This is a genomic window from Mycobacterium sp. NGS19, from assembly GCF_059813155.1.
The window spans coordinates 111,712-224,572 of record NZ_JCALEB010000004.1 but is presented as its reverse complement, the minus strand read 5'-3'; the positions used below and the strand labels follow the sequence as shown (position 1 = coordinate 224,572).

General features: G+C 65.8%; 113 protein-coding genes and 3 pseudogenes (1 of these 116 cut by a window edge). 54 read left to right on the top strand and 62 right to left on the bottom strand.

Going from position 1 to position 112,861, the window contains the following annotated elements; all coding sequences use genetic code 11:
• Positions 1-1,039: 1,039 nt before the first annotated feature.
• Together AC5Y4N_RS14265 and AC5Y4N_RS14260 are read right to left on the bottom strand one after the other, a co-directional pair.
• Positions 1,040-1,480 (bottom strand): hypothetical protein, encoded by a 441-nt coding sequence (locus tag AC5Y4N_RS14265; RefSeq protein ID WP_499908881.1) that lies wholly within the window; start codon positions 1,478-1,480, stop codon positions 1,040-1,042.
• 82 nt (positions 1,481-1,562) lie between these two features.
• A complete protein-coding gene (locus AC5Y4N_RS14260; RefSeq protein ID WP_499908883.1) occupies positions 1,563-2,120 on the bottom strand; it encodes a nucleotidyltransferase family protein in 558 nt (185 codons plus the stop codon).
• Positions 2,121-2,208: 88 nt separating this feature from the next.
• Between AC5Y4N_RS14260 and AC5Y4N_RS14255 the strand changes: the two genes are divergently transcribed.
• The 5 genes from AC5Y4N_RS14255 (at position 2,209) to AC5Y4N_RS14235 (ending at position 7,857) form a co-directional block, all read left to right on the top strand.
• Positions 2,209-3,357: an XdhC family protein gene (locus AC5Y4N_RS14255; protein ID WP_499908885.1), complete on the top strand. Its 1,149-nt coding sequence runs from the start codon at positions 2,209-2,211 to the stop codon at positions 3,355-3,357.
• 146 nt (positions 3,358-3,503) lie between these two features.
• On the top strand, positions 3,504-5,822 hold the full coding sequence (locus AC5Y4N_RS14250; protein ID WP_499908887.1) for a xanthine dehydrogenase family protein molybdopterin-binding subunit: 2,319 nt from the start codon (positions 3,504-3,506) through the stop codon (positions 5,820-5,822).
• A gap of 10 nt (positions 5,823-5,832) precedes the next feature.
• The gene (locus AC5Y4N_RS14245) at positions 5,833-6,525 is read left to right on the top strand and encodes an SRPBCC family protein (protein WP_499908889.1); all 693 of its coding nucleotides are present in this window, start codon (positions 5,833-5,835) and stop codon (positions 6,523-6,525) included.
• Positions 6,522-7,397, top strand: a complete 876-nt coding sequence (locus AC5Y4N_RS14240; protein ID WP_499908892.1) for an FAD binding domain-containing protein — start codon at positions 6,522-6,524, stop codon at positions 7,395-7,397. Before AC5Y4N_RS14245 ends, AC5Y4N_RS14240 begins: the two co-directional genes overlap by 4 nt.
• Positions 7,390-7,857 (top strand): (2Fe-2S)-binding protein, encoded by a 468-nt coding sequence (locus AC5Y4N_RS14235; protein WP_499908894.1) that lies wholly within the window; start codon positions 7,390-7,392, stop codon positions 7,855-7,857. Before AC5Y4N_RS14240 ends, AC5Y4N_RS14235 begins: the two co-directional genes overlap by 8 nt.
• A 49-nt stretch (positions 7,858-7,906) precedes the next feature.
• Here AC5Y4N_RS14235 and AC5Y4N_RS14230 read toward each other — a convergent pair whose 3' ends face one another.
• From AC5Y4N_RS14230 to AC5Y4N_RS14175, 12 genes are all read right to left on the bottom strand, one after another.
• Positions 7,907-9,199: a lipase family protein gene (locus AC5Y4N_RS14230; protein WP_499908896.1), complete on the bottom strand. Its 1,293-nt coding sequence runs from the start codon at positions 9,197-9,199 to the stop codon at positions 7,907-7,909.
• Between the two features lie 4 nt (positions 9,200-9,203).
• On the bottom strand, positions 9,204-10,040 hold the full coding sequence (locus AC5Y4N_RS14225) for a mycofactocin-coupled SDR family oxidoreductase (RefSeq protein ID WP_499908898.1): 837 nt from the start codon (positions 10,038-10,040) through the stop codon (positions 9,204-9,206).
• Positions 10,041-10,162: 122 nt separating this feature from the next.
• A complete protein-coding gene (locus tag AC5Y4N_RS14220; RefSeq protein WP_499908900.1) occupies positions 10,163-10,678 on the bottom strand; it encodes a DoxX family protein in 516 nt (171 codons plus the stop codon).
• A gap of 17 nt (positions 10,679-10,695) precedes the next feature.
• On the bottom strand, positions 10,696-10,896 hold the full coding sequence (locus AC5Y4N_RS14215) for a (2Fe-2S)-binding protein (RefSeq protein WP_499908902.1): 201 nt from the start codon (positions 10,894-10,896) through the stop codon (positions 10,696-10,698).
• Positions 10,896-11,534 carry a fatty-acid--CoA ligase gene (locus AC5Y4N_RS14210; protein WP_499908904.1) on the bottom strand — a complete coding sequence of 213 codons (639 nt, stop codon included), beginning with the start codon at positions 11,532-11,534 and terminating at the stop codon, positions 10,896-10,898. Before AC5Y4N_RS14210 ends, AC5Y4N_RS14215 begins: the two co-directional genes overlap by 1 nt.
• Positions 11,527-11,829 (bottom strand): hypothetical protein, encoded by a 303-nt coding sequence (locus AC5Y4N_RS14205; protein WP_499908906.1) that lies wholly within the window; start codon positions 11,827-11,829, stop codon positions 11,527-11,529. Before AC5Y4N_RS14205 ends, AC5Y4N_RS14210 begins: the two co-directional genes overlap by 8 nt.
• A gap of 25 nt (positions 11,830-11,854) precedes the next feature.
• Positions 11,855-13,357 carry a class I adenylate-forming enzyme family protein gene (locus tag AC5Y4N_RS14200; RefSeq protein WP_499908908.1) on the bottom strand — a complete coding sequence of 501 codons (1,503 nt, stop codon included), beginning with the start codon at positions 13,355-13,357 and terminating at the stop codon, positions 11,855-11,857.
• A 7-nt stretch (positions 13,358-13,364) separates the two neighbouring features.
• The gene (locus AC5Y4N_RS14195; protein ID WP_499908910.1) at positions 13,365-13,973 is read right to left on the bottom strand and encodes an Rv1363c family protein; all 609 of its coding nucleotides are present in this window, start codon (positions 13,971-13,973) and stop codon (positions 13,365-13,367) included.
• Positions 13,970-14,725: an Rv1363c family protein gene (locus AC5Y4N_RS14190; protein ID WP_499908912.1), complete on the bottom strand. Its 756-nt coding sequence runs from the start codon at positions 14,723-14,725 to the stop codon at positions 13,970-13,972. Before AC5Y4N_RS14190 ends, AC5Y4N_RS14195 begins: the two co-directional genes overlap by 4 nt.
• Positions 14,726-14,975: 250 nt before the next feature.
• Positions 14,976-16,421: a FadD3 family acyl-CoA ligase gene (locus AC5Y4N_RS14185; protein WP_499908914.1), complete on the bottom strand. Its 1,446-nt coding sequence runs from the start codon at positions 16,419-16,421 to the stop codon at positions 14,976-14,978.
• Positions 16,418-17,608: an amidohydrolase family protein gene (locus AC5Y4N_RS14180; protein WP_499908916.1), complete on the bottom strand. Its 1,191-nt coding sequence runs from the start codon at positions 17,606-17,608 to the stop codon at positions 16,418-16,420. Before AC5Y4N_RS14180 ends, AC5Y4N_RS14185 begins: the two co-directional genes overlap by 4 nt.
• Positions 17,609-17,706: 98 nt before the next feature.
• Complete coding sequence (locus tag AC5Y4N_RS14175; protein WP_499908918.1) at positions 17,707-19,332, bottom strand: AMP-binding protein; 1,626 nt, start codon at positions 19,330-19,332, stop codon at positions 17,707-17,709.
• 61 nt (positions 19,333-19,393) lie between these two features.
• Between AC5Y4N_RS14175 and AC5Y4N_RS14170 the strand changes: the two genes are divergently transcribed.
• Both AC5Y4N_RS14170 and AC5Y4N_RS14165 read left to right on the top strand, forming a co-directional pair.
• A complete protein-coding gene (locus AC5Y4N_RS14170; protein ID WP_499908920.1) occupies positions 19,394-20,119 on the top strand; it encodes an enoyl-CoA hydratase/isomerase family protein in 726 nt (241 codons plus the stop codon).
• On the top strand, positions 20,116-20,544 hold the full coding sequence (locus AC5Y4N_RS14165) for an Rv2576c family protein (RefSeq protein WP_499908922.1): 429 nt from the start codon (positions 20,116-20,118) through the stop codon (positions 20,542-20,544). The genes AC5Y4N_RS14170 and AC5Y4N_RS14165 overlap by 4 nt, the downstream gene beginning before the upstream one ends.
• Here the strand turns inward: AC5Y4N_RS14165 and AC5Y4N_RS14160 are convergent.
• A pseudogene (locus AC5Y4N_RS14160) lies at positions 20,463-21,148 on the bottom strand (TetR/AcrR family transcriptional regulator); the annotation flags it as partial. The gene AC5Y4N_RS14165 and the pseudogene AC5Y4N_RS14160 overlap by 82 nt on opposite strands.
• 106 nt (positions 21,149-21,254) lie before the next feature.
• Here AC5Y4N_RS14160 and AC5Y4N_RS14155 point away from each other — a divergent pair.
• Positions 21,255-22,532: a cytochrome P450 gene (locus AC5Y4N_RS14155; protein ID WP_499908924.1), complete on the top strand. Its 1,278-nt coding sequence runs from the start codon at positions 21,255-21,257 to the stop codon at positions 22,530-22,532.
• 8 nt (positions 22,533-22,540) lie between these two features.
• Here AC5Y4N_RS14155 and AC5Y4N_RS14150 read toward each other — a convergent pair whose 3' ends face one another.
• Complete coding sequence (locus AC5Y4N_RS14150; RefSeq protein ID WP_499908928.1) at positions 22,541-22,921, bottom strand: hypothetical protein; 381 nt, start codon at positions 22,919-22,921, stop codon at positions 22,541-22,543.
• A gap of 136 nt (positions 22,922-23,057) precedes the next feature.
• On the opposite strand from AC5Y4N_RS14150, the gene AC5Y4N_RS14145 reads away from it, so the two are divergent.
• Genes AC5Y4N_RS14145 through AC5Y4N_RS14135 form a run of 3 tightly spaced genes read left to right on the top strand, consistent with a single transcriptional unit; the run spans position 23,058 to position 24,907 of the window.
• Positions 23,058-23,756: an Rv1363c family protein gene (locus AC5Y4N_RS14145; protein WP_499908930.1), complete on the top strand. Its 699-nt coding sequence runs from the start codon at positions 23,058-23,060 to the stop codon at positions 23,754-23,756.
• A complete protein-coding gene (locus AC5Y4N_RS14140; RefSeq protein WP_499908932.1) occupies positions 23,753-24,337 on the top strand; it encodes an Rv1363c family protein in 585 nt (194 codons plus the stop codon). The genes AC5Y4N_RS14145 and AC5Y4N_RS14140 overlap by 4 nt, the downstream gene beginning before the upstream one ends.
• Positions 24,338-24,394: 57 nt before the next feature.
• Positions 24,395-24,907, top strand: a complete 513-nt coding sequence (locus AC5Y4N_RS14135) for an Rv2253/PknI dimerization domain-containing protein (protein WP_499908934.1) — start codon at positions 24,395-24,397, stop codon at positions 24,905-24,907.
• Positions 24,908-24,914: 7 nt separating this feature from the next.
• Here the strand turns inward: AC5Y4N_RS14135 and AC5Y4N_RS14130 are convergent, their stop codons facing one another.
• From AC5Y4N_RS14130 to AC5Y4N_RS14075, 12 genes are all read right to left on the bottom strand, one after another.
• Positions 24,915-26,573, bottom strand: coding sequence for an MCE family protein (locus AC5Y4N_RS14130; protein ID WP_499908936.1), 1,659 nt, complete (start codon positions 26,571-26,573; stop codon positions 24,915-24,917).
• Positions 26,573-27,883 carry an MCE family protein gene (locus AC5Y4N_RS14125; protein WP_499909316.1) on the bottom strand — a complete coding sequence of 437 codons (1,311 nt, stop codon included), beginning with the start codon at positions 27,881-27,883 and terminating at the stop codon, positions 26,573-26,575. The genes AC5Y4N_RS14130 and AC5Y4N_RS14125 overlap by 1 nt, the downstream gene beginning before the upstream one ends.
• Before the next feature lie 14 nt (positions 27,884-27,897).
• Positions 27,898-29,319, bottom strand: coding sequence for an MCE family protein (locus AC5Y4N_RS14120; protein ID WP_499908938.1), 1,422 nt, complete (start codon positions 29,317-29,319; stop codon positions 27,898-27,900).
• Positions 29,316-30,416, bottom strand: coding sequence for an MCE family protein (locus tag AC5Y4N_RS14115; RefSeq protein ID WP_499909318.1), 1,101 nt, complete (start codon positions 30,414-30,416; stop codon positions 29,316-29,318). The genes AC5Y4N_RS14120 and AC5Y4N_RS14115 overlap by 4 nt, the downstream gene beginning before the upstream one ends.
• A complete protein-coding gene (locus AC5Y4N_RS14110) occupies positions 30,416-31,450 on the bottom strand; it encodes an MCE family protein (protein WP_499908940.1) in 1,035 nt (344 codons plus the stop codon). The genes AC5Y4N_RS14115 and AC5Y4N_RS14110 overlap by 1 nt, the downstream gene beginning before the upstream one ends.
• Entirely contained in the window at positions 31,447-32,634 is a 1,188-nt protein-coding gene (locus AC5Y4N_RS14105; protein WP_499908942.1) for an MCE family protein, read from the bottom strand. Before AC5Y4N_RS14105 ends, AC5Y4N_RS14110 begins: the two co-directional genes overlap by 4 nt.
• Positions 32,635-32,646: 12 nt before the next feature.
• Positions 32,647-33,501, bottom strand: coding sequence for an MlaE family ABC transporter permease (locus AC5Y4N_RS14100; protein ID WP_499908945.1), 855 nt, complete (start codon positions 33,499-33,501; stop codon positions 32,647-32,649).
• A 13-nt stretch (positions 33,502-33,514) separates the two neighbouring features.
• The gene (locus AC5Y4N_RS14095) at positions 33,515-34,327 is read right to left on the bottom strand and encodes an MlaE family ABC transporter permease (RefSeq protein WP_499908947.1); all 813 of its coding nucleotides are present in this window, start codon (positions 34,325-34,327) and stop codon (positions 33,515-33,517) included.
• Positions 34,327-35,487, bottom strand: coding sequence for a thiolase C-terminal domain-containing protein (locus AC5Y4N_RS14090; RefSeq protein ID WP_499908949.1), 1,161 nt, complete (start codon positions 35,485-35,487; stop codon positions 34,327-34,329). Before AC5Y4N_RS14090 ends, AC5Y4N_RS14095 begins: the two co-directional genes overlap by 1 nt.
• Before the next feature lie 94 nt (positions 35,488-35,581).
• Entirely contained in the window at positions 35,582-36,757 is a 1,176-nt protein-coding gene (locus tag AC5Y4N_RS14085; protein ID WP_499908951.1) for a Zn-ribbon domain-containing OB-fold protein, read from the bottom strand.
• Positions 36,758-36,769: 12 nt separating this feature from the next.
• Positions 36,770-37,978: a CaiB/BaiF CoA transferase family protein gene (locus AC5Y4N_RS14080; protein WP_499908953.1), complete on the bottom strand. Its 1,209-nt coding sequence runs from the start codon at positions 37,976-37,978 to the stop codon at positions 36,770-36,772.
• Complete coding sequence (locus tag AC5Y4N_RS14075; protein ID WP_499908955.1) at positions 37,978-39,486, bottom strand: aldehyde dehydrogenase family protein; 1,509 nt, start codon at positions 39,484-39,486, stop codon at positions 37,978-37,980. The genes AC5Y4N_RS14080 and AC5Y4N_RS14075 overlap by 1 nt, the downstream gene beginning before the upstream one ends.
• A 276-nt stretch (positions 39,487-39,762) precedes the next feature.
• On the opposite strand from AC5Y4N_RS14075, the gene AC5Y4N_RS14070 reads away from it, so the two are divergent.
• The 5 genes from AC5Y4N_RS14070 to AC5Y4N_RS14050 all read left to right on the top strand — a co-directional run bounded on the left by AC5Y4N_RS14070 (position 39,763) and on the right by AC5Y4N_RS14050 (position 43,326).
• On the top strand, positions 39,763-40,467 hold the full coding sequence (locus AC5Y4N_RS14070) for an SDR family NAD(P)-dependent oxidoreductase (protein WP_499908957.1): 705 nt from the start codon (positions 39,763-39,765) through the stop codon (positions 40,465-40,467).
• Between the two features lie 28 nt (positions 40,468-40,495).
• Positions 40,496-41,356, top strand: coding sequence for a mycofactocin-coupled SDR family oxidoreductase (locus AC5Y4N_RS14065; protein WP_499908959.1), 861 nt, complete (start codon positions 40,496-40,498; stop codon positions 41,354-41,356).
• Positions 41,357-41,364: 8 nt separating this feature from the next.
• Complete coding sequence (locus AC5Y4N_RS14060; protein ID WP_499908961.1) at positions 41,365-41,559, top strand: ferredoxin; 195 nt, start codon at positions 41,365-41,367, stop codon at positions 41,557-41,559.
• 20 nt (positions 41,560-41,579) lie between these two features.
• Positions 41,580-42,950, top strand: a complete 1,371-nt coding sequence (locus AC5Y4N_RS14055; protein ID WP_499908963.1) for a cytochrome P450 — start codon at positions 41,580-41,582, stop codon at positions 42,948-42,950.
• A 115-nt stretch (positions 42,951-43,065) separates the two neighbouring features.
• Entirely contained in the window at positions 43,066-43,326 is a 261-nt protein-coding gene (locus AC5Y4N_RS14050; protein ID WP_499908965.1) for a hypothetical protein, read from the top strand.
• Positions 43,327-43,338: 12 nt separating this feature from the next.
• Here the strand turns inward: AC5Y4N_RS14050 and AC5Y4N_RS14045 are convergent, their stop codons facing one another.
• Together AC5Y4N_RS14045 and AC5Y4N_RS14040 are read right to left on the bottom strand one after the other, a co-directional pair.
• Positions 43,339-44,526 (bottom strand): acyl-CoA dehydrogenase family protein, encoded by a 1,188-nt coding sequence (locus tag AC5Y4N_RS14045; protein ID WP_499908967.1) that lies wholly within the window; start codon positions 44,524-44,526, stop codon positions 43,339-43,341.
• Complete coding sequence (locus tag AC5Y4N_RS14040; protein ID WP_499908968.1) at positions 44,510-45,511, bottom strand: acyl-CoA dehydrogenase family protein; 1,002 nt, start codon at positions 45,509-45,511, stop codon at positions 44,510-44,512. The genes AC5Y4N_RS14045 and AC5Y4N_RS14040 overlap by 17 nt, the downstream gene beginning before the upstream one ends.
• Positions 45,512-45,801: 290 nt before the next feature.
• Between AC5Y4N_RS14040 and AC5Y4N_RS14035 the strand changes: the two genes are divergently transcribed.
• The 4 genes from AC5Y4N_RS14035 to AC5Y4N_RS14020 are packed head-to-tail and all read left to right on the top strand — an operon-like array spanning position 45,802 to position 49,329.
• Positions 45,802-46,890 carry an amidohydrolase family protein gene (locus tag AC5Y4N_RS14035; protein ID WP_499908969.1) on the top strand — a complete coding sequence of 363 codons (1,089 nt, stop codon included), beginning with the start codon at positions 45,802-45,804 and terminating at the stop codon, positions 46,888-46,890.
• Between the two features lie 30 nt (positions 46,891-46,920).
• Positions 46,921-48,063 carry an amidohydrolase family protein gene (locus AC5Y4N_RS14030; RefSeq protein ID WP_499908970.1) on the top strand — a complete coding sequence of 381 codons (1,143 nt, stop codon included), beginning with the start codon at positions 46,921-46,923 and terminating at the stop codon, positions 48,061-48,063.
• A 1-nt stretch (position 48,064) separates the two neighbouring features.
• Entirely contained in the window at positions 48,065-48,457 is a 393-nt protein-coding gene (locus AC5Y4N_RS14025) for a Rieske (2Fe-2S) protein (protein ID WP_499908972.1), read from the top strand.
• Positions 48,454-49,329 (top strand): alpha/beta fold hydrolase, encoded by an 876-nt coding sequence (locus tag AC5Y4N_RS14020; protein WP_499908974.1) that lies wholly within the window; start codon positions 48,454-48,456, stop codon positions 49,327-49,329. Before AC5Y4N_RS14025 ends, AC5Y4N_RS14020 begins: the two co-directional genes overlap by 4 nt.
• Positions 49,330-49,421: 92 nt before the next feature.
• On the opposite strand, the gene AC5Y4N_RS14015 is transcribed toward AC5Y4N_RS14020, so the two are convergent.
• The gene (locus AC5Y4N_RS14015; protein WP_499908976.1) at positions 49,422-49,895 is read right to left on the bottom strand and encodes a hypothetical protein; all 474 of its coding nucleotides are present in this window, start codon (positions 49,893-49,895) and stop codon (positions 49,422-49,424) included.
• Between the two features lie 33 nt (positions 49,896-49,928).
• Between AC5Y4N_RS14015 and AC5Y4N_RS14010 the strand changes: the two genes are divergently transcribed.
• The gene (locus AC5Y4N_RS14010) at positions 49,929-51,233 is read left to right on the top strand and encodes an NADH-ubiquinone oxidoreductase-F iron-sulfur binding region domain-containing protein (protein WP_499908978.1); all 1,305 of its coding nucleotides are present in this window, start codon (positions 49,929-49,931) and stop codon (positions 51,231-51,233) included.
• Complete coding sequence (locus tag AC5Y4N_RS14005; protein WP_499908980.1) at positions 51,230-51,523, top strand: ferredoxin; 294 nt, start codon at positions 51,230-51,232, stop codon at positions 51,521-51,523. Before AC5Y4N_RS14010 ends, AC5Y4N_RS14005 begins: the two co-directional genes overlap by 4 nt.
• Positions 51,524-51,535: 12 nt before the next feature.
• Here AC5Y4N_RS14005 and AC5Y4N_RS14000 read toward each other — a convergent pair.
• Positions 51,536-52,722 (bottom strand): annotated as a pseudogene (locus AC5Y4N_RS14000) (acyl-CoA dehydrogenase family protein).
• Positions 52,723-52,803: 81 nt separating this feature from the next.
• Between AC5Y4N_RS14000 and AC5Y4N_RS13995 the strand changes: the two are divergent.
• The 3 genes from AC5Y4N_RS13995 to AC5Y4N_RS13985 are packed head-to-tail and all read left to right on the top strand — an operon-like array spanning position 52,804 to position 55,439.
• A complete protein-coding gene (locus tag AC5Y4N_RS13995; protein ID WP_499909320.1) occupies positions 52,804-53,730 on the top strand; it encodes an NAD-dependent epimerase/dehydratase family protein in 927 nt (308 codons plus the stop codon).
• On the top strand, positions 53,730-54,470 hold the full coding sequence (locus tag AC5Y4N_RS13990; protein ID WP_499908982.1) for a hypothetical protein: 741 nt from the start codon (positions 53,730-53,732) through the stop codon (positions 54,468-54,470). Before AC5Y4N_RS13995 ends, AC5Y4N_RS13990 begins: the two co-directional genes overlap by 1 nt.
• Before the next feature lie 12 nt (positions 54,471-54,482).
• The gene (locus tag AC5Y4N_RS13985; protein ID WP_499908984.1) at positions 54,483-55,439 is read left to right on the top strand and encodes a TIGR03564 family F420-dependent LLM class oxidoreductase; all 957 of its coding nucleotides are present in this window, start codon (positions 54,483-54,485) and stop codon (positions 55,437-55,439) included.
• Here the strand turns inward: AC5Y4N_RS13985 and AC5Y4N_RS13980 are convergent.
• Genes AC5Y4N_RS13980 through AC5Y4N_RS13965 form a run of 4 tightly spaced genes read right to left on the bottom strand, consistent with a single transcriptional unit; the run spans position 55,436 to position 58,702 of the window.
• A complete protein-coding gene (locus AC5Y4N_RS13980; protein WP_499908986.1) occupies positions 55,436-56,284 on the bottom strand; it encodes a TIGR03619 family F420-dependent LLM class oxidoreductase in 849 nt (282 codons plus the stop codon). The genes AC5Y4N_RS13985 and AC5Y4N_RS13980 overlap by 4 nt on opposite strands.
• The gene (locus AC5Y4N_RS13975; RefSeq protein ID WP_499908988.1) at positions 56,281-57,096 is read right to left on the bottom strand and encodes a TauD/TfdA dioxygenase family protein; all 816 of its coding nucleotides are present in this window, start codon (positions 57,094-57,096) and stop codon (positions 56,281-56,283) included. Before AC5Y4N_RS13975 ends, AC5Y4N_RS13980 begins: the two co-directional genes overlap by 4 nt.
• Entirely contained in the window at positions 57,096-57,419 is a 324-nt protein-coding gene (locus AC5Y4N_RS13970; RefSeq protein ID WP_499908990.1) for a hypothetical protein, read from the bottom strand. Before AC5Y4N_RS13970 ends, AC5Y4N_RS13975 begins: the two co-directional genes overlap by 1 nt.
• Positions 57,416-58,702, bottom strand: a complete 1,287-nt coding sequence (locus AC5Y4N_RS13965; protein ID WP_499908992.1) for an aromatic ring-hydroxylating oxygenase subunit alpha — start codon at positions 58,700-58,702, stop codon at positions 57,416-57,418. Before AC5Y4N_RS13965 ends, AC5Y4N_RS13970 begins: the two co-directional genes overlap by 4 nt.
• 108 nt (positions 58,703-58,810) lie before the next feature.
• Between AC5Y4N_RS13965 and AC5Y4N_RS13960 the strand changes: the two genes are divergently transcribed.
• The 9 genes from AC5Y4N_RS13960 to AC5Y4N_RS13920 all read left to right on the top strand — a co-directional run bounded on the left by AC5Y4N_RS13960 (position 58,811) and on the right by AC5Y4N_RS13920 (position 67,139).
• Entirely contained in the window at positions 58,811-59,788 is a 978-nt protein-coding gene (locus AC5Y4N_RS13960; protein ID WP_499908994.1) for a LysR family transcriptional regulator, read from the top strand.
• Complete coding sequence (locus AC5Y4N_RS13955) at positions 59,785-60,180, top strand: PaaI family thioesterase (RefSeq protein WP_499908996.1); 396 nt, start codon at positions 59,785-59,787, stop codon at positions 60,178-60,180. The genes AC5Y4N_RS13960 and AC5Y4N_RS13955 overlap by 4 nt, the downstream gene beginning before the upstream one ends.
• Positions 60,181-60,297: 117 nt before the next feature.
• On the top strand, positions 60,298-61,956 hold the full coding sequence (locus AC5Y4N_RS13950; RefSeq protein ID WP_499908999.1) for a thiolase C-terminal domain-containing protein: 1,659 nt from the start codon (positions 60,298-60,300) through the stop codon (positions 61,954-61,956).
• The gene (locus AC5Y4N_RS13945) at positions 61,953-62,843 is read left to right on the top strand and encodes an alpha/beta fold hydrolase (RefSeq protein ID WP_499909001.1); all 891 of its coding nucleotides are present in this window, start codon (positions 61,953-61,955) and stop codon (positions 62,841-62,843) included. The genes AC5Y4N_RS13950 and AC5Y4N_RS13945 overlap by 4 nt, the downstream gene beginning before the upstream one ends.
• Positions 62,843-63,658: an NAD(P)-dependent oxidoreductase gene (locus tag AC5Y4N_RS13940; protein WP_499909003.1), complete on the top strand. Its 816-nt coding sequence runs from the start codon at positions 62,843-62,845 to the stop codon at positions 63,656-63,658. The genes AC5Y4N_RS13945 and AC5Y4N_RS13940 overlap by 1 nt, the downstream gene beginning before the upstream one ends.
• Positions 63,655-64,455 (top strand): NAD(P)-dependent oxidoreductase, encoded by an 801-nt coding sequence (locus AC5Y4N_RS13935; RefSeq protein WP_499909005.1) that lies wholly within the window; start codon positions 63,655-63,657, stop codon positions 64,453-64,455. The genes AC5Y4N_RS13940 and AC5Y4N_RS13935 overlap by 4 nt, the downstream gene beginning before the upstream one ends.
• Positions 64,456-64,526: 71 nt before the next feature.
• The gene (locus AC5Y4N_RS13930) at positions 64,527-65,729 is read left to right on the top strand and encodes a cytochrome P450 (protein ID WP_499909007.1); all 1,203 of its coding nucleotides are present in this window, start codon (positions 64,527-64,529) and stop codon (positions 65,727-65,729) included.
• Positions 65,726-65,926: a ferredoxin gene (locus AC5Y4N_RS13925; RefSeq protein WP_499909009.1), complete on the top strand. Its 201-nt coding sequence runs from the start codon at positions 65,726-65,728 to the stop codon at positions 65,924-65,926. Before AC5Y4N_RS13930 ends, AC5Y4N_RS13925 begins: the two co-directional genes overlap by 4 nt.
• A gap of 7 nt (positions 65,927-65,933) precedes the next feature.
• Positions 65,934-67,139, top strand: coding sequence for a cytochrome P450 (locus AC5Y4N_RS13920; protein ID WP_499909011.1), 1,206 nt, complete (start codon positions 65,934-65,936; stop codon positions 67,137-67,139).
• 18 nt (positions 67,140-67,157) lie between these two features.
• Here AC5Y4N_RS13920 and AC5Y4N_RS13915 read toward each other — a convergent pair whose 3' ends face one another.
• From AC5Y4N_RS13915 to AC5Y4N_RS13860, 12 genes are all read right to left on the bottom strand, one after another.
• The gene (locus tag AC5Y4N_RS13915; RefSeq protein WP_499909013.1) at positions 67,158-67,442 is read right to left on the bottom strand and encodes a DUF1330 domain-containing protein; all 285 of its coding nucleotides are present in this window, start codon (positions 67,440-67,442) and stop codon (positions 67,158-67,160) included.
• Between the two features lie 16 nt (positions 67,443-67,458).
• Positions 67,459-67,650, bottom strand: a complete 192-nt coding sequence (locus AC5Y4N_RS13910) for a ferredoxin (RefSeq protein WP_499909015.1) — start codon at positions 67,648-67,650, stop codon at positions 67,459-67,461.
• On the bottom strand, positions 67,647-68,939 hold the full coding sequence (locus tag AC5Y4N_RS13905; protein WP_499909322.1) for a cytochrome P450: 1,293 nt from the start codon (positions 68,937-68,939) through the stop codon (positions 67,647-67,649). Before AC5Y4N_RS13905 ends, AC5Y4N_RS13910 begins: the two co-directional genes overlap by 4 nt.
• 135 nt (positions 68,940-69,074) lie before the next feature.
• Complete coding sequence (locus AC5Y4N_RS13900; protein ID WP_499909017.1) at positions 69,075-69,920, bottom strand: TauD/TfdA dioxygenase family protein; 846 nt, start codon at positions 69,918-69,920, stop codon at positions 69,075-69,077.
• A 19-nt stretch (positions 69,921-69,939) separates the two neighbouring features.
• Positions 69,940-70,323 (bottom strand): hypothetical protein, encoded by a 384-nt coding sequence (locus AC5Y4N_RS13895; protein WP_499909019.1) that lies wholly within the window; start codon positions 70,321-70,323, stop codon positions 69,940-69,942.
• On the bottom strand, positions 70,278-71,549 hold the full coding sequence (locus AC5Y4N_RS13890; RefSeq protein ID WP_499909021.1) for an aromatic ring-hydroxylating oxygenase subunit alpha: 1,272 nt from the start codon (positions 71,547-71,549) through the stop codon (positions 70,278-70,280). The genes AC5Y4N_RS13895 and AC5Y4N_RS13890 overlap by 46 nt, the downstream gene beginning before the upstream one ends.
• A 30-nt stretch (positions 71,550-71,579) precedes the next feature.
• Positions 71,580-72,323, bottom strand: coding sequence for an SDR family NAD(P)-dependent oxidoreductase (locus AC5Y4N_RS13885; RefSeq protein ID WP_499909023.1), 744 nt, complete (start codon positions 72,321-72,323; stop codon positions 71,580-71,582).
• Between the two features lie 30 nt (positions 72,324-72,353).
• Positions 72,354-73,379 carry a 2Fe-2S iron-sulfur cluster-binding protein gene (locus AC5Y4N_RS13880; protein ID WP_499909025.1) on the bottom strand — a complete coding sequence of 342 codons (1,026 nt, stop codon included), beginning with the start codon at positions 73,377-73,379 and terminating at the stop codon, positions 72,354-72,356.
• A 45-nt stretch (positions 73,380-73,424) separates the two neighbouring features.
• Positions 73,425-73,880, bottom strand: a complete 456-nt coding sequence (locus tag AC5Y4N_RS13875; protein ID WP_499909027.1) for a MarR family winged helix-turn-helix transcriptional regulator — start codon at positions 73,878-73,880, stop codon at positions 73,425-73,427.
• Positions 73,881-73,900: 20 nt separating this feature from the next.
• A complete protein-coding gene (locus AC5Y4N_RS13870) occupies positions 73,901-75,163 on the bottom strand; it encodes a metal-dependent hydrolase family protein (RefSeq protein WP_499909029.1) in 1,263 nt (420 codons plus the stop codon).
• Positions 75,164-75,174: 11 nt separating this feature from the next.
• Positions 75,175-75,513: a hypothetical protein gene (locus AC5Y4N_RS13865; protein ID WP_499909031.1), complete on the bottom strand. Its 339-nt coding sequence runs from the start codon at positions 75,511-75,513 to the stop codon at positions 75,175-75,177.
• A gap of 5 nt (positions 75,514-75,518) precedes the next feature.
• On the bottom strand, positions 75,519-76,784 hold the full coding sequence (locus AC5Y4N_RS13860; RefSeq protein ID WP_499909033.1) for an aromatic ring-hydroxylating oxygenase subunit alpha: 1,266 nt from the start codon (positions 76,782-76,784) through the stop codon (positions 75,519-75,521).
• Between the two features lie 178 nt (positions 76,785-76,962).
• On the opposite strand from AC5Y4N_RS13860, the gene AC5Y4N_RS13855 reads away from it, so the two are divergent.
• Together AC5Y4N_RS13855 and AC5Y4N_RS13850 are read left to right on the top strand one after the other, a co-directional pair.
• Positions 76,963-77,805, top strand: coding sequence for an emopamil-binding protein (locus AC5Y4N_RS13855; protein ID WP_499909035.1), 843 nt, complete (start codon positions 76,963-76,965; stop codon positions 77,803-77,805).
• Between the two features lie 143 nt (positions 77,806-77,948).
• Complete coding sequence (locus AC5Y4N_RS13850) at positions 77,949-79,115, top strand: spirocyclase AveC family protein (RefSeq protein ID WP_499909037.1); 1,167 nt, start codon at positions 77,949-77,951, stop codon at positions 79,113-79,115.
• 4 nt (positions 79,116-79,119) lie between these two features.
• On the opposite strand, the gene AC5Y4N_RS13845 is transcribed toward AC5Y4N_RS13850, so the two are convergent.
• Positions 79,120-79,722, bottom strand: a complete 603-nt coding sequence (locus tag AC5Y4N_RS13845; RefSeq protein ID WP_499909039.1) for a TetR/AcrR family transcriptional regulator — start codon at positions 79,720-79,722, stop codon at positions 79,120-79,122.
• 130 nt (positions 79,723-79,852) lie between these two features.
• On the opposite strand from AC5Y4N_RS13845, the gene AC5Y4N_RS13840 reads away from it, so the two are divergent.
• The 7 genes from AC5Y4N_RS13840 to AC5Y4N_RS13810 are packed head-to-tail and all read left to right on the top strand — an operon-like array spanning position 79,853 to position 87,551.
• Positions 79,853-81,016, top strand: a complete 1,164-nt coding sequence (locus AC5Y4N_RS13840; protein ID WP_499909041.1) for a spirocyclase AveC family protein — start codon at positions 79,853-79,855, stop codon at positions 81,014-81,016.
• Positions 81,017-81,835, top strand: a complete 819-nt coding sequence (locus AC5Y4N_RS13835) for a CbbQ/NirQ/NorQ/GpvN family protein (protein ID WP_499909043.1) — start codon at positions 81,017-81,019, stop codon at positions 81,833-81,835.
• Entirely contained in the window at positions 81,832-83,538 is a 1,707-nt protein-coding gene (locus AC5Y4N_RS13830; protein WP_499909045.1) for a nitric oxide reductase activation protein NorD, read from the top strand. Before AC5Y4N_RS13835 ends, AC5Y4N_RS13830 begins: the two co-directional genes overlap by 4 nt.
• Positions 83,539-83,591: 53 nt before the next feature.
• Positions 83,592-84,236, top strand: a complete 645-nt coding sequence (locus tag AC5Y4N_RS13825; RefSeq protein WP_499909047.1) for a TetR/AcrR family transcriptional regulator — start codon at positions 83,592-83,594, stop codon at positions 84,234-84,236.
• Positions 84,237-84,245: 9 nt separating this feature from the next.
• Complete coding sequence (locus tag AC5Y4N_RS13820) at positions 84,246-85,547, top strand: acyl-CoA dehydrogenase family protein (RefSeq protein ID WP_499909049.1); 1,302 nt, start codon at positions 84,246-84,248, stop codon at positions 85,545-85,547.
• 50 nt (positions 85,548-85,597) lie between these two features.
• Positions 85,598-86,587, top strand: coding sequence for a phosphotransferase family protein (locus AC5Y4N_RS13815; protein ID WP_499909324.1), 990 nt, complete (start codon positions 85,598-85,600; stop codon positions 86,585-86,587).
• A 1-nt stretch (position 86,588) separates the two neighbouring features.
• Positions 86,589-87,551: an NADPH:quinone oxidoreductase family protein gene (locus AC5Y4N_RS13810; protein WP_499909051.1), complete on the top strand. Its 963-nt coding sequence runs from the start codon at positions 86,589-86,591 to the stop codon at positions 87,549-87,551.
• A gap of 91 nt (positions 87,552-87,642) precedes the next feature.
• Here AC5Y4N_RS13810 and AC5Y4N_RS13805 read toward each other — a convergent pair whose 3' ends face one another.
• The 9 genes from AC5Y4N_RS13805 to AC5Y4N_RS13765 all read right to left on the bottom strand — a co-directional run bounded on the left by AC5Y4N_RS13805 (position 87,643) and on the right by AC5Y4N_RS13765 (position 96,592).
• Entirely contained in the window at positions 87,643-88,149 is a 507-nt protein-coding gene (locus AC5Y4N_RS13805; protein WP_499909053.1) for a hypothetical protein, read from the bottom strand.
• Positions 88,146-88,760, bottom strand: a complete 615-nt coding sequence (locus AC5Y4N_RS13800; protein ID WP_499909326.1) for a TetR/AcrR family transcriptional regulator — start codon at positions 88,758-88,760, stop codon at positions 88,146-88,148. The genes AC5Y4N_RS13805 and AC5Y4N_RS13800 overlap by 4 nt, the downstream gene beginning before the upstream one ends.
• 157 nt (positions 88,761-88,917) lie before the next feature.
• Positions 88,918-90,066, bottom strand: a complete 1,149-nt coding sequence (locus AC5Y4N_RS13795; protein WP_499909055.1) for an acyl-CoA dehydrogenase family protein — start codon at positions 90,064-90,066, stop codon at positions 88,918-88,920.
• Positions 90,066-91,214 carry a thiolase family protein gene (locus tag AC5Y4N_RS13790; RefSeq protein ID WP_499909057.1) on the bottom strand — a complete coding sequence of 383 codons (1,149 nt, stop codon included), beginning with the start codon at positions 91,212-91,214 and terminating at the stop codon, positions 90,066-90,068. Before AC5Y4N_RS13790 ends, AC5Y4N_RS13795 begins: the two co-directional genes overlap by 1 nt.
• Complete coding sequence (locus AC5Y4N_RS13785; protein WP_499909059.1) at positions 91,207-92,019, bottom strand: enoyl-CoA hydratase/isomerase family protein; 813 nt, start codon at positions 92,017-92,019, stop codon at positions 91,207-91,209. The genes AC5Y4N_RS13790 and AC5Y4N_RS13785 overlap by 8 nt, the downstream gene beginning before the upstream one ends.
• Complete coding sequence (locus AC5Y4N_RS13780; RefSeq protein WP_499909061.1) at positions 92,019-93,254, bottom strand: CaiB/BaiF CoA transferase family protein; 1,236 nt, start codon at positions 93,252-93,254, stop codon at positions 92,019-92,021. Before AC5Y4N_RS13780 ends, AC5Y4N_RS13785 begins: the two co-directional genes overlap by 1 nt.
• Positions 93,254-94,012, bottom strand: a complete 759-nt coding sequence (locus AC5Y4N_RS13775; protein WP_499909063.1) for an SDR family NAD(P)-dependent oxidoreductase — start codon at positions 94,010-94,012, stop codon at positions 93,254-93,256. Before AC5Y4N_RS13775 ends, AC5Y4N_RS13780 begins: the two co-directional genes overlap by 1 nt.
• 2 nt (positions 94,013-94,014) lie before the next feature.
• A complete protein-coding gene (locus AC5Y4N_RS13770; RefSeq protein WP_499909328.1) occupies positions 94,015-95,181 on the bottom strand; it encodes an acyl-CoA dehydrogenase family protein in 1,167 nt (388 codons plus the stop codon).
• A gap of 115 nt (positions 95,182-95,296) precedes the next feature.
• Positions 95,297-96,592 (bottom strand): amidohydrolase family protein, encoded by a 1,296-nt coding sequence (locus tag AC5Y4N_RS13765; protein WP_499909065.1) that lies wholly within the window; start codon positions 96,590-96,592, stop codon positions 95,297-95,299.
• A 284-nt stretch (positions 96,593-96,876) separates the two neighbouring features.
• Here AC5Y4N_RS13765 and AC5Y4N_RS13760 point away from each other — a divergent pair, with 284 nt between their 5' ends.
• From AC5Y4N_RS13760 to AC5Y4N_RS13720, 9 genes are all read left to right on the top strand, one after another.
• Positions 96,877-97,440 (top strand): carboxymuconolactone decarboxylase family protein, encoded by a 564-nt coding sequence (locus tag AC5Y4N_RS13760; protein ID WP_499909067.1) that lies wholly within the window; start codon positions 96,877-96,879, stop codon positions 97,438-97,440.
• 5 nt (positions 97,441-97,445) lie between these two features.
• Positions 97,446-98,744 (top strand): aromatic ring-hydroxylating oxygenase subunit alpha, encoded by a 1,299-nt coding sequence (locus tag AC5Y4N_RS13755; RefSeq protein ID WP_499909069.1) that lies wholly within the window; start codon positions 97,446-97,448, stop codon positions 98,742-98,744.
• Positions 98,728-99,063, top strand: coding sequence for a hypothetical protein (locus tag AC5Y4N_RS13750; protein ID WP_499909071.1), 336 nt, complete (start codon positions 98,728-98,730; stop codon positions 99,061-99,063). The genes AC5Y4N_RS13755 and AC5Y4N_RS13750 overlap by 17 nt, the downstream gene beginning before the upstream one ends.
• A 2-nt stretch (positions 99,064-99,065) precedes the next feature.
• Positions 99,066-100,283 (top strand): metal-dependent hydrolase family protein, encoded by a 1,218-nt coding sequence (locus tag AC5Y4N_RS13745; RefSeq protein ID WP_499909073.1) that lies wholly within the window; start codon positions 99,066-99,068, stop codon positions 100,281-100,283.
• Positions 100,270-100,701 carry a nuclear transport factor 2 family protein gene (locus tag AC5Y4N_RS13740; protein ID WP_499909075.1) on the top strand — a complete coding sequence of 144 codons (432 nt, stop codon included), beginning with the start codon at positions 100,270-100,272 and terminating at the stop codon, positions 100,699-100,701. Before AC5Y4N_RS13745 ends, AC5Y4N_RS13740 begins: the two co-directional genes overlap by 14 nt.
• A 2-nt stretch (positions 100,702-100,703) precedes the next feature.
• Positions 100,704-101,798: an acyl-CoA dehydrogenase family protein gene (locus AC5Y4N_RS13735; RefSeq protein WP_499909330.1), complete on the top strand. Its 1,095-nt coding sequence runs from the start codon at positions 100,704-100,706 to the stop codon at positions 101,796-101,798.
• 59 nt (positions 101,799-101,857) lie between these two features.
• Positions 101,858-102,592 (top strand): acyl-CoA dehydrogenase family protein, encoded by a 735-nt coding sequence (locus tag AC5Y4N_RS13730; protein ID WP_499909332.1) that lies wholly within the window; start codon positions 101,858-101,860, stop codon positions 102,590-102,592.
• A gap of 312 nt (positions 102,593-102,904) precedes the next feature.
• A complete protein-coding gene (locus AC5Y4N_RS13725; RefSeq protein ID WP_499909077.1) occupies positions 102,905-103,558 on the top strand; it encodes a TetR/AcrR family transcriptional regulator in 654 nt (217 codons plus the stop codon).
• 229 nt (positions 103,559-103,787) lie between these two features.
• Positions 103,788-105,221, top strand: a complete 1,434-nt coding sequence (locus tag AC5Y4N_RS13720; RefSeq protein ID WP_499909079.1) for a WS/DGAT/MGAT family O-acyltransferase — start codon at positions 103,788-103,790, stop codon at positions 105,219-105,221.
• Here AC5Y4N_RS13720 and fadD12 read toward each other — a convergent pair.
• Complete coding sequence (fadD12, locus tag AC5Y4N_RS13715) at positions 105,218-106,840, bottom strand: acyl-CoA ligase FadD12 (protein WP_499909081.1); 1,623 nt, start codon at positions 106,838-106,840, stop codon at positions 105,218-105,220. The two genes, AC5Y4N_RS13720 and fadD12, sit on opposite strands and share 4 nt — an antisense overlap.
• A gap of 137 nt (positions 106,841-106,977) precedes the next feature.
• Between fadD12 and AC5Y4N_RS13710 the strand changes: the two genes are divergently transcribed.
• Together AC5Y4N_RS13710 and AC5Y4N_RS13705 are read left to right on the top strand one after the other, a co-directional pair.
• Complete coding sequence (locus AC5Y4N_RS13710) at positions 106,978-108,048, top strand: NAD-dependent epimerase/dehydratase family protein (protein WP_499909083.1); 1,071 nt, start codon at positions 106,978-106,980, stop codon at positions 108,046-108,048.
• A 67-nt stretch (positions 108,049-108,115) separates the two neighbouring features.
• Positions 108,116-109,183, top strand: coding sequence for an NAD-dependent epimerase/dehydratase family protein (locus AC5Y4N_RS13705; protein ID WP_499909085.1), 1,068 nt, complete (start codon positions 108,116-108,118; stop codon positions 109,181-109,183).
• Here the strand turns inward: AC5Y4N_RS13705 and AC5Y4N_RS13700 are convergent, their stop codons facing one another.
• From AC5Y4N_RS13700 to AC5Y4N_RS13690, 3 genes and pseudogenes are all read right to left on the bottom strand, one after another.
• Positions 109,184-111,589, bottom strand: coding sequence for a CaiB/BaiF CoA transferase family protein (locus tag AC5Y4N_RS13700; RefSeq protein WP_499909087.1), 2,406 nt, complete (start codon positions 111,587-111,589; stop codon positions 109,184-109,186).
• A gap of 30 nt (positions 111,590-111,619) precedes the next feature.
• Positions 111,620-111,928, bottom strand: a pseudogene (locus AC5Y4N_RS13695) (enoyl-CoA hydratase-related protein); the annotation flags it as partial.
• Between the two features lie 10 nt (positions 111,929-111,938).
• On the bottom strand, positions 111,939-112,861 hold the 3' portion of the coding sequence (locus tag AC5Y4N_RS13690) for a M24 family metallopeptidase (RefSeq protein WP_499909089.1). It continues 217 nt past the right edge of the window; the window shows 923 of its 1,140 coding nt (coding positions 218-1,140); its start codon lies off the right edge, out of view; its stop codon occupies positions 111,939-111,941.

The following is a 112,861-nucleotide window of genomic DNA, read 5'->3' as shown; positions in this document are numbered from 1 at the left end:
TAGGGCCAGCACCCCGCAGCGATCGGAAAGACCGCGAATCAGCGTGCTGGCGAACGCTTCTCGCGCCATCCGGGCTGCCTTCGGTGCTGCGACGACCGCCGCGGTGGCGGCTGCATCAGGGCTGCGGGTCAGGGCCGCGACCGCGGCCACCCCGGCCGCTTGTGCGATTGCGCTGCGATCGCCATGCCGTTCCACCGGCCCGGGTGGGAGCGGCTGACCGCGGTTCGGGACCGCCATCCCATCGCTTTCGGCGTGGCCGGCGAGCATGTGCTCGTGAGCGGCCCAGCAGCGTTGCTGCGAGCGTGACTCCGCAACCCGGGACAGGTGCAACATCACGTCGACCCCTAACGAGGCCCATGCACCGGTCGCGGTGTACACGGCCGCGCCGGCCAGGGCCAGCGCAGTGTCGGTAGTCGTTGAGCCAAACCAGCTTTCGAGCAGCCGCCGTAGCCGTGGCTGGTAATCCAGGATCGTCACCGCAGCCGCGACACCGACGGGAAGCCGGGGAAGCGGCAGCGCCCGCCCCGCCAGCGCGGCGCCCAGCCCGACGGAGGAAGCGGCCAGCGCCGCCATCCGGCCGGCGAGCGTAGCGCTGTCACCCGGCAAGTCCAGGGGCCTGTCTTTCGGCATGTGTTCGCCCGCCCGTTCGGCCTGCGCGACCGTGCCGCACAGCGAATGCACCGGCGCGCTTCCGTCGGCCAGGGTGACGACCACCCGTGACAGCGGATAGTTCAGCGCGGCTGCCGTCACCCCGGGCTGAGCACGCACGACGGCCAGCACGTGTTCACCAATGGCATGCCCGTGCTGTGAATCCCGTAGGCCCCGCACCGATATCCAGGCGCGGCCGTTGCCGTGCCAGCACCGGCGTCCGCGTGCTCCGTCGGACAGCAGCGCTGCCGCGCTGCGAACGGGCACGGTCGCAAGCCCGATGCCGCCGCCGACGACGGCCGACGTGGTGTGCAGCGCTGCGTTCAGCGGAGCAACCGCGACCGTGGTCAGCAGTCGGGTCAGATGCATCGAGACGCCCCCGCAGCGCAGATCAGCGGCTGGTGGTGGGGCGGCGGGATGTGCTGGCCTTTCGCGTCCGCTTCTGCGCAGCGGTCTTGCGCGGGGCGGACTTTCGGGCCCCGCCCCCGCCACCGTCGCTGTCACCGTCGACCGATTGCAGCGGCCGTGGCGCAGACACTGCGGGCGCCGCCTCGGACCGCTTGCCGAGCTGATGGACCACCAGCGCGGTACCGCCGATCGTCAGCAGCACCGGCCACTCCACTAACCCCGCCGCGCCGAGCGCGCCCAGCGTCAGGGCGGCGGCCGAAGTGGAATGACTTCCGGTGCTCATACCGTTGCGGATTCCCGAAACCGTGCCCTGAACGCCGCCGATCACTCCGTTGATCGCCGCGCCTCCAATCGCCCCCGCCGCTGCCGTGGTGGCGTCTGCGGTTCGCGTGATGACGCGGGCCGCGCTCCGGGCGATGTCCATTTCACAACTCCTGACTGCCCACAGAGGAACCGGCCGCTTCCACCGCCGGCGATTTCGTGAGGCTACCCCTGAAAACCTGGGCCTAACCTGGGAATTCCGGCTCGTCGATGTCGCGGCCGGTGGCCAGGTCCGAGCAGTCGACGAACTCGACGTCACCGGCGGTTCGCAGGTATGGGCCTGCGCCGTGGTCGCCGGACATCTTCTCGATCACCTTTGGCCAGTGGCGCCGCCCGATCACGACGGGATGGCCGGGCTGGTCGCCGAACACCGCGCGTGCCAGCCCGCTGCCAGAAACCAACGCGCGCTTGACAACTCGTGCCACTACCGACGCGCCCACGTCGGGTGTGTCGACGACGTGCAGCACCGCGTAGTCCGCGTGCAGTGCGGCGGCCTGGGCGAGTCCCGTGCGAACAGAAGCGCTCAGGCCGCTCTCCCAAAAAGGCGCAGTCACCGCGATGACCCCCGGCGGAGCGGGGACCGCGGCGGCACCGAGAACGAGGATCACGGGATCACAACCGCCGTCGGCCAGCGCGCTGAGCGCAGCCGTCAGCCAGCCCTCGACCAGAACCTTCGGCTTGCCGTACCGCCGGCCGGCCCCGGCGGCCAGCAGCACGCCCGCGATCACCGGAGGTGACGTCATCCGCATCGACCCGTTCCGTCTGCAGCGGCTGAAAATGCCGCTGCCGCTATTTGAGAATAGTGATCTCCTAACGGCCTACACTCAGTTCGTGCGCGACGTGATCGACGAGCTCATGTCGGTGTGGCGGACCGGCGGTACAGCCGGTCTCGCCACCGTTGTTCGCACCATCCGTTCCGCGCCGCGCGCAGCGGGGGCCGCGATGGTGGTGGCTCCCGACGGGTCCGTCGCCGGCTCGGTGTCAGGCGGATGCGTCGAGGCGGCGGTCTACGAGCTGGCCCAGGAGGTGGTGCGGACCGGGCGACCCGTCCTGCAGCGTTACGGCATCAGCGCCGAGGACGCGTTCGACGTCGGCCTGCCCTGCGGCGGCGAGATCGACATCTTCGTGGAATCGGTGTCGCGCAAGCTCTTTCCCCAGCTTGACGACGTCGCCGAGGCGATCACGGCGCACCGGCCCGTCGCGGTGGCTACGGTGATCGCGCACCCCGACCCCACCTGGCTGGGTCGACGGCTGGTGATCGGCCCGGAGCACGCCGACGGGTCGCTCGGCTCCGCCCGCGCCGACGCGGCCGTAATCGACGACGCCCGGGGCCTGCTGTCGGCGGGACGCAGCGCAGTTCTGGCCTACGGTCCGGACGGCCAGCGTCAAGGAGCGGAAATGCAGGTGTTCGTCGCCAGCCACGCGCCGCGACCGCGGATGCTGATTTTCGGTGCCATCGACTTCGCCGCCGCGCTGGCCCAGCAGGGCGCCTTCCTCGGATACCGCGTCACGGTGTGCGACGCCCGACCGGTGTTCGCCACCACCGCACGGTTCCCCGCAGCCGACGAGGTCGTGGTGGACTGGCCCGACCGGTACCTGAGCGCCCAGGCCGCGCAAGCAGCGATCGACTCACGCACTGCCATCTGCGTACTCACCCATGACCCGAAGTTCGACGTGCCCGCACTACAGGTGGCGTTGCGGCTGCCCGATGTCGGCTACATCGGTGCCATGGGCTCGCGGCAGACCCACGAAGACCGGCTGCGCCGGCTCCGCGAAGCCGGGCTGACAGAGACCGAGGTGAGCCGGCTGGCCAGCCCGATCGGCTTGGATCTGGGCGCACGCACCCCCGAAGAGACCGCGGTCTCGATCGCAGCGGAGATCATCGCGCGGCGCTGGGGCGGAGGGGGTCGGCCACTGTCCGAGGTCGACGGGCGCATCCACCACGAGTTGCCCCAGGGCGCCGCGACGGCGACGGCCTGAGCACTGCCGAACGTGAACGTAGGAAGAAAAAGCGACCGAAATCCCGCAGACGTTTCCCGCTCGGCGACAGCACTAGTACGCTCACACGCTGAGCGACTGCTTAGCGCCGTGGACGTGGGCGCAACAGACGGATGGGAGTGCCAGTCATGACGAACACCGTCGCCACCCGTTATGCCGGGACCCGTGTCCCGCGCGTCGAGGACTCGCGGTTGCTCACCGGCCGTGGCACCTTCGTCGACGACGTCACCCGCCCCGGGATGCTGCACGCCTGCTTCGTGCGCAGCCCCTATGCCCATGCCCGCATCAACGGCATCGACGCGTCGGCCGCGCTGGCGCTGCCGGGCGTGCGGGCGGTGTTCATCGCGGCCGACCTCAACCCCGGCGTCAGAGAGGCCTGGCACGCGGTTGCCGGCAAAGACATCCCTGATACGCCCCGCCCGCCGCTGGCCGAGGGTGAGGTGAAATTCGTCGGCGACCCGGTCGCGCTCGTGGTCGCCGAAAACCGCTACATCGCCGAAGACGCGGTCGAGCTCGTCGACGTCGACTACGAACCCTTGCCGGCCGTGGCGGACTTCACCACAGCCGTGGGCGCCGACGCCGTGGTCCACGAGGCGTATCCCGACAACGTGGCGGGAGGACTCGGCGGAGCGCCGCCCGACGAGGAAACCTTCACCAATGCGGCTCACGTGGCGGCCGCAACGATCTACCAGCAGATGTACGTGCCGGTGCCGATGGAGACCCGAGGCCTCGTCGTCGAATGGACGGGAGCCTCCGAAGAACTCACCATATGGGCGTCCAGCCAGTCGCCGCATGAATTGCGTGCCTTCGCCGCGCGGCTGCTGGGAATCCCCGCCCAACAAGTGCGGGTGATCGTGCGTGACACCGGCGGCGGGTTCGGCCAGAAGGTCGTTCCGATGCGTGAAGACATGTGCATCCTGCTGGCCGCGCACAGACTGCCCACCGCTGTGAAGTGGATCGAGGACCGGCGCGAGAACCTGATGGCGGCCGGACAGGCCCGCCACGTACTGGGCAACGCCAGAATGGCCTTCGACGCCGACGGCAAGATCCTGGCAGCCGACATCGACTTCCTCCAGGACGTCGGCGCATATCCGACGCCGTACCCGGTGTTGAACCAGGCCGCGATCGGCATGTTCTTCCCGGGGCCGTACCGGGTGCCTAAAGCCAGCTTCAACTACAAGTGCGTGTTTTCCAACACTGCCGGGCTGGTGGCCTATCGCGGTCCCTGGCAGTTCGAAACCCTCGCTCGCGAAATCCTTTTCGACATCGCTGCCCGCAAGATCGGCATCGATCCCGTCGAACTGCGCCGCCGCAATATCTTGCGCGGCGACGAGATGCCGTACTTCAACCCCAACGGCATGCCGTACGACCATGTGGCACCGGCGGACACCTTCGAGCAGGCTGTGAAAATCCTTGACCACGAAGGCTTTCGCAAGGAACAAAAAGACGCGTTGGCCGAAGGCCGCTACATCGGGCTCGGATTCTCCGCCTACATCGAGCCGACCGCCGCCGCGACCGGCTACATGGCCACCGAAGGTGCGACGATCCGCATCGAGCCGACCGGCAAGATCAACGTGTACGTCAACGGCGGTTCGAGCGGCAACAGCATCGAGACCACCGTCGTGCAACTGACCGCAGATGCCCTGGGCGCCAAGCTCGATGACGTCGCAACCATTCAGGGCGATACCGCTGTGACACCCTACGGCGCCGGCTCACAGGGCAGCCGCAGCGGCCCGATGACCGCCGGGGCTGTCAGCGAAGCCGGCGCGATGGTGCGCAAGCAGATCGTGGCGATGGCCGCCCATTATCTCGGTGTGGAGCAAGACCAGATCGAATTGGCCGATTCGCGCGCCAGCGCCCGCGGCGATGCGGCCAAGAGCGTCAGCTTCGCCGATCTCGCATACCGCTCCTACTACGAGCCCCAACAGCTGCCACCCGGAATGCCGGCTTCGCTGGAGGCCACCGCGCGATTCACCTCCGCGGCACCCATTCACTGGGCCAACGCCACGCATGCGTGCACCTGCGAGGTCGACGTGGAGACCGGCCATGTCAAGCTCACCCGCTACATCGTCAGCGAGGACGTCGGCGCGATGATCAACCCGAACGTCGTCGAAGGCCAGATCGCCGGCGGCACCGTGCAGGGCATCGGCGGCGCGCTGCTGGAAAACCTCGCCTACGACGACGAGGGCAACCCGCTGGCGTCGACGTTCGTCGACTACCTGCTGCCGACCGCCACCGAGGTGCCGCCGATCGAATTCGGGCACGTCGAAATTCCCGGCCCAGGCGTCGGCGGCTACAAGGGCGTCGGCGAGGGCGGCGCGATCGGATCCACGCCGGCGGTGATCAACGCGATCAATGACGCGCTGGCCCCGTTGGGCGTCACGCTGACCAAGCTGCCCGCTACTCCCGCGGCGATCGTCGAGTTGATCGAGCAAGCGACCAGGTAAGGATTCAAAGGTGGAACTAGTCAACGAGTTTCGCGTCGGCGTTCCGGCGGCCAAGACATGGGAGGTGCTCACCGACGTCGAGCGCGTCGCACCCTGCCTGCCCGGCGCCACGCTGTTGTCGGTCAACGGCGACGAGTTCACCGGCGCGGTGAAGGTGAAGGTTGGGCCGATCACCGTGTCGTACCGGGGCAACGCGGCGTTTCTCGAGAAGGACGAGGCGTCTCGCCGGGTGGTGCTCAAGGCAAGCGGCAAGGAGACCCGCGGCAACGGCAACGCGACAGCCGTCGTCACGGCTCAGCTCAAAGACCAAGGTGACGCCACTGATGTCTTGATCACCACCGATCTGACGATTTCCGGCAAGGCTGCGCAGTTCGGCCGCGGCGTGCTGGCCGACGTCGCGGGAAACCTCATCGCGCAGTTCGCCCGTGCGCTGGAAGCCGACATCCTCGGCGGCGCGCCGGCCGGGCAATCCTCCCAAGCGCCGACCACATCCGCGGCACAGAGTGACGCCGTCGAATCCGTCGACCTGCTGAAGGTGGTCGCGCTGCCCGTCGCCAAGCGGGCCGCGCCAGCGGCGGCGGCGCTGGCGGTCGGTGTCGCGGTCGGATTTCTGCTCGGCCGCAGAAACGGCCGCGCACAGGTACATCCGGTCGCGATCAAGACCGACGATCTGCTGACGGCCCTGTCGCGGTTGGTGTCATGAAAGCCGCCCCGTTCGCCTACCACCGGCCCGAAGCTGTCAAGGAGGCCGTGGATCTGTTGGCCGAATTCGGCGACGACGCAAAGGTTCTGGCCGGCGGGCAGAGTCTGGTGCCGATGCTCGCGATGCGGCTCACCCGTTTCGACAACCTCGTCGACATCTCCCGTATCGAGGAGCTGATCGGAATCGACGCCTGCGACGGCGAGGTGCGCATCGGTGCGGCGACCCCGCACGCGTTCGTCGGCATGGACGACGAGGTAGCCGAGTCGGTGCCGCTGCTGACCCTGGCGACGCCCTACATCGGCCACTTCCAGATCCGCAGTCGCGGGACGTTGGGCGGTGCGATCGCGCACGCGGACCCGGCGGCCGAGTATGCCGCGGTTGCGCTGGCACTTGATGCGCAGATGGAAGCTGTGTCGCCGCGAGGCGAGAGAGAGATCGCTGCCGACGCGTTCTTCACCGGCCTGTGGGAGAACTCACTGGCGGCCGACGAGATCCTCACCGCGGTGCGCTTTCCGGTCTGGACCGGCCGCACTGGTTTCGCCGTCGAGGAGTTCGCCCGCCGGCACGGGGACTTCGCGATCGCCGGCGCCACGATTGGGATCGCGCTGGATGACCACGATCGCGTAACCCGTTGCGGCATCGGACTTTTGGGTTTGGGCTCGACGCCACTGCGGGGGTCGCCGGCCGAGCACGCGATCACTGGGCGGCCGGTCGGCGACATCACCGCTGAGGAAATCGGCCAGCTGGCCGTCAGCGGACTCGACGACATTCCGGCCGACCTACAGGGCTCGGCCGCTTATCGAGCCAAGGTCGGGGCCACAATGGTGGCCCGCGCCTGGGAATCTGCGGTGCGGGAGGCAACCAATGCATGAGTGGTCGGTGCGAATGTCGGTCAACGGCCAACCCACCGAGGCGACTGTCGAACCGCGGCTGACGCTGGCTGACTTCCTGCGCGAGCGATGCGGACTGACCGGGACCCACCTGGGCTGCGAGCACGGCGCGTGCGGCGCCTGCACGGTGCTGGTCGACGGCCGTGCGGTGCGGTCGTGCCTGATGTTCGCCGTGCAAGCCGAAGGCATGGAGGTGACGACGGTCGAGGGTGTCAGCTCGCCTGACGGTGAGCTGACACCGGTGCAGTCGGCGTTGCGGGACTGCCATGGGCTGCAATGTGGTTTCTGCACACCGGGTTTCGTCATGTCGATCACTGCGCTGCTCAACGACAATCCGCATCCCAGTGAAGAGGAGATCCGGGAAGGCCTGTCCGGGAACTTCTGCCGCTGCACCGGGTACCAGGGCATCATCAACGCCGTGCAGCGAGCCGCCCAGGCATAGCGATTTCGGTGCGTTAACGTGCGCTCAGCGCCGGTTATCGCACCGAAATCTAGAACGCGCCGCAGTTCGGCGTCGTCGGCGCGCCGTTGAACCGGTCGGCGATCCACTGCATCGCGCGTTCACCGTCCACCAGCATCGGCAGTGCATGGTTGACGATGGCCTTGTTCAAAAACGGGGGCTCCTCGTTCGTCCAGAACTGCACGTCGGCGCCCTGGGCGCACCAGTCCCGGCCCAGCTGGTTGGCGCCGGTCCACGGCACCAGCGGGTCATAGCGGTTCGACAGGATGAGCACGGGCGCATTGGGTTTGAAGCGTCCGATGCGCTGCATCTCGAAGAGACTGTTGAACGGCTCCTCGTTGACCAATTCGTTGATGTCGCGGTTGAAGTACGGCTGCAGGTGCCGGAACATGAAGTTGAAAAGCGTTTCGGCAACGCATTGTTCGGCGACCTTGTTGACCATGTCTTCGCCGCGAGGCGTCAGCGTGGCGCGGATCGCGGCCTCGTGCTCCGGATACGTCGCCATCACGGAATTCAGCGCATATCCGACCGCGCCGACCAGCACGCTGCCGTCGGCGTACGGGAACAGCTCTTTGAGGTCTGCCGGCGGCGCACCCGCATAGGTGCCGACCACGTTCAGTTCCGGCGCGTATTGCGAAGCGAGTTCAGCCGCGGACGCCGCCGCGCCGCCGCCCTGCGAGTAGCCCCAGAACGCGACGGGTCCATCGGGCTGCAGCGACGTGCCGGGCAGGCGCTTGGCCGCGCGGGCGGCGTCGAGCATCGCATTGCCCTCGGCGACCCGGCTCACATACGTGTGCACTCCCGGGGTGCCCAGCCCCTCGTAGTCCGTCATGACGATCGCGAAACCGCGCGCGACCATTGTCGCGACGAACAGTTCCTCGTAGTTGAAGGCCAGGTCGGCGAATGGCGACCAGTGGATGCCCTGGTTGAACAGCCGCGACGGCGCGCACTGGTCCCCTTGGCCTTGGGTGCCTGGCCCGTACACCAGCAGCGGGCGCGGCCCATTGCCCGGCCAATCGTTGTACGGCTCGAAGTAGGTTCCCGTGACGACGTTCGGGCGGCCGCGAGCGTCGGTGCTGCGGTACATGATTCGCGTTCCGGTCGCCATGATGGCGCCCAGTTGTCCCGACGGTTCCAGCACCAGCCGCGACGGCTCCGAGCGGATCACGTCACCCGGCTGGCTTTCCGGCAGCGGGTCGGGCGGCGTGTAGAACTCGGCGTATGCGTCTTCGTTGAAGTACGGGTCGTGGCTGCGGTCAGCGGCGGCCGGCGGCGCCGTCAGCAGCAGCAGCACAACCGCGACAACGGTTGCCAGGCGTCGCACGTGGCTACTTTAGGCAACTTCCCGCGTCGACGGGCAGAGTTACGCCGGTGATGTAGCGCGCCTCGTCGGAGGCCAAAAACAGCACCGCGTTGCTGATGTCTTCGGGCTCCACCCAGCCGATCGGCAGCGTGTGCATCATCTGCGCGACCACTTTCATGTCGTCGGGGCCGGGGTTCTCCAGGTCGGGCCGGAACAGCTTCATCGTGCCCTCGTTCATGAACAGCGGAGTGTTCACGTTCGTCGGATGCACGGAGTTGACCCGAATGTTGTGCTGGCCCAACTCGACTGCAAAAGTTCGCATCAAGCCGACGACGCCGTGCTTGGCCGCTATGTAGTGGCCGGTGTGCGGATAGGCCTTCAGGCCGCCGACCGAACTGGTCAAGATGATCGAACCGCCACGGCCGCCGGCCAGGATGTGCGGGACGCCGGCCTTGACGGTCTTCCAGACACCGCCGAGGTTGACGTCGATCATGTCGGTCCAGTCGGGCTCGCTGGTCTTGTCAAGCGTCGCACCGCCGTTGCCGATGCCGGCGTTGGCGACGATGATGTCCAGCCGGCCCAGCTGCTCCACGCCCGCATCCACGGCGGCCTTGAGCGCGTCGTAGTCCCGGACGTCGACCTCGGCGGTGTAGATCCGGCGGTTCTGCGCCTTCACCAGATCGGCGGTTTCGGCCAGGTCTTCGGGCGTGGACAGCGGGATCTGCACCGTGTCGATCTGCCGGCAGATGTCGACGGCGATGATGTCGGCACCTTCTTGAGCCAACCGCACTGCATGGCTGCGGCCCTGTCCGCGCGCAGCGCCGGTGATGAACGCAACCTTGCCCTCGACTCGGCCAGCCATCGGAAACCTCATTTCACACGCATGTTGAGCAGTCGCTCAGCACTCTGTCACCCGCGCGCGCCCATGTCAATCAGCGATTTCGGGGCGTTACCGTGCGCTCAGCGCCGGATAACGCACCGAAATCACTGAACCTTGGCGGGCGGCCGGTAGAAGATCAGCAGCTGCCCGATGCCACCGGCCAGCCCCAGCCCCAGCGAGATCGCCAGACCAGCCCAGCCGTCCATCCAGTTGTGGCCGAAGATCGCCCAGTCCAGGCTCAACCGGCCGGCTCCGATCGTCGCGACGGCCACCGCGCTGAGCGCCAGCACCAGGTTGTATTCCCAGCCCTCCTTGACGATGAAAAAGCCGTTGGGCCGGTGCACGGTCCACGCCGCGACGAGCATCAGTGCGACGAACCCGGCCGCCGGGATCGGCGTCAGCAAGCCGACCGCGAGCCCAAACCCGGCCGCGGTCTCGGCGACCGCCGCGATGCGCGCATGCAGCGTCCCCGGCTTCATCCCGATGCTCTCGAACCACCGGGCGGTGCCGGGAATCCGGCCGCCGCCGAAGAACTTGTTGAGACCGTGTGCGGCCAGCGTCAGGCCCAACACCAGCCGCAGGATCAGCAAGCCGACATCGAGCGCATAGTCATGAGTCATGACAGAACCTCCTTCAGTCAACGGGTTTCGGGCGACGCCTGGGCCCCCGCGCAGGCAGACGACGTCGCCCTGATGATCGCCTGAACGGTGCGCCGGCACCGACCGCAATCCGCCCCGGCGCCGCATGCCTTTGCGACTTTGTTCGTGGTCGACGCGCCCTGCGCGACGGCCTCCGCGACCGTCTGGCTGGTCACACCGTTGCACAGGCACACGTACATCAGAGATTCTCGTCGATGCGCATCGCGTGCAACAGCTTGCCGACGAACAGCGGCGGGTAGGCGCCCGATCCGGCGCTGTGAATCCACTCCGCTGCGACGTCCGGATTGCTGATCCACCGGCGCGCATCGTCCTCGTCGTCGATCTGCTGAAGGACGAGGACCTCGTGTGCATCGTCGAAAGCCCGGAAAACCCAGGTCTTTTGGATGCCGGCGAGGCGCAGTCGATGCAGCCCCTGGTTGAACGTCTCGAGCAGCCTCGACACGTCGTCCACCGAGATCATCGCCGCGACCACGACGCTGGGTGCGGCGGGGGTCGCTGAGTCGGTGAGGTCGATGGCGTCGACGAGCTCACCGGCGAACACCGCGGGGATGTCGGTGACACCCACGGCGTCGAACCATTCGAAAAACACCCGGGAGCGCAGGAGTTCGACGATCGGCTCGTGGTTGCGTACGACGATGGAGACCAGGACGCGCCCGTGGTCGGCGGTCGAGGCGTGGACGAACACGTGGTGCGCGCCGATTTCGGCGAGAGCCGACTTGCGGCTCTCGAGGAGTCGCGGCACGCGCGCCGGGTCGGGGATGCGGTAGTCCGACGCGATCACCAGCGAGCGATTGGCGGCTCCCCCGGAGTCAGTCACTGGCTGGCAGCGGCTTGGCTTCTTTGATGGTCAGCGGGACATCGCCGATGGAAAGCGTTCCGGCGCCGGCCTTGGTCACCAGCACCTCGGCACCGCTTGGGTCGACGTAGCGCTTGCCCATGATGTTGCCGTCGGAGAAGTTGGGGTCGAGCTTGGCGTCACCGTCGGTGTCGGCGCCGAGTTCACGCATCGGTACCCCACCCGCGCGCAGGTCGTCGAGCCCGTCGCCGGTCTTGATCACGATGACTTCGGTGTCGCACACCTGGCTCTTGAGCCGAGTGCCGGTCTTGATCATTGCATTCTCCTCTTCGCGCAAGCGCTCATCGGCCCAATCCCTTCTTCTCCAGCAGCTCTTCGATCAGCTCGCGCCGCAACACTTTTCCGGTGGGCGTGGTCGGCAGCTCAGCACGGAACACCACACGATCGGGAGTGCGTGATCCGCGAAGACTCTTGCGGACGTGCGCACGCAGTTCGTCGGGATCCGGCTCGGCCCCGTCCACCGGCACCACCACCGCGACGATGATCTGGCCCCACTCGGCATCGTCGACACCCACGACCGCGACGTCGCGAACCAGCGGGTGTTCCACGAGCACGTCCTCGACCTCGGCGGGCGCGATGTTCTCACCGCCGCGGATGATCGTGTCGTCGGATCGGCCGCCGATGAACAGATAGCCGTCACTGTCGAGCACCGCGACATCCCGTGTGGGAAACCAGCCTTGCTCGTCGAGCACCGACCCGATCTCGGCATACTTTCCCGACACCTGATCGCCGCGCACGAACAGCTCGCCGGATTCGCCGGGGCCGAGCACGGTGCCGTCCTCGCCGCGGATCTGTACTTCGATGCCGGGCACGGGCCGGCCCACCGAGGCCAGCCGCCGCCGGACCGCCTCGTCGGTGGCCTGATGCGCCTCGCGGTGGTCTTCCGGCGTCAGAACGGCGATGGTAGAGCTGGTCTCGGTGAGCCCGTAGGCGTTGACGAACCCCACACCGGGAAGCAGGTCCAGCGCCTTGCGCACAAGCGGCAGAGGCACTTTCGAGCCGCCATAGGCCAGCGTGCGCAGCGTCGGCAGCGGCGTCGGCTGCGCCTCGAGCTCGCTGACGATCCGGTCCAGCATGGTGGGTACCACAGTGGCCGTCGTCACCGCCTCGTCGCGCACCAGCCTGATCCATTCTTTCGGATCGAACCTGGTGAGGTACACCATCTTTCGGCCCGCATACAGGTTCGACAACGCCGCTCCCACTCCGGCGATGTGGTACGGCGGCACGCAGATCAACGCGGCATCGCCGGGGTCCGCCGACGCGAACTCGACGGTTCCCATCACGTAGCTCGTCAAGTTGTGGTGGGACAGCTCGACCGCCTTGGGGCGCGACGTGGTGCCGGAGGTGAACAGCACGATCGCAACCGCGTCAGGGTCGGCGAACTCGGCAGCCGGTTCGCCGGCGCGCGCCATCGCGACGAAATCCCCGGAGCCGACCGACTTTACGCCTGCGCCGGCCACCATTGCGCGGTAGTCGTCGTCGAACACCACCAGCGGCTCTGGCAACCGGGCGATCAGCTCGTGCAAGCCCTCGGCGCTGAGCCGGTAGTTCAACGGCGTGAACGGGCGAGCGGCCCGGGCCGAGCCAAAGATCAGCAGCGGCAGCATCGTGCCCCCGGTGCCCACGTACGCCACGCTGGCGACGCCCGACTCGGCGATCACGCCGGCGGCACCGTCGGCAAGATCGCTCAACTCGCCGACCGTAAGCCGAGTGCCATTGGCCACCAAAGCTTCTCGGTCCGCGTCAGCCGATGCGGCCATCTCCAGCAGCAGCGAAATGCTCATGACACCGTCACACCGGCTTGAGTGACGAAATCAGCCATCTACCGTCAACTTTCGTCAGGGTGACCACCACGCTGCGCGACGCCATCGACGGCGCCGGGCTATCGAGAGTCGTGGTGGTCTGGTTGAGGAAGACCAGCACGTCGGCGGTGTCCGGACGCAGTTCACCCGACACTGCGGCCGCAGCCACGGTGGCGTTGGTCTTCATGACCTTCTGCTTTGCGATCGCCGCGACTGCGCTGGCGGCGTCGTGTTCGTACTGCCCCAAAAACTCGCCGGTCAGATGCGACTTCGCATTGGCGATGTCGCGGTCGACCGACGTCGACCCATAGGAGTAGACCGCGACGGTGCCCTCCGACGCTGCGACCACCGCCGCACGCGCATCTTCAGGTCTTGTCTGTCTGTCGGGCCAGTAGACGAAGTAGGCGAGCGCCGCGAGAATTATCAGCGCAGCGGCGACCCCGCCGATCCACAACGTGCGGCCGACGTTGTTTGGCCGGGCGAGGCTACGAAAGCGCTGCAGCCGGCCCGCGCGGATCTCATCGGCGGAGGGCGCCGGCTCGTGCGCCGTGGTCACGTCGATCTCGACGATCCCCCTGTCTGTTTCGTTGTCTGTCACGGCACGAACTCCACCCGCGACATCTTGAGTTGGTCGCCGTCGGGGCTGACCGTGACGCGGAAGCGGTAGAGGCGAGGTTGCTTGTTGCCCGCGGCGTTGGTGATCTCCTCGGTGGCGGCCACCAATACGACACCCTCGTTCTCCGACATCGATTCGACGCCCGTCTTCGTCACCGTGCCGCGAGCGACCACTTTCGACGCTTCGACGACCTTCACGAAATCGTTGGCCCGGACTTCGTAGTCGTCGCGGAAGCTGCCGGTCGAGTGGTCGATGATGCGCTGCACGTCCTCCTTGGCGTGGCGGTAGTCCAACGACGTCATCGCGGTGATTCCGTCGCTGGCCGCAGCGGCGAAGGTCGCTGCACGCTGGTTGCGAGCCGTGGCCTCGTGGTGTTGCCACAGGATGTACCCGCTGCCGGCCAGGCAGGCGAAAATCACCAGCGCGGCAAGGCTTTTCGCGGCAAAGGGCCATCCCGGGCGGCTCAGCCGCAGCCGCAGCGAACGGCGCCGAGGCTTTTCGGCGGGCAGGTCGAGGTCGATCAGATCAGAGTTGCCACTGCTCGACCGCAGTTCGGAAACCCGCGCCCGCGCCGCTGCGGCAGCGGCCTCCGCCTCTGCCGCCTCGGCTTCGGCCTGCTCGAGCAGCGCTCGGATGTCGGCTGCCGCGGCGTCTTCGGTGGTGGCGTCCGCGGCGTCACGGCTGACGCGCGTGGTCACGTCGTCACCGCCTCGGCCATGCGCTTCGTCGCCCATGAATCAGTCATACCGAACTCCGGTCTCAGTGGTCGGCCGCAAGGCCTTTGACCGGACAATTCTGCGCCGAGGGGCAGCCAGAACAGTGGCCCATCGGCCTCGGCCCTCCTCCGTGTCGGCGCTCGATTGGAGAACCACGTTATCACTTGCTGCTCATCACCTACCAGGCCAAGCGACTTCAGGGACACATAATCGAGGGTCTGGCTGCGGAAACATCATTTCCCGATTCCGCAAACATCACTTTCGCCGCCTACCGCAGGCGGTCTTTCTGGACCTTGCCGGTGGCATTGAGAGGCAGCTCCTCGAGGAATTCGACATAGCGCGGCACTTTGAAGCCGGCCATGCGCTCCCGGGCCCAGTCGATCAGCTCCTGGGCCGTGACAGGTGCCTTCGGCACCACGAACGCCTTGCCGACCTGCCCGAGTCGCTCGTCCGGCACCCCGATGACCGCCGCCTGCGCCACCGCGGGGTGCTGCAACAAGAACCCCTCGATCTCGGCGGGGTAAGCATTGAAGCCCCCGACGATGAACATGTCCTTCTTGCGCCCGACGATGCGCAAGCGCCCGGAATCGTCGAGGCTGCCCAGGTCGCCGGTGTGCAGCCACCCCTCGGGGTCGACGGCCTCGGCCGTCGCCGCCGGGTCGTCGAAGTAGCCCTGCATGACGTTGTAGCCACGCACCAGCACTTCCCCGTCGTCGGCGATCCGGACCTCGACGCCGTCGCACGGCAGCCCGGCGGTGGTGGCCCGGTCTTCGAACGAATCACCGGGCCGCGACAGCGTGACGTTGCCGGCCTCCGTGAGCCCGTAGCCGGTCATCAGCGTCTGGAACGGAAGCTCTTCGAGCACACGGCGAATCAGTTCGACGGGGATGTCCGCAGCTCCCGTCACGCCCGCCCGCAACGACGACAGTTTGCTCTTGTCGCGCACCGTCAGCAGTGAGTGATACAACGTCGGCGGTCCTGGCAGCATCGAAACCCGTTCGCGCGCAATGAGATCCACTATCCGGTCGATGTCGAACACCGCGACCGGCAACATTGTCGCACCCCGCAAGAAGGACGCGATCAGACCGGCCTTCAGCCCGAACGTGTGGAAATACGGGTTGATCATCAGATACCGGTCACCCTCGCGCAGATCGGCGAGCGTCGCCCATTCCTCGTAGGCCCGCAAGGTCTGCCGGTGATTCATCATCACGCCCTTGGGCCGGCCCGTCGTGCCGGACGTGAAGATGATGTCGGCGATCTCGGTGCCGTCGAGCTCGCTCACTCGCTGGTCGAAAGGCTGCCCGCTGGCCAGGAAGTCGGACTTGATATCGATCGCCGGTACGCCGGGCGGGACGTCGAATTCCTGGCCGAGGAAACCCTTTTGCACCAACACCAACTTCGCGCCGCTGCGCGTGATCACGTCGGCGGCTTCCGACGCCTTGAACCGGGTGTTGACCGGCACCAGCACTCCCCCGGCTGTCAGCAGACCGAACGCGGCGACGATCCATTCCGCGCAGTTGGGCGCCCAGATGGCCACCCGGTCGCCCTTGTTCACCCCGGCAGTTGCGAAACTGCCTGCAGCGCAACGGATCCGGTCGACCAGCTGTGTGAAGGAAAGGCGCAGCGGACCGTCGACGACGGCTTCCGCGTCGCCGAAGCGGTCCGCTGCGCTCAGGACCATCGCGGGGATGGTCCGCCAGCTAGGGCAGGTCACACCGTGACGAGGCGACCCAGATTACCGCCCATGATTTTGGCCTGATCCTCGACCGAAAGATGCTCGAGCGCGGTCACGAAGTGCGTCGGCTCCGCCAGCCCCTCGGGGTGGGGCCAGTCCGAGCCGTAGAGCACGCGGTCGACGCCCACCAGGTTGATCAGGTCGTCGATGCCCTCCTCGTAGAACGGGCTGACGTGGATGCGGTTCTTGATCTCCTCGATCGGGTTGCCGGGGAAGCTCTCCGGGGTCTTCTTGTAGACCTCGGCCATTTGGTCGAGCAGCGGGAACATCCACTTCGACCCCGCCTCGACGATGGCCACCTTCAGATCCGGGAACCGGAACAGCGCGCCGTGGATCACCCAAGACGCCACCGCGTCCTGAATCGGGCGCCACTCGTTGAGGATCGCCATCGCGTTGGTCTGGAACGGCAGCATCTCCTGGGCGGTGCCGTCCCACTCGGAGATGTAGCGCGAGTAGCCACTGTCCGAGGAGTGCATGCCGACCAGCACGTCGTACTCGATGACCTTCTGCCAGAACGGGTCGAACTCAGGCAGCGCGAACGACCGCGGCCCGCGGAACCCGGGCACCGGCGCCGGCCGGATGAGGATCGCCCGCGCACCGCGCTTGACCACCCACTCCAACTCCTCGATCGCCTTCTCGACGATCGGCAGTGTGATGACCGGTGTGGTGAAGATGCGGTTCTTGTAGTTGAAACCCCACACCTCGTCGAGCCACTGGTTCAGCGCATGGATGAGCACGTGGATCGCGACGGGGTCGTCGCGCAGCCGCTCCTCGATCAGGCTGGCCAGCGTCGGGAACATCAGCGTGCGGTCGACGCCGAGCTCGTCCATCTTCTCGAGGCGAGGACCCGGCTCGAAGAACGCCGGGATCGCCCTCATCGGCTCGCCGAACAGCTCGCGACGCGTCTTGCCCTCCGGATTGCCGAACTTGAAGTACTCCTCCCACGCCCCGGGCCGGGCGACCACCTCGAAGGTGGGATTGGGGATGTAGTTGCTGATCTGGCCGCGGATCGCGATCTTGGTGCGGCCGTTGACCTGGACGTACTGGACGACGTCCTTGTACTCCTTCGGCAGGTACTTGGTCAGCGCCTCCGGCGGCTCGTACAGGTGGTTGTCCGCATCGAACAGGGGAAACGGAATGTCGACCCGATGCGACAGTTGGCCCATGAAACTCTCCTTTTCTTCTCGAGAGAATCCTATTCTCACGCGAGTGGCGTGGCAACACGCTCGGGGCTGCCCGGCTCACGCGCTCACGCGCTTGCGCCTCACGTGCTCACGCACTTGCGCCTCACGTGCTCGCGAATGGCCGCCTTCTGGATCTTGCCGCTCGCGGTGCGCGGGTAGTCGTCGACCTCGTGCAGCTCCTCCGGCCACTTCTGCATCGCCACGCCGCTTGCCGCGAAGTGCCGGCGCACCTCGTCGAGCGTGGGCATGGTGTGCCCCGGCCGGACCCGAAGCACCGCCGCGGCGTGCTCCCCGAGCCGCGCGTCCGGGGCGGCCACCACGACGGCCTCGGCGACTGCCGGCATGGCCAGCAGCACCTCCTCGACCTCCAGCGCGCTGATGTTCTCTCCGCCGCGGATGATCACGTCGGACTTGCGGTCGGTGATGGTGAGGTAACCGTCAGCGTCGAGCACACCGACGTCGCCGGTCCGGTACCAGCCTTCGTCGTCGAACGCTGCCCGCGTCATCGCCTCGTCGATGTAGCCCAGGCACAGGTCGGGCCCGCGGCTGAAGATCTCGCCGTCGTCGCCGAGCCGGATCTCGACCCCGGGCCGCGGGCAGCCGTCGGTCAGCAGCCGCTTGTCCTCCGGGCCGTCGTGCGGCGTTCCGGTGACCGATGGGTGTTCGGTGCTGCCGTAGGACCGGAAGACGTGAATGCCGAGGTCGGTCAGCCGCCGCGTGACCGCCGCGGGCACGGTCGAGCCGCCGAGGCCGGCCGACTTCATGTGCTGCAGGTGCTCGTCGGTGAAGTCCGGGTGGTCGAGCAGGCTGGTGAAGAAGTACGGCGGGCCGCCTCCGACCGCCAGGCCCTCCCGCTTCATCAGCGCCAGCACCTCAGCAGGGTCCCAGTGGTCGACGAGGTCGATCGGCGCGCCGTCGATCACCGGTATCAGGAACGCGCCGAGCATCCCGATGAAATGCCCGACCGGCGCCGCGGTGAGCTGCCTGCCGCGATCGGGCGGATAGTTGGCGTGCAGCTGCCGGGTCTCGCACACGATCGTCTGATGGCTGTGGACGACGCCCTTCGGGTCGCTGGTGGTGCCGGACGTGAACGCGAGCAAGGCCGGCTCGGCGGGGTCGGCCGGCAGCGTGCCGGCCATCGGCTCGTCGGCGAGCAACCCGTCGAAGCGGTGCTGATGCTCTTCGCGCGAGCGTCCCCCGCAAGCGGGAGGTGCTCCCACATCGGCGCCGACCAAGCCGACGATCGGAACGTCGGCGCACAGGTCGCGCTGATACTCCATGCGGCCGAACCGTTCGGCGGTGATCAACACCCGCGGCTGTGCGGCACGCAGGATGTGTGCGAGCTCCTTGCGGCCGTAGAAGTGCACGATCGGCACTACCACCGCCCCGAGCAGCGCCGACGCCCAGAACGTTGCCGCCGCCTCCATCCAGTTCGGCAGCTGGAACGCGACCACGTCACCGGGTCCCACCCCGCGCGCGTGCAGTCCCGCGGCGAGTCGGCGCGCGATCCGCTCGACGTCGCGATACGTGCCCGCCCACGGCCGTACCGTGGAGTGCACCTGGAAACCGGTGTCGGGAAAGGCGGCAAGACCGCGGGCCAGCACGTCGCCGAGCGTCTCGCGGGTCCACCACCCCTCGTCCTCGTAACGCTTGGCCAATTCGGCGGGAATGGGCCGCGTGACGACGCTTCGACCGGCGATGATCATGACGTTGGAGATGCTATTCTCCCGCAGGGAGAATGCCAATATCGCATCGGAGAACGGTCACATGGTGGACGTGGAGGTCGACGACGGACTGGCCGTACTCACCATCGACCGCCCCCACGCGCGCAACGCGATCTCGTTGGACACGATGGGCGAACTCGAGAAGGCGCTCGACGATCTCGACGCCTCGGCGGACGTCCGGACGCTCGTCGTCCGGGGCGCCGGCGACAAGGCATTCGTCTCGGGCGGAGATCTGAAGGAACTCGCCGCGCTGCGAACCGTCGAGGATGCGTCCGCGATGGCGTGGCGGATGCGGACCATCTGCGATCGGCTGGCGCAGTTCCGCGCGCCCGTGGTCGCCGCACTCAACGGTCACGCGTTCGGAGGCGGCGCCGAAGTTGCAGTTGCCGCCGACATCCGGATCGCCGCCGAGGATGTCAAGATCGCGTTCAACCAGGTGTCGCTGGAGATCATGCCCGCCTGGGGCGGCGCCGAGCGGTTGGCAGCGCTGGTGGGGCCCGGACGGGCGCTGCTGCTGGCCGGGTCGGGCACCGCACTGAACGCCGCCGAGGCGCAGCGCATCGGTCTCGTCGACCAAGTGGTGCCGCGGGCGTCGTTCGACGACGACTGGCGGACGCTGGCCCGGTCGCTGGCAAACCGCCCAGCGGCCGAGATCAAGCGCGTAATCAGCGGTGTTTCGCCCGACGAAGCGGTAGCCTCTTTTGCGCGGCTGTGGGTTGGGGACGAACACTGGGAGGCCGCTGAACGAGTGATGAGGCGCGCCAGATGACTCGGACCATCGCGGGTGCGGTGTCGGCGATAGTGCTCGCGGCCACCGCGATGTGCGCAGCGGGCCCGGCAGATGCCGACGACGACGTGGTCGTCGCTCCCCTTCATCACGTGAAGTACACGCTCACGGCGCAGAACCCGATCTATGCGGAGATCTACTACCTCGACCACGAGCCTGCGGTCTTCGCCGACTGGAGCCACAACCCGTACGAGTTCATGCCGAACGTCGAAGCCGACATCGGGCCCGGGCACCCGTGGTCGTTCGAGCTGGATCTGCAGAAGCCGGAGTGGTGGGCGATGGTGATCGCCAACACCGGTTCAGAGCCCGGCACGCCGAACTTCCATTGCGAAATCGCGGTCGACGGCGTCGTCAAGGTCCGCAATGACGGCGCGAAGGGCGTGCTCTGCTCGATGCGCACCTGGTAGCTCAGCGGTGCCGCGCGTCCGACGGCTCGCCCTCCAGCCGGCGAAGGTAACGCTCCACCACTTCCACCGTTTCCGCGTGGCCCAGTGACACGCCGAGACCCTTTTCCATCGCCAGCACCGTCGACAGGCTGGTGAACAGCACCGACCACACGATCGGCGGCATGGTTTCCGGGTCGGCGTCGTAGCGCGCCAGCGCGGTCGCCAACGTCCGCCACTGCTCCTCCCGGAATCGTTCGGCGTAGTGCGCGATCTCGGCCCGCATCGTCTTGCGGTGGTTCGCCAGCGCCGCGAACTCCATCATGAACCGGCTGGTGGCGGCGTCGGTGCTCAGCCGCCACAGCGCCCACAGCGGCTGCGACGAATCCAATGCCTCAGCCTGCGCCTTGAGGCCTTGCTCGGCGCGGCGCCGGAACACCTCCAAAAACAGGTCTTCCATCGTGCGGAAGTAGTAGTGCACGAGTTGCGGCTTGAGCCCGGCGCGTTCGGCCAGGCGCCGGGAAGTGACTGCGGCGTAACCCTCTTCGAGTATCAGCCGCTCGGCGGTGTCCAGCAGCACGCCGCGGTTCTTGGCGTCCGCAGCGCCGATTCTGCGACTCGATGTCATCGCACCTCGCTCTTGCCTTGACCTCGCCCCGGCACCATGCTAAGCAGATGCACAGCATACGTCGCTCGGGCCTATCGAGTGAGGGCTTCAGGAGGCAATCACACTTATGACGAACTTCGACGGGGTCGACTACTTCACCGACCCATCGCTCATCCCTGACCCTCACCCGTACTTCGATCACCTGCGTGGCCAGAATTCCACATGTTGTCCGATCAACAACGGCGTGCTGGCCGTCACCGGCTGGGAGGCGGCGAACGCCGTCTACAAGGACGTCGAGTCCTATTCGTCGTGCGTGGCCGTCGCCGGGCCGTTCACCCCGATCCCGTTCACGCCCGAGGGTGACGACATCTCTGCGCTGATCGAGCAGCACCGCACCGAGATCCCGATGTACGAGCACATGGTGACCATGGACCCGCCGTACCACACCGACGCTCGATCGCTGCTGAGCCGACTGCTGACGCCCAAACGGCTCAAAGAGAACGAAGACTTCATGTGGCGGCTCGCCGACCGCTACATCGACGAGTTCATCGACGATGGGAAGTGCGAATTCCTGGCCGCGTATGCCAGGCCGTTCTCGCTGATCGTCGTCGCCGACCTGCTCGGGGTGCCCGAGGAGGATCACGAAGAGTTCCGTACCAACTTCGGCGCCGAGCGGCCGGGTTCACGCATCGGCGGACTCGACCACGAGCCGATCGCCACCAACCCGTTGGAATGGGCCGACGAGAAGTTCAGCTACTACATCGAGGACCGGCGCAAGAACCCCCGCGACGACGTGCTGACCGGGTTGGCGACGGCGAAGTACCCGGACGGGTCCACGCCCGAAGTGACCGACGTGGTGCGCACCGCGACATTCCTGTTCGGCGCCGGACAGGAGACCACGGCCAAGCTGCTGTCGGCAGCGCTGCGTGTGCTCGGCGACCGTCCGGACATCCAGCAGCAGTTACGCGAGGACCGCAGCCGCATTCCGAACTTCATCGAGGAATGCCTGCGGATGGACAGCCCGGTCAAGAGCGTGTTCCGGATGGCTCGCCGGTCCACGACGCTGGGCGACGTTCCGATCCCCGCCGGCACCACCGTGATGGTGAGTCCCGGTGCGGCCAACCGCGATCCGCAGCGATTCGACAATCCGCACGAGTTCCAGCTCGACCGGCGCAACGTCCGCGAGCACATCGCGTTCAGCCGCGGCATCCACTCGTGTCCGGGTGCTCCGCTGGCGCGAGTCGAGGGCAGGGTGTCGATGGAGCGCATCCTGGATCGCCTGGCAGACATCACCATTGACGAGGAAAAGCACGGCCCGGCCGGTCAGCGCAACTACACCTATGAGCCGACGTTCATCCTGCGCGGGCTCACCGAGCTGAACATCAAGTTCACGCCCGTGAAGTAGGCGCGCGGCTAGGTGTCGCCACGCAGCCAGAGCGCCTGGCCCTCTACGGGCACGCAGGTGAGGAAGAGCCCGTCGGGCGCTTGCGCCACGCCGTTTTGATAGTTGTTGCAGTCGGTGTTCTCGTCCTTGATGCCGAACATCGACGGCGACCGGAACCAGCGCGGCTCGTAGCGCCGCGGCGACCCGCAGAACACCAGCCGGCCCCAGTCGGTCACGCCGAACACGTAGTAGGTGGTGTTGTCACACGGCGCTCCCAAGACGGCTCCTGGCTGGATGCCTGGCGTGCACGCCGGCACGTCGCAGACCGTCGGCCCGGCCGCCGCCGGTGGTGCCGCTGTGAGCAATCCAGCCGCCAACAACCCCGTCCCGGCAAGCGCGCAGAGTTTCACGTCGCTACTCTGACATAACCGAGAAGGAAGTTCTTCATTTTGGAGAAGATTTGCCGGGCCCCCGGTGATAGGGTGGCTGCTCTTGCACCGCAACCAGCGACGAAGTCGCCCGCGCACGGGAGGAGCGAGTAAGCAAGTGTCGCCGCGGAAGCGCCGAGCAACGGTGCTCGACGCGAACCCTGAGGGCTCGATCGGCGTCGAGGAGATGCCGATCGAGGACGCCGCGACATTGGCGCGGGAAGCGCAAGCTCGCGCCGATGCCGCCCGTGCCCGGGCCGAGGAACTACGGCGGCAGGTCGACGAGGCGGCGCGCGCCGACCGCCGTGCGCGCCGGCGGTCACGCCGCCCGGCAATCCTGGCGAAGGTGGCCCGAGGCGCCGCGGTGCTGGTCGTCGTCGCCGCGCTGGCCTCGACTGGATGGATGCTCTGGCATGTACGCGATGTGGACCGCCATCGGCAGCGGGAAGCGGAGTTCGCCGCGGCAGCGCGCCAGAGTGTGGTCACCATGATGTCGCTGGATCCGGCCACGGTCAGGCAACAGATGCAGCGCGTCGTCGAAAACTCGACCGGGCAATTCAAGCAGGCCCTGCAGGCCGGTGGAGCAGACGAGATCGCCAAGGGTGTCGAGCGGTCCGGGGTGCGCACCACACTCGCGGTGAAAGCAGCGGCCGTCGAGTCGATGACCGACGATTCGGCCGTGGTTCTGGTCGCCGCGACCTCCGACGGCACCACCAGGGACAACCAGAAGCTGCCGTCGGCGACGTGGCGCATCAGCGTGTCCCTCAAGGAAGACGACCACCAGCTCAAGACCTCACAGTTCGAGTTCGTCAATTGACCACCGACCAGTCCCCCTCCGATGTCGACGACGCACGCGTCGACGAACCCGCGCGCCCGCTGAGGACGACGGCGCTCGTGCGCATCGCGAACTGGGTGCAAGCACGATGGCGCTCGATCGCGCTTGTCGCGCTCGTGCTGCTGGCAGTCGTGCTGGCCGCTCTTGTGTACGTCGAGCAGTACCGGCCCGAGCAGCTCACCGATCAGCGCGCACGCCAGTCCGCCGAAGACGCGGCCACAAAAGGCGCCGTAGCGGTGTTGTCGTACTCGCCCGACAGCCTGGACAAGGACATCGCCAATGCCAAGTCGCATCTCACCGGCGACTTTCTGGCCTACTACACCAACTTCACGCAGCAGGTCATGGCGTCGACTGCGCGAGACAAGCAGATCACGACCACAGCAAACGTGGTTCAGGCGGCGGTGGAAGACATCACGCCCGATTCGGCCAAGGTGCTGGTGTTCGTCGACAAGACGTCCGAAAGCAAGGCACAGCCCGCCCCGGTGCCCAGCCAAGCCGCCGTTCGTGTCACTCTCTCGAAGGTCGACGGGTCCTGGCTGATTTCCGCGTTCGAGCCGCTCTGAGCGCCCCCGATGTTATTCTCCCGTTCTGAGAATGCCATTTCCCATGAGGAGCGATCGGTGCGTTCGATCGGTGCGATAGCAGGTGCTTTACTGGCGGCTGCCTCCGCAATCGGTGGCCCGGGCGCGGGCATTGCCAGTGCAGACAACGACCCGGCGATCAACGGCACCTACGCGGCCACGTCGAACGGCGAGTGGGCGAGAACCAACGAGAGTTACCACGACGAGGCGACGGTCCGCAGCACCTGGACCATCAGCTCGTCGTGCCCGAACCCGCTGACGTGCACCGGCACCGTGACCAGCGATCAAGGCTGGACCGCCGGCATGTCGTTCATCTCCGGATCGTGGTTGGTGCGCCGCGAACTGCCGGGCTGGGAGACCTGCGCTGACGGCACCTCAGCCACCGGCGAGCAGGTCTACCGGTTCTACCCCGTCGACCCGGAAACGGGATTCGTCAAGGTCGGTTCGCCGATCTTGGCGGGCGAGGACGCCACCACCGGCCCCAGCGGGGCCTGCGGCTTCAACAAGCTGCTGGTGATCCGGATGCCGTTCAAGCTGGTCAAGATCGCCTGACGCAGCTCTACTTCGGCAGCATGTCCTGCCACGTCTTCGGCGGCGATGCCGACGTCCCCACTCCTAGTTGCTGATACATCTGCCCGTCCGGGGTGAAGTAGCGGCCGGTGCGCGGATCGTATTGCGCCACAGCGGCTGTCGGCGCGGCAGTGGATCCGTCCGACGCGCTGGCGGCGGCCTGCGGCACAGCGCCGTCCGGCACGGGACCAGGCGGCGGACCGTGCGGTGTCACTGCGTTCGCCTCGGGCGGCACCGAATCAGCCGCTGGCGCAAGCGGATTCGACGTTGGAGGAGCCGGATTCTGGACGGCACCCGCCGGCGGTACTGGTGGCGCCGCCGCGGGCGGCCCCACGCCGGGCGGCAGTGGCGTTCCCTGCACCGGCGCGAATATCTGATCACCGAATGTGGCCCGGTCGTCGAGCGGAACCCCTTGAGACACGAGGTTGGGATCGAACGGGTAGGGCCCCAGCGAATGCTGCCGCACGGCCAACGGCTTGAACGGCTCAGGGCTGCGGCACATTTCGACGGTGGGCGCGCGCTTACCCGGAACCTCCATGCACGGTGCGTTACGGGCACCACGGACTGCTATCGGTGAATCCTGCGGAAGCTTGCAGTACAACCCATCCGGGGTGTCGAGGGTTGTGGTGTCGGCGGGACTGCGCCACAGGCTCGGCGGCAGGAAGCCGACCGTGCAGGGCGGCGGGTCGCTGATGTCGATCGCGAAGTCGCCCAGCGCCCATCCCGTCTGGTTCTTCGACGGCGCCACAGCCTGGATGCCCGCGACGTCCGGCGGAAGGATCACCAGAAGTTGTTCCACCCCAGCGTGATACACCACGAGGATCTGGCTGATGGTCTTCAAGTTGGCCAGCAGCACCGGCAAGGTCGGCTTGATCTGTGACAGCAGCGCCGAGGCTTCGTCGAACGCGCCCGGCCCCTTGCGCAGCACGGTGCGGAGCTGGGGATCGTCGGTGACGAGCTGCTGAGTGATCCCCGACAGGCTTCGCGACCACAGCTTGATCGAGTCGCTGGTCTGGGCCTGACTGTCGAGCAGCGGACCCGCGTCGTTGTAGAGGTCACGGGTGTTGTCGCCGACGCGGTTCAGATCGCCGGAGAGCTTGGCCGACGAGTCGGCCAGCGAGCTGAGGTCATAGCCCGCGCCGTTGAACCCCTTGAACGTCTCGTCGAGCAATGCGCTGATCTTGTCCCTCGGAATGCTTTTGAGCAGTTCGCTGAGCTGATCGATCATCGGGCCGACGTCCTGCGGAATCGTCGTGTCGCTCTTGGCGATCACCGAACCGTTGTGCAGGTACGGGCCCGAGTCGGTACGCGGGCGCAGCTCGACGTACTGCTCGCCCACCGCCGAGATGCTGCGCACCTGCGCCTCGAGGTTGGCGGGGATCTTCGGCGACGTGTTCAGCGACATCACGGCTTTCGCGCCGTCTCGGGTCAGCTCCACGGAGGTGACCTTGCCGACCTCCACGCCGCGGTAGGTGACGTTGCTGAAGCGGTACAGGCCGCCCGCCGCGGGCAGTTCCAGCGTGACCGACATGCGACCGATGCCCAGCAGGGTCGGCGCTTGGATGTAGAAGAAGATCATCGCCAGCACGCCGACGATCGACGCGATCGTGAAGATCGTCAGCTGGATTCGGACAAAACGCGTCAGCATCAGCTACCCACATCCATGTGCGATGGCGGGAAAGGCGTTTCGGCCGCGGGCGCGGCATCCGGTGTCGGAGGCGGCCCGCCAGGCGGCACCGCACCCGGCGACGTCAACGGAGCCGGGGCGGCAGCGGGCGGCATCTGGGGCGCGGCGGCCTGCGTGACGGGTGCACGCGGCACGCCGGGCGGGGTGTCCGGCTGCGGCGGAGCGAGGCCGGCGCTCAACGCGGTGTTCACCGGGTTGACCGGGTCGAACATATCTCGCATGAAGTACGGCTCGCCGGGCGCCGCCGGCAGTACCGCGCCCGGCTCCCCCCAGCGCGTGCCGAGAAGCAAGCCGCGCTTCAAGCGTTCCCGCGAAATGTCAAAGACCGCAAACAGATTGGCGTAGTCCCCGCGCACAGCTCGGTCGATCAGGTCCTGGCTGTACGGGAAGTGAGGGAGATAGGCAAGAGCGGCAGCGAGATCGGGTCCGACATCTGCGAGCGAGCGGAAGATCGGCTCGAGGTTTTGCAGATTGCGAATCAAATAGGCCTGGCTGTCGTTGACGAGTTGCGTGGTGGTGTCGCTGAACGTGCCGAGCTTCTCCAACGCGGTGGTGATGTTCGGCCGTTCTTTGACCAGCACGTCCAGCGCCGGCGGTATCTTCTTCAGCGCGTCGGTGATCACGTCGCGTTGGCCGGCGAACGTGTTGGCAAGCCGGTTCAGCGACTGAATCGACGCGATGATGTTGTCGCGCTGTTCGTCCAGCGTGCCCACGAATTGGTCGAGCCGGGTGAGCAGGTCGCGGATCTTTTCCTGACGCCCGGACAACGCAGCGTTGAAGTTGTGGATGATGTCGCCGAGCTGTGACAGGCCGCCGGTGTTGAGCACCAGTGACAGCGACGACAAGGTCTGCTCGGTCGACGGGTACGTCGACGACTTGCTCAGCGGGATCGTCGACCCCGGTTCCAGCCGCCCGCGCGGCGGCTCACCGAGCGGTGGAGACAACTGCAAATGCATCGAGCCGAGCAGGCTGGTCTGTCCGACGCTCGCCACCGCGTTGGCGGGCACCACCACGTCCGGCCGCACCGACACCTCGACATTGGCGTGCCACCCCTGCACGCTCATCTTGCCGACGCTGCCGACCACCACGTCGTCGATCAACACGGGCGAATTCGACTCCAGCGTCCCGACATTCGCGATCTCGACGTGGTAGGTCTTCGCGTCCGGGCCCCTGCCGACGGCTCCGGGCAACGGCAGCGAGTTCACGCCTTGGAACGAACATCCGGTGACCGCCGACGCCGCGCAGGCGGCGACGACGACGGCTCGGCGCAAGCGATTCCTACGCGTCATGACGGCGGCCTCTCGGCGGGCAGCAGCAAGTCGGGCAGGCTCGGTCCCGGAGCAGCCGGTGCATTCTCCGGAGCCGGCGTGTTCGGTGGCGGCGGAGGCCCCGCCGCTTCGGTGGGCGCCGGGTAGGAGACGCCAGGGATGCGCGCCGGCGGTGGGGGCGGCGGCGCGGCAGGCGGATAGTCGCCCTGCAGCCCTGTGTATGCCGACACGGCGGGCGGCATCTCCGGCGGCCCCGGCTTCGGCCCTTCGCCACCCGGTGCCAGTCGCGGCTCGGAATACTCCACCCGGCCAGGCGAATACGCGGGCATCAGGAACGGGTTGATCGGAAGCGGATTGTTGTTGGCGTTGAGCAACCGCAATGCCGGTCCGAGGTACTGCTCGCAGAGTTTCGTCGTTTCCGTCGACGTGACGTTCTCGACCGCTCCCGCCATTCCGCAGTATTGCCACACCGGGTTGGTGAGCAACGGGTTCAGCACGGGCGCACCGACCTGGCTTCCCGTGTCCGGGTTGTAGATGTGGTAGAAGTTCGAGAACGCGGTCGGCGCCAGATGCAGGATGTTCTGGACGTCCATCTGATGGTCGACCAGCGTCTGCGTGACGTTGGCGAGCCGCTGCACCTGTTCACTGGTCTGGTTGCGGGTGCCGGCGATGAAACGCTGCACTTCGCCCACCGCGACGGAAAGATCCGACACTGCGGCGTCCAGATCGGACCGGTTGTCATCGATGACGCTGGTGAGCGTGGCCAGCCGGTTCTCGAACTGCACTATCTGAGTGTTGCTGTCGCGCAACGCACTGACGAAGATCTGCAAGTTCTTGATGATGTCGGCGATGTTGCCGCTGCCGTCGGCCAGGACACGCGCCACACCGGAGAGCTGCGCGATGGCTTGCCGGAGCTTGTCACCGTTGCCCGCCAGCGCGTCTGCGGCGCTGTCGATGAAACGGGCCACAGCGGGCGTCGACGCGTTGGCGTTCGGACCCAATTCTGTTGCGAGCCGCTTCAACTGCTCCTTGACTTCGTCCCACTCGACCGGCACGGCAGTGCGCTCGAGCGGGATCACCGCGCCGTCGGCCATCTGCGGGCCCTTCGACTTGTACGCCGGTGCCAGTTGTACGTACCGCGCCGCCACCAGGTTCTGCGCGACGATCACCGCTTTGGCGTCGGCCGGGATCGGCACACCGCGGTCGACGTGCATCACCATCTTGGTTCGCGTGCCCGCTGGCTCGATCGCCGCGATGCTGCCGACCTTGACGCCGGAAACCCGCACGTCGTCACCGGGATAGATGGCCGTGGCGGTCGTGAAATACGCAGTGATGGTCTTGGGTTTGAAGAACGTTTGGCGCACGACGAAAAACCCTGCGGCGACGAGCAAGCCGACGAGCACGATCGTCACGCCGGTCAGAAGGCGCCTTCTTGTCATCGGCCCGGCCCCCACTGCTCATACGGCTGCGGAATCCCGTTGTACGGGAAGGGAAGCTCGGCTCGCGGCCCCGCGTTGTCCGGCGGCTGTCCCACGTCGACACCGCGCCGGAACCCGAAGATGTAGTCCATGAAGGGCTGAAGCAGCTGCGGCAGGCTCAGATTCGGGATGAATGCGTTGTAGTAGAACCCGTTCGCCACGGCCTCGCCCTGGGTGATCTGGTATTTCTTCAGGCCCGGTAGCGCTTGGGCGAGGTTGTCGCGGTTCTTCTCGAGCATCGCGGTCACCCGGTTCAACCGCTCCAGCGTGGGCGCCAGTTCGGCTTCGTTGTCGTGGACCAATCCGGTCAGTTGCTGAGACACCGCAGACGTGTTGGCCAGCAGTGAAACGATCGCATTGCGCCGTTCGACGAGCACCGCCAGCAAGCTGTTGGCGTCGAGCAGCAGCGCGTTGATCTGCTGGCTGCGCTCGGACAGGATTCCGGTGACATTGGTTGCGCTCTTGAGCAATTCGCGCAGGGACTGGTTGCGGTCGTTGATCGACCTCGACAATCGGGACACGCCGTCGAACGCCGGTCCGAGCTGCGGTGCGATCTGATCGAGCGTGGCAGCCAGCGTGTCCAGCGACTGATTGAGGTTTTCGGTGTTGGTGCCCGACACGTTGGTGGTGAGATCGCTGACCGCGTCGGTCAGCGAGTACGGGGAGCCGGTCCGTGACGTGGGAATCACATCCATGGCCCGCAGCCGCCCGTTGCCGGCGGATTCCAGGGTCAATACCCGCTCACCGAGCAGGGTTCCGGTTCTGATGTGGGCGGTGGTGTCATCGCCGAGCTGGATGCGGGCGGGAACGTTGAAGGTCACCAGCGCTTCGCCGTTCTTCAGCTCGATGGCCGAGACCGTCCCGACCTTGACGCCAGACACGGTCACGGGATTGCCCTTGGCAAGACCACCGGCTTCGGTGAACAGCGCCTGGTAGCGCAGCGACGAGGCAATCGACTTGAGTTGTTCGGGCTGAAGACCGACCACGATCACGAGCACGATCAGCACCACGCCGAGGAATCCGGCGCGAATGAGTTTGCCTCCGCGGTATTTCTGCATCAGCGCTCCGCACACCGTCCGCTGGTCTGCAAGACCCACGGGAAAAACACCGGCCGGCTCGTCGGGTCAGTGGTGGTGGCGCGGAAGAAAACTCCGCAGAGGTAGTAGTTGTACCAACCACCGTAGGATCCGAGCCGCACCAACTTGCGGTAGTTCTCAGGCATCTTCTGGATGTTCGCGTCGAGGACGTCCTTACCGTCGTCGAGTAACGGCGCCAGCCGGTTCAGCTGGTCGACCGTGCCGGCCAGCGGTGGGCGTGCGTTGGTCAGCAGGTCGGCGATCGATGCAGTTCCGTTGTCCAGCTGCACAATTGCGTCGCCGATCGGGTCGCGATCTTGAGAGAGCCCGCTGACCAGTTTCTGCAGCCGATCGAGCGTGTCCTTGAACTGGTTGCCGTTCTTGTCGAGGGTGTGGATGGTGGTGTTGAGGTTGTCGATCAGCTGCTGAATCACCTCGGTGTTGTCGGCCAACGCATTCGAGAACGACGACGTCTTCGAGAACAGCGATTCAAGTGTGCCCCCCTGGCCCTGGAAGATCTGGATGAGCGACTGCGTCAGCGAGTTGACGTCTTGGGCGTTCAATCCCTGGATCACCGGTTTGAGGCCGCCGAGCAACAAATCGAGGTCGAGCGCGCCTGCCGTCCGGTCGACTGGGATCTGGGAGCCGGCGGACATGATCTTGGTGGACCCGGGCCCGTCGGCGAGCTCGAGATAGCGGTCGCCGACCAGGTTGAGGTAGCGCACCATCGCACGGGTTCCGTTGGTGAGCTTGACGCTGCGGTCGGCGTCGAACTTCACGACAACCTTCTTGTCTTCGCGCAGCGACACCTCGCCAACGGTGCCCACCCGGATGCCCGCAATGCGGACCGTGTCCCCCGGCTTCAGCCGCGACACGTCGGTGAACACTGCGGAATATTCGTTCGTCGCGCCGGTCCGGTACTGGCCGAAGATGAAGAACAGCGACGCGGTCAAAAGGATCATCACCACCGAGAAGATGACCAACTTGACCAGCGTGCCGCGCCATCCGCCCCTCATCCGGGCATTCCGATCTGTGCGGTGTTGCGCGGCGGCCCCGCGATCGGACCGTACAACAGCTGCTTGAGACCGTCGGAGTTGAGCAGGATTCCGGGGTTTCCGTACTGTTCAGGGTTGGCGCCGTCGTCCATGATCAAGAAGTTCGGCTGGGTGTCCTTCGGCACGTTGGGCAGCGTCATACAGTGCGGCCCGCCCGTCGCGGCCACCTTCGGCAGATTGGTCGGGTAGCGGTAGCGCTCGATGCCCAGCGTGAGCCCCACCGATACGACGATGCCCGGCAGCGGCAACGGCGGCTGGTGCGTGATCACACCGATGCCCTGCAGCGTGCAGGTCAGGCCGGGGTTGTACTCATTGAGCAGGTCGGTGGTCGGGATCAGCGTGTGCAGGACATCGGTCAGGGTTTGCCGGTTGGTGCCGATGACGTCGTTTCCGATGTCGGCCAACCCGATCGCGCTGACCAGGAACGCGTCGAGGTTGTTCTGTTCGTCGACGATCGAGTCGCTGATGCGCGTCGCGTTGCGGGCGGTGTCGAGAAGGTCGGGGGCGGCGTCGGCGTAGGTGTCGAACACCTGCGGTGCCACTTGCAGATCGTGGCGCAGCCCGTCGAGGCTCGGGTAGGTCTTGGCCAGGAAATCATCGAGATCGCTGAGCATTTGGCCGATCTTCTCGCCGCGGCCGTTCAACGCCGTCGCGAGTGCACCCAGGGTCTCGTTCAGCTTCTCGGGCTGGATGCTCGACAGCAGCTTCGACAGTTGCTCGAATACCGTGTTGATCTCGACGGTGACGTTCTTCGCGTCGAGCACCGCACCTGGCTTGATCGTCTCCGCATCCGGGTTTTTCGGTGCTACCAGCTGCACATACTTCGCACCGAAGACCGTGGTCGACGCGACGTTGACGAGCACGTTGCGCGGGATGTACTTCAGCGCACCGGGGTCCATCGCCAGGTGGAGGACGGCGTGACCGTCGGCACGCTCTTCGATCGATTCCACCTTGCCGATCTGCACGCCCCGCATCTTGACCTTGGCGTCGGGGTTCATCACCAGCCCGGCGCGGGGCGAAACCACCGTCACCGGAACGGAATTGGTGAATCCGCCGCGAAAGAGGATGATCGCCACGGCCACGACCGCGACCACCAGCAGAACGCTCACCAAGCCCACGAGGGGCCGCGTGACACTGGGCTTCATCGACCTCCTCTCTTATCCCGACAGGTTGAAGTTGCCGTTCGAGCCGTAGATCGCCAGCGACACGAGCAGCGTCACCGACACCACGGTGATCAACGACGCTCGCACCGCGTTACCCACGGCCACACCCACGCCGGATGGTCCGCCCTGGGCGAAGTAGCCGAAGTAGGTGTGTACCAACAGGATCGCCAGTGCCATCAAGATGGCCTGAAGGAACGACCACAAGAGGTCGATCGGGTTCAGAAACGTCGAGAAGTAATGGTTGTAGAGCCCGGAAGACTGCCCGAAGATCACCACGGTGGTGAACTTGCTCGCGACGAACGACAAGATGACGGCGATCGAGTACAGCGGAACCACCGCGATCATCCCCGCGACGATCCGCGTGCTGACCAGATATTCGACGGACCGGATGCCCATGGACTCCAGTGCGTCGACTTCCTCGTTGATCCTCATCGCGCCCAGCTGCGCGGTCACGCCGGCGCCGAAGGTTGCGGCCAAGCCGATTCCGGCGACGACGGGCGCGGAAATGCGGACGTTGATGAACGCCGCCAGAAAGCCGGTCAGAGCCTCGATGCCGATGTTGCCCAGCGAACTGTAGCCCTGCACGGCCAGCGTGCCACCTGCGGCCAGCGTCAAGAAGCCGACGATCACCACGGTGCCGCCGATCAGCGCCAATGTGCCTGCGCCCATGCTGATCTCGGCGATCAACCGAATGATCTCGCGGCGGAAGTGCAAGGTCGCGTGCGGAGTGCCGGCGATCGCCTTGCCGTAGAACATGGTGTGATCGCCGATGCGGCCGAGGGTGGTAACCGGCCGCTTGAATTGGTCGAGGGCCCGGAATACCCGGGGGTAGGTGGCGCGCAGCGTCATCGCCTGTGCCCCATCACTTCACCGTCGCCCGGATGCCGATCGCGGTGACGACCACGTTCACGACGAACAGCGCCATGAACGCGTACACGACCGTTTCGTTGACGGCGTTGCCGACGGCTTTGGCGCCGCCGCCGGTGATGATCAGTCCGCGGTAGCACGCGACCAGTCCGGCGATGAGTCCGAACAGCGCGGCCTTGACGCACGAGATGATCACTTCCGGAACGCCGGTGAGCAGCGTGATGCCGGCGGCGAACGCGCCGGGGTTCACGTCTTGGACGAACACCGAGAAGATGTAGCCGCCCAGGATGCCGATGATCACCACGAGGCTGTTCAGCAGCAGTGCCACCAGGCCCGCCGCCAGCATCCGGGGCGTCACCAGCCGCTGCACCGGGTTGATGCCCAGCACCTCCATCGCGTCGATCTCTTCGCGAATGGTCCGCGAACCCAGGTCGGCGCACATCGCCGTCGCACCCGCGCCCGCCACGATCAGCACCGTCACCAACGGCCCCACCTGGGTGACGGCGCCGAACGCGGCACCGGCACCGCTCAAGTCAGCCGCCCCCAGTTCGCGCAGCAGGATGTTGAGCGTGAAACTCACCAGCACCGTCAGCGGAATCGCCACCATCACCGTCGGCAGCAGCGAGACGCGTGCGACGAACCAGGACTGCTCCAAGAATTCGCGCCACTGGAACGGCCGGCGGAAGATGAACATGATCGCGTCACCGGACATCGCGAAGAACCCGCCGATGGCCTGCGCCGGCTTGGAGCCTCGGCCAAGCGAGATGCCGGTGCCCCAGCGTTCCGGCCCCTTGGTCCTTGTCGCCATCAGGTCTTTGGCCCTTCCAGGATCGTCACGGCTGACACCGCTGTGGGCCCACCGATGTTGTGCGCCAGGGCAATCCGAGCACCGTCAACCTGATTGACGGCCTCTCCGCGTAGCTGGGCGAACAGCTCGACGCACTGCGCGACGCCCGTGGCGCCCGGCGGATGGCCCTTCGACTTCAGTCCCCCGCTCGGGTTCACCGGCAACGGTCCGCCGATGCTGGTGACCTCCGCCTCGACGAGCTTGTACGCGCCGAAGCGGTCGGCGAAGCCCAGATCTTCGTAGCTCATCAGCTCGATGCCGGTGAAGAAGTCGTGCACTTCAGCCACGTCCACGTCCGCCGGCGTGAGCCCGGCCATCCCGAATGCCTGCTTCGCGGCGCGCACCGTGGCGGGGAACGTGGTCATGTCGGTCTTGTGCTGGTGCATCACCGAATCCAGGCCAAGTCCGACGCCGCGGATCCAGACGGGCCGGTCGGTGAACTGGGCGACCACGTCCTCGGCGGCCAGCACCAGCGCCGCAGCGCCGTCGCTCTGGGGCGCGCAGTCGTAGAGCCCGAACGGGGTCACGATGGTCGGCGCGGCGAGCGCTTGCTCCATCGTGATCTCGAACTGCAGTCGCGCCTTGGGGTTGTTCGCGCCGTGCCGGTGGTTCTTGACCGCGACCATCGCCATGTGCTCTTTCGTCGCGGGTGACTCGTGCAGATAGCGCGCCACGTGCAACGCGAATCCGGCGGGCGACACCAGTCCCAGCGGGTAGTCCCAGGCCATATCGCGGGCCATGGCTTCCCACTCCCAGACCATGTCCTTGGTGGACGTCTCGCGGATCTTGTCCGCGCCCATCACGAGCGCGACGTCGCACGCACCGGACGCGACCCCGAACAGCGCGTTGCGCACCGCGTCGTTGCCCGTCGCGCACGAGTTCTCCACCCGCGTGACGGGCAGGTCCGGCAAACCCAGGGTGTCGGCGAGGATGCCGGAAGGGAAGCCGTCGGGAGTACCCATCGCGCCGAACCAGGCGGCCCCGAGGTCGGACTTGTCGATGCCGTTGTCGACACTCGCCGCGCACTCGGCGAACGCCATCGGCAACAAATCTTTGATGCCGAGCGCAAAGTGCTCGGCGAAGGGAGTCATGCCAGCGCCGACAATGGCTACCTTCCGCATGCCGTCCCCTCCTGCGCCTTTCGGCAATGGCTGGCGCACGTCACCTCGGCGATGTCAGGCTCAGCCACTTTCTCAAGCGTCAACAGAGTATGACTCACGCCACACTCGTTTCGGGTTCGAATGCATATCCGTAATCAGGAACCCCAGATCTGACCGCCACCCGGCGTAGCGCGAGCCGGCCGCGATCGCCGATGCCGACCGTTCCGGGCTCGGCGCCGGTCACCTTCACCAGCGCGCGCACCCCCACACCGTCGAGTTCGACGATCACCAGCGAATACGGAGCCTTGAGGCCAGGAACCGGAATGTGCACCGTGGTCTCGGTGTAGACGGTGCCAGTGCGGGGCAGCGGCACACGTTCGTAGCGCGTCTTCAACCGGCCGTCCGGGTCGACGCGATAGCGGGGCGGAAAATCCAATTCGTCGCTGTCGGCAAACTTGCCCGCCTCCCACCGGACCTTGGCTTCGAAGGCCCGCTCGTAGGCCGCGAGCGAGATCGGGATGTCCGCGCCGGGTACCACTGTGCCCGCCGGCATCTCTCGTGCTTCGGGCTCACGCCGGTGGGTGGGCGCATGACCGCCCACCACGGTCAGACCGGACAGGCTGGCCTGCTCGACGGCCACCAACGGCCCTGTCTTGCCGGCTTCGGCCATCGCCGCCAGCGCGAATAGCCCCGCACTCGCCCCCATGGTCGGCAGCGGTGCCGGATCTCCGAGGCATAGTTCCGCGGCGGTCGCGTGGTCCACGCCGGCCAGCGCGGCGGGCGTATCCAGCCAGGCCGCGCCGAGGGAGGCGATCAGGCCCCGTTCGTGCAGCAGCCGCGGATCGCCGTAGTCGTGTACCCCGCCGATCGTGTTGCGGGTGCGCACCGGGAGGCTGCGGGCGACCCGGGCGGCTGTTCGCACCCATAGCCCGTTGTCTGCCGTCAGCACCGCGGCGGCACCGGCCGGCTCCAGGTCCACCCCGATCACCAGCGTCCGAGGACGCGCCGAGCTCAGCGCGTCCAGCGCGGCCGGCGCACCACCGAGACGCTCGTCGACTTCGAGCTCTGGGTCCAGGCTCAGACCCGCCAGCAGGACTGCGGCATTGCTGCTTTCCAGCAGCGGCAAGTGGCGGCTGACGATCACCACCCGCTCCACCGCCGCGCTGCCGTCCAGCGCAGCGCGGCCGGCCTCGACCGCAAGCGTGATCGCATCCTCGTCGTCGCCGGCAACCCGGTGAAGCGCCGCTCCCCAACACGGCAGATAGGTTCCGATCGACGCGACGTACGGCATGGGGCGTCCAGCCTAGGTGACCGCGCCGGCGGTCTTGAGCTCGATGATGCGGTCCCAGTCCAGTCCGAGTTCGGCCAGGATCTCGTCGGTCTGCTCGGCGAACCCCGGTGCCGGCCCGGTCCGCGGCGCCGACACGTCGAACTGCACCGGGTTGGCGACGAGGTCGAGTTGGCCCGCGCGCACGAGGTACTCGTTGGCGCGCACCTGCGCATCCTCAGCCGCCTGCAGCGTGTCCTGCACCGGCGCCCACGGCCCGGCCAGCGTGGCGAACCGCTGGCTCCACTCCACCAGCGGCCGCTTGGACATCGCGGCCTTCAGGATCTCCACTGCTTCGGCGGTATTCGCGGCGATCTGCTCGTCGCCGGCGAAGCGCGGATCGTCGATGTACTCCTCGAGATCCATGTGCTTGCACACGTCGGCCCAGAACTTCGACGCCTGCATCATCACGAACGAGATGTAGCGGCCGTCGGCCGTCGGGTACACGCCGACGAGCGGGTTGATCGGTGAGCCGTGGATGCCCGGCGGCGGGCTGACCATCAGCTGGCCGAGGTGCTTGGTCAGCGCAACCGTGTGACCCAGCGACCACAGACCACTGCCCAGCAGCGAGACGTCGACGATCGACGACTCGCCGGTGCGCTCACGCTTGAGCAGCGCAGCGGCGATGCCCCCGGCGAGATTGGTGCCGGAGATGGTGTCGCCATACGCCGGGCCCGGAGGAGCGATCATGCCTTCCATGCCGGGCGGCGTAATGGTCGCCGCAGTGCCGGCGCGACACCAGAACGCGGTCATGTCGTAGCCGCCTTTGACCGATTCCTCGCCGCGCGGCCCCAGCGCGCTACCGCGGGCGTAGATGATGTCCGGGTTCACCGCGCGGATGTCGTCGACGTCGATGCCGAACTTCTTGCGGTGTCCCGGCAGGAAGCTGGTCAGGAAAACATCTGCGCGCCTTGCCAATTCGAGCAATACCTCTTTGCCCTCCGGCACGGACATGTCCAGCCCGATGCTGCGCTTGGCGCGGTTGGCGTGTTCGATGTTCGGGTTCGGGTCGCCTTCGACCCGCAGTGGTCCGGTCTGCCGCAGCCCTCGCTGCGGGTCGCCGGTGACCGCGTGCTCGACCTTGATGACGTCGGCGCCCCACTCGGCCAGCACCGCGCCGGCCGACGGGACGAAGCCGTACATCGCGACTTCGAGGACACGGATTCCGTCCAGCGGCTCACTCACTACTGCACCACCGTGGCGAGCGTCTTGGTCTCCAGGAATTCTTCGAGCCCTTTCGTGCCCATCTCGCGACCGATGCCGCTTTGCTTGTAGCCGCCGAACGGCGCGTCGGGGCTGAAGTAGCTGCCGCCGTTGATCGAGAAGGTGCCGGTGCGGATGCGCCGCGCCAGCGCGATCGCCCTCTCCTCGTTACCGAACACCCCGCCGGACAGCCCGTAGATCGAGTTGTTGGCGATTCGCACCGCGTCATCATCGTCGTCGTAGGCGATCACCACCAGCACCGGCCCGAAGATCTCGTCCTGCGCGATTTCGCTGTCGGGATCGACGTCGGTCAGCAGCGTCGGCTCGTAGAAGTAGCCCGGGCCGTCGACTTTCTTGCCGCCGGTGACCAACGTGGCGCCCGCCGCCACCGCCCGTTGCACCATGGCGTCCACCTTGTCGCGCTGACGCTCGCTGATCAGCGGCCCCATGTAGGTGGCCTCGTCGGCGGGATCGCCGTAGCGCACCATGCCGAGGAAATTGCGGACCTGCTCGACGATCTCGTCGTGGTGCTTGCGCGGCACCAGCAGCCGCGTGGTGATTGCGCAGCCCTGGCCCGCGTGAGAGGTGATCATGAACGCGGCCATCATTGCGCAAGTGTTGAAGTCGGCGTCGTCGAGAACGATCATCGCCGACTTGCCGCCGAGCTCTAGAAACACCCGCTTGAGGGTGTCGCTGGCCGCGGCCATGATCTTGCGGCCGGTCGCGGTGGAGCCTGTGAACGTGACGACGTCGACGTCCGGGTGCGTAGTCAGCACCGCGCCCACCTCCGGGGCCGACGAGCTGAGCACGTTGACCACGCCCGGCGGGATGTCGGTGTGGTTGGCGATCAGCTCGCCGAGCGCCAGCGTGACCAATGGCGTGTCCGGGGCGCCCTTGAGGACGACTGTGCATCCGGCGGCCAGCGCGGGGGCGAGCTTGGCCAGCGCGAGCTGGTTGGGGTAGTTGTAGGCGATGATCGCGGCGACGACGCCGGCCGCCTCTTTCTCCACCCAGCGGTGGTGCTGAGCACCTCTGCTCTCGATGTTGCCGAGGTCTTCGGTCATCGGATAGGTCTTCAGCAGTTCGCCGTAGTAGCGCACGATGTCGATCGGCTGGTCCAGCTGCGGGCCGGCACACAGCATCTGGGTTGCGCCGACTTCTGCAACGGTCAGCGCGGCCAGTTCGTCGCGGTGCTCGACGAGCGCGCGGTGCAGCTGCTCGAGGCAGCGGACGCGCAGCTCGACGTTCGTCGACCAGTCCGTCGTGTCGAACGCACGTCGCGCCGCGGCGACAGCGGCCTCTGCGTCGGCCGCGGTGGCGTCGGGCGCGTGACCCACCACTGCGCCGGTCGCAGGGTTATAGGAAGGAAAGGTCTTCGCGGCGCCCACCAGCTGCCCGTCGATCAGAAGGTGCCGATCGGCCGAACCCGGACCAGAGCTTCCGTTGGCGGACTGCCGAGCGGTGTCAGTCGCCGTGCCCTGTTGCGCCATTCGGCCTCCTAGACCACCTTGATAATTTGGTTCTCATCTGCGGCGAATCATACATTCCGATTCAGAGAACTCAAGCAAGTCGGCTCAACCCTGCGGCGCTGGTCAGAGCGACTGACGGCCACCACCTCACCGCCCTGACCAGGCACGTCGCGCGGTTGCACGCAGGCGATATTTGAGAGTAGTGTTCTCAAAACCGGAAGGGAGATTCTTGTCCACCATGAAGACGGTTGCGCTTTTCGCGGCCGCTGGCACCAGAAACGACGGGCTAACTGTGCGATGAGAACCGCTGTCGTCACTGGAGGCGCCTCGGGAATCGGGCAGGCCATCGCCGCGCGCCTGCGCAAAGACGGGCTCGCGGTAGCCACCCTCGATCTGCGCGCACCGGACGATGACGAGTCGGCGTTCACCGCCGATGTCACCGACCGGGCACAGGTGGACGCCGCGCTGGACGAGATCCGCGGTCAGTTCGGGCCGGTGACGGTTCTGGTCAACGCCGCGGGCATGGATTCGTTCAAGCGCTTCACCGACATCAGCTTCGAGCACTGGCAACGGATCATCGACGTCAATCTCAACGGCGTGTTTCACTGCATCCAGGCGGTGCTGCCGGACATGATCGAGGCCGGCTGGGGGCGCATCGTCAACATCTCCTCGTCGAGCACTCACTCGGGTGTCCCCTACATGGGCGCCTACGTCGCGGCCAAGTCCGCGGTCAACGGGCTCACCAAGACACTGGCGCTGGAATACGGACCCAGCGGCATCACGGTCAACGCCGTGCCGCCCGGCTTCATCGACACGCCGATGCTGCGCAGCGCCGAAGCTCGCGGTTATCTGGGGGACGTCCAGGAAAACATCAATCGCACGCCGGTGCGGCGCATCGGCAAACCCGAGGACATCGCCGCCGCGTGCGCCTTCCTGGTTTCCGACGAGGCCGGCTACATCACCGGCCAGATCCTGGGCGTCAACGGCGGCCGCAACACCTGACCGATCAGTCAAAACGAAAGGACACTCTGTGGGACGCGTTGAGGGCAAAGTCGCATTCGTGACGGGCGCTGCCCGCGGGCAGGGCCGCAGTCACGCGGTTCGCTTGGCCGAGGAGGGCGCCGACATCATCGCCGTGGACATCTGCCACGACATCGAGACCATCGGCTACCCGCTGGCGCAGCCCGAGGACCTCGAGGAGACCGCCCGCCTCATCGAGAAGACCGGCCAGGGCGTGCTGACCGCGCAGGCCGACGTGCGCGATCCCGCTCAGCTGCGCGAGGCGCTGCAGAACGGCTTGACCGAATTCGGCAAGGTCGACATCGTCGTGGCCCAGGCCGGGATCGCCGGGATGAAGGGCGACCCGCCGCTGCAGGCCTGGTGCGACGTCATCAACACGAACTTGATCGGCACCATCAACGCCATCCAGGTCGCCTTACCGCACCTCAACGAGGGCGCGTCGATCATCGCGACCGGCTCGACGGCTGCGCTGATGGACGTTGCCAAGAAGGACAATCCGGGCGCCGATCCCGGTGGCATGGCATACGTCACCGCCAAGCGGCTGCTGTCGCAGTACGTCCACGACCTCGCCACCGAGGTGGCGCCGCGCGGCATCCGCGCCAACGTCGTCCATCCGACCAACACCAACACCAACATGTTGCAGAGCGAACCGATGTACCGGGCCTTCCGCCCGGATCTCGAGCACCCGACGCGCGCGGACGCCGAGCCGGTGTTCGGGGTGCAGCAGGCGATGCGCATTCCCTACGTCGAGCCCGAAGACATCAGCAACGCGGTGTTGTGGCTGGCATCCGACGAGGCCCGGTATGTCACCGGCATGCAGCTGCGCGTGGACGCGGGCGGCTATCTGAAGTGGTACGACTACCACATTTAGGGGAAGCAGTGAAGGTTTGGGTTGACGGGGACCGCTGTCAGGGCCACACGCTGTGCAAGATGGTCGCCCCGGATGCGTTCGAGCTCAACGACATCGACGGGACGTCGTCGCCGGTGTCGGAGGTGGTGGCACCCGGCCAAGAAGAGCTGGTTCGCGAAGCCGCCCACTCCTGCCCTGAGCAAGCCATCCGCATCGAAGAGTGAGTAGCCAAGGGAGACAACGCGTGAGCGTCGACATCGAGAGCGGAAGCGATAGCGATAGCGAACGCAGGCAGCCCCGCTATCACTTCGACCGTCACACCCCGGACTACCGGCTGCAGTTCGAGAAGATCACCGAGGAGATGCACCAGAAGTGCCCGGTGGCCTGGTCGGACACCTATGGCGGGCATTGGGTGGCCGCGGGCAGCAAGGAAGTCTTCGAGCTGGCTCGCTGTCCGGCCGTCTCCAATCATCACGACGTCACCGGTCAGACGCCGTACAAAGGCATCGCGATCCCCTATGCCAAGCGTGTCAACGGCATTCGCGGCGGCATGTTGGAGATGGACGATCCGGAGCACCGCCTCTACCGAACAGTGCTGAACCCGTATCTGTCGCCGGCTGCGGTCAAGCGGTGGGAGCCGTTCATCGACGAGATCGTGCGCGCCAGCATCGACGAGAAGATCGAAGAGGGCCGCATCGACTTCGTCGACGATCTGGCCAACATCGTGCCCGCGGTGCTCACGCTGGCGATGATGGGCATTCCGCTCAAGAAGTGGGCCATCTACAGCGAGCCCACCCACGCTGCGGTGTACACCCCCGAGGACTCCCCGGACATCGACCGTGTGGTCGCCATGCACCGTGAGATGGGGCTGGATCTGCTGACCACCATGATGGAGATCCGTGAGAACCCGAGGCCGGGCTTGGTGAACGCGCTCGTCAACATGCGCATCGACGGCGAGCCGGCACCGGATCTCGAGATCATGGGCATGCTGGGCCTGCTCATCGGCGGCGGCTTCGACACCACCACCGCGCTGACCGCGCACTCCCTGGAATGGTTGTCGCAGCACCCGGATCAGCGCGAGCTGTTGTCCCGCGAACGAGACCGCTTGCTGGATATGGCGACTGAGGAGTTCCTGCGCTACTTCACGCCGGCGCCTGGCGACGGCCGCACGTTCTCGGCCGATGTCGAGGTCGAGGGCACCCACTTCAAAGAAGGCGAGCGGTTGTGGATTTCGTGGGCGATGGCCAACCGCGACCCCGCGGTGTTCCCTGAACCCAATGAGATTCACATGGACCGAAAAGGCAACCGGCACTTCAGCTTTGGCATCGGGGTGCACCGCTGCGCCGGCTCCAACGTGGCGCGCACCGTGTTCAAGGCGATGCTCACCGCGGTGCTCGACCGGATGCCGGACTACCAGTGCGATCAGGAGGGAACCGTGCACTACGACACCATCGGCGTGATCCAAGGCATGCGCCATCTGCCGGCCACCTTCACTCCCGGCCGCAGGCTGGGTCCCGGCCTGGACGAAACGCTGGACAAGCTGCAGCGGATCTGCGACGAGCAAGAATTGGCCCGTCCCATCACCGAACGCAAGGAAGCGGCCGTCATCGTGTGAGTTCGGCGCGCAAGCGACGCTGAGCTTCGCTTTGCGCGCCGAAAGCTGTGAATCACCGTACGGGTGCCTGAGGTTTCGAGTCAGCGCCGTCTGCGTCGACTACCGTCGAAAGTCGATGATGTCCACGCAATGGAAAAGGATCGCACTCGTTGCAGCCGCCGCTGCGCTGGCGGCGATGGGCGTCGCGACGGTCCAAACCGGCTCGGCTGGAATCGGCGCCTTGCACATGGTCGCCAACGGCGACAGCACCATCACCTCACCGCTTCCGGCCACCACGCCCTCGATCGCCAGGGCAGCCCCGCAGGTCAAGGCGACCACGTTCTCCGGTGGCGACTGGCCCGGGCACGGGGCGTTCGGCGAGGACTGGGCCAAGTAGGCAGTCGGCCGCCTATCGTCGCGGCAGCCCGAGGACCTGCTGCGCGATGATGTTGCGCTGAATTTCCGACGTGCCGCCGGCGATCGTGCCGCCGAAGCTGCGGGCGTAGCGCTCGAACCAGCTCGCAAAGTAGTGGTCGAGGTTCATCGGCGCATACGGCCCCGTCAGCGCGGGATGGGTCAGCCCGTCGGATCCAGCTGCGGCAAGCGCATGCTCGAAGCCGCGCTGTTCGGCCTCCGAGCCGAGCAGCTTGAGCACCGACACCGACGCCGTGTCCTGTTCGCCGCGGGCCGCGCGCGCCAGCGCCGCAGAGCCCAGCAACCGAAGGGCGGTGTAGTCCATCACCATCGTGGCGTACTGGTCGCGCTCCAGCGCCGTCCTCGGATGGAAATCGGTCATCGCGTTGTTGAGGCGGTCCGCGAACCCGAGCCACATCATCGTGCGCTCGTGGCCCAGCGATCCGTTGGCCACCCGCCAGCCCTCGTTGAGTGGACCGACCAGATTCTCGGCGGGAACGCGGGCGTCGGTGAAGAAGACTTCGTTGAAGTCGAGGTCGTCCTGGCCGCAGATCGACGCGAACGGCCGGCGCACCACGCCGGGCGTGTCGGTGGGGATCATCAACGCGCTGATTCCCTTGTGCTTGGGCGCATTCGGGTCGGTGCGGACGAATGTGAGCAGCACGTCGGCGTCGTGGGCGCCCGACGTCCACACCTTCTGGCCGTTGACAACGAAAAAATCGCCGTCGGCGTCCGAAGTGAATTCAGCACGAGTTCGCAGCGAGGCCAGGTCCGAGCCCGCACTCGGCTCGCTCATACCCAGTGACGCGGTGATCTCGGCTCGCAGTATGGGCACCGCCCAGCGATGCTTCTGCTCGTCGGTGCCAAACGTAATCAGCGATGCCGCAATGATATTCACACCCTGCGGGTTGAAGCTGTGGTAGATCCGCCGCCGGCACAGCTCCTCCAGATGCACATACTGCTGCAGCACCGTGGCGTTGCGGCCACCGAACTCGGGCGGTTGCCCGGGCAGCAGCCAGCCGTTGTCGAACAGCAGCCGCTGCCAGCGGCGCGCCCACTGCGGCATGTGCGATACCGACCGCGGCCGCTCCAATGTCTCTGCCTCAGAAGGCAAATGCTCGTCGAGGAAGGCGCGGAACTCGGCGCGGAACTCCTCGACGTCGGGATCAAAAGTCAGCTGCACGGTACTCCTCGGCGATCGTCGCTCGGTGCTCGGCTGCGCCGCCGAGCATCAGCTCGCCAGCCTTGGCCCGCTTGAGCGCGAACTGCAGATCGTTCTCCCATGTGAAACCCATCGCACCGAACGACTGCAAGCCTTGCCGGAACACCAGTGACTGACACTCGCCGGCGGATGCCTTCGCCATTGCCGCCGCGAGCCGACGCCGCGGATCGTCGGCCGCGATCGTCAGCGCAGCGAAATAGGCCAGCGCCCGGGCACGTTCGATCGCGACGTGCATGTCGGCGCACTTGTGTTGCATGGCCTGAAAGGAGCCGATGGGCACCCCGAATTGATGACGGTCCCGTACGTGGACTAGGACCAGGTCGAGGATGCGCTGACACGCGCCCACCATCGTCATCGCCATCCCGGTGAGTGCGACGTGACGTGACCGCTCGACATCGGCGTCACCGACGCGGGCGTTCTCGGGCACCCGAAGCCCGGCGAAGACGAGATCGGCGACATGCAGCACCGGGTCGAACACCGGCGTGCGCCGCGCCGTCACGTCGCCCTTGTTGACGAGGAACACGCCGGCAGCGGTCACCACCGCCACTCGGTCGGCGCGGTCGCCGTCGAGTACGTGGCGCGCGGTGCCGTTCAGCACCCAGCCGTCGGCGTCGCGGTGGGCGGTCACTCCCGCAAACACCGCCGCGCCCGACTGGTGGGGGTCGAAACGGTCGCCGGCCAGGGGCGCGAACTGCGTCATCGTCGCCAAGAACGGCGTCGGGTCGGTGGCGCGGCCCAGCTCCTCGACAACGATTGCCAATTCGACTGCGTTTTCCGGATCGTTCATCTCGGTCCAGCCGGCGTCGACGTACGCCTTCCACACCTGAGTCGGATCGGTCCCCTGCTCGGCGACGCTGCGCACGAGTGCCGGCGGACACTGCTTGGCCACGGCGTTGCGCACAGTGTCTTGCCATAGCTTTTGGTCGGCGTCGAACTCCAGAAGCATTCGGCGTCTCCTCAGGCCGGGTCGACTTCGCGGCGAGAATATCATTCTCAGGAGTGAAAGGGCCAATCTCCTAAGCGTCTCGCCCACTTACCAGCGCGCCGCTCGCGTCGACCACGTCGGTCCGCCCGCAGATCCCGCGTTCCGGTCATCCGGCCCGAGAACCGAATTCTTGCCGCCGAAGAATTCAGCTTTACACTGTGAACGTGAAGTGTAGTGTGCCGAAATAATGATTAGGTTCGCTAGCAGGTAAGGCTTGGGCCGCCGGCCGGCGCCACTAAGGACGAGATCTCGTGATTGAACACCGCGACGGCAACCGCACCCCGCTGATCGACGCGAGCGTGCACATCTTCTGCCGCTCGAACTCGGATCTGCGGGGCTTTCTGCGGGAGCCGTACCGCAGTCGCGGCTTTCCCGACTACGAGATGGATTGGTACGGCGCTCCGGGTGGCGAATACGCGAAAGGCACGAAGGGCCCGAACGGTCAGTACCCAGGCTCTGAGCCCGACGTGGTCGCCGAGCACCTCTTCGCTGACCGCCATGTGGACGTCGCGGTCCTGCACCCGATGACCCGGGGCATCATGCCCGACCGCCACCTCGGTACGGCGATCGCGGCAGCGCACAACGAAATGCTGGTGTCGCGCTGGCTGGAGCACAGCGAGTTCGGCGACCGCTTCCGCGGCACCATCCGCGTCAATCCGGACGACATCGCCGGTGCACTGCGGGAGATCGCCCGGTACAAGGACCATCCCCGCGTCGTGCAGATCGGGATCCCGCTGCAGTCGCGCGAGCTATACGGCAAGCCTCAGTTCTGGCCGCTCTGGGAAGCCGCGGTCGACGCGAATCTTCCTGTGGCCGTTCACATCGAGGTGGGTTCGGGGGTTGCTGCCGCACCGACGCCGTCGGGCAACACCCGCACCTACGAGCAGTACCTCGGGTTCATGGCGCTGAACTACCTGTACCACCTGATGAACATGATCGCCGAGGGTGTGTTCGAGCGAATGCCGCAGCTGAAGTTCGTGTGGGCCGACGGCGCCGCAGACATGCTGACGCCATTCATCTGGCGCATGGACTGCTTCGGCAGGCCGCATCTCGAGCAGACGCCGTGGGCACCGCAGATGCCGAGCGATTATCTGCCCGGCCACGTGTACTTCGTCCAGGGCAGTCTCGACGGGCCCGGTGACACCGAGTTCGCCGGCGAGTGGTTCGCCTTCACCGGCAAAGAGGACATGGTGATGTTCGGCTCGAGCTATCCGCACTGGCACTTCGGCGAGCTGACGGTGCCCAGCAGCTACACCGTCGAGCAGCGCGACAAGTTGTGCTGGCGCAACGCCGCGAGTCTGTACGGAATAGACGTCGGCGCCCGTCTCGGCGCACAGTAGAGGTAGAGCTTCGCAATCAAGGGAGACGCGATGACGGTCACGACGACAGAGCGCAAGCCGGCGGCCGAGCGCATCGCTGTGCGGTGCGTCGACTCCGACGTCCATCCGGTCCCCCGCCGCGGCGATCTGGTCAACTACATCCCCGAGCCGTGGCGCAGCAAGTACTTCCTCACCCGCCGGGTCGGTGAGCTCATCTACTACGACGCACCCGACTACGCGCACGCCTACGCCATGCGGGTGGACACCTTCCCGCCCGACGGCGAATTTCCCGGCAGCGACCCGGATCTCGCGTTCAAGCAGCTGATCATGGAGGCCGGAGCCGACATCGCCGTGCTGGAGCCTGCCGCATACTCCGCGCGGATCCCCGAAGCCAACACCGCAATGTCGAGCGCACTCAACGACTGGCAGGCCAACCATTGGCTCGATGCTCACAACAACTGGCACGAGCGGTGGCGCGGATCCATCTGCGTCGCGATCGAAGAACCCGAAGCAGCCGCCCGGGAGATCGAGCGCTGGGCCGGGCATCCCTACATGGCGCAGATCCTGATCAAAGCCGAGCCGCGTCCGTCATGGGGACACCCGAAGTATGACCCGCTGTGGGCCGCGGCCACCAAGCACGACATCACGGTCAGTTGCCACTTGTCGCGCAGCCATCACGAAGAACTGCCGATGCCTCCGGTGGGCATGCCCAGCTACAACCACGACTTCATGGTCACCTACTCCCTGCTGGCGGCGAACCAGGTCATGAGCCTGATCTTCGACGGTGTCTTCGACCGGTTCCCGACGCTGCGAATTGTCCTGGTGGAGCACGCCTACACCTGGATCCTGCCGCTGATGTGGCGGATGGACGCGATCTACGAGGCCCGCAAGTCCTGGATGGACATCAAGCGCAAGCCATCCGAATACGTCAAGGACCACATCAAGTTCACCACCCAGCCGCTGGACTATCCGGAGGACAAGACCGAGCTGACCCGGGCGCTGGAGTGGATGGAGTGCGAAAAGATACTGCTGTACTCGTCGGACTACCCGCACTGGACCTTCGATGACCCGCGCTGGCTGGTCAAGCATCTTCCCGAGCATGCCCGGGAAGCGGTTATGTTCCGCAACGGGATTGCGACGTACCACCTTCCCGAGACGGTTCCGGCCCTCGAGGGCCAGGTGCGGGTGTTCTGAATTGGCAGACGAGACCAAACCCCGGCGCCTCGCGCAGGGGCGAGAGCACGTCGTTGCGACTGTCGACGAAATCCCGCCTGGGACACACAAATTGGTGCCGATCGGACGTCACGGTGTCGGTGTCTACAACATCAACGGCACGTTCTACGCGATCGCAAACTATTGCCCGCACGAGGGCGGCCCGCTGTGTGCAGGCAGGCTTCGCGGTCGCACAGTAGTCGACGAGTCCGTACCCGGTGACGCGGTGATGGTGCGCGACCTGGAATACATCTACTGCCCATGGCACCAGTGGGGTTTCGAGCTGGCGACCGGAACCACGGCCGTCAAGCCCGAATGGAGCATCCGGACGTATCCGGTGCGGGTGGTCGGCAACGAAGTGCTGGTGCAGGCATGACGGAGAACAGCATCGAGATCAACGGCGGCAACGTCGTCTACGAGACCCTTGGAAAGACAGGCGAATTCATCGCTCTGACCCCGGGCGGCCGCTACAGCAAGGACATCGACGGGCTGCGGCCTCTGGCCGACGAACTGGTCAAGGGCGGATATCGGGTGCTGTTGTGGGACCGGCCCAACTGCGGAAAGTCCGACGTCCAGTTCTACGGCCAGAGCGAATCGCACATGCGGGCCGAGACGCTGCACGCGCTGATCACCGGTCTCGACATCGGGCCGTGCATCCTGGCCGGCGGTTCGGGGGGCGCCCGGGATTCCATGCTGACGACGATGCTGTACCCGGAGATCGTCACCAAGCTGGTGGTGTGGAACATCGTCGGCGGGGTGTACGGCTCGTTCGTGCTCGGCTCGTACTACATCGTGCCCAGCATCCTCGCGGTCCGCGGTCTCGGCATGAAAGGCCTTCTGCAGGTGGCCGAGTGGAAAGAGCGCATCGCGGAGAACCCCGTCAACGAGGAACGCATCCTGTCGCTCGACGCCGATCAGTTCCTCAAGGTGATGCTGCGCTGGCTCAACGCGTTCGTGCCGAAGCCGGGGCAGACGATCCCCGGCGTCGAGGACGAGATGTTCGACAACATCAGGGTGCCGACGCTGATCATCCGCGGCGGCGAGAACGACTGGGACCACCCCAAACGCACCTCCCTGGAGATCAGCTGCCTGATCAAGGGATCCACGCTGATCGACCCGCCCTGGCCAGAGGATGCCTGGGAGCGGGCGGCCGAGGCCCGTGCGCAGGGAAAGGTCAAGCGCTTCAACATGTTCGACACCTGGGTGCAGGCCGCTCCGGCGATCCTGGAGTTTTTGGGGGACCGCTGATGGCACACCGAGCGGTCACCGAGTGTGCGTTTCCTGACGTGCGCACCGGCGTTTCGCGTACGAAACCGCGCACTCGCCGCGCGTCTGCCGCCTCAGATCACGCGGATGTGGACCTCGCAGTTCAGCGACGCTTCGAGCGCCGTGTGGATGCGGCTTTCCGGCACCCGGGCAAGATCGGCCCTGCGCAACGTTACGTACACAACATCCCAGCCTTCCTCGCCGGGCACCCGGGTGATGTCCCCGCTGAGCCCGAACCCGGCGAGCACCCCGTGCGCGTCGTCGTCCGTTCCCCTGCTCACGTAGGTCAGCACTCCGGCCACCGGCTCGATGCCAAAGGCCTTGCGACACAACGCAATCGCGGTCCGCGTCAGCTCGTCGGCATCGGGGCCGCCCATCAGCAGCTCCACTTCACGGCGACCGGCCGGCATCGCCGCGAGGTTGTTGGCCACTACCTCGGCGCCCACGCCGCCGGCGAGTTCACGGAGCGTCGTCATGCCATGGGTTAACTGTGCAGGAGTGAGCGCACCGGCCGGGTCGACCTGGACGCGCACCACTGCGGTTCTCATGGTCGCCAGCCTATCGGCAGGACTATCGGCGTCATGAAAACCACAGCGCTGTCAACAGATCTCGCGGTAGCTGTGTGGCCCGGCTGCTCACCGCGCTTACTGCGGGTGCAGCCGGGAATCGAGGACCTGCACACGTATCGCGAGGCCGGCGGCTACCAGTCGCTTTCCGATGCGGCGCAATTGCTCGAGGAAGCCGACCGAAGCGGTGTGCTGGGCCGCGGCGGTGCCGCGTTTCCGTTGGCCGTCAAGGTGCGGGCCGTGCGCGACGCCCGGCGCAGCGGCACAGGAACAGTGGTGGTCGCCAACGGAGAGGAGGGCGAGCCGGCGTCTATCAAGGACCGGTGGCTGCTGCGGCACCGGCCGCATCTCATGCTCGACGGACTGCGCCTGGCCGCCCAGATGGTGGGTGCCCATTGCGCCTACGTCTACGTGTCGGACGCGTCGGCGGCGTCGGTTGTCGACGCCGCGGTGAGCGAGTTGGAGACGGCCGGGCTGATCGAGCTGCCGATCACCGTGGTCACCGTGGCCCCCGGGTATGTCGCCGGTGAGGAAACCGCGGCGGTGCGCGCGATCAATGGCGGGCCGGCCAAGCCCACGGACAAGCCGCCACGCCCGTTCCAGGAGGGCGTCGCGGGAGAGCCCACGCTGGTGAGCAACGTCGAAACTCTTGCGGTCCTGCCGTTCGTGCACCGGCACGGCGCAGACGCGTTCCGCGCGGCGGGCACATCGGCGTCGCCAGGCACTTTCTTGGCGACGATCACCGGCGCGGGCCGCGCGCCTGCTCTCTACGAGCTACCGCACGGCCTGCCGTTCTCGGAAGTTCTTGCATGGCATGATGTTTCGGCCGGCGAACTGCGCGGCGTGCTGATGGGCGGCTACTTCGCCGGCATGCTGAACCGCGAGATCCTCGACGCGACGCTGGATCATGAGACGCTGCGGCGGCTCGGCAGCGGATTGGGGTGCGGCGCGATCTCGCTGATCACCAGCGAGTGCCCGGTAGCCGTGGCGGCGTCGGTGATGGCCTATTTCGACCGGGAGAACGCCGGCCAATGTGGGTCGTGCTTCAACGGCACCGCCGCGATGTCGGCCGTCACGTCGGCTCTCCGTGACGGCGTCGCCACCTCCGAGGATCTGACGCGCCTCGAGCGCTGGTCCGTGGTGCTACGGGGTCGAGGCGCCTGCGCCACGCTGGACGCGGCCTGCAACGTTGCCGCCAGCCTGCTTGTGCAGTTCCCGCAGGTGGTCAGCCGCCACCTGGAAAACGATTGCGCCGCATGCCGTGCCGGCGTGTTCGATGCGCTGCGGCCCTACGAGGTGGAGGCGGTGACCAGCAGATGAAGATCCGTCTCGATCGGACGGTGTGCGACGGTTTCGGCGTCTGCGCGAAACATGCACCCGGCTATTTCTCGCTCGACGACTGGGGTTACGCGTCGCTGATCGGCGACGGCAGCGTGCTGGATGAAGACCACGACGCGGTCATGCGCGCGATTATGGACTGTCCGGTGCACGCCATCCTCACCATCGGCGAGCACCGGCCGCCGGACGGACCGCCATCGGAGGCCGATGCACACGACGAACCGGGGCTGAAAACCGAAGAGAACGAAGCGGAATGGGGATTCATCCGCTGAGACCGGGACGGCTCAGGATCGGGGCAACCGGAGGACCTGCTGCGCGATGATGTTGCGCTGAATCTCCGATGTGCCACCTGCGATCGTGCCCGCATAGCTCGCCGCGTAGCGCGCGAACCAGCTTGCGGTGGCGTGATCCGAACCGTACGGGTTGTACAGCGCGGTCATCGCCGGATCGGCGAGCCTGTCGCCGCCCGCGGCGTCGAGCGCATGCCTCGCCACGTTTTGCGCCCCCTCGAACCGAGCAGTTTGAGCACCGAGATGGCGGCCATGTCGGGATTGCCTCGCGCCGCCCGCGCCAGCGCCGCGGAACCCAGCAGCCGCAGCGCCTGATAGTCGATGGCCGCCGTTGCGAAACGGTCGCGGTCGACGGCGGTCTCGAGGGGAAAGTCGTCGAGAAGGTCGCGCAGGTGGCTGGCGAAGTTCGTCCACATGAGCGTGCGTTCATGGCCCAGCGACCCGTTGGCCACCTTCCAGCCGCCATTGAGCGGACCGACAAGGTTCTCGGCGGGCACCCGCACGTCAGTGAAGAACACCTCGTTGAAGTCCAGCTGGTCCCGGTCGTACACCGCGGGGATCGGCCGGCACACCACCCCTGGGCTGTCGGTGCGAATCAATAAGGCGCTCAGGCCTTTATGCTTCGCGGCGGCAGGATCCGTGCGTACGAACGTGAGCAGCACGTCGGCGTCGTGCGCCCCGGAGGTCCACAGTTTCTGCCCATTGACCACGAAGTGTCGCCCGCCGGCGTCGGTACGCAGCACCGCCTGTGTCCGCAGCCCGGCCAGATCAGAGCCGGCGCCGGGCTCACTCATCCCCAGCGATGCGGTCATGTCGCCACGCAGGATCGGCACCGCCCACCTGCGCTTCTGTTCTTCGGTGCCGAACGACAGCAACGACGCCGCGATGATGCCCACGCCTTGCGGGTTGTAGCAGTGATAGATCCGCCGCCGCGACAGCTCGTCGCGATGCACGTACTGCTGCAGGATGTCGGCATTGCGCCCACCGAATTCCGGGGGATTTCCGGGCAACAGCCAGCCGTGCTCGAATTGTGCCCGTTGCCACCGCCTCGCCCACTCCGGGACGTGAGAGCTCGACCGCGACCGCTCCCAGGTGGCCGCCTCCGGCGGAAGATGCTCGTCGAGGAAGGCGACGAATCGTGCCCGGAAGGCCTCCAGTTCGGCATCCAAGGTCAGTCGCACGGCACTCCTCGCCGATCCGTGGCGCTAGGTATCAAGTACTTTATAGGCTGCGGAGAGTTGCCGCGACAGGAAGGGTGTCAGGTGCTCGACGGAGAAAAAATTCTCATCACCGGAGCCACCGGCAAGATCGCGTTCCCCATCGCGCGGGCGCTAGCGCCGGACAACGAAGTCTGGGGCGCGGCTCGGCTGCGCAGTCCGGCCGACCGCGAAAAGCTCGCCGGCGCCGGGATCAGACCCATTGTGCTCGATATGTCCGCCGGCGACTTCTCGATGCTGCCCGGCGACTTCACCTACGTCTTCCATGCTGCGGTTGACACCGGCACCGGCGACTGGCCGACCTGCGTAAAAACCAACGCCCACAACTCGGGTCAGCTTTTGCATCATTGCCGTGCGGCCAAGGGTTTCGTGTTCTGTTCCACCGGGTCGGTCTACGGCTATCAGGGCCGGCGACCGCTGACGGAGGCCGACCCGCCGGGTGTGCCGCTGCGCGCGAACTACAGCTTCTCCAAAGTTGCTGCTGAGTCCGTATGCATTTGGGTCGCTGAGCATTTCGGTATTCCGTTGACGATCATCCGGATCTGCTCGACGTACGGGCCCGAAGGTGGTGCCCCCGCCGACCGCTTGGAAATGATGTTGGCGCGCAAGCCGATCCGGCTGCATCCGGACAAGCCCAATAACTACAACCCGATCTATGAAGACGACTACGTGCGGCTGGGCATCCGCGCCATGGAGGTTGCCTCGACTCCTCCGCTCGTCGTCAATTGGGCCGGCAGCGAGACCGTCAGTGTCGAGGAGTACTGCACCTACATGGGTGAGCTCGTCGGCGTCGAGCCGATGTTCGAGTACACCCCCGACGCGCACCCACCGCTGTGGCCCGACGTCACCTACATGCACCAGGTGCTCGGCCGCACGTCTGTGCACTGGCGGGACGGCTTCCGCCGGATGATCGGAGCCCGCCATCCTGAACTTCAACTGTCCGAACCGAACTCGGCAGGAAGTCGCGGCTGATGATGTTACCTGGCACGCCCTCCGATCAGGTGGCCGGAGTTCTCGACGCCGGCCGAGGCGACATCGGCACGCTGTTCGTGTCCATGGCGACCCGCCATCCCGACGGCAGCGATGCGGAGTATCTGCGTTGGCACACGTTGGACCATCGGCCCGAACAACACCGGCTGTCCGCCGTGCGCGCGTCCTTGCGCGTCGTGTCGACGCCGGAATGCCGTGCGGCCAGGGCGGCCAGCCCCGGTCGCTTCGACGCGATCGACCACGTGATGACGTACTTCTTCACTGATGTCAGTGGGCTGCAACGCTTCAACGACTTGTCGATTGCCCTGGGTGCGGCTGGCCGCAAGCTCCCGCTGCTTCCACCGGTGCAACGCGCGGTCTATGGTGTCACCGCGAAGGTCGCCGCGAGCCGAATCAAAATTGGTGCCGACGTGTTGCCGTGGTGGCCGGCCCGCGGCGTGTACCTGCTCCTCGAACGGGGCTCCGCCCAGGCGTCAGAGCTACTCGACGTCGAGGGCGTCGCCGGAATCTGGACCGGGGTGGGCGAAGACGTCCGCGGTTTCAGCAGCGCGGAGCCCGGCCAGCAGATCTCATACTGCTTTCTCGACGACGAGCCGGTCCAGACCGCACAGCGCCTCCGGCCCGTACTCGAAAAGCGTTGGTGCAGAGATGATCTCGAGCCTCTTCTCGCCGCGCCGTTTCAGGTCGTGGTGCCGTACGAATGGGGTCGCTATGTACCGTGAACAGGAGTCGACGTGCGCCTCGGCCTGATGATCGGCTCCGACAAGGAGCGCCCACGCCACGAGCGGCTGACCGGACTGATCGCCGACGGGCAGGCGGCCGAAGCAGCAAGCTTCGCATCGTTCTGGATTCCCCAGGTCCCCGGTTACCTCGACGCGATGACTGCCGCTGCCCTACTCGGACAATCCACTGGCCACGTCGAGATCGGGACCGCGGTCGTGCCCGTGCAGACCCGCCACCCGATTCCGATGGCGCAGCAGGCCCTCACCACGCAGATGGCCTGCCGCGGCCGGTTCACCCTCGGCCTCGGGCCGTCACACCACTGGATCGTCGCCGACCAGCTCGGCCTGACCTATGACCGCCCTGCCGCGTTGGTTCGCGACTACCTTCAGGTGCTCGACGCGGCGTTCAGACAACCCGGCCGCGTCGACGTCGAGAACACGACCTTCCGCGTGCACAGCCCGATGGACGTCACCAAATCGACCACGATGCCGATTCTGCTTGCGGCACTTGGTCCTACGATGCTGCGCATCGCCGGCGCACACACCGGCGGCACCATCCTGTGGATGGCCGACGAACGCGCCGTCGAACATCACGTGGCTCCCCGCATCACCGCCGCGGCGGCCAGCGCCGGGCGGCCAGACCCGCGGATCGTCGCCTGTGTTCCGGTGGTGTTGTGCGGGGACGACGAGATCGACGCTGCCCGTGGCCATGCCAACGAGGTGCTCGGCCACGCCGAGATCTCACCGAACTATGTCCGGCTCCTCGAGCACGGCGACGCCGAAGACGTCGGCGACACGATGGCCGCGGGCGACGAGAACGCGATCCTTTCCCGGTTGCGGCGCTACCGCGATGCCGGCGTCACCGATCTTGCCGCCCGTGTCGTCCCGCTTGGTGCCGACGCGGCCACGCGCACGGCGTCGCGGCAGCGCACGCAGGACTTCCTCGCGTCGATCGGCCCGCAGCTCTAGGGTTGCAGTTCGGCCAGCGCGTGCACCTGCTCGAGGTAATGCTCGAGCGAGTGGTGGACGAACCGCGCAGACACGGTTGTCACGCCGGCGGCGGCCATCGTCTGAAGTGTTCGTCTCGTCGACTCCGGCTGCCCCACCGGGTCGAGCGGTCGATCCGCCGGCAGCACGACGTCGAAACCTGTTGGAAGGTCATAGTATTTCAGCCATTCGGCAGCCGTGGCGACGGAGACGTTGAACGGGCACCACCCGTCGGCGAGGGTGACCGCCCGTCGTAGCGACCGGCGGGTGCGACCGCCGATCCAGATGGGCATGTGCGGCTGCAGCGCGCAGGGGTCGACCGTGAGGCCGCTGAACTCGTAGTAGTCCCCAGAGTAAGCGGGCTCGTTACTCGGCAGCGCCGCCCGAAGTGCTTTCAATGCGTCGTCGGCGCGAGCACCGCGGTCCTCGAACGGTGCGCCGAGCAAGTCGAACTCCTCCTTCAGCGTGCCGACTCCGACGCCGAGGATCACCCGACCCCTGCTGACGTGGTCCAGTGTGCCGTAACGCTTTACGATCGCCAGCGGGTGATGGTAGCCCAGCACCAGCGTCATGGTGGCGAGCCGGATCTGCCGGGTCCGCGCCGCGACATAGCCGAACGTAGCCAGTGGGTCCCAGTACCGCGCGCCGCGCCGCGGCGCCTCACTGGACGGCACGCCGATGTGCTCGCTGCAGGTCAGATGGTGGTAGCCGAGCCGGTCGGCAGCCTCTGCGACGCGGCCGATGTCGTCGATCGTCGCGGTTTTCTCCCACGTCAGCGCAGCGCCGCCGACATTGGTGACGACGGGCGTCGTGAGTCCCAGTTTCACTGCAGCGGCTCTTCTCCCGCCAGCACCGTGCGGTGCATGAGCCGGCCGCTGTCGGCGGCATACGGCAGCGCCCGGTGCATGGTGCCGGTGTTGTCCCAGATCAGCAGATCGCCCACCTGCCACTCGTGGCGGTACACGTACCGGGGCTGAGTGGCCCAGTCACGCAAGCGTGCGAGCAGCGCACGACTTTGCTCCACCGGCAACCCGATCACATAGTCCGCGGTCGCGCCCAGCAGCAACGACTTTCGCCCGGACCGGTGGGTCCACACCAGAGGGCAGGACTTCGTCGGCGACTTCTGCCAGAACACGACTTCCTCGTAGCTCATCTCCGGGTTCACGTAGTACTGCGAGCGTTCGGCGCTGTGGACCACCCGGAGGTCGGCGATCGCATCCTTGTCGGCTTGGGGTAGCTCCTCGTACGCGGCGTAGGTGTTGCAGAACTCCGTTTGTCCACCGGTGTCCGAAAGTTTGACGGCCCGCAGCAGTGTCGCCAGATTCGGGTAAGGCTGAAGCGAGCCGTCGAAGTGCCAGAACATCGAACCCTTCAGATACTGCGCCCGCTCGTTCACGTTCTTGTCGAGTGAGATCTTGTAGATGCCGCCTTGGCCTTCGTTGGCCACGATGGCGCCCAATGTGGTGGCGATCGCGACCTGCTGCTCGTCGCTGATCTGCAGACCGCGGAAGAAGACCACTCCGCGCTGTTGCAATGTGTCGCGGATCGTTTCCGCTTCGCGGCCCGAGAGCAGCGTGTCCAGGTCGGTCTTGATCTCGCTGCCGATCATCGGTGTGCAGTCGACGATGTCCATCCGCATCAGCTCAATCGCGTCAGGATCGTGTTCGCCGAATGCTGCACGCGCGGCTGGTTCCACAACTCCACGGCCAGCGACACAGTGATCAGCGAGTACAGCAGGTTGCGCAAGTTGGCGGCTTCCGGCGTTAACGGCTGGTCGTAGTCGAATTCGTCCAGATACGCCACCGCAGCCTGGGCGTGTGGAAACACCTCGTCGTAGAACGCGCGGATCTGTTCCATCGAACTGTTCACCCGCTTCACGTAGCGCTGGTGGCCGTCTTCGATGGCCCACTCGGGCACCAGGTGTTCGAGGTCCTGGAACTGTTGCGGCAGTGAGTGATTCATGGCACCTCGGCTTTGCGGGCCTCGCCGTCGCGGACGTAGTCGGCGACCACCTTGTGCAGGTGGCGGATCAGGATCTCTTCGTCGTTGACCGGAAACTGCTTGATCACACCGCTATTGAGCATCGCCTGCATGCCTTCCAGCGGGCTGGCGTCTTCCAGGATGATGTCGTTGAGAAAAGTCACGGTGAGCTCTTGTCCCAGCCGCTCCTTGTGGGTCCTCGGCGGCTGATAGAACATCTCCACTTCGAAAATGTGCGAATGCGGGCCGGTGGGCCAGTGCGTGTGCGTGCTGAACCCGGACGCCCCGAAGATCAGCACGAAGTTCGGGAAGAACTGGAAGGAGTCGAACCCGTACTTCTCAGAGCGGGTGGGATTGAGCCCGGGTGGCATCGGACCGCGATCGCTGCGCTTGTTCCACGGGCCGGCCGCACTGGCCTCCATGACGCATTCGATGGGCTTGGAGTACGGAGTCTTGCGTGACGGTTCGCCGGCGAACGAGAACATTCGGTGCGGGCCCTTGAGTTGGTAGGCCAGCGCATCGGTGAAGGGATTGGGTTTGTCCAGAGCGGCTTTGGCCTCGGCGGTGAGGTTGCCGAACGACGACGCGTGCAGGTATGGACCGTGATAGCTCTCGGCGAAACCGTCGACGAAAATCTTCCAGTTGCACTGCAATTCGGCCTTGAACCGGTATACCTGGTGCGGGCCGTCGAAGGGATAGCCCTCGATGCCGTAAGCCAGCGGGCCCAGGAAGTCGCGCAGCGGCTCGGTGTTGTGCGGGTTGAGGTTGACGAAGATGAAGCCTTCCCACACCTCGCACTGGATCGGCGGCACCCGGCAACTGTCGGGATCGAAGTCGAGCAGCAAGTCCTTGCGGGTCGGGGCCAGCAGCGACCCGTCGAGGTTGTAGCGCCACCCGTGGAACCGGCAGTACAGCACGGGGGCGCGCCCTTGGACTTCTTCGAACGGATCGTCGCGCCACACCAACTTGTTGCCGCGGTGCGGACAGATGTTGTGGAAAGCGCGGATCACGCCGTCTTTCCCGCGCACGACGATCACCGACGTGTTGAGACACTTCAGCTCGCGCGTGAAGTAGCTGCCCGAACGCGGGACGCGCTCGACGCGCCCGACATAGAGCCACGTTTTGGCGAAGACATGCTCGCGTTCCTTGGCGTAGAACTCCTCGGACACGCAGTCGTCGAGCGAGATGGGGCCGCGGCCCAATTCGGGATATGCGTCGGTCCAGTGCCCGCTTGCCGGCTTGGCCACCAGGACGTCTTGGCTCATGAGGCTCTCCTTCTCACCGGCCTCCTCCGTTCCGGCCGACGCTACAGCCGCAGAAATCAGCGAAACAGGTGCAAACCTTCAACACCCTGTTGCATATTTGGAACTCTCATGAAGCAGGCCCCGACCTTCGACTTGGCCGCGTTGCTGGTGTTCGGCAAGGTGGTGGAATGCCGCAGCGTCTCGAAGGCGGCGGCGGTGCTGGACATGCCGAAGTCGACGGTGAGCCGCAAGCTGAGCAAGCTCGAGTGCGACTTGGGCATCAAGCTGCTTCGCAAGAACACCCATCAACTGACCGTGACCGACCTCGGCGAGCGGGTCTACGCGCACGCGGTGAAGATCCTCGAAGAGGCCAACGGCGTACGTGCCTTGGCCGAAGCCAGCCGGCACGAGCCGCGAGGCGAATTGCGCGTGGCCATACCGGTTTTCGTCGGCATCGACTACGCATCGCGGGTGGGCGCGACCTTCCTGCAGCGCTATCCGCACTCGCGGCTGGACATCCGGCTGGTGGACTCCATGGTCGACCCGGTCAAAGACGGTTTCGACGTGGTGTTCGGGACCGGACCGCTGCAGGATTCGACGCTGATCGCCCGCAAGGTGTTCAGCCTCGAACTGTTCCTGTGCGCGTCGGCGGACTTCGTGCGTCGACTGCCCGAGCCGGTCACTGCGCCCGAGCAGCTGAACGCGCTGCCGTTCATCGACTTCGGGTTCTGCGGGCCACGCAGGCTGATCCTGGCCAAAGACAACCGACGCTGCGAACTGTCACCGCGAATCCGGGCGCGTGCCAACAACTTTCAGGTGTGCAAGCAGTACATCTTGCATGGGCTCGGCATCGGCGCGATGCCCACCCAGATCATCTGCACCAACGAACTGCGCGACGGCAGCATCGTCCCGGTGCTGCCTGACTGGACGCCCGAGCCGCTGGATGTGCACATGATCTACCCGTTCGAACTTTCCTTCTCGACGCTCATCAGCGCGTTCCACGAGACGGCGTGCGAGATCATCGTCGAGAACTCCGCGATTTCGGCGCGCGAACCTACGCTGAGCGACGATTTGCGCGTCGAGATCGCACGAGGCGGGCGCAGATGACGGCACCCCGCTCGTTGCGAGAGCTGTTCGACCAGCTCGGCCTGTGCGAGGTTCCGTCGTCCGACGGCACCGTGGTGATGGAGATGCCGGTGGACGAACGTGTCACCAACGTCGCCGGCGGCTTGCAGGGCGGGCTGATCGCCACCATGGCCGACGTCACGGCCGGCCAGTTGGCAGCACGGGCAACGCCGTTCGGCAACGCGATTGCGACCACCGACCTGTTCATCCGCTACCTGCGCCCGATCAAGATCGGCCCGGCTCGCGCGGTCGCGCGAATTCTGCGGACCGGCAAGCGATCCGTCGTCGTCCAGGTCGACATCTACCGCGGCAACGACAGCGAAATGGGCGCGACGGCGACGGTCAACTTCGCCGCCGTGGGCCAACAAGACTGACCGTACAAAAAACACGCCGGCCAGCTATGGATTCATGATCGCGCCGCCTGATAACGTGATTCTCATCACTGAGAACGCCGTGTCCCTGGAGGCCACTATCAAACCCGTGGACGTGATGTGTCCGAAGCACTAGGCCGTCCCCTGCCCCCCGTCACCGACGAGACCGAGTTCTTCTGGCGCTCCGGTGCTGACGGCACATTGCGATTTCAGGAATGCACGAGATGCAACGCGCTGATCCACCCGCCCGCGCCGATCTGCCGCTACTGCCGATCACATGAAAGCGGCGTGCGGGCCGTCTCGGGCCGCGCGACACTGTCCGGCTTCACCGTCAACCACCGGTTCAGCCTGCCGGGGCTGACCGCGCCCTACGTCGTGGCTCAGGTCGCGATCGTCGAAGACCCGCGCGTGCGGCTGACGACGAACATCGTCGACTGCGACCCCGACCAACTCGAGATCGGCCAGCTGGTCGAAGTGGTCTTCGATCAGCACGACGACATCTACCTGCCGCTGTTCCGGCCAGCGGCCGAACAACCCGCCGAGCCGGCGCCGCAAGCCGTCGACGAGATCGACCCGGAGCGGTTCGGCGAACACGTTCGCCCGATGCTGACCCGGGACAAATTCGAGGACAAGGTCGCGCTGACCGGCATCGGGATGTCCGAGATCGGCCGGCGTCTGATGCGGCCGCCGCTGGCCTTGACGATCGAGGCCTGCGAACGCGCAATCGCCGACGCCGGACTGACATTCGACGAGATCGACGGACTGTCGACGTATCCGGGCGGCGGCGGCTTCGGTCCGTTCAGTGAAGGCGGAGTGACGGCGCTGGAGTCGGCACTCGGTATTCGGCCGACGTGGCACAACGGCGGCATCGAGACGTTCGGTCCCGGCGGCTCGGTGATCGCCGCCATGCTCGCCGTGGCCACCGGGTTGGCTCGGCATGTGCTGTGCTTCCGGACGCTGTGGGAAGCGACGCACGGCGAGTTGATGAAGCAGGGCAAGATCGCGCCGATGATGCGGGCAGACAGCTGGTTCCTGCCGTTCGGGGCGGTGTCTGCGGCGCACACGCTGGCCCAGAACGCCCAGCGGCACTTCCACCGCTACGGCACCACGCGCGAGACGCTGGGCTGGATTGCGTTGAACCAGCGCGCCAATGCCGCGCTGAACCCGACCGCGATCTACCGCAAACCGATGACCATGCAGGACTATCTGGACGCGCGGATCATCACGACGCCGTTCGGCCTCTACGACTGCGATGTGCCTTGCGACGGAGCGGTCGCGGTGATCGTGTCGCACGTCGACGTCGCCCGCGACATGGCCAAGCCGCCGGTGCTCGTCGAAGCCGTCGGTACGCAGATCATCGAGCGGCTCGACTGGGATCAGAGCACGCTGACGCATGAACCGCAGTCGCTCGGACAGGCGGCGCACATGTGGAGCCGGACCTCGTTGCGGCCCGACGACGTCGACGTCGCCGAGCTGTACGACGGATTCACCATCAATTGCCTGTCCTGGATCGAGGCCTTGGGATTCTGCGGCATCGGCGAGGCCAAAGACTTCCTCGACGGTGGACACAACATCGCGCGGGATGGCGTGCTGCCGTTGAACACTCACGGCGGCCAGCTGTCGCACGGACGCACCCACGGGATGGGGTTGGTGCACGAGGCCGTCACCCAACTGCGTGGCGAAGGCGGTGAGCGCCAGGTGAAAGACGCACGGGTTGCCGTCGTCAGCAGCGGCGGGCTCACTCCCAGCGGCGCAATCCTGTTGCGGGCGGACACATGAGCAACTGGCCCGCGCCGTCTTCGTGCGTCGTCGAGGTCGACGGCATACCGATGTCCGGTCTGCTCGCCGAAGCACCAGATCCGCGGGCCACCGTCGTCGCGATTCACGGCGGCGCCACGACGTCGGCGTACTACGACTGCCCAGGACATCCCCGGTTGTCCTTCCTGCGGCTGGCCGCAGCACTCGGATTCACCGCGATCGCGATCGACCGCCCCGGATTCGGCGCGTCGGCGCCGCACTCCGAGACCATGACGGATCCGGATCGCCGCGTCGAATTGGCTTATGGCGTGGTCGATGCCATCCTCGGCACCCGGTCGCGCGGCGCCGGGCTGTTCTTACTCGGTCACTCCAACGGCTCCGAGCTCACCGTTCGAATGGCGGTCGCCGACCCGAAGGTGCTGGGCCTGGAGACCTCGGGCACCGGTCGGCGCAACCAGCCCGCCGCTCATGCGGTCCTGAACAGACCGAAGATCCGTGACATCCGCCGGGGTGTGCGCGAATTGCTCTGGGACGCAACGCACCTCTACCCCGACGACGTCATCGGCGGGGTGCAGTCACCGTCGCCCCCCTATGAGGGCACCGTGGTCGCGACGTGGCCCAATCGCGACTTCCCCGCTCTGGCAGCGCAGGTGCGTGTTCCGGTCCGGTTCACGCTGGCCGACCAGGAACCGTTCTGGGAGAACGGCGCTCGCGGCCTCGATGACGTCGCCGCGATGTTCACCTCCGCGCCCCGCGTTGTGGTCAACGAGCAGCGCGACAGCGGCCACAACCTGAGCCTGGGCCACACCGCGGCCGCATACCACCTGGGTGTGCTGTCGTTTGTCGAGGAATGCGCTGTTGCACTGCATGTTTCGGGCAAAGTGAACGTCCAACCGGAGGCCAGCTGATGCGGATCGGATTCATCGGGCTGGGCAGCCAGGGCGGACCGATGGCGCGCGCGATCGTCGATGCCGGTTTCGAGACGACGCTGTGGGCACGCCGTCCGGCGTCGCTCGAGCCCTACGCCGACACTGCTGCGAAAGTCGCCGGCTCACCGGCAGAGCTGGCAGCGGCCAGCGACCTGGTCTGCCTGTGCGTGGTCGGCGACGCCGACGTCGAGGAAGTACTGAGCGGAGACGACGGCGTCCTGGCCGGAATGAGCGACGGCTCGGTGATCGCGATTCACAGCACGGTCCATCCCGACACCTGTCGCAGGATCGCGGAAAAGGTTGAGAGAAAGGGTGTTTCGGTCATCGATGCGCCGGTCAGCGGGGGCGCTCCCGCGGTGGCCGAGAAGCGCCTGCTGGTGATGGCCGGCGGCGACGAAGACGTCGTTGCGCGGTGCCGCCCCGTGTTCGACACGTATGGCAGTCACGTCTATCTCGGGCCGCTGGGCTCGGGCCAGGTGGCCAAGCTGCTCAACAACTTGTTGTTCACCGCCAACCTCGCCAACGCGAAGACCACCCTGCAACTCGGCGAGGCACTGGGTGTCAGCGCCGCGAGCCTGACCGACGTTCTCACGCGCGGCTCGGCCAACAGCGCTGCGCTGGGCAGCATCGCCGCGCTGGGTGGCAGTCTCGAGGTGCTCACTCAAGTGGCCGGCGCGCTGCTGCAGAAGGACGTTCGGCTGGTGGTGGATATCGCCCAGAAAGCCGGCGTCACCCCGGGCGCAGTGCTCGACGCGGCCGACGCCGCATTGGAATTGCTGGGGCACCCGCGGTGAGCCGTGTCGGCTTGATCGGGGCGGGGCGCATGGGCGCTCCGATGGTCGGGCGCCTCGCAGACGCGGGCCATGACGTTCGCGTGCTGATCCGTACACCCGAAAAGAGTTCTGACATCCGAGCTTTGGGCGCGCAGCCGGTCACCGCGGTCACCGCGCTGGCCGCGGATGCCGATGTCGTCGTCGTCTGCGTGTTCACCGATGAGCAGGTGCGGAAGATCTGCCTCGAAGGTGATCTGCTGGCGGCGATGAAGCCGGGATCGGTGCTCGTGATCCACACCACCGGCAGTCCCGACACCGCAGAGGCGATCGCGACGCGCGCCGACAGGTACTTCATCGAGGTCGTCGACGCACCCGTCAGCGGTGGGCCGCACGATGTTTCGGCCGGCCACGTCACGCTTTTCGTCGGCGGCGCCGACCAGGCAGTCGCACAGGTCCAACCGCTGCTGTCCAGCTACGGCGATCCGGTGCTTCACGTCGGGCCGATCGGTACGGGTCAGCGGGTCAAGCTGATCAACAATGCGCTGTTCGCCGCCCAGATCGGGCTGGTCACCGAGGTGATCGAGTTGGGCAGTCGACTGGGCATACCGGAATCGACTCTGTTGCAAGCACTTCCGCATGGCAGCGGCACCAGCAGCGCGCTGAGCCGGATAGCCGCCGCGGGGTCGGCGTCGACCTTCGTCTCCGCGGTCGCAGACTTCATCGGCAAGGACGTCGCGGTGATCCGCAAGACCCTTGCCGAGTTGGGCTGTCACATGGGACCGCTTGACGACATCATCAACGCGGGACTGGAGGCGTGAATGAGACGACCGCCGCCACCGCCTGCGATCCGGCTTCTCCAGGTCATCAGCCCGCCGCGAAAGAGGAAACCATGACCAAGCCGAAACTGGTGTTCAACCCGTATTCGCAAGAGTACTTCGACAATCCGTACGAGATCTATCGGCGGATGCGCGATGAGGCTCCGATCTACTACGACGAGGACGAGGACTTCTACGCGCTGACCCGGTATGCGGACGTGGCGGCGGCTCTCAAAGACCACGAATCGTTCTCCTCCACCCGCGGGTGCCACCTGTCCATGATCAAGTCCGGCGAGGGATTCCAGAAATCCATCATCTTCATGGATCCGCCGGAACACCGCTTCATGCGCAGCCTGCTCAACAAGGCGTTCACCCCGCGGGCCATCCAGTCCCAGCGCGAAACGGTCGTCGAACTGGTCGAGCACTTTCTGTCCAAGGTGGATCCCGACAACTTCGATGTGGTTCAGGACTTCTCCGGCCCGTTTCCGGTGGAGGTGATCACCAGGATGGCCGGGGTGCCGGAGGACTACCGCCAGCAGGTCCGGCACTGGATCGACAAGGGTCTGGAAGTCAAGCCAGGACAGCTCGAGATGTCCGAAGAGAACATCCAGGCCAACATGGACGCCGGGGTCTACTACTACAGCCTGGTGCAGGAGCGTCGGCAGAACCCGCAAGATGACATGATCAGCCGGCTGATCGCCGCTGAGATACCCGGCGACAACGGCCAAATGCGCAAGCTCGACGACATCGAGATCACCGGCTTCGTCGCGCTCTTGGGCGGCGCGGGCGCTGAGACCGTGACCAAGTTGGTCGGCAGTGCCGTAGTCGAATTCGCGCGGCATCCCGAGCAGTGGCAGATGTTGCTCGACAACCGCGGCCTGGTACCCGCCGCCGTCGAGGAGTTACTGCGGTACGTAGGCCCGGTCCAGTACAACGTGCGCTACACACTGAAGGAAGCCGAAGTGCCCAGCGGCACGATTCCCGCGAACAAGCCGGTGTTCCTGATGAAAGCGGCCGCCAATCGTGACCCGCGCGCATTCGACGATGCCGAGACGTTCAATATCACCCGCGACCGCACCCAGGCTCCGCACCTTGGCCTGGGCTACGGCATCCACAGCTGCCTCGGTGCGGCCCTGGCACGGCTGGAGACGACCATCGCACTCGAGCACCTGCTCGACTTCATGCCGCGCTACGAGGTCGACTTCGACGGTCTGGAGCGCGTGCACATGCAAAACGTCGCCGGATACCACCGAGTGCCAGTGAGGGTTGTGAAATGACGAAGAAGATCAAGGTCGACTTCGGCCTCTGCGAGAGCAACGGGGTGTGTATGGGCATCATCCCGGAAGTGTTCGAACTCGACGACCAGGATTACCTTCACGTCCTCCAGGAGGAGGTCACACCCGAAATCGAGAGTCAGGTCAAGGAGGCCGTTCGGCAATGTCCGCGTCAGGCGATATCGATCAGCGACGAGTGAGCAGCCAATGACCACAACAGAACTCGTTTTCGACCCGTTTTCCGAGGAGTTCTTCAACGGTCCTTGGGAGATCTACCGGCGCATGCGCGAGGAAGCGCCGGTGTATTACAACGAGCAGTACGATTTCTACGCTCTGTCCCGGCACGAAGACGTGGCGGCCGCGTTCAAGGATTACGAGACCTACTCGTCGGCGTACGGGCTGGACTTGGCGATGGTGAAAGCCGCTGAGCCGCCGCCGATGAAGGCGATCATCGTGATGGACCCGCCCGAGCACCGCCAGATGCGCAGCCTGATCAACAAGGTCTTCACGCCGCGGGCGATCGAGGCGTTGCGGCCCATGGTCACCAAGACAATCGAGCGCTATATCGCCGACGCCAATCCCGAACGATTCGACGTCGTGCAGGACTTCTCCGCGTTGTTCCCGGTCGAGATCATCACGGAAATGCTCGGTGTCCCTCAGGAATACCGCCAGAAGGTGCGCGAATGGGTCGACACGACGCTGCATCGTGAGCCCGGGCAGGTCGAGATGTCCGAGCAGGGCCTGCAGGCCGTCGGCGAAACGTTCGCGCTGTATTACCAGCTGATCCAGGAGCGGCGCGCACAGCCTCGCGACGACATGTTCAGCCGCTTGATCGCGGCCGAAATCCAGGACGAACACGGCCAGCAGCGCCAACTCGACGACTTCGAAATCGCAAGCTTCGCAACGTTATTGGGCGGAGCCGGCGCCGAGACTGTGACCAAGCTGGTGGGCAATGCCGCCGTCACCTTCGCCCGCAACCCCGACCAGTGGCAGAAACTGCTCGACGACCGCAGCAAGATCCCGGCCGCTGTCGAAGAGCTGCTGCGCTACGAGGCACCGAACCAGTACAACGTGCGACGGTCCATGCGCGACGTCCAGCTGCACGGCGTGACCATTCCGGCGGGCAAACCGGTCTTGCTGCTCGGCGGTTCGGCGAACCGGGACCCCGAAGCGTTCACCGACGCCGACAAATTCGACATCGACCGCGACCGCACCGAGGCGCAGAACCTCGGCTTCGGGTACGGGGTGCACAGCTGTCTGGGTGCGGCGCTGGCCCGGATGGAAAGCGCGATAGCACTCGAGAAGCTGCTCGACTTCATGCCGCGCTACGAGGTCTTCTGGGATGAGTGCCGACGGGTGACAATGCAGAACGTCGCAGGCTGGTCGCATGTACCCGTCCGCGTGCTGACCTGATTCGGCCCGCGGAACGTCTCAGAGGCCGGAGAGGATCACGCCGTTGCAGTCGGCAGCCTTCTGGCGCAGCTTGACCGCTTGCTGGTAGGCCTCGGAGTTGTACCACTCACGGGCGGCATCGACCGATTCGAACTCCAGCAGCACGGTTTGCGTGCCATGCCATTGGCCCTCGAGCACCTCAGGGTTCTGGTCGAACGCCAGGAGCGTGGACCCCGCCATCGCCTTACCGGCCAGCTTGGCGTACTCGGCCATTCCAGCCGGATCTTTGACGTCCTCGGTGATGAGGATGTAACCCTTTGGCACTGAATCTCCTTTACTGTCAATCGGTTTCGACGATCGCCTGCTCCGGGCAGTTCGCAATCGCGTCCTTGGCCGCATCTTCGAGACCGTCGGGCACCTCGGCCGGATCGGCGACGGCGTAGCCGTCGTCGGTCATGTGAAACACATCAGGACACAGCGTCAGACACATGCCATGGCCTCGGCAGCGGTCCTCGTCGACGGCAACCTTCACCGGCCACCTCCGTTCGCCGCCAGGTCGAATTCGATGTGCAGCTCGGTGAGCCCGCGCAGTATGTAGGTCGGAATGTATTGGTAGCGGCGGTTATTCGGCGGACCGTGATGCGCCTCGCTGATGCGGATGTCGGTGGTGCGGTCCAGCAACCGCTCGAGCCCGACGCGCGTCTCGGCGCGCGCCAGGGGCGCACCGGGGCAACTGTGGATGCCGCGTCCGAACGCGAGGTGCTGGCGAGCATTCTTACGCTCGGGGTCGAAGACATCGGGGTCGTCGAAGCGGCGCGGGTCGCGGTTGGCCGCACCGTTGATCACCATCACCGTGCAGCCGGCGCCCAGTGGCTGCTCGCCGACGGTGGTAGGCACCCGCGACAACCGGAAGTCGCCCTTCACCGGGCTTTCGATGCGCAGGCACTCTTCGATGAAGTTCGGCAGCAGGCTTCGGTCGTCGCGCAGCTTGCGCTGGATGTCGGGACGGTCACCGAGCATCTTCATCGCGGTGCCGAGCAGACGCACGGTGGTCTCCTGCCCGGCCGAGAACACGTTGGTGGCGACGCGCACCACGTCACCGACGTCGGGCACCGTCCCGTCGGGGAACGTCGCGGTGGCAAGTCCGGTCAGCACGTCGTCGCGGGGCTCGCGCCGGCGGTCTTCGATGTACGTGGCGAAGACGTCGTAAAGGTACTCCAGCGGGGTCTTGGCCAAAGTCTTGTCCGCATTGCCCAGGCCGCTGCCATGGGTGCCCCGCGCGAGCCGCTCCAATAGCTCGGGACGGTCCTCGTCGGGGACGCCGAGCAGATCAGCGATCACGCGTAACGTGAACGGGCCGGCAAATCCCTTGATGAACTCGCCCTGACCTGGCGCCAGGAAGTCGTCGAGGATGTCGTCGGCGAGCTGCCACATCGCGTCCTCGTTCTCCTTGAGGCGCTTCGGCGTGATCAGCCGCATCAGCAGGGCGCGGTGGTTGGTGTGAGTCGGCGGATCCAGTGTCGGCAACTGGTCGCTGAACGGGATCTCGTCGCGATGCTCCTTGATGATCTCGGTGACGTCGTCACCTTCGAGCGGTACCGGAAAGCCCGGGAACGGCCCGGTCACCGAGATGCACGACGAGAATGTTTCGGCGTCGTTGTAGACGTCGACGGCCTCCTGCCAGCCAGTCACCATCGTGACGCCGTAGTGCTCTTCGCGGGTGACCGGGCATTTGTTGCGAAGTGCCTCGTAGAACGGATACGGGTCGTCGGTCAGACGGCCGTCCCGGAAGAAGTCGACCTTGGTCAAATCCTCCGCCAGATCCTCCGCCATGTGCTACTCCGTTTCCGACGATCTCTTACTACGAGAACGTGACTCTCATCAATGAGTATCAGATTTTCACAGTCGGCGCGCCGCCGTCAACGCAGACCACTGCCTCGCTTCGACGCCGCATCATCACTGAATCGGCTCGTCACCCAGCACCGTGGTGCGCAGCATCTCCCGGGGTGAGTTCGGGTCATAGGGCGCGGCCCGGTGCAGCACGCCGCGGTTGTCCCAGATCACGGTGTCGCCCACGGACCAGCGGTGGCTGTATACCTTCTCTGCGCGGGTGGCTCGATCCAGCAGGTCGGCCAGCAGCGCCCGGCCCTCGTCCAGATCCATCCCGACGATGTAGTCGGCGGAGGCGCCGAGCACCAGCGATTTGCGTCCGCTGCGGTGGGTCCACACCAGCGGGTGCTCGTGAGTTGGGCGGGCCCGCCAGCGCGCGAGCTCTTCGGGGGTCGGGTTGGGGTTGACGCGGCGCTGCGACGCCTCCAGGGAATGCACCACCCGAAGCGACGCGAAGCGGTCTTTCTCGTCGTCGCTCAGTTCCTCGTAGGCGCCGTAGGAGCTGGCGAACTCGGTTTCTCCGCCGCGCTCGGCCACTTGGACCGCCGACAACACCGTCGCTTTCTGCGGTGGTTCGCCGTTGGTCGGCGTACAGCCGTCGATGTGCCAGTCGAACGTCGCGCGCAGGTAGGCCGCCGACGAGTTTTTCGACTTGTCCAGCGTCACCGGGTAGATGCCCGCGATCCGATGGTGGCCGTCGGAGGAATGATCGACCTCGCCGAGGCGTCGGCAGAATTCGACCTGCGTCTGCGGGTCGAGGTGCAGACCCGGAAACACCAGCACGCCGTTGTCTTCCAGGGCGTCGAGCACGGCTTGGCCGATGCCGTCGTTGGTGGCCAGGGCCTCCCGGTCCACCCCGGATACCTGCGCCCCGACCGAGGCGGTGAGCTTGGTGATTGTCAGCAGACTCATGATCAATGCGTCCTGTCCGTCACGGCACCGGCGCGCTGATCCGGTGAAGCTCCGCGTCGGCGGAGTCGGCGGGTTTCTGGGTACCGAAGATCTCGACCGCCATCGACACCATGATCATCGAATAGACGAGGTGCAAGAGGTTCAGCGCGTCCTCGGGGATGTCGTCGAGAGGGAATTTGTCGCAGTAGTCGATGGCCTCCTCGAAGCGGGGCGAGAACGCGTCGTAGAACTCTCGGATCTCGGGCATCGGGGTAGCCAGGCGCATCGCCCAGCGTTCGGGTTCTGTTGCCAGGCACCACTTTTCGGCGAACGGCTCGAATTCGGCGAACGCGCTTGGCAATTTCGATTCGGCCACGGTCACACCCCCACCGGAGCGCGTTCGTTCTTGTACTCCTCGACCCATTTGACCGCCTCGTGGTGAAGATGACGGACGAGGATCTCCTGATCGCTCAGCGGATAGTCGTCGACTATCGGTTCTCCCAAGCCGTACTCCAGGGCCGCCTGCGTCCCGCCCAGCATGCCCGCGTCCTGCAACGCGAATTCCTTGAGCACCACTGAGGCCACCTCGTGTTCGATGCGCTCACGGACGGTGCGTGCCGGATGAAATGCGTTGTAGGCCTCGAACTTATGGGTGTTGTGCGACGTCGGCCAGTACCGGTACAGCAGGTACCAGCCGTGGTAGATGAGGATTTCCAGGTTGGGGAAGATCTGGAAATTGGTGATGCCCCACGGCTCGATACCGCCCGGGTTCAGGCCGGCCGACTGGTGCGTCTCCGGTGTCCGCCACGGCCCCACCAGCCCGCTGCGCGTGATCCGTTCGACCGGATACATGTACTCCGGTGCCAGCAGCCACCGCCGGGTGCCTGCCGTGGACACCAGCCGGTGCGGCCCGTCGATCTGGAAGTGCCCGCACTCGAACGTCTGGTTGGGCTGACGCACCGCGCTCGGCACCTGCTGGCTGTGCAGCGACGGCACGTGGTAGTACTCCTGGAACGCGTCGGCGAAGATCTTCCAGTTGCTGTTGTTGTGCGCTTCGAATTCGTAACGCTCCGTCATCAGGTGGAACGGATAGTCGTCGAGCGCTGTGATCATGGGGCCCAAGTACTCCCGCAGGCTCCACCGCGGTTCGGGGTCGAAGTTGACGAAGATGAAGCCGTTCCACACATCGCAGTGCACCGGCTTCAACCCGTACTGTGACGGGTCCAGGTCGAAGAACTCCCCCTGCTGCTGCACGAACTTCAGTTGCCCCGTGAGGTCATAGCGCCACCCGTGGTACTTGCAGGTGAACTGGCGGCAGGTGCCTTTGACTTCCTCGTGGGGAAAGTCGTTCCAGACCAACTTGTTTCCGCGGTGCCGGCAGATGTTGTAGAAAGCACGGATCTGTTCATCCTTGCCCTTGACCACGATCACCGATGTTCTGGCAGCATCAATCTCTTTGGTGAAGTAGCTGCCCACCCGCGGCACATCCTCGACCCGGCCGACGTTCAGCCATGCCCGCTTGAACACCGCCTCGCGCTCGAGTTCGTAGAACTCGGGCGAGATCGAGTCGCGAAACGAGATAGGTCCGGTGCCCAGTTCCGGATAGTGTTCGGTCCAGCTGCCCTCGGCCGGCTTAGGCCACTTACCCATGCGAACCTCCTTGTGCTGCTTGAAATCTCATCACATCACCGAACCACCGTTGACGCCCAGAGTCTGGCCGGTGATGAAGCCGGCCGCCTCCGAACACAGAAAGCCCACCGCCGCCGCGATGTCTTGTCCCGTCCCCAGATGCCCCACGGGGATACTTGCCGCCATCTGCTCGCTCGGCGGCAGGTGGCCGGCGGCTTGCGACTGGTGTTGCATGGGCGTCTCGATGCCCGACGGCGGAATATTGTTGACCGTGATGCCGACCGGTCCGTATTCGCGCGCCAGGGAACGAGTCAAAGACAGCAACGCCCCTTTGGACGCGGCATAGTGGGCCATGCCCGGTGAACCGCGCTGGGCGCTCGACGACGAAATCATCACGATCCGGCCCCATTTCGCCTCGAGCATGTCCCGCACCGCCAGCTGACAACAGTGAAATGTGCCGGTGAGGTTCACGTCGATCAGCCGCTGCCACGCCTCGAGTGTGATGTCGGTGAACGGTGCGAAATCGACTGCGCCGGCGCTGGTCACCAGAATGTGTACTGGCCCCAATTCGCTTCGGACCTTGGCGAACGCTTCCTCCACGGCGGCGCGGTCGCTGACGTCGGCTGCGACGCCCAGCGCCGTGACGCCCTCCGCCCGCAGTTCTTCGGCCACCCGCTGTGCTGCGTCGCCGTCGAGGTCGAGCACCGCGACCTTGTTCCCGAGCCTGCCGAGCTCGTGACACGTCGCTTCGCCCATGCCCGACGCGCCGCCGGTCACCACCGCTACTCGGTTCATCGAATCCGCCTCATTTTCAACCCTTCTCGGCTACTCGTAGACCACGTGGACTGTCCGGCTGGTCGGCAGCGATTGGCACGTCAGCACCCAGCCCTCGGCCACCTCGTCGTCATCCAGTGCGTCGTTGTTGAGCATCCTGGCGCTGCCATCGACGATTCGCGCCATACACGTTCCGCACGAACCGGTTTCACATGACGACGGTGCGCGCAGGCCGGCGGTTCGTGCGGTCTGCAGCAGCGTATTGCCCGACCGGTACGGCACCGTGGTCTTGCGGCGATCCAGTTCGATGACCACCTCTTCGGTCTCTGCCGCGGCGCTGTCGAGGACATCGGCAGGCACCGGCGCCACCTCGAAACGCTCCAGGTGCACCCGCTCGCGCGGCACGCCTGCGGTCAGGACTGTGTGTTCCACGGTGTCCATGAACGCAGCGGGACCGCAGATGTAGTAGTCAGCCGCGCCGGCCCCGGCGACGAAGGTTTCAATGTCCGACGGTGTCACGACGCCGGAGTCTTCGTCGAAGTGATGGACCACGGTCAACCGTTCGGCATAGCTGTCGGCCAGCCGGGCCAGCGCGTCGGCGAAGATCACCGACTCACGGCTGCGGTTGGCGTAGAACAAGCGGATTCGCCGAGACGATTCGGCCAACGCCGTTCGCACGAGCGACATGATCGGGGTGATGCCGCTGCCGCCGGCGAACGCCACGATGTCGTCGGAGGTTTCCCGCAGCACGAACCGTCCCTCCGGCGGTGCGGCGTGGATTTCTTTGCCTTCGGACGCGGTGTCGTTGAGCCAGTTGGAGACGAGCCCGCCGGGATCGCGTTTGATGGTGATTTGCAGATCGTCCTCGACGGGCGCGGAAGACATCGAGTAGCAGCGACGCAGCTCTTGACCGTCGACGTTGACGCGAAGCGTCAGGAACTGGCCGGCCTGATACCGGAATCTCGAGGAGCAATGCTCCGGAACGTCGAGCACGAGAGACACCGCGTCGGGTGTCTCGCGCACCACGCGCTTGATGCGCAGCGGCGCGAACCCGTCGACTTCCGTATCCCCGCTCATCGTCGTCGACGATATCAAGTACTTGTCATAGTTATCAAGTACTTACTATTGGGGGTCGATGTGGTCTACGTGCAACTTGTGGCCGGTGCCCTCTTCGATCACGCGGCCGAGCAGCTCGCGCAGCGTCTTCTGCTCGGCGCTGTTGAGCACCCCGAACACCTTCTGGTGGGCATCGATCGCGTCGTTGACCACAGCCTCGGCAACCTCGCGACCCCGATCGGTCAGGAAGGCCTGAAGTATCCGGCCGTGTTGCGGGTCTTGCTTGCGCTCCACCAATCCGCGCCGCTCGAGTTCTTTCAAGGCCAGCTGCACACCCTGCGGGCTGATGAGCAGACGCCGGGCCAACTCGGCACCCGACAGCCCGGGTTCGGCGGCCAGCTGGCGCAGCATGCCGATCTGCGCGGTGCTCACACCGTGGTCGCTCACCGAATCGTTCACGGTGGTCAATGCGAAGTACCACGCCTGCTTGAGCAGCCACAGGATGTTGTCGGTCTGTTCCATATGCGCTCCCTCGCTAGACGCTATCGCTTGAAGATCTGGCCGTTCTTCATCACGAACTGCACATCGAGCGTGGTGGAGATGTCGCGTGACGGGTCACCCGGCACGGCGATGAGATCTGCCAAGTAGCCGGGCGCGATGCGACCGAGTTCGTCGTCGGCGTCGATGAGCTCGGCGCTGGTGACGGTCGCCGCGCGCACGGCCTGCATCGGCGTCATGCCCCGAGAAACCAAGGCGCACAGTTCTTTTGCGTTCTGGCCGTGCGGAATTGCCGGCGCATCCGTGCCACAGGCGATCCGCACACCGGCGGCTATCGCCTTCGGCAGCATCGATTGCGCGCGGGGGAACACCTCTTCGGCCTTCTTGCGCAACTCCGGGGCGATCCGGTCGACGGCCATCGCCTCCGTGAGGTAAGTGGTCGACACCAGAAACGTGCCGGTGTCGGCCATCATCTTGATGGTGTCGTCGGAAGCCAAGAACCCGTGCTCGATGCAGTCGATACCAGCGCGGATGCACGCCCGAATCGAGCTGTCCCCCACGGCATGCGCCGCGACCCGGACCCCGGCCCGGTGCGCTTCGTCGGCGATCGCGGCGAACTCTTCGTCCGAATATTGTTGCGCGCCTGGCGCGGTGCTGTGCGACATGACGCCGCCCGATGCGGAGACCTTGATCAACTTGGCGCCGTGCCGTATTTGGTATCGCACACAGGCGCGCACATCGTCGACCCCGTTGGCGATCCCCTCTGCCACCGACAGCGGCATGATGCCGGGGGCAAGGCGTTGGAACACCGTCGGGTCGAGGTGCCCTCCGTAGGGCGTCACCGCATGGCCGGCCGGATAGATTCGCGGGCCGATGTGCCAGCCCTGGTCGATCGCGCGCTGCAGCGCGACGTCGAGGAGGTAGCCGCCGGTCTTGACCATCAGCCCCAAGTTGCGGACGGTGGTGAAGCCGGCCTCGAGTGTGGTGCGGGCGTTGACCGCTCCGCGCAGGGTCCGGTACGCGGGATCGTCCTGCACGCCGTGCATGGGGCTGGGCAGGCCCTCCGGTCCGCCGGGGCCGCCGATGAGCAGGTTCAGCTCCATGTCCATCAGACCCGGCAGCAAGGTGACGTCGCCCAGATCGATGTCGTCGGCCGAATTCTGCGGCAGTTCAGCAGGATTCACCGCCGCGATGCGCTCGCCGTCCACCACCACCACGGCCGGTGACCGCACTTCGCCGGCATCCACGTCGGCCCAGCGCGCGGCGCGCAGGACGGTCGGCCCGGTGCTGGATGGTCGCTCGGACATGCCTCGCTCCGTCACGGGACGGGTTCGACGACGCAGTCCAGTGACGTCGCGCCGGAGTCGGGCACCTTCGGTTGCTTCCAGCACTCGACCGGGAACGACACCTGGATCATCGAGTACAGCATGTGCATCAGGTTGAGCACATCCTCGGGCAAGTCGTCCAACGAGAACTTGTCGCAGTAAGCCAGCGCTTCCTCGGCCCGTGCGGTGATCGCGTCATAGAAGGCCTGCATCTCGGTCATCGAACTGGCCAACCGCTTGGCGTAGCGCTCCGGTTCGGTTGGCAGGCACCAGTCGGAATACGGCTCTAGGTCAGCGAATTCGGGCGGCAGCTTTGCGGTCACGGTGTCCATTGACGTCACACCCCTGCCATTCTGCGTTGATAGTCCTCGACCCATGCCGCCGTTTCCTTGTGGAGGTGACGGATTAGTACCTCCTGGTCGCACAGCAGGAAGTCGTCGAGCACGCGCGATTCGATCATCGACTGGGTGGCTTCCAATGTGTTCGCGTCCTGCAGGCCGTATTCCTTGAACGACACCGCGGCCAGTTCCTGAGCGACCCGCTCGCGCGGGGTGCGGGGCTGTGGGAAATACAGGTTGCCCTCGAAGATGTGGCTGTTGTACGACGTCGGCCAGTAGTGGTAGGTCAGATACCAGCCCTGGCCCCAGAACAGGATGACGAAGTTCGGGAACAGCTGGAACGAATCCAGGCCCCACGGATCACATTTCGCGGGGTTGAGGCCAGGCGGCATCTCTCCCAGGTCCGGTTTCTCCCATGGCCCGAACAGTCCGCTGCGACAGATGTCCTCGATCGGCTTGCGCATCTCGTCGCTCATCTCCCACGCCCGCACCCCGGAGGTGCTGACCAGCCGATGCGGACCTTCGATGCGGTAGTGCGGCGCTTCGAACCCCGCCTCGGCTGCGGCCTTGGAGTATGCGGTGGGCGACTGGTTCGCGTGCAGCACAGGCGCGTGGTAGAACTCCTGAAAAGCGTCCATGTAGAGCTTCCAGTTCGCTTTCACCTCTGAGCGATAGCTCCAGCGCGACGTCATCTTGTCGAATGGATAGCCCTCCAGATTGGTGATCATCGGGCCGAGGAAGTCGCGCAACGACTGCTCGGGTTCGTCGGCGAAGTTGACGAAGATGAAGCCCTCCCAGACGTCGCAGTGCACGCCCTTGAGCCCATAGCGGCTCTTGTCGAGGTCGAAGAACTCCTCTTCCTGCTGGACGAAAGTCAGCTTCCCGTCGAGGTCGTACCGCCAGCCGTGGTATTTGCAGGTGAACTGCCGGCAGGTACCGCTGGTCTCCTCGAGCGGCAGGTCGTTCCAGACGAGCTTGTTGCCGCGATGGCGGCAGATGTTGTGGTACGCCTTGATATCACCGGACATGGTGCGGGCCACGACGATCGAGGTGTTGACCACCTTGAGCTCTTTGGTGAAATAGCTGCCCTTGCGCGGAAGCTGTTCGACCCGCCCGACATTGAGCCAAGCCCGCTTGAAGATGGCGCGACGCTCGAGCTCGTAGAACTCCGGGCTGATCGAGTCCTCGTAGGAGACGGGCTCGGTACCCAGCTGCGGGTAGTGCTGGGTCCAGCTTCCCTCCGGCGGCTTGGGGAATCGGGCCATTTGGCTTCTCCTGTCCACGCGGTCAGGCCGGTCATGCCGCACGCGCGCCTCCCGGACTCCGGGTCTTGCCAGTCAGCAAGTCTTTGGTGCTGTTCGGCGTATTCCGGGGGTGGCGTGCAGCGCCGACGGTATATGCTTCCGCCAGCAATCGCAAGTAGTTGATATTAGGGATTGGCCCATGACGACGACCGAAGTGGAACCGAATCTCGCCCGGCCGTGGGCACCCCACCGCCTGCGGATCTATCTCGCCGTCGCGGCGATCACGGGCTTCATGTTCGTCCTGATGACCGTGGGTGTCGGTTTCGGGTTCATCGCGCCGACGTTCACCGCAGACGTCGTGGCCAACCTCCTGTTCGGCGTGCCGGTGATCCTGCTGCCGTTGGCGATCTTGTGGACGGCGCGAGGCGAGCAGCGCTCGCGACTGGAGAAGGCAGCCGAGCTCGTCCTGGTGTACCTGCCCTACACCGCCGGCAGTCAAATCGGCTACGAACTGGTCTTCTTGCTCGGCCATCCGTTCGGCCTGTGGGAGCCGACCGACGACCCGGGCTGGAAGTGGCTGTGGTGGCAGTACGGGCTGACCGACTCCCGCTACACCAGCGGCAACAACTGGATCTTCGGGCTGGAGTTCATGGGTGTGCTCGTCGGTGTGATGCTCTTCGCCGTCTGGACGCGCCTCATCAAACCCGAGTTGCCCACCGAGTCCCGAATCCGTTGTCTGTGGCTGGCTTTCGCGGGGACCGCCATGCTGATCAGCAGCACCGGCGTGTATTACGCCACTGAGGTGCGCTCTGGTTTCGCCCACATCGGCCAAGGCGCGTTCGGGTTCTGGTTCAAGTTCATCGGCGAGAACGTGCCCTTCATGGTGCTGCCTTTCCTGGTCCTCTTCGCGATCTACCTCCAGGTCGACCATTTGACCCGGCGCGCTGGCGCACACCAGGCCGCGGTCAGGGCCAGCGACGTGACCGCGAAGACACAGTTCTCGGCCGGCGGCCGCGTCATGAGGGTCAGCGAATTCGATTGACAGGCAATCCCTTTCGGCGATCGCATCGCTTCCCATGACCAAACACCACGGAAGAAGATTCGAAAAAGTTGGAAGATCCCCATTGGCCGTCGAGATACTCATTGGTACCTTTCTCGTGATACCGCAGGCAGCCGGGAGGCGTCATGAGCGATCTGTCCAGTAAGACCAAGCCCGTCGTCACCGAGTCTCTCGGCGGGGCCGCAGCGCTTGGTACTCAACCGCAGGCCCCGAGTAAGCCGGTCAAGATCTGGGCCTTCTTCGGCGGCGCTCTGCTGATTCTGCAGCTGTACGTGTGGATCCGATGGATCACCGGGCCGTACTTCGTCCAGGTTCCCGCCGGGCCCACCGACCCGCCCACCTTTATGAAGGTCATGCTCACGGTCAACGCGGCGTTCATGGTTGTCGGCTTCCCAGCTGCCATTTGGTGGTTTCTCATCAGACCGTGGCGGCGTGAGCGGCGCATCACGCTCGACGGCATGCTGCTGGTGTCGTGCGGTCTGTTCTTTTTCCAGGACCCATTTCTCAACTACGTCAACACGTGGTGCACCTATAACACCTGGGTGTGGAACCGCGGATCGTGGTCGTCACACGTTCCCGGTTGGGTGTCCCCCGAGTCGCCCGGACATCAGGTCGCAGAACCGCTACCGATCAATGCGCCTGGATACTCGCTGGTTCTGGTGACCCTGATCGTGGGTTGTCTGGTGATGCGCAAGGTCAAACAGCGCTGGCCGAACATCAGCACCTTCCGGTTGGTGCTTGTGACATACGTGTTCTCCTTCTTCTTCGACTTCGTCATGGAGGGTCTGGTCTTGTTGCCGATTGGACTCTTCACGTATCCCGGTGCGATTCGGGAGGTTTCGCTGTTCGCAGGCACCTATCACCAGTGGCCGATCTATGAGGGCCTGATGTGGGGCGGCGTGATGACAGCGCTGTGTTGTCTGCGATTCTTCACCGACGACCGCGGCCGCACGGTGGTCGAACGGGGTCTCGAGCATGTCCGGGGCGGGGCCGTGACGCAGCAGCTCGTCAGGTTTCTCGCGATTTTCGCGGCAGCCAGTGCCGCCTTCTTTTTCTTGTACAACGTTCCTGCGCAGTGGATCGGCCTGCATTCCGACCCGTGGCCGGAAGACCATCTGAAGCGCTCGTACTTCAGCGGCAGCGTATGCGGTGAGGGCAGCGATACTCCGTGTCCGGATCCGGTATTGCCCATGCCCACCAAGCGCTCCGGTTACATCGACGTCAACGGCCACCTCGTCCTTCCGGAGGGCGCAGAGATGCCGAAAGTGGTGCCGTTCGAGCGGGGCCGCTGAGGCCTCAGGGCATCTTGATCGCCGACACGTACATCTCGACCACCGGCCGGTAAAGATCAACGTCGTCTAACTGACTGCCCATCTCGACGGCGTCGGTCGTGGCAATGAGGATATGGGCGAACGTCGCCGGCGGGATCAGCAGCGTGCCGCCGAGCCGGTCGACACCGGCGACGATGTACTTCGCCAGCCCGGCGACCACCTCAGCTCTCTTGTCCGCCAGACGTTTCCGCGCATCGGGATTGCGCAGGAGGTAGAGGTTGAACTCGACTCCCAGCGCCGCATGCACCGCGCCACGGTCACGACTCAGCTGGCGCCACCGGTGAGCGATCTCCTCGAGTTCGTGCGCCCCGATCTGACTTGCGGACGACATGAGCTCGGTGAAGGTGTCGAAGTAGCGCCGCCAGTACCGGTCGCTGGCGGCCAGGAAGAGGTCTTCCTTGGTGGCGAAGTATTTGTAGATCGCACCCTTCGAGTACCCGGCCGCCTTCGCGATGTCATCCAGAGTCGCTGGGATGAAACCTTTTTCAGCGAACACCTCCTCGGCGGCGTCGAGCAGCAGCGAACGCGTGCGCTCGAGGCGTCGCTCCCGGGTCCAGGGCTCGACCATGCGGCAATCTTGCCACAAAAGTTGACCCCTTGGTCATCGAGATACCCGCTGGTATATTTTCAGCGCGTCGGCCACTTCCGATTAGACGTGCAGCCCGTGCGATCGAAACGTGCAGAGGAGACGGTTTGCCATGAGCGACCTGACGCAAAAGCGGCCCGCTGTGACCGAACCGGCACCGGGAGCGAAATCGCTTGGCGCTCAATCACATTCGAACATTGCACCGATTCATATCTGGGCTGCGGTCGGCGGCGCGATCCTGCTCTTCCAGCTCTACGTGTGGATCCGCTGGATCACCGGACCGAACTTCGAGCGGGTCCCGCCGGGCCCGAGCGATCCGCCGATGTACATGAAGGCGATCCTGGTCACCTGGACCGCCGTGATCATCGTCGGACTGCCCGTCGCCATCTGGTGGTTCATCATCCGGCCCTGGCGCCGCGAGCGGCGCATCACGCTCGACGGCATGCTGCTGATCGCTTGCGGCCTCTTGTTCTTCCAGGATCCGCTGCTCAACTACATCAGCACATGGAGCACCTACAACACCTGGATGTGGAACCGCGGCTCATGGGTGCAAGACATCCCGGGCTGGATCTCGTTCGGCGAACCGGGCCGCATGATGGCCGAACCGTTCTTGATGAATGCGCCCGGCTACTCGTTCGTCCTGCTGTGCACGATGCTCGGCTGCTGGGTGATGCGCAAAGCCAAGTCGCGCTGGCCCAACATCAACACCCTCGGCTTGATCGGCGTGGTGATCGTCTGGACGTTCTTCTTCGATTTCGTCATCGAAGGCTTGTTCCTCATGCCGATGGGGCTGTTCACCTATCCCGGCGCCATTCGCGCCCTGTCGGTCAACGCCGGAACGTACTACCAGTGGCCGATTTACGAAGGACTCATGTGGGGTGGTGTCCAAGCGGGTCTTTGTTGTCTGCGCTACTTCACCGACGACCGCGGCCGCACCTTCGTCGAACGCGGGCTGGACAAGGTCCGCGGCGGGTTCGCCAGGCAACAGCTGACGCGCTTCCTCGCGATCTTCGCGGCCTGCAGTGCTTTCTTCTTCGTCCTCTACAACCTTCCCGCACAGTGGTTCGCGCTGCATCAGGATCCGTGGCCCGACGACATCTTGAAGCGCTCGTACTTCTTGATGGGCGTCTGCGGTGACGGCACCGACCGAGCCTGTCCTGACCCGTCGTTACCGGTCCCCCTGCAGAATTCCGGGTACATCAATCCCCAAGGCAAGCTGGTGATGCCCGAAGGCGTCACGCCTCCCAAAGTCGTCCCCGTCGAAAAAGGTAGATGAGTGTTGAACAATACGTCGGCCGTTGTCAGGCCAGTAACCGACGCACCGTTCTACCGAGCGGTCGGCGACGAGGTGGAGGTATTTCGGGCGGCGGCGCGACGGGGGTTGCCCGTGCTGTTGAAAGGTCCGACCGGATGCGGAAAGACGCGCTTCGTCGAAGCAATGGCCCATGAACTCGGCCGTGAACTGATCACCGTGGCCGGCCACGAGGACATGACATCGGCCGACCTCGTGGGCCGCTTCCTGCTCAAAGGAGGGGAAACCGTCTGGGTGGACGGCCCGTTGACCCGTGCGGTTCGAGAGGGCGCCATCTGTTATCTCGACGAGATCGTGGAAGCTCGCCAGGACACCACCGTCGTGATCCATCCGCTTGCCGATCACCGTCGTGAGCTTCCGGTCGACCGCTTGGGCACGACGTTGACTGCTGCGCCGGGATTTCAGCTCGTGATCTCGTACAACCCCGGCTATCAGAGCGTGTTGAAGAACATCAAGGAGTCGACGAGGCAGCGGTTCGTCGCCATCGAACTCGACTTCCCGTCAGCGGACGTGGAAACGGACGTGGTTGCCCACGAGGCCGGGATCGACGTGGACACCGCGGCTGCTCTGGTGAAAGTCGGTCAAGCGATTCGCAACCTCGACGGCTCACCGCTGCGGGAAGTGTCCTCCACTCGCATGCTGATTCTGGCCGGCGGCCTGGTTGCCGAGGGGCTCAGCCTGCGCAGCGCTGTGCGCGCCGCCATCGTCCGAGTCCTCTCCGATGACCCTGATGTGGTCCGCGCGCTCGGCGAGCTCGTCGACGCAATCCTGCCCCGTTCGTGACGAATCCCAATTCCCCAGACCTTCAACGCTTTCGGCTCCTCGCGACGTTCATCGCCGGCCGGGCCGTCGATGTCGCCGCGGCAACACCGGGCCAGCTGGCTTACACCAACAGTCAGGTCATCTTCGTCTCAGCCGACGCGTCGGTCGGCGAGCAGCGTCGCGAAATCGTCGTGCAGAGCGCACTTCTGGGTGCGGGGAGCCTGGAGCGGCGCCTTATGAAGGGACTGCGCGGGCGGCCTTCGGTGGCACGCCGCTATCTGGCGCTCGAGGGACGACGCGTGCTGGCGGACTTGGCGCAGCATCTGGCGATCGCCGCCGAGATCCTGCCCGACGCGCCACCGAGCACCGCGACCGCCGACGAGTCGCTCCAAGTCGCCAGAAGCCATGCGCGCGTTGCAGATCCGCCGAGCTGGTTCGGCGTCATCAAGCCTTCTCAACTGTCGACATCGCCGGCGGCTGCGGGCACGAAGGCAACGGACAAGGACCTGCACATGCAGTTCGATCTCAGCGATCTGCCCGAGGCTGAGGACGACGACGAGGAAGTCGAAGACGAGTCCGGCCAAAGCAAGATCCTCAAGCTCTTCGAGAATCCGGTATTCAGAAATCAAGCGGTGTCGGACTTCTTGCGTAAGATGCTGGGCAGCTCGCGGTCCCCCGGCAACGACGCGGCGGGCGGTGAATTGCAGGTCCGCGCGATGCGCCGGGCACAGGAAGCCGGGGTCAATGCACGCCCGTTACCCACCCGGATCCAGTTCACCGACGACGCCAAGCCTGGTGCTGCGGTTGGTGTCGGGGGCGCCCTGTTCCCGGAATGGGATGTCTTCAACAACCGATATCGAGCCGACTGGTGCCGCGTTGTCGACTTCCCACTGACGGTCGACGCCGACGTCTCCGCCGCCGGTGTGGCGAAAGACGACGTGTTACGGCGGCGGCTATCTCGAGTTGGCTTGGGTCCCAAGGTGCTTCGCGGCCGCGCTGACGGCGACGACCTCGACATCGAAGCGCTCATCGACCTGTTCGTCGACCTTCGCTGCGGCTACTCGCCGCCCGAGCATGTGTACCTGGAGCGCCGCAAGCTCGCGCGCAATCTCGGTGTGCTCATCTTGATCGACTCCTCCGGATCAGCCACCGACAGTGATTCCGAGGGCCTCACCGTCCACGATCACCAGCGGCGGGCGGCGGCGACGCTGGCCGTGACCCTCGAGGAACTCGGCGACCGCGTTGCGGTGTATGCCTTCCGCTCGCAGGGCCGCCACGCCGTCCACCTACCTGCCATCAAACCGTTCGAACAGCGGTTCAGCGCTGTCGGGCGAGCCCGGCTCAACCAGCTCCAACCGACGGGCTACACGCGTCTGGGCGCGGCCATCCGTGGTGCCGGTGAGATCCTCAAGACTCAAGCCGGTACACCGAACCGGCTGCTGCTGGTGCTTTCCGACGGATTTCCTTACGACGACGGATACGAAGGCCGATACGCCGAAGCCGACGCCCATAAGGCTCTGGAAGAACTGCGCGCGGACGGCGTTGCGTGCCTTTGCCTTTCGATCGGGGCCGCCGCCGATACCGACTCACTCGAGCGGGTCTTCGGTTCGGCCAGCCATGCGAGCGCCCCGACCCTCGCGGATCTAAGCCCTCGGATGGACGAGTTGTTCCTGTCGTCGCTGCGCGAACTGGCCGCGCCCAGCGCGACGAAGGTGCGTTCCTAGTTTTACTCTGGTCAGCTCTTCCGCAAGCTGTTTTCTCCTGATAACGTGCGCTGATGGCGCGCGTCGTATCCGAAACGGGTTCTGACCGAAGTCAGCGTCGGGCGTCGTATCAACGGCCGCGTTCGGTCGAAACCAAGCGCGCCCTGGTCCAGGCCGCGATGGCGCTGTGGCGGACCAACGGTTATGCGAACACCACGGTCGCCGACATTTGCCGTGCCGCGGGAGTGTCGAAGGCGCTGTTCTATTTCCACTTTCCGCGCAAAGAAGACGTTCTGTTCGACGTCGGCGTTCTCTCGACGCAAGCCGCACAGCGCACCGTACGCAAGCTGCTGAGCAAGCCGTACGAGATCCGCGAGGTCGTCGACGCGGCCCTGTCCACGCTGGAGCGATCGATGCTGCGCAATCCGCCGGAGCTGATCATCGAGACCATCCTCGAGGGCTACCGCCACGAGCATCGCATCCTGGCCGGTGATCACCCTGCGGAACCAGAGTTGGGGATGTTCACCGAATTGTTCGAGCGCGCCAGAAAAGACGGCAAGCTTGCCGCGGACCTCGACGTGCACCATCTGGCCTATCTGGCCGGGACGCTGGTCAGTGAGGGCGCGCGGCATTGGGCCGCAGGCACATTCGGGCAGCGTTCGTTCACCGACGTCGTCGGGGCCGACATCGCAGCCCTGGTCGCGGGTCACAGCAAGTAGGGAGGCGCCATGGCGTGGGATTTCGAGACCGACCCTCATTACCAAGAGCTGTTGGACTGGGCCGACACGTTCGTCCGCGAAGAGGTCGAGCCGCTGGATTTGGCATGGCCACACCAGCAGTTCGTGCCGCTGAACGAATCCCGGCGCAAGGTGGTCGATCCGCTCAAGGAACAAGTGCGCACGAAAGGGCTGTGGGCGACTCACCTTGGCCCGGAGTTGGGTGGCCAGGGCTACGGACAGCTCAAGCTCGCGCTGCTGAACGAGATTCTCGGCCGCTCGCAGTGGGCTCCGATCGTCTTCGGATGCCAGGCGCCCGACACGGGCAATGCCGAGATCATCGCGCATTACGGCACGCCGGAGCAGAAGGATCGCTACCTGCGCCCGCTGCTGGACGGGGAGATCTTCTCCAGTTACTCGATGACCGAGCCGCAGGGCGGCGCCGACCCCACACAGTTTCAGACCCGGGCGGTGCGCGACGGTGACGACTGGGTGATCAACGGTTGGAAGTTCTTCTCCTCCAATGCCGCAACCGCATCGTTCCTCATCGTCATGGTGGTCACCAATCCGGATGTCAGTCCATATCAAGGCATGTCGATGTTTCTGGTACCCACCGACACCCCAGGTGTGGAGATCGTCCGCAACGTCGGACTCGCCGGTGAGCCGGACAACCAGGGCAGCCACGCGCTGATCCACTACGACAACGTGCGAGTGCCCGCCGAGGCGCTGCTCGGCGGCGAAGGCCAGGCATTCGTGATCGCCCAGACGCGGTTGGGCGGTGGCCGCATTCACCACGCTATGCGCACCATCGGCTTGTCGCGCAAGGCGCTGGACATGATGTGCGAACGCGCCCTGAGCCGCCACACCGCCGGTAGTTTGCTCGCCGACAAGCAGTTCGTGCAGGGCTATATCGCCGACTCGTACGCACAGTTGTCACAATTCCGGTTGTTCGTGCTGTACACCGCGTGGGAAATCGACAAGTACAACGACTACAAGAAGGTCCGCAAGGACATCGCAGCGGTCAAAGTGGTGCTGCCCACCGTACTCCACGACATCGCTTGGCGGGCAATGCAAGTGCACGGCGCACTGGGAGTCAGCAATGAGATGCCGTTCATGGGCATGGTTCACGGCGCGGCAGCGCTCGGCCTCGCCGACGGCCCCACAGAGGTCCACAAAGCCACTGTTGCCAAGCAAGTACTGCGCGATTACCGAGCCAGCGACGATGTCTGGCCCACCGAGTGGATCCCGAAGAAGCGCGAAGCCGCAAAAGCGAAGTTCGCCGAGTATCTCGAGAACGAAGTAGGCAACCTGTGACCGTTACGGCGGGTGACTCGGCGCTGGACATCGCGCGGCTTGCCGAGTGGATGGACAGCGCCGGTCTGCCGGGACACGGCGAGCCGCTGCAGGCCCGGTTTCTCTCCGGCGGCACTCAGAACGAGATCTACGAAGTCCGCCGCGGCGAGCACCGCTGCGTCATCCGGATTCCCCCTCGCGGCGCACCGCCCGATCGCGACAAAGGAATCCTTCGGGAATGGCGCATCATCGAGGCGCTCGACGGCACCGACGTGCCGCACACCCCGGCCGTCGCCGTGTGCCCTGACGCCTCAGTCCTCGGCCGCCCGTTCTACCTCATGGGTTTCGTCGACGGCTGGTCGCCGATGGGCCAGAAGTGTTGGCCCGCACCGTTCGACGCCGATTTCGACGCCCGCAAGGGGCTGGCATTCCAGTTGGCCGAGGGAATCGCGTTGCTGGCCAAGGTCGACTGGCGGGCGAAGGGCTTGACCGACCTCGGTCGCCCGGAGGGTTTCCACGAACGCCAAGTCGACCGCTGGACAAGCTTTTTCGAACGCATCAAGGGCCGCGAACTGGACGGCATGCAGACCGCGACCGCATGGTTGCGAGAGCACCGGCCGCTCGACTTCATTCCCGGGCTGATGCACGGCGACTACCAGTTCGCCAACGTGATGTACCACTACGGGGCGCCGGCGCGACTGGCCGCGATCGTCGACTGGGAGATGGGCACGGTCGGCGATCCGAAACTCGACCTCGCATGGATGGTGCAGAGCTGGCCCGAAGATCCCGACTCACCCGAGCCGTCGGCGATGAGCTACGTCGACATGCGCGGAATGCCATCGCGCGCGCAGGTGGTGGCGCACTACGCCGAGGTGTCGGGTCGTCAGGTCGACGACCTGGACTACTACGTGATCCTGGCGAAGTGGAAGCTCGCGATCGTGCTCGAGCAGGGCTTCCAACGGGCGGGCGATGACGAGAAGTTGCAAGCGTTCGGGCCGATCGTGCCGGAATTGATGGCGTCGGCCGCAGAACTGGCCGAAACCACCGACTACCGAGGCTGACGTGCGCGCTGCTGTGTGCCCGCAGTACGGGCCACCGGAAGTCGTGCGCATCGAGCAGCGACCGTCGCCGACGCCGGCGCCCGGTGAGGTACGGGTGCGCGTAGCCGCTGCGGCCGTGAACTTCCCCGACGTACTGCTGATCGCCGGCAAGTACCAGATCAGGGTGCCGCCGCCGTTCATCCCGGGCAGCGAGTTCGCGGGCATCGTGGACGAAATCGATAGCGAATGTGGGGATTTCGAGATCGGCGACCGTGTCGGCGGCACGGGACTGTTCGGAGCGTTCGCCGAACATGTGGCGGTTCCGGCCGCGGCCCTGGCACGCATTCCCCACGGCGTCGATCTGCGTGCCGCCGCCGCGTTCGGTGTCGCGCACCGCACCGCCTATCACACGTTGCGCTCGGTCGCACGAGTCGGCGCTGGCGACGAACTCGTGGTCCTGGGTGCTGGCGGAGGTGTGGGCCTGGCCGCGGTCCAGCTCGGCAGTCGGCTCGGCGCCGTCGTCACCGCCGTTGCGTCATCGGACGAAAAACTTTCAGCAGCAACGACTTACGGGGCTCGACACGTGATCAACCACCGCCGGGCAGATGTGCGTGAAGCTCTTCGCGAGGCGGTGCCGACAGGCGCCGACGCGGTCATCGACCCGGTGGGCGGGGACCTGTCCGAGCCGGCACTGCGGGCCTTGCGCCGCGGCGGCCGGTTCGTCACCGTCGGCTATGCGTCAGGAGTGATTCCCCGTATCCCGTTGAACCTGGTGCTCGTCAAGGGCGTGACGATCGTCGGGTTCCAATTCCAGGACGTCGCACCCGCTGAATTCCAGCGCAACGAGGAGGAGCTACGGCAGTTGCTCGTGTCCGGGCAGGCCGCTCCGCACATCGGCGCGGTGTTCTCACTCGACGAAACAGCGGCTGCTTTGCGCCTCGTCGCCGACGGACGAGCCGTCGGCAAGGTGCTGATCGAGTTGTGAACGCTCCCTCGCCCGGCCCAAGCGTGCGCAGATGCCCGTGCTGAGCGGCGTGTCGCCGTGCCGACACGCACGCTCGCGGAGGCCGGTGCGGCTAGCTGGCAGGGATGAGGTCGGCCGCCACGGATAGACAGTTGCGCAGCCCGCAGCGAAAGACTTCCGTCGGCGTGACCGAGGCGGCCGGCTGCGGTAATGCGTTGAGCGCCTGCGCTTTGAACGCCCGCGCCGCTGCGCTCAGCGGGTGCTGCACCGAGTCGACCGCGCGCTCGAGTTCGGCCGGGCACGCCTGGCCCCACAGCGTCACCTCGGTGGCGCCGTGCTCGAGGGCCGCCAGCACCCCGCGGCGGATGCGGGAGTCGCTGGCGAACAACTCTGCGGACACGGCGACCGTGTGAGGGTGCGGGCGCTCGGCCCACATGTCCAGTGCCTCTTGAAGATTCAGCGTCTCGGCCCCGAGAATCTGTATCGGTCGAAGGTCCTCGTCGCCGGCGATCAGCACAGTGACGTCCCAGCCAGCCATCACCCGGTCGAAAATCCATCCGCCGGCCGCCGCGACGACGTCGGCCACGCTGGCGCCAACCACATCGAGGCGGTACCTCATATCAGGCTCGGCCGTTCGAGCTCGCGGGCGAGCGAGTCTGCGTACCCCTTGAATGCGTCTGTCAAGGGGATCGAGGGATCGAGCAACCATGTGGTCTCCATTCCTGTGATGAACGCGATGATCTCGACAGCCTTGGCGGCCGGGTCCAGGTCGGTGCGGTACTTCCCGGCGCGCTGCCCGCGGCGGATGATGTCGGCGATGATTTCGACCGCGGCGCGATACCGGTCGACAAGGCGGTCGTGCAGCGGCGCCTCGGGAAGGATGTTCTCGACGAGCAGCACCGTGTAGGTGCCGATCAGCTCGGGCGCCCGCTCGAACCGCTCGGCGACGCGCCGGATCTCGACGACGAGGTCGCCCGACGAGCGGTCGGCGTGTGCGTCGTCGTCGGCATCGCGCGCGTCGAGCACCGCGTTGAGCAATTGTTCTTTGGATTCGAAGTGATGCAACAGCCCGGCCGGTGTCACGCCTGCTTCCTTGGCGATCTGCGCGAGCGAGGTGTTGCGCCAGCCGTTGCGGGCCAGCAGGCGCTCGGCCACGGCGAGGATGCGCTGCTTACGGTCCTCGCCCTTCGCCAGCAACGTGGCGTACGGGCGCGGAGAGCTGGTGCTCAGAGCAGTAAGCCCGTCGTCCGCAGACACCCGACTCCTTCGTCGAAGACCAACCTAGTGAACACACAGTAGGTAGGTTTCGCCGCTGTGACAAGAGTCGCATTGAGGAAATTTCTTGACACGCGTCACCTCTGGGCGTGTCAGCGGTGGGCGGACCGACTCACAAGCCCAGCGACTTGGCGATGATCACCTTCATCACCTCGCTGGTGCCCGCATAGATCCGCGCGACTCGCGCGTCGGTGTAGAGCCTGGCGATCGGATACTCCATCATGTAGCCGTATCCGCCGAAGAGTTGCAGGCAGCGGTCCACGACCCGGGCTTGCATCTCGGTGCAGAACAGCTTCACCCGCGCCGCGTCGGCGCCGGACAGCACGCCGTCGACGTGGTCGCGCACAGCGCGGTCCAGCATTGCCTGGGCTGCTTCGATCTCGGCAGACACCGCCGCCAATTCGAACTTGGTGTTCTGGAACGACGCGACCGGTGTGCCGAATGCCTTGCGGTTCTTGACGTAGTCGATGGTCGCGGTCAGCGCCGAGCGGGCCTGCGCTACCGAACCCACCGCGACGGTCAGCCGCTCCTGCGGCAGGTTGTGGCCGAGGTAGCTGAACGCCTCGTCCTCTTCGCCTAGCCGGTTGGCGAGAGGGACCCGCACGTCGGTGAACGACAGCTCCGCGGTGTCTTGCACCTTGCAGCCCATCTTCTCCAGTTCGCGGCCCCGCTCGAAGCCCGGCATGCCGTCCTCGACGACGAGCAGCGTCAGTCCTCGGCGGCGGTTCTCGGGGTCGGTCGACGTGCGGGCGACGACGATCACGAGGTCGGCCTGGATGCCGCCGGTGATGAACGTCTTCGCGCCGTTGACGACGTAGCAGTCGCCATCACGCATGGCGGTGGTGCGCACGCCTGCCAGATCGGACCCGGTGCCCGGCTCGGTCATCGCGATCGCGGTAAGCAGCGTGCCGGCGGCCAGCCCGGGAAACCAGCGCTGCCGCTGCTCTGCGTTGGCGTAGTGCAGAAAATACGGCAGGATCACCTCGAGTTGGGTGCGCACGGTTGACAGCGTCACCAGCGCGCGGGCCGCCTCCTCTTGCAGCACCACGTTGTAGCGGTAGTCGTCGATCCCCGCTCCGCCGTATTCCTCGGGTATGGCCATCCCGAGCATGCCGAGCTCGCCCATCTGCTTGAACACGTCGCGCGGCATCCGGCCGGCCTTCTCCCACGACGGGTAGTGCGGCACCACCTCTTTTTCGATGAAGTCGCGCGCAAGTTGGCGGAACGACTCATGGTCGGCGGTGAACAGGTCGCGGCGCATCACACCACCAGTTCGACGAGCGTCGCGTTGGCTGTGCCGCCACCCTCACACATTGTCTGCAGCCCGTAGCGAATCCCCTTGTCGCGCATGTGATTAACCATGCGGGTCATCAGCACCGCGCCCGACGCACCGAGCGGATGACCCAGCGCGATTGCACCGCCGAGCGGGTTGAGCCGCTCGAGGTCGGCGCCGGTCTCGGCCAGCCACGCCAGCGGCACCGGCGCGAACGCCTCGTTGACCTCGAACACCCCGACCTCGGACAGGTCGACACCGGCCTTGTGCAGCACCTTCTCGGTCGCCGGAATGGGACCGGTCAGCATCAGCACCGGATCTGCTCCGGTGACCGCCCCGGCGCGGTAACGCACGATCGGGGTCAGGTCGAGCTCAAACGCCTTCTCGGTCGTCGTCACCAACAGCGCCGCGGCACCGTCGGAGATCTGAGAAGAGTTGCCCGCGTGAATGACTCCATCGTCGACGAACGCCGGCTTGAGTCCGGCGAGCTTCTCCACGGTGGTGCCGCGCCGCACGCCCTCGTCGGCCGCCACGACGCTCGCGACGTCAGGGAACACCGGAACGATCTGGGTGTCGAACGCGCCGTTGTCCTGGGCGGCGGCGGCCAATTCGTGCGACCGGGCGGAATACTCGTCGAGCTGCGTGCGTGAAAAACCCCACTTCTGCGCGATCATCTCCGCCGACAGCCCTTGATTGAACGAGAAATCGTGATACCGCTCGAGCACTTTGGGGCCGTACGGCATGCCGGTGGCGCGCGCGGCACCCAGCGGCACCCGGCTCATCACTTCCACGCCGCCGGCGACGACGACGTCCTGCTGACCTGACATCACGGCCTGCACGGCGAAATCCAGCGCCTGCTGGCTCGACCCGCACGCCCGGTTGACCGTGGTGCCCGGGATGGTCTCCGGCCAGCCGGCCGCAAGCACGGAGTACCGGCCGATGTTGCTCGACTGGTCGCCGACCTGCGACACACAGCCCCACACGACGTCGTCGACGATCGCGGGATCGATGCCGGTGCGCTCGACGAGCGCGCCCAGCACGACCGCTGACAGGTCCGCGGCATGCATGGTGGACAGCCCGCCGTTGCGCTTGCCTACCGGGGTGCGCACCGCTTCTACGATGACGGCTTCACGCATCGCTCTGCTCCTTTCTCGCCGGAATCCAGCGACCGGTGAAAGACGGCGTCCGCTTCTGGGCGAACGCGGCATAGGCCTCCGGCGCGTCTGCCGTGGCGAAATTGACTGCCTGCGCGCGTGCTTCACCCTTCAGCGCTTCCAGAAGGGTGCAGTCGGCACCCTCGTTCAGCAGTGCCTTGGTCTGTGCGAGCGCCACCGGCGGTCCCGCCACCAGCCGCGCAGTGACGTGGTCGACGAACGCGTCGATCTCTTCCGCCGAGACCACCCAGGTGACGAGGTTGAGCACCTGGGCCTCTTCGGCGTCGATCGTTTCCGCCAGCAGCGCAAGGCGTTTGGCCTGCTGAAGGCCGATCAGCTTGGGTAGCAGCCAGGAGCCGCCGAGGTCGACGGACAAGCCGCGCTTGGCGAAGATCTGCGAAAACGTGGATTCCGGTGTGGCGGCAACGAGGTCGCAGCCCAGCGCGAGGTTCCATCCCGCGCCGACGGCCACCCCGGTCACCTTTGCGATCGTAGGTACCGGCAATTCGTGCAGCAGCAGCGCCACGTCGGTGAGGTTGCGCATCTTGTAGGCGGGATGGGTGGGGTCGGCCGCGGAAAGGTCTGCGCCGGAACAGAATGCGCCGCCGGCTCCGGTGATGACCACTACCCGAACGTTGCGGTCGCTCCCGGCCGCCCGCAGCGCGTCGGCAAGAGCCAGCCACAACTCCCGGTTGATCGCGTTCTTCTTCTGCGGGCGGTTGAGCGTGAGCGTGCGCACGCCGTCGCGGTCGCTGGTCAGCAGGACAGGTACGTCAGACATCGACATCAGGCGTAGGCGGGCCCGATTGCGCCTTGATCGCGCAACCGGGCGATCTCGGCATCGGTGAAACCGAGCTCTGAGAGCACCGCATCGGTGTGCTCGCCGAGTCCCGGGACAGCGCCCATGGGCGGGTCGTAATCCGCGATGACGGGCGGCGGCAGGAGCGCCGGTATGGGTCCGTTCGACGTGTCGATGCGCCGCCAGCGATCCCGTGCGGCCAGCTGCGGGTGCACCAGCACTTCGCTGGGAACGTTGTAGCGCGCATTGCCGATTCCGGCGGCGTCCGCTGTCTTCTGGACATGCTCCAGATCGTGCCGGGCGCACCAGCTTTCGATCGCGTCGTCGAGCAGCCCGCGGTGCGCGACCCGGCCGGCGTTGGTGCGGAACCGCTCGTCGTCGGCCAAATCGTTGCGCCGCAGTATCTCTCGTGCGAGCCGCTGCCATTCGGCGTCGTTGGTGGTGCCCAGGATCACGGTCTGTCCATCGGCAGTGCGGTACGCGCCATAGGGCGCCACTGCCGGCGAGCTCATGCCCAATGGCTGCTGGTCGATGCCCGAATGCCTCGTGTAGGTCAGGTGATAGCCCATGAGCTCTGCCGCCGCGTCGAACAGGCTTACACGAACCGCGTCACCGGCGCGCTGACCGCGGCACAACAGCGCCAGGATCGACAATGCGGCGTACAACCCGGACACCACGTCGGCAACCGGCGGTCCCGGCTTGGCCGGCTGACCCGGCCTGCCCGTGACGGCGCACACTCCGGACTCGGCCTGGATCAGTAGGTCGTACGCACGCTTGTGGGAGATCGGGCCGCCGGGTCCATAGCCGTCGATCTCCACCGGAATGACGTCGGGGTGCCGCTGCGCCATCTCCTCGGCCGCGATGCCGAGCCGTGCCGTGGCACCCGGAGCAAGGTTGGACACCAGCACGTCGGCGCGATCCAACAGCCGATGCAATACATCAAGTCCCGCTTGGGATTTGAGGTCCAGCGTGACCGACTCCTTGCCGCGGTTCACCCAGACGAAATGCGCCGCCAAACCATTGACCACGTCGTCGTAGTGGCGTGCGAAGTCTCCCCCCTTGGGGTTTTCCACCTTGATCACCCGCGCGCCGAAGTCGGCCAGCGTGCGGGTGCACATCGGCGCGGAGACGGCTTGCTCGAGCGTGACGACGGTGATGCCGGCCAGCGGCGCGTCGGAAGGGGTCGACGAGCCGCTTGCGCGAAGAGCCGAGCGATCCGCCATCACATCACCATGCCACCGTCCACCGGCAGCACCTGACCCGTGATGTAGGAGGCCGCGTTGGACGCCATGAACACGAACGCGCCGGCGACTTCGGCCGGCTCCGCCCACCGCTTCATCGGAATGCGGTTCATCATATTCGCCGCGAATTTCTCGTTGGTTCGGATGGTCTCGGTCATCGGGGTCGCGGCAAGCGGCGCCAGCGCGTTCACGCAGATGTTCTTGGTTGCCAGTTCGCGGGCAAGCGATTTCGTGAACCCGATGATTCCGGCCTTGGCTGCTGAATAGTTGACCTGACCCAGCGTGCCGGTGATGCCGGCGGCTGACGTGACGTTGACGATGCGCCCGGTCCCGTCGGTAGGGATGTACGGCAGAGCGGCCTGGGTGACGTTGAACGCGCCCATCACATGGATGTCGAACAACAGGCGGAACGACTCCTGCGTGGTCTTCTGGAACATCGCCGGCCGGGTCACGCCCGCGTTGTTGACGACGATGTGCAGCGCACCGTCGGCCATCGCTGCGGCTTGCCCAGCCGCTGCATCGGCGGAGTCGCGGTCCGCCACGTCGAGCGCGGCCGAGTCGGCGCGGCCACCGGCAGCCGAAATGCGTTCGGCCACAGCGGCGGCGGCGTCCTTGTCGACGTCGGTGACCAGCACCGCCGCGCCTGCGTCGGCCAACGCCGCGGCAACCGCCGAGCCGATGCCCCCCGCGGCGCCTGTGACCAACGCGGAGCGGCCGGTGAGGTCGAAGTAGGAAGTCACGATCAGTAGCTCCTGGGCAGTCCGAGCACATGCGAGCCGAGGAAGTTCAAGATCATCTCCTGGCTCACCGGTGCAATCTTCATCAGCCGGGCTTCCCGGAAGTATCTCGACACGTGGTACTCCTCTGAATACCCCATGCCGCCGTGGGTTTGCAGCGCCCGGTCCGCGGCGGTGAAACCTGCGTCCGCACACAGGTATTTCGCGGTGTTGGCCTCGCGGCCGCACGGCTTGCCGTTGTCATAGAGCCAAGTGGCCTTACGCAGCATCAGCTCGGCGGCGTCGAGCCGGGCCAGCGAATCGGCAAGAGGGAACTGGATGCCCTGGTTCATCCCGATCGGCCGGTCGAACACGTGGCGCTCGTTGCCGTACTTCACCGCCTTCTCCAGCGCCACCCGGCCCAGGCCGAGTGCCTCGGCGGCAATCAGCATCCGTTCCGGGTTGAGCCCGTCGAGAATGTACTGAAATCCCTTGCCTTCCTCACCGACTCGGTCCTCGACCGGGATATGCAGGTCGTCGATGAACAGTTCGTTGGAGGATACGGCGTTGCGGCCCATCTTGCGGATCGGCCTGATTTCGACGCGGCTGCGGTCCAGGTCAGTGAGGAACAGCGTCATCCCGTCGGTCTTCTTGCGCACCTCGTCGTAGGACTGGGTGCGTGTCAGAAGCAGGACCTTCTGTGACTCCAACGCCTTGGAAATCCACACTTTTCGGCCGTTGACCACATAGTGGTCGCCTTTGCGGCGGGCGAACGTGGTGATCCGGGACGTGTCCAAGCCGGCACCGGGCTCTGTCACGCCGAAGCACACGTGCAGCTCCCCCGTCGCGACGCGCGGCAGCGTGCGCGCCTTGAGTTGCTCGGAGCCGTGCACCACCACCGGGTGCATGCCGAAGATCGACATGTGAATGGAGCTGGCAGCGTTCATGCCGCCACCGGATCGCGCGACTTCTTCTGCCAGCAGAGTGGCTTCGGTTATCCCGAATCCGTGTCCGCCGTATTCCTCGGGGATCGTCATGCCCAGCCAACCGCCATCGGCGATCGCCTGGTAGAACTCCGACGGGAATTCGTGTGCCTGGTCCTTTTCCATCCAGTAGTGATCGTCGAAGCGGCGCGCCAGCTCCGCGACCGACTTGCGGATCAGCTGCTGATCCTCCGTCAACTCGAAGTTCATTCCGCCCGGCACTCGTCCGCCTCCTTCGATCCTCGCTCAGCAGGGCGCGCACGCACATGCGCCGGTTGCGGCCGTGTTCCTTCCGCACCGGCGCATGCGGCGCATCGCCCTCGACTCAGTCCGTGTTGCCGGTGATCGATTTCGCGCTGGCGGCGAAGTCGGAGAACGACGAACCGGCCCGCTCCTTGTGTTGGCTCAATGCCCGGATCGAGACGTCGTGGCCCTCGGCTGCCTTGCGCAGCGCGCCCACCGTCGCCTGCTCCCGCGGAACGTGGGAGAACGGGTCGAACGAGTACCAGCGCATTGCGTTCTCGTGGGTCATCTTGTTGATCTCGTCGTCCGGAACATTGTTGGCGCTCAACACATCCCACAGCTCCTCGGGTGCACCCGGCCACATGGAGTCGCTGTGCGGGTAGTCCGCCTCCCAGCAGATGTTGTCCACGCCGATGAAGTTGCGTAGCTGTACGCCGACGGGATCGCTGATGAAGCACGTGAGGAAGTGCTCGCGAAACACCTCACTGGGCAGCTTTCCGCCGAAGTTCTGGTGCGTCCAGGTGGAATGCATTTCGTAGGTGCGGTCCACCCGTTCCAAGAAGTAGGGAATCCATCCGGTGCCGCCCTCGCTCAACGCGATCTTGAGGTCCGGATAATCCTTGATCGGCTTGCTCCACAACAGATCTGCGGCAGCCTGCACGATGTTCATCGGCTGCAGCGTGATCATCACGTCCATCGGCGCGTCCGGCGCGGTGATCGCCAGCCTGCCCGACGACCCGATGTGCACGTTGAGCACAGTGTTGGTGTCGCACAACGCTTTCCACAGCGGCGTCCAGTACTCGTTGTGGAAGCTCGGGTACCCCATCGCGGCCGGGTTCTCGGTGAACGTCAGCGCGTGCACGCCCTTCTTGGCGACGCGCCGAACCTCTTCGGCGCATGCCTCGGCGTCCCAGATGACGGGCAGCGCCATCGGAATGAACCGGGCGGGGTACGCCCCACACCACTCCTCGATATGCCAGTCGTTGTAGGCCTGCACCAGGGCCAGCGAGAACTCCGGGTCCTCGGTGGCGAACAAGCGCCCGGCGAAGCCGGGGAACGACGGGAAGCAGATCGACGCCAGGATGCCGCCGGCGTTCATGTCCTTGACCCGCTCGTCGACGTTGTAACAGCCGGGCCGGATTTCGTCGAGGCCTTGCGGCTCGAGCCCGTACTCCTCCTTCGGCCGCCCCGCCACCGCGTTCAGCGCCACGTTCGGGATCACCGTGTCGCGGAACTGCCAGGTGTCGGACCCGTCGGGGTTGTGTACCAGCCGCGGAGCGTCGTCGATGTATTTCTTCGGCAAGTGGTTCTTGAACATGTCGGGCGGCTCGACGATGTGGTCGTCCACGCTGATCAGGATCATGTCCTCTTTGTTCATGACCGTCCTTTCGGTAGCTGGTAGGCCCGTCGGTCAGCGGTGTTCTCTATCTAAGGAAACTAGCTTCTCAATCTGCGAGAATCAACGTGTGGAACCGAGTGCGGCCGCGTTCACCTGCTGACTTCTCCCACGACAACCTCCATCTTGGCACTCCAGAGGGTCTCCAGGATTGACCAACAACGCAAAACATGGAAACCTGTTAGGCGAAAACGGAGAACCTGATTCTCATCCTTGCGATGCGCTCTTCGCGCGAAAGCCGTCGCCGGATGGAGAGGAGATGCGCGGTGCGGCTGTCCCCGTTGCCGGCGGACGAGTGGGATGACGCCACGCGTGCGGCCCTGTCCGGCATGCTGCCCGAGGATCGGCGCAATGCCGAGGGTGCCGGCACGGCGTTGGCCACGCTGGTACGGCATCCCGACCTCACCAAGGCCTTCCTGCGGTTCAACGTCTACCTGCTGACCCAGTCCACACTTGCACCCCGCATGCGGGAGCTGGCCATCCTGCGGGTGGCGCATCGGACCAGTTGCGTCTACGAGTGGGCGCACCACGTCGATCTCGGCATGCGCGAAGGGCTGACCGATGACGACGTGCAAGCCGCCAAGCGCGGCGACGCCGCCGACGACTTCGACCGCATCGTGCTGCAGGGTGTCGACGAGCTCTTCGACAAGTCGGAGCTGTCGGACGCGACATGGTCGGCGCTCGGTGAGCGCTTCGACGACCGGCAGCGGATGGACTTCGTCTTCACGGTCGGCTGTTACACCGCGCTGGCCATGGCATTCAACACTTTCGGCGTCGAGTTGGAGAAAGACTTCGTCGCCAGAGCCGAGCAGAACAAAGAAGGAAGGTAGAAGCGGTGCCACATTTCACCAAACCCGCCGAAGGCAGCTGGACGGAGCACTATCCCGACCTAGGCACCGGTCCCGTCGACTACACCGACTCGGTCGACCCCGCGTTCTTCGAAGAGGAACGCGAAGCGATCTTCAAGAAGACGTGGCTCAACGTCGGCCGCGTCGAGCGGCTGCCGCGCACCGGCAGCTACTTCACCAAGGAGCTGCCTTCGGCCGGACCCGGCATGTCGGTGATCCTGGTCAAGACCAAGGACGGCTCGATCAAGGCGTTCCACAACATCTGCCGTCACCGCGGCAACAAGCTCGTCTGGAACGACTATCCGCACGAGGAGACGGCAGGCACCTGCCGGCAGTTCACCTGCAAGTACCACGCGTGGCGCTACAGCCTCGACGGAGAGCTGACGTTCATCCAGCAGGAAGACGAGTTCTTCAACGTCGACAAATCCGAGTACGGGCTCAAGCCGATTCGCTGCGATGTGTGGGAAGGGTTCATCTTCATCAACTTCGACGACGCTGCGCAGCCGTTGCGCGACTACCTGGGTCCGCTGGCCAAGGGCATCGAAGGCTATCCATTCGGTGAGATGACCGAGGTCTACACCTACCGAGCCGAGGTGGGCAGCAACTGGAAGCTGTTCATCGACGCGTTCGTCGAGTTCTACCACGCGCCGGTGCTGCACCAAAAGCAGTACACCCCAGAGGAAGCCGCCAAGATCATGAAGCACGGCTTCGAGGCGCTGCACTACGACATCGAGGGCCCCCACGGCATGATCTCGGTCTGGGGTGGCCAGGCGCCACCGCCAGATCTGAACATGGTCAAGCCGATGGACCGGGTCTTGCGCAGCGGTTTGTTCGGGCCGTGGGATCCGCCCGATGTCATCAAGAACCTCGAGCTTCCACCGGGGGTCAACCCCACCAGGGCGCCGCAGTGGGGCATCGATTCCTGGCACTTCTTCCCCAACTTCATGCTGCTGATATGGCAGCCGGGCTGGTATCTGACCTACCACTATTGGCCGACCAGCGTCGACAAGCACATCTTTGAGTGCAGCCTGTATTTCGTGCCGCCGAAGAATGCGCGGGAACGGCTGGCTCAGGAGCTGGCGGCGGTGACGTTCAAGGAATACGCGCTTCAGGACGCCAACACGCTGGAAGCGACGCAGACGATGATCGGCACCAAGGTGGTCGACAAATTCCTGCTGTGCGACCAGGAGATCCTGATCCGCAATCTGCACAAGGTGACCGCTGACTACATCAACTCGTACCGCAACAACGGTCGCAAGGAGGCGCACAATGGCTCTCGCAACTAGGCTGCCCGCCGAATTCGCCGATCTGGAGCCGTATTTGGATTGGGCCCTGGCCACCGAACCGGAGCGCTACGCCAAACGGCTGTCGTCCACCATGGAGGAGATGCAGGCCTTCTACGACGCCGCGTTCCCCCGGATGAACGACGTGATCGCGTATTGCGACAAGTTCCCTCTCGACGACCTTCCCGAGGACGCGCGCACGCTGATGCACATGATGCAGTCGCTGATCACCGTCTCGTTCCCGATCGAAGCCTGGAAGCAACCGAAGGTGCCCGACAGCGGTGCCACCTACGTCGACTGCATCAAGGAGCCGGTGATCTGAGCGTGGTCACGCTCAAGGCGGCTGGGCTGCTCGACGTCGACGCCGGCGAAATCGTCCGGCCGGGCGTGCTGCGGATCGAAGGTGACCGGATCGTCGCACGAGGTGGCTCAGCCACCGACGGTGGCGACGTCATCGACCTCGGCGAGTCGATCCTGCTGCCCGGCCTGATGGACATGGAGGTCAACCTCCTGATGGGCGGCCGTGGGGAAAACCCTGGGTTGTCACAGGTTCAGGACGATCCGCCGACGCGGATGCTGCGCGCAGTGGGCAACGCCCGGCGCACATTGCGGGCCGGCTTCACCACGGTGCGCAACCTCGGCCTGTTCGTCAAGACCGGCGGCTACCTGCTGGATGTCGCGCTGGGCAAGGCGATCGACGCCGGGTGGATCGATGGCCCGCGCATCGTGCCGGCGGGCCACGCGATCACCCCGACCGGCGGACATCTCGATCCGACGATGTTCGCCGCGTTCGCGCCGCACGTGATGTCGCTGTCGATCGAGGAGGGCATCGCCAACGGCGTCGACGAAGTGCGCAAGGCGGTGCGCTACCAGATCAAGCACGGCGCCCAGCTGATCAAGGTCTGCTGTTCCGGTGGAGTGATGTCGTTGACGGGTGAGCCTGGCGCTCAACACTATTCGGACGAAGAGTTGCGCGCGATCGTCGACGAGGCACATCGCCGGGGACTGCGGGTGGCGGCGCACACGCATGGCGCAGACGCGGTCAAGCACGCCGTCGCGGCCGGTATCGACTGTATCGAGCACGGCTTCTTGGTCGACGACGAGGCGATCTCGCTGATGGTCGAACACGGCACCTTTCTGGTGACGACGAGGCGGCTGGCCAAGGCGATGGACGTGTCCAAAGCGCCGCCCGAACTTCAGGCCAAGGCCGCCGAGATGTTCCCCAGAGCGCGCACGTCGATGAAGGCGATCTACGACGCCGGTGTCAAGATCGCGGTCGGTACCGACGCGCCCGCAATTCCCCACGGCCGCAATGCCGATGAACTCGTCACCCTGGTGGAGTGGGGATTGGCACCGGCCGACGTGCTGCGGGCCGCCACCGTCACCGCCGCCGAGCTGATCAACGTCACCGACCGCGGCCGGCTCACCGAGGGACAGCTTGCCGACGTGATCGCCGTGCCCGGAGATCCGTTGGCCGACATCACCGTTACACAGAACGTCAACTTCGTGATGAAGGGCGGGAAGATCTTTGTCAACAAATGAGCCGACAGCCACCGAGGACATCGTCGCAATCCAGCAGTTGCTGGCCAAGTATGCGGTCACCATCACCCAGCAGGACATCGACGGGCTCTTGGAGGTGTTCACACCCGACGGCACGTACAGCGCGTTCGGTGAAACCTATGCGCTGGAACGCTTTCCGGTCTTGGTCGACGCCGCGCCAAAGGGATTGTTTCTGACGGGAACCGCGCTGGTCGACCTCGACGGTGACACCGCCACCGGCACCCAGCCATTGTGCTTCATCGACCACGCCACCCACGACATGCGCATCGGGTACTACCGCGACACGTACGTCCGGACCCCGGACGGCTGGCGGTTGCGCACCCGGGCCATGACGTTCATCCGGCGAAATGGTGCGCACGACTCGGGCCGTCCCCACGCGGTCGGCCGACCGGCTCCGTGACTGTGGATGTCGGGGAGTTTCGGGCAGGGCTGCGGGCCTGGCTCGACGACAACGACCTGACGCCCGGCCGGGACCATTCGCTCGAAGGGCACATCAAGCAGCTGGCCCGGGTTCACCGGGCGCTGTACGACGCCGGCTGGATGCGGTACGGCTGGCCTGTGGAGGTCGGCGGCCTCGGCGGCCCGGCGATGCTGCGCGCAATCGTCGGTGAAGAGGTGGTCGGGCGCGGTCTGGCCGAACCGGGGCCGTACTCGATGGTCGAGGTGCTCGCGCCGACGATGATCGACTATGCGCCAGCGCAGTTGGCCGCGGAGATGGTGCCGCGGCTGCTATCCGGTCAGGAGCAGTGGTGTCAGGGATTCTCCGAGCCGGGATCGGGCAGCGACCTCGCGTCGCTGTCCACGCGCGCCACACCACGCGGCGAGGACTGGGTGGTCAATGGCCAGAAGGTGTGGACGAGCTTCGCCCAGTTCTCTGCCCGGTGCGTGCTGCTGACCCGAACGGGACCTGGCCACAACGGGATAACTGCGTTCTTCGTCGACATGGACACCCCGGGTATCACCGTTCGGCCGCTGCGCACCATGCACGGCGTCGACGAGTTCTGCGAGGTGTACTACGACGACGTCGTGATTCCCGGCGACCGGATGCTCGGAAAGCCCGGCGACGGTTGGCAACTCGCGATGGACCTGCTGCCTTATGAGCGCTCGACGTGCTTCTGGCAACGGATCGCCTATCTCTACGCGAGATTCGATCGGCTCGTCGCGGAATCTCAGACGGCAGACCCGGACGACGGTGAGCTCGGTGCGGCATATCTGGGGCTGCACACACTGCGGTGCCGATCGCGGTTGACCCAGCACCGGCTGGCCGGTGGCGTGCGCCTCGGCTCGGAGACGTCGATCGACAAGGTGCTGTTGGCCACCGCCGAGCAGCGGCTCTACGACACCGCGCGCGACCTGCTGCCCGGAACCATCGAATTGGACGAAACCCCTTGGCGCACAGAATATCTCTACTCCCGCGCCGCGACCATTTATGGCGGCACCGCTGAGATCCAGCGCAACATCATTGCGCGCCGGCTACTCGGGCTCGGAAAGGAGTGACCGTGGAGCCTGTGTCCGCAGACGATCTCGAGCTGCTCGCCGACGCGCTGCGCAAGACCATGCTCGCCGCGTCGGGTCCCGAACTCGACAAGGCGCTGGCCGAGCTCGGCTGGCCCGACATGCTCGAGCAGATGCCCGAAACCGCGATTCCGTTGGTGTTCAAGTTACTTGGCGAGACCGGCGCGCATGCCCCCGTGCTGAACGACGTGGTGTGCAACGAGGCCGGACGGCCGCTCGGTGACACCGTGCCGCTGCCGTATGCCGGCAGCGCATGGGTGGTCTGGGAGCGGGCCGACCATCCCAGTTCTGCACTCGACGAGGAGATGCCGATTCGGCGCTGCGACCAAACCAGCGCGGTACCGCTTGACGCCGGCCGGCGCGCAGTGGGCTGGTGGCTGGTGGGCACCAGCCGGGCCATGCTGTCACTGGCCCGTCAGCATGCGCTGGACCGTGTACAGTTCGGCCGGCCGGTGGCGTCGTTCCAGGCCATTCGGCACCGGCTGGCCGAGACACTCGTGGCCATCGAAGGTGCCGAGGCGACCCTGCAGGGAGCCGACGACTCTTTCAGCGCATTGCTGGCCAAGGCGGCGGCGGGGCAGGCAGCGCTCACTGCGGCACGGCACTGCCAGCAGGTGCTCGGCGGTATCGGTTTCACCGCTGAGCACGGGCTGCACCGCCACATTCGCCGCGCGTTGCTTCTCGACGGTCTGCTGGGTAGCAGCAAAGAACTCACCCGCGAGGCGGGTGCTCGACTGCGCTCGCTCGGCTCAGCGCCGCGGCTCGTCGACCTCTGATTCGCCGTCCGACGGCCCACCTTCACGAGGGCGGCACCACACCACCCACACCCGGCGAACAGGCCAGCTCTGGCGGTGCAGCAGGTCGCGCCTTCGTGGCCAGCTGTGGCTCCAGCCCGGCGGCAACATGGCGGCTCCCGTTCAATCGGTGAGAGGCTTCCTCGAGAGGGATAAAGAGAATACTATTCTCGTTATGAGAAAGTTACAATCTCTGACACGTGCGCGGCCCGGGCGCCTGACGTCACTTTTGCACACCGTTCTCCGGTACAGTTCAACCATGTTCTCAGCTGCGTGCACGGTTTCGAGCGGCCAGTGACAAGTCCGAGCGAAGAGCCGGCCTGGAAGCAGCGTGCGGTCGAGCGATCCATCAAAACGGCCAAGCTGCGGGCCGCGCAACGTGTCCAGCGGTTTCTCGACGCTGCGCAAGCAATCATCATCGAGAAGGGCAGCACCGACTTCACCGTCCAAGAGGTGGTCGACCGGTCGCGGCAATCGCTTCGCAGCTTCTACCTGCAGTTCGACGGCAAGCATGAGCTTCTGCTCGCGCTGTTCGAAGATGCCCTGAGCCGGTCCGCCGAACAGATCCGAGCCGCCACCGAAGGGCATTCCGACCCGCTCGAACGTCTGCAAGTCGCCGTCAAGCTGCTGTTCGAGACGTCGCGTCCCGATCCGAACGCCAAGCGGCCGCTGTTCACCGATTTTGCGCCGCGGTTGCTGGTATCGCACCCGTCCGAGGTCAAGATCGCGCACGCCCCGCTGCACGCGTTGCTGACCGAGTTGATGGAAGCGGCCGCCGCAGCGGGACGGCTCAGGCCCGACATCAACCCGCGGCGGATGGCCGCGATGACCATGCAGACCGTGATGTTCGTCGCGCAGTCGAGCGCCGACACCGACGAAGGGCCCTCGCACCCGATCACCGCCGACGAAGTGTGGGATTTCTGCGCCCACGGATTCGTCGAATCCTGACCTGATCGTCGAAAATCACATTCTCACTTCTGCAGAACATATTTACGGCGATCGGCTGTCGAGGCCGGCCGGCAGCCCTGTCGGCCGCTGACGTTGGCGCCTCGGGCGCGGTCAACGGCCGCTTGGCGCCGACAAGAAGGCAGCACTTTCAAAGGCTCCCTCGACGAGCGACCCACGTGTTTCCATAGAACCCGGCAACACGAGCGGCGCCATCGAGACGAGGTTGGCCATGAAGCGACTCAACGGCATGGACGCCATGCTGCTGTACAGCGAGACGCCCAACTTGCACACGCACACGCTGAAGGTCGCGATCGTCAATGCCGCCGACTTCGACGGCGAGTTCTCGTTCGAGGTCTTCCGCCGGACTATCGAGCGCCGCCTCCACCTGCTCGATCCCCTGCGCTACAAGCTCCTCGACATCCCTTGGCGCTTGCACCATCCGATGTGGATGGAGGACTGCGACGTCGATCTCGACTACCACCTGCGCCGGGTGCAGGTGCCGGCACCGGGGGGACGGCGTGAGCTCGACGGATTGATCGGACAAATTGCCAGCACCCCGCTGGACCGCAGCAGGCCCCTGTGGGAGTTCCACTTCGCCGAGGGGATGGCCGAACAGCGATTCGCGTTGATCGGCAAGGTGCACCACGCGCTCGCCGACGGCGTCGCATCAGCGAATCTGTTGGCGCGACTGATGGATTTGACCGACGGGTCGCAGAACGAACGCGACGCGCCGGACGGCTGCGCGCAGCCGTCGAAAGCCGAACTGATGTGGGAGGCGCAGCTCGACCACTTCCATCAGATGGCCGAACTTCCCGGACTGATCCGTGATGCGGTGCGCGGCGCGGTGCGGCTGCGCCGGCGCAGCAAGGAGCGCCCGCACCATCCGGATCTAGCGAAGATCTTCAACGCGCCACCGACGTTCCTGAACCATGTGGTGTCGCCGGTGCGGACGTTCGCCACCGCGACGCTGTCGCTGGCGGAGGTGAAGGAGGCCGCGAAAACCCTTGGCGTGACGTTCAACGACGTCATCCTGGCCTCGGCAGCCGGCGCGTTGCGAGAACTGTTGCTGCGCTACGACGGTCGCGCCGACCGGCCGATCATCGCAACCGTTCCGGTCAGCACCGACCGGACACCGGATCGCATCACCGGCAACGAGATCGGTGGCCTACCTGTCTCGTTGCCCGTGCACATCGACGATCCGCGTGAACGCATCCGGCTGACATCGCTGGCCACGAAGATCGCAAAAGAGGACTACGAGCTACTCGGACCGACGCTGCAGAGCCGGATGATGGACTACCTGCCGCCGCCGCTGGCGCCGGCCCTGTTTCGCAGGCAGATGCTCTCGCCGCACAACAAGCTGATGAACGTCGCGGTCTCGAACGTCCCGGGCCCGCGCGAACGTGGACACATCGGCGGTGCACCCGTCAGCGAGATCTACTCGGTGGGCGTGCTGTCTCCCGGCAGCGCGTTCAACATGACGGTGTGGAGTTATGTGGACCAGGTGGACGTCGCGGTGCTGTCCGACGACCAGACCTTCAACGACGTGCACGAGGCGACCGATGCGATGGTGCACGCGTTCGGCGAAATCCGGCGCGCTGCAGGGTTTCCCGGGGAGCCGACGATTGTGGACACCGCGATGGCCCCGGCCACCGCGGCCGGCTAGCTTTTCCGTCCGCCGGCAAGTGCCTGCAGCTCGCTGCGCAGGATCTTGCCGGTGCTGTTGCGTGGCAGCTCGTCCAACACCGAAATCTCGCGCGGCACTTTGTAATTCGCGAGGTTGTCACGCACGTGTTGTTTGAGGGTGTCCGGCGTGGCCGCGGCGCCGTCGTTCAGCACCACAAACGCCGCCAACCGCTGACCGTACTGTTCGTCGTCGACCCCGATCACTGCCGCCTCGGCGACATCCGGATGAGCGGTCAGCGTCTTCTCCACCTCGATCGGATAGACGTTTTCGCCGCCGGAGACGATCATCTCGTCGTCTCGGCCCACCACGAACAGCCGGCCCGCCTCGTCGAGGTATCCGACGTCGCCGGATGCCATGAACCCGTCGTGGAAATCCTTGGTCGCCCCGGATGTGTAGCCCTCGAACAGGGTGCCGCTGCGGACGAAGATCTGCCCGACTTCGCCGGTCGGCACTTCCTTGAAGTTCTCGTCGAGGATCCGAATCTCGGTGCCGTACACGGGCTTTCCGGCGGTATCGGGCGCTGCCCGCAGATCTTGCGGGGTGGCGGTGGCGATCATTCCGGCCTCGGTGGCGTTGTAGTTGTTGTAGATGACGTCGCCGAACTGGTCCATGAACCTGATCACCACATCCGGGCGCATCCGCGAACCGGAGGCGGTGGCGAACCGTAACGACTTGCCGCTGTAGCGGTTTCGCACCGCGTCGGGAAGATCCATGATGCGGTCGAACATCACCGGAACCACCACCAGTCCGGTGGCGCGGTGGCGGTCGACGAGTTCCAGGGTCGCTTCGGGATCGAACTTTCGTCGCGTGATGATCGTGCACGCCATCAAGGCCGAGAACAACAGCTGCGAATATCCCCACGCGTGAAACATCGGGGCGACGATCACCGTGGCCTCTTCCGCCCGCCACGGCACTCGGTCCAGCAGCGCGGTCAATTCGACTGCGCCACCGCCCGACACGGGCTTGGCGCCCTTCGGGGTGCCCGTGGTTCCGGAGGTCAACAGGATGGTCTTGCCTTTGCGGCCGGTGCGTCGGGGCCGCTGACCGGCGTGCCGCTCGATCAGCTTCTCGACGGTCAGGTCTGCCGGCGCGTCGGTCCATCCGAGGATGCGCACCGCGTCGGACTTGTCCGCCAACGCCGTATCGACGATGCCGGTGAACTCCTCGTCGTAGACGATCGCGTCCACTCCCTCGCGTTCGACCACCTCGGCCAGTGCGGGACCGGCGAACGCGGTGTTGAGCAACAGCACGTCGACACCGATCCGGGCCGCCCCCACCAGCGCTTCCACGAAGCCGCGATGGTTGCGACACATGATGGCGAGCTGCTGCGGCACGCCGGCGGGCAGCGCTTGAAGCGCCGCGGCGAACGCGTCGCAGCGTTCGTCGAGTTGCCTCCACGTCAGGGTCCCGATCTCGTCGACCAGGCCTGGCCGGTCGGGGCAGCGGCGGGCTGCGGCCGCGAACCCGACGGTCGGCGTCATCCCCTCGCGTGCCATTGCGGCGGCCATCCGGACGTACTTGTCCGGCCGCAGCGGCGCGATCAGCCGCGCGCGTCGCAGGGTCCGTACCACTCCGAGAGCATCAGTGTCACCGGGCATGCCTTATCCCAGCACGGCTTCGTCGCGTTCGTCGATGGACATGCGGTTTCGACCCTGTTAGAGTGCTCCAGGCTGCGGATATGTTACTCTCATTTTTTGAGAATGGCATAATCACCGCAACCGGCCGGAGGAGGCCCATGTCCGACACGGTGGTCGTCACGGGCGCCTTCGGCCTCGTCGGCTCTGAGACTGTCAAGCGGCTGGCCGCCGAGGGACGGCAGGTGGTCGCCGTCGATCTGCAGACCCCGGTCCACCGAAAACGGGCCGAGAGTCTGCCGTCGCGGGTGAGCGTGCGGTGGACCGACTTGACCGATGCCGCCGCGGTGGACCGCTTGCTGTCGGAGGTGGCGCCCGCCGCGATCATCCACCTGGCCGCCGTGATCCCGCCACCGATTTATCGCAACCGCGCGCGTGCGCGTCTGGTCAATGTGGACGCCACCAAGGCGTTGGTGCGCGCGGCCGAAGCGCAGCCGGTTCCCCCCCGCTTCGTGGTGGCGTCCAGCAACGCGGTTTACGGGTCGCGTAACCCGCATCTGCATCCAGATCCCATCGACGCCACCACGCCACCCCGGCCGACGGAACTGTACGGCGGCCACAAGCTCGAGGCCGAGGAGCTGGTGCGGTCATCGCAGTTGCCATGGGTCGTGCTGCGATTGGGCGGCGTGATGAGCGTGGACCCGAAGGCCCTGCCGTTCACATCCGAGGCGCTGTATTTCGAAAGCACGTTGCCCAGCGACGGACGATTTCACGGCGTCGACGTCCGCGACGTCGCCACGGCATTCGCGAGGGCCGTCACCGCCGACGTCGTCGGTCGAGTTTTTCTCATCGCCGGAGACGATTCGCACCGGTTGAGGCAAGGCCAGGTCGGCCGCGCGCTCGCCGAAGCACGCGGATTCGTCGGCGTGCTGCCCGAAGGCCGCCCGGGCAATCCGGACAGCGAGGACGACTGGTTCATCACCGACTGGATGGACACCGCCCCGGCGCAAGAGGCGCTGGCGTTCCAGCACCATTCGTGGCCTGACATGCTGGCCGAGATGCGCGCGCAGACCGGCTGGAAACGCTACCCGCTGCGGCTGATCTCTCCGTTCGCCCGAATGTACGTGGAACGCAAAGGGGCTTACTACAAGTCGCCGGGCCGCTACGCCGACCCATGGGCGGCCATTCGCGCGCGGATCGGCGACCCGGGGCTGGACACCGCGAAGTCCTGATGCGATTGCTCATTCGGCGTCGTCGCTGAATGTCATAATCCGGGTCGGCGACACAAAGAGGCGGCCCATGTCCGAGACGGTGCTTGTCACAGGAGCGTTCGGTCTCGTCGGGCGCACGACAGTCAGAACCTTGGCCGCCCAAGGCTGGCACGTGGTCGCCACCGCCCGCGGCGGTGCCGCTAATCGCAAGGCGGCCAAGCGACTTGCGCCCGGAATCGAAGCGAGATGGGCCGATCTGACGGATCCGGGCGCCATCGAGCGCGTCGTTGCGGAGGCCGTGCCGGACGTGATCGTCCACCTAGCTGCGGTCATACCGCCGGCGGTGTATCGCGACGCCGGGTTCGCCCGCAGAGTCAACGTGGACGGCACGGCGTCGTTGTTGCGGGCGGCCCAAGCCCTGCCTCGGCCACCGCGCTTCGTGCAGGCGTCCAGCGCTGGGGTCTACGGCGGGCCGAACCCGTACCGCATCACCGATCTGGTCGACGCCGACACACCACCACGCCCCTGCGAGTTGTATGGCGGTCACAAGCTCGAAGCCGAGCACCTGGTGCGCGCGTCGCAACTCGAGTGGGTGATCCTGCGGCTCGGCGGGGTGATCAGCGCCGATCCGGCCGAAGCGCCGTTCGACGCGGACACCTTGTTCCTCACAACACTGTTGCCGACCGATGGGCGGGTGCACACCGTCGACACCCGCGACGTCGCCACCGCAATCGCAGCGGCGACCACTGCAGATGTCGTGGGGGAGATCCTGCCGGTGGCGGGCGACGAAACTCACCGCCTCACTTACCGCGACGTGGGCAACGACAGCGTGGCGGCCAGAGGATTCCCCGGGGTGCTCACGGGTGGCCGCCGTGGCGATCCGAATAGCGACGACTGGTACCCCAACTGCTGGATGGACCCCAGCCGCGGACAGAAACTGCTGGCGTTCCAGCATTATTCGTGGCCCCGCATGCTCGCCGAGATGCGAGCACGCACTGGCTGGAAACGGTATCCTGCGCGGCTCATGACGCCACTCGTGAGACGGTACGTGAGACGCCGTCACGCCTATCGCGGTTGGCCGGGCCAATACGCCGATCCGTGGGGCGTCATCCGCTCGAAGCTCGGCGAGCCAGGACTGGACAGGCTCGTCTCGTGATCATCTCGCGGGCGCTCGGCCGATCACTCCGATCGCCTCTAGCTCGTCGATTTCGGTTGTGCTCAAACCTAATTCGGACAGCACCTCATGGTTGTGCTCACCCAGCAACGGAGCGGGCCGCCGGTGGAACCGGTGCGGGCCGCTGGAGAATCGCATCGGCAACGTGCTGTGCGGCGCGGCCGAGTTGACGGGATGCGACACCTCCTCGAAGAAACGCCGGAACGCCAGCTGCGGCAGTTCGGTCTGCCGATGGGGCTGGATGACCTTGGCCACTGGCACTCCCGCTTCCCAGAGCAGCTCGACGATCCGGTCGCCTGACTGTTTGGCGCACCACGCGGAAAGGTGCTTGTCGATGAGGTCGTGGTGTTCGCGTCGGCCGGCATCGGTGTCGAAGTCGGGGTTCGCCGCCCACGCGGGGTTACCCATGGCTTGCTGCAGTCGCAACCACTGGTCGTCGGTGGCAACCGCGACCGCGACCCAGCAGTCGGCGCGGCCGAACTCGTCGATGTCTGATGTGGCGTAGAGGTTCTGCGGCGCGGCCGTCGGCCCGCGGTTGCCGGCCCGCTGCAGCAGCGCGCCGTATGCGGTGTACTCGATGACCTGTTCGGCAGACACATTGATCGCGGCGTCCACCATCGACGCTTCGATCAACATGCCCTCACCGGTTCGGCGGCGGTGCTCCAGTGCCAGCAGCAGCCCGTTGAGGGCGTGCACGCCCGCGTTCGGGTCGCCCACGGAATACGGCTCGTAGGGTGGGCGGTCCGGATATCCAGTCAGCCAGCTCAGTCCAGCCGCCGCCTCGATGGCGTAGGCGAACGCGGGGTTGTCGCGCCACGGCCCGTCGAGGCCGAAGCCGGGCATCCGCAGCACGATCAAGTCTGACCGAATGCGCTTGAGCACAGTGGAATTCAGGCCGATCTGATCCATCACCCGGGGAGTGAAGTTCTCGACGAACACGTCGCACGCGGCGATGAGCCGGTGCAGGATATCCCGTCCGCGTGGGCGTTGCAGATCGAGCGTCACACTCTTCTTGTTGGTGTTCAGCGCCGAGAAGATCGGCGACTTCTCCCACCAGTTCTCCTCGGTGACCGGCACGCCAGCGATGAGACGGGTGCCGTCGGGGCGCCGGGTGGACTCTACGTGGATCACGTCGGCGCCGAGCAGTGCCAGCATGTGGGTGCAGGAGGGTCCTGCCCAGAACGTGGTCATGTCGAGCACGCGAATACCGCGCAGCGGCAAGTCCGTCGACTCGTCAGCGGGCGGCCGGTTGACGCGGCGGTCCGGGGTGTTTCGCCGATAGTGCTCGGTGTGCTCACCGAGTCGCGGAGCGGCCGCCGGGGGCCGCAAGACCTGCGGCTGCATGCGGTAAGGATGGCCAGGCTGGTGGAAGTCGCCGCGCGGGTTTTCCACGAAAGATCCGCGGACCCGGAAGTGCTCGAGTGACTCGATGTTGGCGCCGTTGGCCACGGGGGCGTTGGGGATGCGGAAAGCCGTTGCCAGTTCCCGGATCTCGTCGACGGTGTGGCTTCTCACCCACTCGTAGATCTCGGCGGCCCTCTCGTTGGCCTGCTCGGTGATCGACAGCGGCGACTCCTCGTCGATCCACTCCTCGTGGCCGATCATCACGCAAAGGTCGAACCACTGCTGCGCGGTTCCGCACCCCAAATCCACCAAACCGTCCTTGGCAGCGGCAATCCCGGGCACCGTGAGCTTGCGTTCCGTGCGCCACGGCCGGCCGAGCATCTCGAAAAACGTCACTGGGTAGTAGGTGAGCGCCAGGATGTCCACCTCGAGCATCGACAGGTCGATGAGCTCTCCCCTACGCCCGCCGATGCGCGACAACAGCGTCGCAGCGCTCGCATACGCCCCGGCCAGATATTCACCAACTCGGCCGCCGACGTATACCGGTGCCCGGTCCGGGGCACCGCGGCCGAGGCCGATGATCCCGCCGGACCACGCCTGCAGTGTGAACTCGGTTGCCGGCTTCTCACGCCACGGTCCGTCGAGGCCGAACGGCGTGATCGAGGTGACGGTCAGATGCGGGTGCGCTCGGCGGATTTCGGACGGCGCGAACGCGGGCAGTTCGGCGACCGGCGACCCGCGCGACCACACCACCGCGTCGGCGCCGGCGAGCAACTCGCGGAGCAGGCCGACGTCGGCGGCGTCGTCGGGGTCGACGACCACGCTGTGCTTGGCGGCCGCCAGGAACGTGAACAGCGCACCGTCGGAGCCGGGGTCGATCGCCGCCCCCGACGCCGTCCATTGCCGCAGCGAATCACCTTGCGGTGCTTCCACTTTGATTACTGTCGCGCCGGCGTCGGCGAGCAGCTTCGTGCAGTAGGCGCCTGCGATACCGGTGGACAGTTCTACGACGACGAGCCCGCCCAGTGGGGCGTTCTGGGACACCACCCGTCAGCCCTTCCGCTGGCGGTTGGGCACCCAGGTCCACATCCGCGGTCCCCAACCGTAATAGCGGAACGACGGGTGGCCGAACAGCGCGTCCTCGGACGAGATGACCACGGGAAGGTCGGCACCGCTGCCGAAGTCGTTGCCGACGCCGCGGATCACCACGACTCTGACGTCGTCGTCGACAGTGGCACCGTGCAGAAGGTCGGCATAACGCAACCGCGCGGCGGTGGTGGGTGCGTTGAGGAACTCCGGGCGGTTGAACGTGATCGTCGCGATCTTGGTCGCCGGATCTTTGTCGTAGAGAATGATCTGTTCGGGGGGCGGCCTAACCGGCATCGGGTGGTCCTCAGCTGAATCCGACACGGGCGCCGTACGACGGGCTCGACGTCAGCACCTCCGGCCCGTGGGTGCCGATCAGCACCGCGTCGCGCCGGTACACCGCGCCGATGCCTTCGGCGAAGACGTAACCGGTGACAGCCAGCACCATTCCCGGCTGCAGGCGCTCCTGCGCGGCGGTTCGCGACAGGTGCGGGGTCACCACCGGCGGATCGAACCCCAGCCCCAGGCCGTGAGCGACGGGCATGGGAGGCAGCGGCTCACCGGCCGCCTCGTACGCGGCGAGCAGATCGGCGGCCGGAGCACCGGGCCGGCACGCGTCGATGAGTCTGTCCCACAACGCATTCGAGCGCCGATACAGGTGACGGACTGGCTCGGCGTCGTCGCCGTCAGCCGGCCACGTCCGGCCCACCTCGCCGACGTAACCGTCAGCCAGTACCCCGGCCGAGAAGGCCACCAGGTCGCCGGCCTGCACGCGGCCGTCACCACGGGCCCGCCGCCACGGATGTTCACGCGAGGTCACCCACGCCGCGTCCTGCGTGGCGGGGGTGCTCACGCCGCCCGCCGCCATCGCCTCCAGAAGCGCACCGGCCAAGGACCTTTCGCTGATCCCGGGCCGCAATTCGGCCACACCGGCGGCCAGTCCGTCTTCAGCGACCCGCAAGGCCGAACGAACGGCAGCGATCTCCTCGGCAGTCTTGATCCTGCGCGCGGCTCGCATCGCCAACTCGCCGTCGACGATCTCCGCCTGGGGGAAAGCCATCGGAAGCAGGTTGGCGAAAGTCGGTGACAGCGCGTCTGTTCCGACCCTGCGTGCGCTGCTCGCACCGTCGAGGCGCTGCAGCACGGAGATCAACGTCATCGGGTTCCACGCCAGCCCATACAGGTGGTCGTGTGGGATGTCGTCCGGTATCCCCTCGTCCCAGGTGCTGT

Excerpts from the sequence above, each read along its gene's own strand:
- AC5Y4N_RS14265 (WP_499908881.1), bottom strand. The coding sequence starts at position 1,480 with ATGGACATCGCCCGGAGCGCGGCCCGCGTCATCACGCGAACCGCAGAC.
- AC5Y4N_RS14260 (WP_499908883.1), bottom strand. The coding sequence starts at position 2,120 with ATGACGTCACCTCCGGTGATCGCGGGCGTGCTGCTGGCCGCCGGGGCC.
- AC5Y4N_RS14250 (WP_499908887.1), top strand. The coding sequence starts at position 3,504 with ATGACGAACACCGTCGCCACCCGTTATGCCGGGACCCGTGTCCCGCGC.
- AC5Y4N_RS14240 (WP_499908892.1), top strand. The coding sequence starts at position 6,522 with ATGAAAGCCGCCCCGTTCGCCTACCACCGGCCCGAAGCTGTCAAGGAG.
- AC5Y4N_RS14235 (WP_499908894.1), top strand. The coding sequence starts at position 7,390 with ATGCATGAGTGGTCGGTGCGAATGTCGGTCAACGGCCAACCCACCGAG.
- AC5Y4N_RS14225 (WP_499908898.1), bottom strand. The coding sequence starts at position 10,040 with ATGGCTGGCCGAGTCGAGGGCAAGGTTGCGTTCATCACCGGCGCTGCG.
- AC5Y4N_RS14220 (WP_499908900.1), bottom strand. The coding sequence starts at position 10,678 with ATGACTCATGACTATGCGCTCGATGTCGGCTTGCTGATCCTGCGGCTG.
- AC5Y4N_RS14215 (WP_499908902.1), bottom strand. The coding sequence starts at position 10,896 with ATGTACGTGTGCCTGTGCAACGGTGTGACCAGCCAGACGGTCGCGGAG.
- AC5Y4N_RS14205 (WP_499908906.1), bottom strand. The coding sequence starts at position 11,829 with ATGATCAAGACCGGCACTCGGCTCAAGAGCCAGGTGTGCGACACCGAA.
- AC5Y4N_RS14200 (WP_499908908.1), bottom strand. The coding sequence starts at position 13,357 with ATGAGCATTTCGCTGCTGCTGGAGATGGCCGCATCGGCTGACGCGGAC.
- AC5Y4N_RS14190 (WP_499908912.1), bottom strand. The coding sequence starts at position 14,725 with ATGGGCGACGAAGCGCATGGCCGAGGCGGTGACGACGTGACCACGCGC.
- AC5Y4N_RS14180 (WP_499908916.1), bottom strand. The coding sequence starts at position 17,608 with ATGGGCCAACTGTCGCATCGGGTCGACATTCCGTTTCCCCTGTTCGAT.
- AC5Y4N_RS14175 (WP_499908918.1), bottom strand. The coding sequence starts at position 19,332 with ATGATCATCGCCGGTCGAAGCGTCGTCACGCGGCCCATTCCCGCCGAA.
- AC5Y4N_RS14170 (WP_499908920.1), top strand. The coding sequence starts at position 19,394 with ATGGTGGACGTGGAGGTCGACGACGGACTGGCCGTACTCACCATCGAC.
- AC5Y4N_RS14165 (WP_499908922.1), top strand. The coding sequence starts at position 20,116 with ATGACTCGGACCATCGCGGGTGCGGTGTCGGCGATAGTGCTCGCGGCC.
- AC5Y4N_RS14155 (WP_499908924.1), top strand. The coding sequence starts at position 21,255 with ATGACGAACTTCGACGGGGTCGACTACTTCACCGACCCATCGCTCATC.
- AC5Y4N_RS14130 (WP_499908936.1), bottom strand. The coding sequence starts at position 26,573 with ATGCTGACGCGTTTTGTCCGAATCCAGCTGACGATCTTCACGATCGCG.
- AC5Y4N_RS14120 (WP_499908938.1), bottom strand. The coding sequence starts at position 29,319 with ATGACAAGAAGGCGCCTTCTGACCGGCGTGACGATCGTGCTCGTCGGC.
- AC5Y4N_RS14115 (WP_499909318.1), bottom strand. The coding sequence starts at position 30,416 with ATGCAGAAATACCGCGGAGGCAAACTCATTCGCGCCGGATTCCTCGGC.
- AC5Y4N_RS14110 (WP_499908940.1), bottom strand. The coding sequence starts at position 31,450 with ATGAGGGGCGGATGGCGCGGCACGCTGGTCAAGTTGGTCATCTTCTCG.
- AC5Y4N_RS14105 (WP_499908942.1), bottom strand. The coding sequence starts at position 32,634 with ATGAAGCCCAGTGTCACGCGGCCCCTCGTGGGCTTGGTGAGCGTTCTG.
- AC5Y4N_RS14100 (WP_499908945.1), bottom strand. The coding sequence starts at position 33,501 with ATGACGCTGCGCGCCACCTACCCCCGGGTATTCCGGGCCCTCGACCAA.
- AC5Y4N_RS14095 (WP_499908947.1), bottom strand. The coding sequence starts at position 34,327 with ATGGCGACAAGGACCAAGGGGCCGGAACGCTGGGGCACCGGCATCTCG.
- AC5Y4N_RS14090 (WP_499908949.1), bottom strand. The coding sequence starts at position 35,487 with ATGCGGAAGGTAGCCATTGTCGGCGCTGGCATGACTCCCTTCGCCGAG.
- AC5Y4N_RS14085 (WP_499908951.1), bottom strand. The coding sequence starts at position 36,757 with ATGCCGTACGTCGCGTCGATCGGAACCTATCTGCCGTGTTGGGGAGCG.
- AC5Y4N_RS14075 (WP_499908955.1), bottom strand. The coding sequence starts at position 39,486 with ATGGCGCAACAGGGCACGGCGACTGACACCGCTCGGCAGTCCGCCAAC.
- AC5Y4N_RS14070 (WP_499908957.1), top strand. The coding sequence starts at position 39,763 with ATGAGAACCGCTGTCGTCACTGGAGGCGCCTCGGGAATCGGGCAGGCC.
- AC5Y4N_RS14050 (WP_499908965.1), top strand. The coding sequence starts at position 43,066 with ATGATGTCCACGCAATGGAAAAGGATCGCACTCGTTGCAGCCGCCGCT.
- AC5Y4N_RS14040 (WP_499908968.1), bottom strand. The coding sequence starts at position 45,511 with ATGCTTCTGGAGTTCGACGCCGACCAAAAGCTATGGCAAGACACTGTG.
- AC5Y4N_RS14030 (WP_499908970.1), top strand. The coding sequence starts at position 46,921 with ATGACGGTCACGACGACAGAGCGCAAGCCGGCGGCCGAGCGCATCGCT.
- AC5Y4N_RS14020 (WP_499908974.1), top strand. The coding sequence starts at position 48,454 with ATGACGGAGAACAGCATCGAGATCAACGGCGGCAACGTCGTCTACGAG.
- AC5Y4N_RS14015 (WP_499908976.1), bottom strand. The coding sequence starts at position 49,895 with ATGAGAACCGCAGTGGTGCGCGTCCAGGTCGACCCGGCCGGTGCGCTC.
- AC5Y4N_RS14010 (WP_499908978.1), top strand. The coding sequence starts at position 49,929 with ATGAAAACCACAGCGCTGTCAACAGATCTCGCGGTAGCTGTGTGGCCC.
- AC5Y4N_RS14005 (WP_499908980.1), top strand. The coding sequence starts at position 51,230 with ATGAAGATCCGTCTCGATCGGACGGTGTGCGACGGTTTCGGCGTCTGC.
- AC5Y4N_RS13990 (WP_499908982.1), top strand. The coding sequence starts at position 53,730 with ATGATGTTACCTGGCACGCCCTCCGATCAGGTGGCCGGAGTTCTCGAC.
- AC5Y4N_RS13975 (WP_499908988.1), bottom strand. The coding sequence starts at position 57,096 with ATGCGGATGGACATCGTCGACTGCACACCGATGATCGGCAGCGAGATC.
- AC5Y4N_RS13970 (WP_499908990.1), bottom strand. The coding sequence starts at position 57,419 with ATGAATCACTCACTGCCGCAACAGTTCCAGGACCTCGAACACCTGGTG.
- AC5Y4N_RS13965 (WP_499908992.1), bottom strand. The coding sequence starts at position 58,702 with ATGAGCCAAGACGTCCTGGTGGCCAAGCCGGCAAGCGGGCACTGGACC.
- AC5Y4N_RS13960 (WP_499908994.1), top strand. The coding sequence starts at position 58,811 with ATGAAGCAGGCCCCGACCTTCGACTTGGCCGCGTTGCTGGTGTTCGGC.
- AC5Y4N_RS13955 (WP_499908996.1), top strand. The coding sequence starts at position 59,785 with ATGACGGCACCCCGCTCGTTGCGAGAGCTGTTCGACCAGCTCGGCCTG.
- AC5Y4N_RS13945 (WP_499909001.1), top strand. The coding sequence starts at position 61,953 with ATGAGCAACTGGCCCGCGCCGTCTTCGTGCGTCGTCGAGGTCGACGGC.
- AC5Y4N_RS13940 (WP_499909003.1), top strand. The coding sequence starts at position 62,843 with ATGCGGATCGGATTCATCGGGCTGGGCAGCCAGGGCGGACCGATGGCG.
- AC5Y4N_RS13930 (WP_499909007.1), top strand. The coding sequence starts at position 64,527 with ATGACCAAGCCGAAACTGGTGTTCAACCCGTATTCGCAAGAGTACTTC.
- AC5Y4N_RS13925 (WP_499909009.1), top strand. The coding sequence starts at position 65,726 with ATGACGAAGAAGATCAAGGTCGACTTCGGCCTCTGCGAGAGCAACGGG.
- AC5Y4N_RS13920 (WP_499909011.1), top strand. The coding sequence starts at position 65,934 with ATGACCACAACAGAACTCGTTTTCGACCCGTTTTCCGAGGAGTTCTTC.
- AC5Y4N_RS13900 (WP_499909017.1), bottom strand. The coding sequence starts at position 69,920 with ATGAGTCTGCTGACAATCACCAAGCTCACCGCCTCGGTCGGGGCGCAG.
- AC5Y4N_RS13895 (WP_499909019.1), bottom strand. The coding sequence starts at position 70,323 with ATGGGTCGAGGAGTACAAGAACGAACGCGCTCCGGTGGGGGTGTGACC.
- AC5Y4N_RS13890 (WP_499909021.1), bottom strand. The coding sequence starts at position 71,549 with ATGGGTAAGTGGCCTAAGCCGGCCGAGGGCAGCTGGACCGAACACTAT.
- AC5Y4N_RS13885 (WP_499909023.1), bottom strand. The coding sequence starts at position 72,323 with ATGAACCGAGTAGCGGTGGTGACCGGCGGCGCGTCGGGCATGGGCGAA.
- AC5Y4N_RS13880 (WP_499909025.1), bottom strand. The coding sequence starts at position 73,379 with ATGAGCGGGGATACGGAAGTCGACGGGTTCGCGCCGCTGCGCATCAAG.
- AC5Y4N_RS13875 (WP_499909027.1), bottom strand. The coding sequence starts at position 73,880 with ATGGAACAGACCGACAACATCCTGTGGCTGCTCAAGCAGGCGTGGTAC.
- AC5Y4N_RS13870 (WP_499909029.1), bottom strand. The coding sequence starts at position 75,163 with ATGTCCGAGCGACCATCCAGCACCGGGCCGACCGTCCTGCGCGCCGCG.
- AC5Y4N_RS13865 (WP_499909031.1), bottom strand. The coding sequence starts at position 75,513 with ATGGACACCGTGACCGCAAAGCTGCCGCCCGAATTCGCTGACCTAGAG.
- AC5Y4N_RS13860 (WP_499909033.1), bottom strand. The coding sequence starts at position 76,784 with ATGGCCCGATTCCCCAAGCCGCCGGAGGGAAGCTGGACCCAGCACTAC.
- AC5Y4N_RS13855 (WP_499909035.1), top strand. The coding sequence starts at position 76,963 with ATGACGACGACCGAAGTGGAACCGAATCTCGCCCGGCCGTGGGCACCC.
- AC5Y4N_RS13850 (WP_499909037.1), top strand. The coding sequence starts at position 77,949 with ATGAGCGATCTGTCCAGTAAGACCAAGCCCGTCGTCACCGAGTCTCTC.
- AC5Y4N_RS13845 (WP_499909039.1), bottom strand. The coding sequence starts at position 79,722 with ATGGTCGAGCCCTGGACCCGGGAGCGACGCCTCGAGCGCACGCGTTCG.
- AC5Y4N_RS13840 (WP_499909041.1), top strand. The coding sequence starts at position 79,853 with ATGAGCGACCTGACGCAAAAGCGGCCCGCTGTGACCGAACCGGCACCG.
- AC5Y4N_RS13825 (WP_499909047.1), top strand. The coding sequence starts at position 83,592 with ATGGCGCGCGTCGTATCCGAAACGGGTTCTGACCGAAGTCAGCGTCGG.
- AC5Y4N_RS13820 (WP_499909049.1), top strand. The coding sequence starts at position 84,246 with ATGGCGTGGGATTTCGAGACCGACCCTCATTACCAAGAGCTGTTGGAC.
- AC5Y4N_RS13815 (WP_499909324.1), top strand. The coding sequence starts at position 85,598 with ATGGACAGCGCCGGTCTGCCGGGACACGGCGAGCCGCTGCAGGCCCGG.
- AC5Y4N_RS13805 (WP_499909053.1), bottom strand. The coding sequence starts at position 88,149 with ATGAGGTACCGCCTCGATGTGGTTGGCGCCAGCGTGGCCGACGTCGTC.
- AC5Y4N_RS13795 (WP_499909055.1), bottom strand. The coding sequence starts at position 90,066 with ATGCGCCGCGACCTGTTCACCGCCGACCATGAGTCGTTCCGCCAACTT.
- AC5Y4N_RS13790 (WP_499909057.1), bottom strand. The coding sequence starts at position 91,214 with ATGCGTGAAGCCGTCATCGTAGAAGCGGTGCGCACCCCGGTAGGCAAG.
- AC5Y4N_RS13785 (WP_499909059.1), bottom strand. The coding sequence starts at position 92,019 with ATGTCGATGTCTGACGTACCTGTCCTGCTGACCAGCGACCGCGACGGC.
- AC5Y4N_RS13780 (WP_499909061.1), bottom strand. The coding sequence starts at position 93,254 with ATGGCGGATCGCTCGGCTCTTCGCGCAAGCGGCTCGTCGACCCCTTCC.
- AC5Y4N_RS13770 (WP_499909328.1), bottom strand. The coding sequence starts at position 95,181 with ATGAACTTCGAGTTGACGGAGGATCAGCAGCTGATCCGCAAGTCGGTC.
- AC5Y4N_RS13765 (WP_499909065.1), bottom strand. The coding sequence starts at position 96,592 with ATGAACAAAGAGGACATGATCCTGATCAGCGTGGACGACCACATCGTC.
- AC5Y4N_RS13750 (WP_499909071.1), top strand. The coding sequence starts at position 98,728 with ATGGCTCTCGCAACTAGGCTGCCCGCCGAATTCGCCGATCTGGAGCCG.
- AC5Y4N_RS13730 (WP_499909332.1), top strand. The coding sequence starts at position 101,858 with ATGCTCGCCGCGTCGGGTCCCGAACTCGACAAGGCGCTGGCCGAGCTC.
- AC5Y4N_RS13720 (WP_499909079.1), top strand. The coding sequence starts at position 103,788 with ATGAAGCGACTCAACGGCATGGACGCCATGCTGCTGTACAGCGAGACG.
- fadD12 (WP_499909081.1), bottom strand. The coding sequence starts at position 106,840 with ATGCCCGGTGACACTGATGCTCTCGGAGTGGTACGGACCCTGCGACGC.
- AC5Y4N_RS13710 (WP_499909083.1), top strand. The coding sequence starts at position 106,978 with ATGTCCGACACGGTGGTCGTCACGGGCGCCTTCGGCCTCGTCGGCTCT.
- AC5Y4N_RS13705 (WP_499909085.1), top strand. The coding sequence starts at position 108,116 with ATGTCCGAGACGGTGCTTGTCACAGGAGCGTTCGGTCTCGTCGGGCGC.